This window comes from Cypionkella sp., from assembly GCF_034376685.1.
In the GTDB taxonomy this organism is placed as follows: domain Bacteria; phylum Pseudomonadota; class Alphaproteobacteria; order Rhodobacterales; family Rhodobacteraceae; genus Cypionkella.
The window spans coordinates 56,318-152,723 of record NZ_JAXMJJ010000094.1 but is presented as its reverse complement, the minus strand read 5'-3'; the positions used below and the strand labels follow the sequence as shown (position 1 = coordinate 152,723).

The 96,406-nt window shown below is 60.6% G+C and carries 96 protein-coding genes and 1 tRNA gene (1 of these 97 only partly in view); 48 read left to right on the top strand and 49 right to left on the bottom strand.

Features of this window, described 5'->3' with window-relative positions; all coding sequences use genetic code 11:
• Nucleotides 1-200 precede the first annotated feature (200 nt).
• From U1A24_RS18465 to cysE, 13 genes are all read left to right on the top strand, one after another.
• Nucleotides 201-800, top strand: coding sequence for a head-tail connector protein (locus tag U1A24_RS18465; protein WP_322323448.1), 600 nt, complete (start codon nt 201-203; stop codon nt 798-800).
• Nucleotides 797-1,135: a head-tail adaptor protein gene (locus U1A24_RS18460; protein WP_322323447.1), complete on the top strand. Its 339-nt coding sequence runs from the start codon at nt 797-799 to the stop codon at nt 1,133-1,135. The genes U1A24_RS18465 and U1A24_RS18460 overlap by 4 nt, the downstream gene beginning before the upstream one ends.
• The gene (locus U1A24_RS18455; protein ID WP_322323446.1) at nt 1,132-1,530 is read left to right on the top strand and encodes a DUF3168 domain-containing protein; all 399 of its coding nucleotides are present in this window, start codon (nt 1,132-1,134) and stop codon (nt 1,528-1,530) included. The genes U1A24_RS18460 and U1A24_RS18455 overlap by 4 nt, the downstream gene beginning before the upstream one ends.
• Nucleotides 1,531-1,566: 36 nt before the next feature.
• Nucleotides 1,567-1,980: a phage major tail protein, TP901-1 family gene (locus tag U1A24_RS18450; protein WP_322323445.1), complete on the top strand. Its 414-nt coding sequence runs from the start codon at nt 1,567-1,569 to the stop codon at nt 1,978-1,980.
• On the top strand, nt 1,980-2,300 hold the full coding sequence (locus U1A24_RS18445) for a gene transfer agent family protein (RefSeq protein ID WP_322323444.1): 321 nt from the start codon (nt 1,980-1,982) through the stop codon (nt 2,298-2,300). The genes U1A24_RS18450 and U1A24_RS18445 overlap by 1 nt, the downstream gene beginning before the upstream one ends.
• Nucleotides 2,297-2,518 carry a rcc01693 family protein gene (locus tag U1A24_RS18440; protein ID WP_322323443.1) on the top strand — a complete coding sequence of 74 codons (222 nt, stop codon included), beginning with the start codon at nt 2,297-2,299 and terminating at the stop codon, nt 2,516-2,518. Before U1A24_RS18445 ends, U1A24_RS18440 begins: the two co-directional genes overlap by 4 nt.
• Nucleotides 2,493-3,146 (top strand): phage tail tape measure protein, encoded by a 654-nt coding sequence (locus U1A24_RS18435; RefSeq protein WP_322323442.1) that lies wholly within the window; start codon nt 2,493-2,495, stop codon nt 3,144-3,146. Before U1A24_RS18440 ends, U1A24_RS18435 begins: the two co-directional genes overlap by 26 nt.
• 8 nt (nt 3,147-3,154) lie before the next feature.
• Nucleotides 3,155-3,787 carry a DUF2460 domain-containing protein gene (locus tag U1A24_RS18430; protein ID WP_322323441.1) on the top strand — a complete coding sequence of 211 codons (633 nt, stop codon included), beginning with the start codon at nt 3,155-3,157 and terminating at the stop codon, nt 3,785-3,787.
• Nucleotides 3,784-4,671, top strand: coding sequence for a DUF2163 domain-containing protein (locus U1A24_RS18425; protein ID WP_322323440.1), 888 nt, complete (start codon nt 3,784-3,786; stop codon nt 4,669-4,671). The genes U1A24_RS18430 and U1A24_RS18425 overlap by 4 nt, the downstream gene beginning before the upstream one ends.
• Nucleotides 4,668-5,105 (top strand): peptidase, encoded by a 438-nt coding sequence (locus tag U1A24_RS18420; protein WP_322323439.1) that lies wholly within the window; start codon nt 4,668-4,670, stop codon nt 5,103-5,105. The genes U1A24_RS18425 and U1A24_RS18420 overlap by 4 nt, the downstream gene beginning before the upstream one ends.
• Nucleotides 5,106-5,107: 2 nt before the next feature.
• Nucleotides 5,108-9,004, top strand: a complete 3,897-nt coding sequence (locus U1A24_RS18415) for a baseplate multidomain protein megatron (RefSeq protein ID WP_322323438.1) — start codon at nt 5,108-5,110, stop codon at nt 9,002-9,004.
• A gap of 2 nt (nt 9,005-9,006) precedes the next feature.
• A complete protein-coding gene (locus U1A24_RS18410) occupies nt 9,007-9,303 on the top strand; it encodes a hypothetical protein (RefSeq protein WP_322323437.1) in 297 nt (98 codons plus the stop codon).
• 69 nt (nt 9,304-9,372) lie between these two features.
• Entirely contained in the window at nt 9,373-10,182 is an 810-nt protein-coding gene (cysE, locus tag U1A24_RS18405; RefSeq protein ID WP_322323436.1) for a serine O-acetyltransferase, read from the top strand.
• A 65-nt stretch (nt 10,183-10,247) separates the two neighbouring features.
• Here the strand turns inward: cysE and U1A24_RS18400 are convergent, their stop codons facing one another.
• The 8 genes from U1A24_RS18400 to U1A24_RS18365 all read right to left on the bottom strand — a co-directional run bounded on the left by U1A24_RS18400 (nt 10,248) and on the right by U1A24_RS18365 (nt 18,473).
• Nucleotides 10,248-11,546, bottom strand: coding sequence for a pyruvate dehydrogenase complex dihydrolipoamide acetyltransferase (locus U1A24_RS18400; protein WP_322323435.1), 1,299 nt, complete (start codon nt 11,544-11,546; stop codon nt 10,248-10,250).
• A 10-nt stretch (nt 11,547-11,556) separates the two neighbouring features.
• Entirely contained in the window at nt 11,557-12,924 is a 1,368-nt protein-coding gene (locus tag U1A24_RS18395) for a pyruvate dehydrogenase complex E1 component subunit beta (protein ID WP_322323434.1), read from the bottom strand.
• A gap of 11 nt (nt 12,925-12,935) precedes the next feature.
• A complete protein-coding gene (gene pdhA, locus U1A24_RS18390) occupies nt 12,936-13,925 on the bottom strand; it encodes a pyruvate dehydrogenase (acetyl-transferring) E1 component subunit alpha (protein ID WP_322323433.1) in 990 nt (329 codons plus the stop codon).
• Nucleotides 13,926-14,174: 249 nt separating this feature from the next.
• Nucleotides 14,175-14,477, bottom strand: coding sequence for an FtsB family cell division protein (locus tag U1A24_RS18385; RefSeq protein WP_322323454.1), 303 nt, complete (start codon nt 14,475-14,477; stop codon nt 14,175-14,177).
• A 142-nt stretch (nt 14,478-14,619) separates the two neighbouring features.
• On the bottom strand, nt 14,620-15,189 hold the full coding sequence (locus tag U1A24_RS18380) for a hypothetical protein (protein ID WP_322323432.1): 570 nt from the start codon (nt 15,187-15,189) through the stop codon (nt 14,620-14,622).
• Complete coding sequence (locus tag U1A24_RS18375; protein WP_322323431.1) at nt 15,189-16,118, bottom strand: class I fructose-bisphosphate aldolase; 930 nt, start codon at nt 16,116-16,118, stop codon at nt 15,189-15,191. The genes U1A24_RS18380 and U1A24_RS18375 overlap by 1 nt, the downstream gene beginning before the upstream one ends.
• A gap of 81 nt (nt 16,119-16,199) precedes the next feature.
• A complete protein-coding gene (locus U1A24_RS18370) occupies nt 16,200-16,982 on the bottom strand; it encodes an SDR family oxidoreductase (protein WP_322323430.1) in 783 nt (260 codons plus the stop codon).
• Nucleotides 16,983-17,285: 303 nt separating this feature from the next.
• Entirely contained in the window at nt 17,286-18,473 is a 1,188-nt protein-coding gene (locus U1A24_RS18365) for a phosphoglycerate kinase (protein ID WP_322323429.1), read from the bottom strand.
• 123 nt (nt 18,474-18,596) lie between these two features.
• Here U1A24_RS18365 and U1A24_RS18360 point away from each other — a divergent pair, with 123 nt between their 5' ends.
• Together U1A24_RS18360 and U1A24_RS18355 are read left to right on the top strand one after the other, a co-directional pair.
• The gene (locus U1A24_RS18360) at nt 18,597-19,106 is read left to right on the top strand and encodes a peptidylprolyl isomerase (protein WP_322323428.1); all 510 of its coding nucleotides are present in this window, start codon (nt 18,597-18,599) and stop codon (nt 19,104-19,106) included.
• A complete protein-coding gene (locus U1A24_RS18355; protein WP_322323427.1) occupies nt 19,096-19,647 on the top strand; it encodes a peptidylprolyl isomerase in 552 nt (183 codons plus the stop codon). The genes U1A24_RS18360 and U1A24_RS18355 overlap by 11 nt, the downstream gene beginning before the upstream one ends.
• Nucleotides 19,648-19,742: 95 nt before the next feature.
• On the opposite strand, the gene tyrS is transcribed toward U1A24_RS18355, so the two are convergent.
• Complete coding sequence (gene tyrS, locus U1A24_RS18350) at nt 19,743-20,993, bottom strand: tyrosine--tRNA ligase (RefSeq protein WP_322323426.1); 1,251 nt, start codon at nt 20,991-20,993, stop codon at nt 19,743-19,745.
• 57 nt (nt 20,994-21,050) lie between these two features.
• Between tyrS and U1A24_RS18345 the strand changes: the two genes are divergently transcribed.
• Complete coding sequence (locus U1A24_RS18345; RefSeq protein ID WP_322323425.1) at nt 21,051-22,145, top strand: anhydro-N-acetylmuramic acid kinase; 1,095 nt, start codon at nt 21,051-21,053, stop codon at nt 22,143-22,145.
• 3 nt (nt 22,146-22,148) lie between these two features.
• Here the strand turns inward: U1A24_RS18345 and rarD are convergent, their stop codons facing one another.
• Nucleotides 22,149-23,054: an EamA family transporter RarD gene (gene rarD, locus U1A24_RS18340; RefSeq protein WP_322323424.1), complete on the bottom strand. Its 906-nt coding sequence runs from the start codon at nt 23,052-23,054 to the stop codon at nt 22,149-22,151.
• A 51-nt stretch (nt 23,055-23,105) separates the two neighbouring features.
• Nucleotides 23,106-23,990 (bottom strand): fatty acid desaturase, encoded by an 885-nt coding sequence (locus U1A24_RS18335; protein WP_322323423.1) that lies wholly within the window; start codon nt 23,988-23,990, stop codon nt 23,106-23,108.
• A gap of 89 nt (nt 23,991-24,079) precedes the next feature.
• Here U1A24_RS18335 and U1A24_RS18330 point away from each other — a divergent pair, with 89 nt between their 5' ends.
• The gene (locus tag U1A24_RS18330) at nt 24,080-25,153 is read left to right on the top strand and encodes an FAD-dependent oxidoreductase (RefSeq protein ID WP_322323422.1); all 1,074 of its coding nucleotides are present in this window, start codon (nt 24,080-24,082) and stop codon (nt 25,151-25,153) included.
• Between the two features lie 63 nt (nt 25,154-25,216).
• Here the strand turns inward: U1A24_RS18330 and eno are convergent, their stop codons facing one another.
• The 3 genes from eno to U1A24_RS18315 are packed head-to-tail and all read right to left on the bottom strand — an operon-like array spanning nt 25,217 to nt 27,847.
• Nucleotides 25,217-26,494 carry a phosphopyruvate hydratase gene (gene eno / locus U1A24_RS18325; RefSeq protein WP_322323421.1) on the bottom strand — a complete coding sequence of 426 codons (1,278 nt, stop codon included), beginning with the start codon at nt 26,492-26,494 and terminating at the stop codon, nt 25,217-25,219.
• Nucleotides 26,495-26,539: 45 nt separating this feature from the next.
• Complete coding sequence (locus U1A24_RS18320) at nt 26,540-27,433, bottom strand: DMT family transporter (protein ID WP_322323420.1); 894 nt, start codon at nt 27,431-27,433, stop codon at nt 26,540-26,542.
• 3 nt (nt 27,434-27,436) lie between these two features.
• Entirely contained in the window at nt 27,437-27,847 is a 411-nt protein-coding gene (locus tag U1A24_RS18315) for a Fur family transcriptional regulator (RefSeq protein WP_322323419.1), read from the bottom strand.
• A gap of 134 nt (nt 27,848-27,981) precedes the next feature.
• Between U1A24_RS18315 and U1A24_RS18310 the strand changes: the two genes are divergently transcribed.
• A complete protein-coding gene (locus tag U1A24_RS18310) occupies nt 27,982-28,860 on the top strand; it encodes a DMT family transporter (RefSeq protein WP_322323418.1) in 879 nt (292 codons plus the stop codon).
• 441 nt (nt 28,861-29,301) lie between these two features.
• On the top strand, nt 29,302-32,997 hold the full coding sequence (locus U1A24_RS18305) for a vitamin B12-dependent ribonucleotide reductase (RefSeq protein WP_322323417.1): 3,696 nt from the start codon (nt 29,302-29,304) through the stop codon (nt 32,995-32,997).
• Nucleotides 32,998-33,148: 151 nt separating this feature from the next.
• Here U1A24_RS18305 and U1A24_RS18300 read toward each other — a convergent pair.
• A tRNA-Gln gene (locus U1A24_RS18300) sits at nt 33,149-33,223 on the bottom strand.
• Nucleotides 33,224-33,325: 102 nt separating this feature from the next.
• On the opposite strand from U1A24_RS18300, the gene U1A24_RS18295 reads away from it, so the two are divergent.
• A complete protein-coding gene (locus tag U1A24_RS18295) occupies nt 33,326-34,504 on the top strand; it encodes an NAD(P)/FAD-dependent oxidoreductase (protein WP_322323416.1) in 1,179 nt (392 codons plus the stop codon).
• Nucleotides 34,505-34,712: 208 nt separating this feature from the next.
• On the opposite strand, the gene kdsA is transcribed toward U1A24_RS18295, so the two are convergent.
• The 4 genes from kdsA to U1A24_RS18275 form a co-directional block, all read right to left on the bottom strand.
• The gene (gene kdsA / locus U1A24_RS18290) at nt 34,713-35,543 is read right to left on the bottom strand and encodes a 3-deoxy-8-phosphooctulonate synthase (RefSeq protein ID WP_322323415.1); all 831 of its coding nucleotides are present in this window, start codon (nt 35,541-35,543) and stop codon (nt 34,713-34,715) included.
• Nucleotides 35,544-35,554: 11 nt separating this feature from the next.
• Nucleotides 35,555-37,270 carry a capsule biosynthesis protein gene (locus U1A24_RS18285; RefSeq protein WP_322323414.1) on the bottom strand — a complete coding sequence of 572 codons (1,716 nt, stop codon included), beginning with the start codon at nt 37,268-37,270 and terminating at the stop codon, nt 35,555-35,557.
• Nucleotides 37,254-37,907, bottom strand: a complete 654-nt coding sequence (locus tag U1A24_RS18280) for an ABC transporter ATP-binding protein (protein WP_322323413.1) — start codon at nt 37,905-37,907, stop codon at nt 37,254-37,256. Before U1A24_RS18280 ends, U1A24_RS18285 begins: the two co-directional genes overlap by 17 nt.
• Before the next feature lie 184 nt (nt 37,908-38,091).
• Nucleotides 38,092-39,330: a Na+/H+ antiporter NhaA gene (locus U1A24_RS18275; RefSeq protein ID WP_322323412.1), complete on the bottom strand. Its 1,239-nt coding sequence runs from the start codon at nt 39,328-39,330 to the stop codon at nt 38,092-38,094.
• 244 nt (nt 39,331-39,574) lie between these two features.
• Here U1A24_RS18275 and U1A24_RS18270 point away from each other — a divergent pair, with 244 nt between their 5' ends.
• The 3 genes from U1A24_RS18270 (at nt 39,575) to rpsI (ending at nt 41,555) form a co-directional block, all read left to right on the top strand.
• Nucleotides 39,575-40,363: an SseB family protein gene (locus U1A24_RS18270; protein ID WP_322323411.1), complete on the top strand. Its 789-nt coding sequence runs from the start codon at nt 39,575-39,577 to the stop codon at nt 40,361-40,363.
• Between the two features lie 239 nt (nt 40,364-40,602).
• Nucleotides 40,603-41,067, top strand: coding sequence for a 50S ribosomal protein L13 (rplM, locus tag U1A24_RS18265; protein WP_054006148.1), 465 nt, complete (start codon nt 40,603-40,605; stop codon nt 41,065-41,067).
• A gap of 2 nt (nt 41,068-41,069) precedes the next feature.
• Nucleotides 41,070-41,555, top strand: coding sequence for a 30S ribosomal protein S9 (rpsI, locus tag U1A24_RS18260; protein WP_322323410.1), 486 nt, complete (start codon nt 41,070-41,072; stop codon nt 41,553-41,555).
• Between the two features lie 128 nt (nt 41,556-41,683).
• On the opposite strand, the gene U1A24_RS18255 is transcribed toward rpsI, so the two are convergent.
• Entirely contained in the window at nt 41,684-41,905 is a 222-nt protein-coding gene (locus U1A24_RS18255) for a DUF1127 domain-containing protein (RefSeq protein WP_322323409.1), read from the bottom strand.
• An 81-nt stretch (nt 41,906-41,986) separates the two neighbouring features.
• Between U1A24_RS18255 and U1A24_RS18250 the strand changes: the two genes are divergently transcribed.
• The 5 genes from U1A24_RS18250 (at nt 41,987) to U1A24_RS18230 (ending at nt 46,772) form a co-directional block, all read left to right on the top strand.
• Entirely contained in the window at nt 41,987-43,387 is a 1,401-nt protein-coding gene (locus tag U1A24_RS18250) for a PLP-dependent aminotransferase family protein (RefSeq protein WP_322323408.1), read from the top strand.
• 122 nt (nt 43,388-43,509) lie between these two features.
• Complete coding sequence (locus tag U1A24_RS18245; protein WP_322323407.1) at nt 43,510-43,761, top strand: hypothetical protein; 252 nt, start codon at nt 43,510-43,512, stop codon at nt 43,759-43,761.
• A 208-nt stretch (nt 43,762-43,969) separates the two neighbouring features.
• A complete protein-coding gene (locus tag U1A24_RS18240; RefSeq protein WP_416173505.1) occupies nt 43,970-44,857 on the top strand; it encodes an ABC transporter permease in 888 nt (295 codons plus the stop codon).
• The gene (locus U1A24_RS18235; protein WP_322323405.1) at nt 44,857-45,663 is read left to right on the top strand and encodes an ABC transporter permease; all 807 of its coding nucleotides are present in this window, start codon (nt 44,857-44,859) and stop codon (nt 45,661-45,663) included. The genes U1A24_RS18240 and U1A24_RS18235 overlap by 1 nt, the downstream gene beginning before the upstream one ends.
• A 32-nt stretch (nt 45,664-45,695) precedes the next feature.
• Nucleotides 45,696-46,772 (top strand): ABC transporter ATP-binding protein, encoded by a 1,077-nt coding sequence (locus U1A24_RS18230; protein ID WP_322323453.1) that lies wholly within the window; start codon nt 45,696-45,698, stop codon nt 46,770-46,772.
• A gap of 24 nt (nt 46,773-46,796) precedes the next feature.
• Here the strand turns inward: U1A24_RS18230 and U1A24_RS18225 are convergent, their stop codons facing one another.
• From U1A24_RS18225 to U1A24_RS18195, 7 genes are all read right to left on the bottom strand, one after another.
• Nucleotides 46,797-47,411: a TetR/AcrR family transcriptional regulator gene (locus tag U1A24_RS18225; protein ID WP_322323404.1), complete on the bottom strand. Its 615-nt coding sequence runs from the start codon at nt 47,409-47,411 to the stop codon at nt 46,797-46,799.
• Complete coding sequence (gene ppk2, locus U1A24_RS18220) at nt 47,408-48,280, bottom strand: polyphosphate kinase 2 (protein WP_322323403.1); 873 nt, start codon at nt 48,278-48,280, stop codon at nt 47,408-47,410. The genes U1A24_RS18225 and ppk2 overlap by 4 nt, the downstream gene beginning before the upstream one ends.
• Nucleotides 48,281-48,306: 26 nt before the next feature.
• A complete protein-coding gene (locus U1A24_RS18215; RefSeq protein ID WP_322323402.1) occupies nt 48,307-49,269 on the bottom strand; it encodes an alpha/beta hydrolase in 963 nt (320 codons plus the stop codon).
• Complete coding sequence (gene metA / locus U1A24_RS18210; protein WP_322323401.1) at nt 49,259-50,176, bottom strand: homoserine O-acetyltransferase MetA; 918 nt, start codon at nt 50,174-50,176, stop codon at nt 49,259-49,261. The genes U1A24_RS18215 and metA overlap by 11 nt, the downstream gene beginning before the upstream one ends.
• A gap of 21 nt (nt 50,177-50,197) precedes the next feature.
• Entirely contained in the window at nt 50,198-51,082 is an 885-nt protein-coding gene (locus U1A24_RS18205; protein ID WP_322323400.1) for an ATPase, read from the bottom strand.
• A gap of 107 nt (nt 51,083-51,189) precedes the next feature.
• Nucleotides 51,190-52,308 carry an OmpP1/FadL family transporter gene (locus U1A24_RS18200; protein WP_322323399.1) on the bottom strand — a complete coding sequence of 373 codons (1,119 nt, stop codon included), beginning with the start codon at nt 52,306-52,308 and terminating at the stop codon, nt 51,190-51,192.
• A gap of 126 nt (nt 52,309-52,434) precedes the next feature.
• Nucleotides 52,435-53,340, bottom strand: a complete 906-nt coding sequence (locus tag U1A24_RS18195; RefSeq protein ID WP_322323398.1) for a DMT family transporter — start codon at nt 53,338-53,340, stop codon at nt 52,435-52,437.
• Between the two features lie 286 nt (nt 53,341-53,626).
• Between U1A24_RS18195 and U1A24_RS18190 the strand changes: the two genes are divergently transcribed.
• Entirely contained in the window at nt 53,627-54,226 is a 600-nt protein-coding gene (locus tag U1A24_RS18190) for a nitroreductase family protein (RefSeq protein ID WP_322323397.1), read from the top strand.
• 52 nt (nt 54,227-54,278) lie between these two features.
• On the opposite strand, the gene U1A24_RS18185 is transcribed toward U1A24_RS18190, so the two are convergent.
• Nucleotides 54,279-54,557 carry a putative quinol monooxygenase gene (locus U1A24_RS18185; protein WP_322323396.1) on the bottom strand — a complete coding sequence of 93 codons (279 nt, stop codon included), beginning with the start codon at nt 54,555-54,557 and terminating at the stop codon, nt 54,279-54,281.
• A complete protein-coding gene (gene guaA / locus U1A24_RS18180; protein WP_322323395.1) occupies nt 54,554-56,110 on the bottom strand; it encodes a glutamine-hydrolyzing GMP synthase in 1,557 nt (518 codons plus the stop codon). The genes U1A24_RS18185 and guaA overlap by 4 nt, the downstream gene beginning before the upstream one ends.
• A gap of 262 nt (nt 56,111-56,372) precedes the next feature.
• Between guaA and U1A24_RS18175 the strand changes: the two genes are divergently transcribed.
• Nucleotides 56,373-57,926 carry a trimethylamine methyltransferase family protein gene (locus tag U1A24_RS18175; RefSeq protein WP_322323394.1) on the top strand — a complete coding sequence of 518 codons (1,554 nt, stop codon included), beginning with the start codon at nt 56,373-56,375 and terminating at the stop codon, nt 57,924-57,926.
• Between the two features lie 78 nt (nt 57,927-58,004).
• Here U1A24_RS18175 and U1A24_RS18170 read toward each other — a convergent pair whose 3' ends face one another.
• On the bottom strand, nt 58,005-58,292 hold the full coding sequence (locus tag U1A24_RS18170) for a DUF6477 family protein (protein ID WP_322323393.1): 288 nt from the start codon (nt 58,290-58,292) through the stop codon (nt 58,005-58,007).
• 221 nt (nt 58,293-58,513) lie between these two features.
• On the opposite strand from U1A24_RS18170, the gene U1A24_RS18165 reads away from it, so the two are divergent.
• Nucleotides 58,514-59,626 (top strand): DUF6456 domain-containing protein, encoded by a 1,113-nt coding sequence (locus U1A24_RS18165; RefSeq protein ID WP_322323392.1) that lies wholly within the window; start codon nt 58,514-58,516, stop codon nt 59,624-59,626.
• A 110-nt stretch (nt 59,627-59,736) separates the two neighbouring features.
• On the opposite strand, the gene U1A24_RS18160 is transcribed toward U1A24_RS18165, so the two are convergent.
• Both U1A24_RS18160 and U1A24_RS18155 read right to left on the bottom strand, forming a co-directional pair.
• Nucleotides 59,737-60,309: a hypothetical protein gene (locus U1A24_RS18160; RefSeq protein WP_322323391.1), complete on the bottom strand. Its 573-nt coding sequence runs from the start codon at nt 60,307-60,309 to the stop codon at nt 59,737-59,739.
• A 105-nt stretch (nt 60,310-60,414) separates the two neighbouring features.
• Nucleotides 60,415-61,095 (bottom strand): aquaporin, encoded by a 681-nt coding sequence (locus U1A24_RS18155; RefSeq protein ID WP_322323390.1) that lies wholly within the window; start codon nt 61,093-61,095, stop codon nt 60,415-60,417.
• Between the two features lie 113 nt (nt 61,096-61,208).
• On the opposite strand from U1A24_RS18155, the gene lipA reads away from it, so the two are divergent.
• Nucleotides 61,209-62,159, top strand: coding sequence for a lipoyl synthase (gene lipA / locus U1A24_RS18150; RefSeq protein ID WP_322323389.1), 951 nt, complete (start codon nt 61,209-61,211; stop codon nt 62,157-62,159).
• Here the strand turns inward: lipA and U1A24_RS18145 are convergent.
• The 4 genes from U1A24_RS18145 to hpt all read right to left on the bottom strand — a co-directional run bounded on the left by U1A24_RS18145 (nt 62,156) and on the right by hpt (nt 64,495).
• On the bottom strand, nt 62,156-62,776 hold the full coding sequence (locus tag U1A24_RS18145) for a glutathione S-transferase family protein (protein ID WP_322323388.1): 621 nt from the start codon (nt 62,774-62,776) through the stop codon (nt 62,156-62,158). The two genes, lipA and U1A24_RS18145, sit on opposite strands and share 4 nt — an antisense overlap.
• Nucleotides 62,777-63,667 carry a cytochrome c gene (locus U1A24_RS18140; RefSeq protein ID WP_322323387.1) on the bottom strand — a complete coding sequence of 297 codons (891 nt, stop codon included), beginning with the start codon at nt 63,665-63,667 and terminating at the stop codon, nt 62,777-62,779.
• 115 nt (nt 63,668-63,782) lie between these two features.
• Nucleotides 63,783-63,956, bottom strand: a complete 174-nt coding sequence (locus U1A24_RS18135; RefSeq protein WP_322323386.1) for a hypothetical protein — start codon at nt 63,954-63,956, stop codon at nt 63,783-63,785.
• The gene (gene hpt, locus U1A24_RS18130) at nt 63,956-64,495 is read right to left on the bottom strand and encodes a hypoxanthine phosphoribosyltransferase (RefSeq protein WP_322323385.1); all 540 of its coding nucleotides are present in this window, start codon (nt 64,493-64,495) and stop codon (nt 63,956-63,958) included. The genes U1A24_RS18135 and hpt overlap by 1 nt, the downstream gene beginning before the upstream one ends.
• Before the next feature lie 67 nt (nt 64,496-64,562).
• On the opposite strand from hpt, the gene U1A24_RS18125 reads away from it, so the two are divergent.
• Nucleotides 64,563-65,021: a type II toxin-antitoxin system RatA family toxin gene (locus U1A24_RS18125; RefSeq protein ID WP_322323384.1), complete on the top strand. Its 459-nt coding sequence runs from the start codon at nt 64,563-64,565 to the stop codon at nt 65,019-65,021.
• Nucleotides 65,022-65,098: 77 nt separating this feature from the next.
• Here the strand turns inward: U1A24_RS18125 and U1A24_RS18120 are convergent, their stop codons facing one another.
• Genes U1A24_RS18120 through U1A24_RS18110 form a run of 3 tightly spaced genes read right to left on the bottom strand, consistent with a single transcriptional unit; the run spans nt 65,099 to nt 67,191 of the window.
• Entirely contained in the window at nt 65,099-65,563 is a 465-nt protein-coding gene (locus tag U1A24_RS18120) for a CinA family protein (RefSeq protein WP_322323383.1), read from the bottom strand.
• Nucleotides 65,564-65,566: 3 nt separating this feature from the next.
• Nucleotides 65,567-66,070, bottom strand: a complete 504-nt coding sequence (locus U1A24_RS18115) for a phosphatidylglycerophosphatase A (RefSeq protein ID WP_322323382.1) — start codon at nt 66,068-66,070, stop codon at nt 65,567-65,569.
• Nucleotides 66,067-67,191, bottom strand: a complete 1,125-nt coding sequence (locus U1A24_RS18110) for a bifunctional 2-C-methyl-D-erythritol 4-phosphate cytidylyltransferase/2-C-methyl-D-erythritol 2,4-cyclodiphosphate synthase (RefSeq protein ID WP_322323381.1) — start codon at nt 67,189-67,191, stop codon at nt 66,067-66,069. Before U1A24_RS18110 ends, U1A24_RS18115 begins: the two co-directional genes overlap by 4 nt.
• Before the next feature lie 192 nt (nt 67,192-67,383).
• Between U1A24_RS18110 and dusB the strand changes: the two genes are divergently transcribed.
• The 7 genes from dusB (at nt 67,384) to hflX (ending at nt 76,294) form a co-directional block, all read left to right on the top strand.
• On the top strand, nt 67,384-68,376 hold the full coding sequence (dusB, locus tag U1A24_RS18105) for a tRNA dihydrouridine synthase DusB (RefSeq protein WP_322323380.1): 993 nt from the start codon (nt 67,384-67,386) through the stop codon (nt 68,374-68,376).
• Nucleotides 68,373-69,458, top strand: coding sequence for a two-component system sensor histidine kinase NtrB (locus U1A24_RS18100; protein ID WP_322323379.1), 1,086 nt, complete (start codon nt 68,373-68,375; stop codon nt 69,456-69,458). The genes dusB and U1A24_RS18100 overlap by 4 nt, the downstream gene beginning before the upstream one ends.
• The gene (locus U1A24_RS18095) at nt 69,459-70,826 is read left to right on the top strand and encodes a response regulator (RefSeq protein WP_322323378.1); all 1,368 of its coding nucleotides are present in this window, start codon (nt 69,459-69,461) and stop codon (nt 70,824-70,826) included.
• A 148-nt stretch (nt 70,827-70,974) separates the two neighbouring features.
• A complete protein-coding gene (locus tag U1A24_RS18090) occupies nt 70,975-73,185 on the top strand; it encodes a PAS domain-containing sensor histidine kinase (RefSeq protein ID WP_322323452.1) in 2,211 nt (736 codons plus the stop codon).
• A complete protein-coding gene (locus U1A24_RS18085) occupies nt 73,182-74,579 on the top strand; it encodes a sigma-54 dependent transcriptional regulator (RefSeq protein WP_322323377.1) in 1,398 nt (465 codons plus the stop codon). Before U1A24_RS18090 ends, U1A24_RS18085 begins: the two co-directional genes overlap by 4 nt.
• A 150-nt stretch (nt 74,580-74,729) precedes the next feature.
• Entirely contained in the window at nt 74,730-74,963 is a 234-nt protein-coding gene (hfq, locus tag U1A24_RS18080) for an RNA chaperone Hfq (protein ID WP_054006118.1), read from the top strand.
• Nucleotides 74,964-75,010: 47 nt separating this feature from the next.
• Entirely contained in the window at nt 75,011-76,294 is a 1,284-nt protein-coding gene (hflX, locus tag U1A24_RS18075) for a GTPase HflX (RefSeq protein ID WP_322323451.1), read from the top strand.
• Between the two features lie 28 nt (nt 76,295-76,322).
• Here hflX and U1A24_RS18070 read toward each other — a convergent pair whose 3' ends face one another.
• Nucleotides 76,323-78,794, bottom strand: a complete 2,472-nt coding sequence (locus U1A24_RS18070; protein ID WP_322323376.1) for a penicillin acylase family protein — start codon at nt 78,792-78,794, stop codon at nt 76,323-76,325.
• 79 nt (nt 78,795-78,873) lie between these two features.
• On the opposite strand from U1A24_RS18070, the gene U1A24_RS18065 reads away from it, so the two are divergent.
• On the top strand, nt 78,874-79,734 hold the full coding sequence (locus U1A24_RS18065) for an NAD(P)-dependent oxidoreductase (RefSeq protein WP_322323375.1): 861 nt from the start codon (nt 78,874-78,876) through the stop codon (nt 79,732-79,734).
• Nucleotides 79,735-79,808: 74 nt separating this feature from the next.
• Here U1A24_RS18065 and U1A24_RS18060 read toward each other — a convergent pair whose 3' ends face one another.
• Both U1A24_RS18060 and hemB read right to left on the bottom strand, forming a co-directional pair.
• Nucleotides 79,809-80,375, bottom strand: a complete 567-nt coding sequence (locus tag U1A24_RS18060; RefSeq protein WP_322323374.1) for a YSC84-related protein — start codon at nt 80,373-80,375, stop codon at nt 79,809-79,811.
• Nucleotides 80,376-80,460: 85 nt separating this feature from the next.
• On the bottom strand, nt 80,461-81,471 hold the full coding sequence (gene hemB, locus U1A24_RS18055; RefSeq protein WP_322323373.1) for a porphobilinogen synthase: 1,011 nt from the start codon (nt 81,469-81,471) through the stop codon (nt 80,461-80,463).
• A 122-nt stretch (nt 81,472-81,593) separates the two neighbouring features.
• Between hemB and U1A24_RS18050 the strand changes: the two genes are divergently transcribed.
• Complete coding sequence (locus tag U1A24_RS18050; RefSeq protein WP_322323372.1) at nt 81,594-82,118, top strand: component of SufBCD complex; 525 nt, start codon at nt 81,594-81,596, stop codon at nt 82,116-82,118.
• Nucleotides 82,119-82,125: 7 nt separating this feature from the next.
• Nucleotides 82,126-85,566, top strand: a complete 3,441-nt coding sequence (gene mfd / locus U1A24_RS18045) for a transcription-repair coupling factor (RefSeq protein ID WP_322323371.1) — start codon at nt 82,126-82,128, stop codon at nt 85,564-85,566.
• A 48-nt stretch (nt 85,567-85,614) separates the two neighbouring features.
• Here the strand turns inward: mfd and U1A24_RS18040 are convergent, their stop codons facing one another.
• Nucleotides 85,615-86,811: a multidrug effflux MFS transporter gene (locus U1A24_RS18040; protein WP_322323370.1), complete on the bottom strand. Its 1,197-nt coding sequence runs from the start codon at nt 86,809-86,811 to the stop codon at nt 85,615-85,617.
• A 1-nt stretch (nt 86,812) separates the two neighbouring features.
• Nucleotides 86,813-87,460 carry a DsbA family oxidoreductase gene (locus U1A24_RS18035; protein WP_322323369.1) on the bottom strand — a complete coding sequence of 216 codons (648 nt, stop codon included), beginning with the start codon at nt 87,458-87,460 and terminating at the stop codon, nt 86,813-86,815.
• Nucleotides 87,461-87,612: 152 nt separating this feature from the next.
• Between U1A24_RS18035 and U1A24_RS18030 the strand changes: the two genes are divergently transcribed.
• The 3 genes from U1A24_RS18030 to U1A24_RS18020 all read left to right on the top strand — a co-directional run bounded on the left by U1A24_RS18030 (nt 87,613) and on the right by U1A24_RS18020 (nt 90,512).
• On the top strand, nt 87,613-88,242 hold the full coding sequence (locus U1A24_RS18030; RefSeq protein WP_322323368.1) for an XRE family transcriptional regulator: 630 nt from the start codon (nt 87,613-87,615) through the stop codon (nt 88,240-88,242).
• 113 nt (nt 88,243-88,355) lie between these two features.
• A complete protein-coding gene (locus U1A24_RS18025) occupies nt 88,356-89,096 on the top strand; it encodes a metallophosphoesterase family protein (protein ID WP_322323367.1) in 741 nt (246 codons plus the stop codon).
• Entirely contained in the window at nt 89,097-90,512 is a 1,416-nt protein-coding gene (locus U1A24_RS18020; protein ID WP_322323366.1) for a bifunctional serine/threonine-protein kinase/universal stress protein, read from the top strand.
• 3 nt (nt 90,513-90,515) lie between these two features.
• Here U1A24_RS18020 and U1A24_RS18015 read toward each other — a convergent pair whose 3' ends face one another.
• Together U1A24_RS18015 and U1A24_RS18010 are read right to left on the bottom strand one after the other, a co-directional pair.
• Nucleotides 90,516-90,632, bottom strand: a complete 117-nt coding sequence (locus U1A24_RS18015; RefSeq protein WP_322323365.1) for an entericidin EcnA/B family protein — start codon at nt 90,630-90,632, stop codon at nt 90,516-90,518.
• A gap of 4 nt (nt 90,633-90,636) precedes the next feature.
• Nucleotides 90,637-92,463, bottom strand: a complete 1,827-nt coding sequence (locus U1A24_RS18010) for an extracellular solute-binding protein (protein WP_322323364.1) — start codon at nt 92,461-92,463, stop codon at nt 90,637-90,639.
• A gap of 252 nt (nt 92,464-92,715) precedes the next feature.
• On the opposite strand from U1A24_RS18010, the gene U1A24_RS18005 reads away from it, so the two are divergent.
• Nucleotides 92,716-93,486: a 3-hydroxybutyrate dehydrogenase gene (locus U1A24_RS18005; RefSeq protein ID WP_322323363.1), complete on the top strand. Its 771-nt coding sequence runs from the start codon at nt 92,716-92,718 to the stop codon at nt 93,484-93,486.
• Nucleotides 93,487-93,567: 81 nt separating this feature from the next.
• Here U1A24_RS18005 and U1A24_RS18000 read toward each other — a convergent pair whose 3' ends face one another.
• The 3 genes from U1A24_RS18000 to U1A24_RS17990 form a co-directional block, all read right to left on the bottom strand.
• Nucleotides 93,568-94,257: a DUF502 domain-containing protein gene (locus tag U1A24_RS18000; RefSeq protein WP_322323362.1), complete on the bottom strand. Its 690-nt coding sequence runs from the start codon at nt 94,255-94,257 to the stop codon at nt 93,568-93,570.
• 67 nt (nt 94,258-94,324) lie between these two features.
• Nucleotides 94,325-95,230 carry a pseudouridine-5'-phosphate glycosidase gene (locus tag U1A24_RS17995; protein ID WP_416173506.1) on the bottom strand — a complete coding sequence of 302 codons (906 nt, stop codon included), beginning with the start codon at nt 95,228-95,230 and terminating at the stop codon, nt 94,325-94,327.
• An 11-nt stretch (nt 95,231-95,241) separates the two neighbouring features.
• Nucleotides 95,242-96,132: a PfkB family carbohydrate kinase gene (locus U1A24_RS17990; protein WP_322323360.1), complete on the bottom strand. Its 891-nt coding sequence runs from the start codon at nt 96,130-96,132 to the stop codon at nt 95,242-95,244.
• A gap of 257 nt (nt 96,133-96,389) precedes the next feature.
• Between U1A24_RS17990 and rpsB the strand changes: the two genes are divergently transcribed.
• Nucleotides 96,390-96,406, top strand: the 5' end (the start) of a protein-coding gene (rpsB, locus tag U1A24_RS17985) for a 30S ribosomal protein S2 (protein WP_322323359.1). Its footprint extends 742 nt past the window's final position; only the first 17 of its 759 coding nucleotides appear in the window; its start codon is at nt 96,390-96,392; the stop codon falls past the right edge of the window.

Here is a 96,406-nt window from a genome sequence, read left to right as displayed (position 1 = left end):
TGTCACCGACTTTGCAGCGATCAAACTGCTGAAAATCGCGGTCTCCTGATCCTGCGATGACTGCCCGGTCCTTTCGAGGGCCGGGTATTGGACGCGCGCCGCAAGGCCGCGCCGTCTAGCTGCTCCCCTCCGTTCGAGCGGTGCGGGGTGCGCGTCCTTAGCCGTTCGGGGCGTGGTTTGGGCAAGGAAGGGATTTGACGATGATGTTGACGGAAATCACCAGCGTGGCCGCAGGCGCTTTGCCGGTGCAGGCGCTGAAGGATCATCTGCGGTTGGGGTCTGGGTTCAGTGACGACGGGATGCAGGACGGGCTGATCGAGGGCTATCTGCGCGCGGCGATGGCGGTGATCGAAGGGCGGATCGGCAAGGTGCTGTTGGCCCGGCGGTTCAAGCTGAGCTTGCAGGATTGGCGGCAGAACGGCGAGCAGGCATTGCCGGTGGCTCCGGTGACGGCGCTGGTGTCGGTGACGCTGGTGGATGTGAATGCGGTCGAGTCCGTGGTCCAGGCGGATCGCTATCGGCTGATGCAGGACACGCATCGCCCGAAGCTGATCGCGGCAGGGATTTTGTTGCCTGTGGTGCCGACGGACGGCCGGGCAGAGGTGGTGTTTGACGCGGGCTTTGGGGTGGCTTGGGCCTCGGTTCCGGCGGATCTGGCGCAAGCGGTGCTGCTGCTGGCGTCGGAGTTTTACGAGAACCGGCATGATCTGGGCCAGCGCGTGGCGGGTCTGCCGCTGGCGGTGCAGGCGTTGATCGAACGCTGGCGCACGGTGCGCGTGCTGGGCGGAGGTGCGGCATGAGCGGTGTGCGGTTGACGCGCAAGCTGGTGCTGGAAGCGCCGCAGAATGTGGCCGATGGCGCGGGCGGGTTTACGGCGGCCTGGGTGGTTTTGGGCACGCTTTGGGGCGAGGTTTTGCCGGGATCTGGCCGAGAACTGGCGGGGATTGAGGTGGTGTTGGCTGCGGTGCCTTACAAAATCATCGTGCGGGGGGCTCCGGTTGGGGCGGCGCGGCGACCGAAACCGGAGCAACGGCTGCGCGATGGCAGCCGCGTGTTCACCCTTCTGGCGGTGACCGAGCATGATCAGGACGCGCGCTATCTGACCTGCTTTGCACGCGAGGAGGTTCCGGCATGAGTTATCAGGCAGCGGCAGCGCTTCAGGCGGCTGTATACGACCGGCTTTCGGGATTTCCGGCACTGGCGGGGGTCAGCATTGTTGATGCGGTGCCACCGGGGGCAGCGCTTGGCACCTTTGTGCTGATCGGGCCAGAGCAGGTGGTTGATCAATCGGACAAGTCTGGCGGCGGGGCGGAGCATCGCTTTGAGGTCGCGGTGATCAGTGATGCGGCCGGGTTTCTGGCGGCCAAGGATGTGGCGGGTGCGGTGTCGGCGGCGCTGGTCGATGCGGCTTTGGTGCTGACCACGGGCCGTTTGGTCTCGATCAGCTTTCTGCGGGCCACAGCGCGGCGGTTGGATGAGGGCGCATCGCGGCGGATTGATATGACCTTTCGGGCGCGGATCGAGCTTTGAAATAATGGCCCTGCGGGGCAGCTTTAGGAGATGGCTATGGCAGTGCAGAACGGCAAAGACTTGCTGATCAAGGTCGATATGGTGGGCGATGGCAGCTTTGTGACGGTGGCGGGGCTGCGGGCGACGCGGATCAGTTTCAACGCCGAAACCGTCGATGTGACGTCGCTGGAAAGCGCGGGAGGTTGGCGTGAATTGCTGGCGGGGGCTGGGGTGAAGACGGCCTCTATTTCCGGCTCGGGGGTGTTTCGCGATGACAGCACCGATGCGCGGGCGCGGCAAATTTTCTTCGATGCCGAGATGCCGCTGTTTCAGGTGGTGATCCCCAGCTTTGGTGTGGTGGAAGGGGCGTTCCAGATCACCGCGATCGAGTATGCCGGCAGCCATAACGGTGAGGCGACGTATGAGATGACCCTTGCCTCGGCAGGCGCTTTGATCTTCACGGCTCTCTGATGGCGAATGCTTATGCCGGGGAAGTGGCGATCTGGCTGGATGGCGTTGCCCATGTTGCCAAGCTGACGCTGGGGGCTTTGGCTGAGCTGGAGGCCGCAACGGAAGCCGGATCACTGGTTGAGATGGTCGAGCGCTTCGAATCCGGCAAGGTCTCGACCCGCGATGTGCTGGCGTTGATCGTGGCAGGGCTGCGCGGTGGCGGCTGGCAAGGCTCGGCGGAACACCTGCGCACGGTCGAGATCGGGGGTGGCCCGATCGAAGCGGCGCGGGCGGCGGCGGAGTTGCTGGCGCGCGCCTTCGCGCTGCCGGGCGAAGGATGACCCGGATCGACTGGCCGGGCCTGATGCGGGCCGGAATGGGAGAGTTGCGTCTGACACCACAGGTGTTCTGGGGGCTCTCGCCCATCGAACTGAGGATCATGCTGGGGGCCGAGGCAATGACGCCCCCTCTGACGCGGGCGCGGCTGGAAGAGCTGGCGGCAGCGTATCCGGATTTGCGAAATGGGGTGAGCGATGGCGACGGTGCAGGACTTGGCTGATCAGATTGCGGCGCTTGAAAGCACGCTTGGCGGCACAACGGGCATGGTTGGTGCCTTTGAAGGCGAGCTTTCGCGGATGCGCGACAGTTTGGTGTTCACCGGGCGTGAGGTGAATGTGCTGTCCAATGGCATTGGCGGCGGCTTGCGCAGGGCCTTTGACGGGTTGGTGTTTGACGGCGCCAAGCTGTCGGATGCGCTGAATATGATCGCGAAGTCGATGATCAACACCGTCTATGGCATTGCCATGAAGCCCGTGCAGAACGCGTTGGGCGGTGCGATTGCCTCGGGGTTGAGCGGTCTGATGGGTGGTTTGATGCCGTTCGAAAAGGGCGGCAGCTTCAGCCAAGGCCGGGTGATGCCGTTTGCAAAAGGCGGCGTGGTTGCGTCAGCGACTTCTTTTGCGATGCGGGACGGGCGCGGCCTGATGGGCGAGGCGGGACCGGAAGCCATCATGCCTTTGGCGCGCGGGGCCGATGGTCGGCTGGGGGTGCAGGCTTCGGGTGGTGGGCGCGGCGTGACGGTGGTGATGAATATCACGACGCCGGACGTGCAAGGCTTTCAACGCAGTCAAAGCCAGATTGCAGCCCAGGCGCAGCGGATGTTGTCACGCGGCCAGAGAAATCGGTGAGGGAAAACATGGCGTTTCATGAAATCAGGTTTCCGGCAAGTGTCAGCTTCGGTTCCCAAGGGGGGCCAGAGCGTTTGACCGAGATCGTCACCCTCGCCAATGGCTTTGAAGAGCGCAACACGCCGTGGGAGCATTCTCGCCGCCGCTATGATGCGGGGTTTGGTCTACGCAGCCTTGAGGATGTCGATGCGCTGCTGGCGTTTTTTGAGGCACGGCGGGCGCGGTTGCATGCGTTTCGCTGGAAAGATTGGTCGGATTACAAATCCTGCGGGGCCAATCAAGGCATTGCTGCGACGGACCAGTTGATCGGCACAGGCGACGGTTTGACGCTGCTGTTTCAGTTGAAAAAAACCTATCTTTCCGGCACTGCAAGCTATGTCCGCCCGATTGCCAAGCCGGTGGCGGGCACGGTGATCGTGGCGATTGCCAATGATCCGAAAGTGGAAGGCGTCGAGTTCAGTGTTGATGCGGCCAATGGCATCGTCAGTTTTGCCAACCCGCCCGATATTGGCGCCTTGATCACGGCGGGGTATGAATTCGATGTCCCGGTGCGCTTTGATGCGGATGTGATCAAGACCTCGGTGGCCTCGTTCCGTGCGGGCGATGTGCCCAACGTGCCGATTGTCGAGGTGCGGGTATGAGCGCGCGGCAGGACTTGCTGGATCATCTGGGGCAGGGCGTGACAACGGTATGTCGCGCTTGGCTGGTTTCGCGCAAGGACGGAGTGCAATTTGGCTTCACCGACCATGACCGCGATCTGAGTTTTGAGGGCCATGTTTTCAAAGCCAGTTCGGGAATGACGGCGCGGACTTTGCAGCAGACCACGGGTATGGCCGTGGACAACTCGGAAACCGTTGGGGCGTTATCGGATGCGGCGGTAGAAGAGGTCGATCTGATCGCGGGCCGCTTTGACGGTGCTGAAGTGCGGGCCTGGTTGGTGAATTGGGCCGACGCAACCCAGCGCATCGAACAGTTCCGTGGCAATCTGGGCGAGATCAGCCGCGCGGGCGGTGCGTTCAAAGCCGAATTGCGCGGTCTGACCGACAAGCTGAACCAAGCGCAGGGCCGGATTTTTCAGCGCAACTGCACGGCTGTGCTGGGGGATGCGCGCTGCACGGTCGATCTCGCTGCGGCGGGAAATTTTGCGGACACCAGCATTTCTGGCTTTGATGATCTGCATCGCTGCATCTTCGACGGCCTGACGGGTTTTTCGGATCGCTGGTTTGAGCGAGGGCGGTTTGTGGTGACCTCGGGGGATGCCGCGGGCCTAGTCGGGGTGATCAAGTTTGATCGTCTGCAGAACGGGCAGCGCGTGGTTGATCTTTGGCATGAGCTGAGCGCGCAGATCGCAATTGGCGATCAGGTGCGGCTTGAGGTGGGCTGCGATCGCACCTCAAGCACTTGCCGTGCGAAATTTGCCAACTTCGCCAATTTTCGTGGGTTCCCGCATATTCCGGGCGACGATTGGCTGGCGTCTTACCCGGTCAGTTCGCGGGCCAACGACGGCGGGAGCCTTGGGCGATGATCCCCGCGCAGATCGTCGGGGTGGCGCAGAGTTGGATCGGCACCCCCTATCTGCATCAGGCCAGCGTCAGGGGTGCGGGGGCGGATTGTCTGGGTTTGATCCGCGGCGTCTGGCGTGAGGCGATCTGCGCAGAACCCGAGAGCATCCCTGCCTATTCGCAGGATTGGTCGGAACCCTCAGGCCACGAAGATCTGTGGGCCGCCGCACGCCGATGGCTGAACGAGAAAGACCCTGCCGACGAAGCGCCGGGTGATGTTTTGCTGTTTCGGATGCGATCAGGGGCTGTGGCTAAGCATCTTGGCATCGCGGCCCGGATCGGTGCAGCGGCAAGCTTTATCCATGCCTATACCGGCCACGGCGTTGTGGAAACAGCGCTGAGCGATCCGTGGCGGCGCAAGATCGCCGCGCGATTTGAATTCCCTGCAGGAGCCTGAACATGGCCACGATCCTCTTATCCGCTGTTGGTGCCTCACTCGGGGCTGGTTTTGGTGGCACGGTTCTGGGCCTGTCGGGCGTGGTGATAGGGCGTGCCATTGGCGCCACACTGGGGCGGGTGATCGACCAGAAACTGTTGGGTGCGGGTTCGGAGGCCGTCGAAGTTGGTCGGGTTGATCGCTTCCGTGTGATGGGGGCCAGTGAAGGCGGGGCAATTCCACGGATTTGGGGCAGGGTGCGGGTTCCGGGCCAGGTGATCTGGGCCAGCCGATTTCAGGAAAACGTCGCGCATTCTGGCGGCGGCAAGGGCACGCCCAAGCCTTCCAGCAAAAGCTACAGCTATTCGGTCAGTCTGGCGATTGCGCTGTGCGAGGGCGAAATCACCCGAGTTGGCCGGATCTGGGCCGATGGCAATGAGATCGAGCCCGAAAGCCTGAACTTGCGGCTCTACAAAGGTGATGAGGCGCAACTGCCTGATCCGAAGATCGAAGCGGTTGAAGGCAGCGGCAATGCCCCCAGCTATCGTGGCATTGCCTATGTCGTGATCGAGAACCTCGATCTGGCGCGGTTTGGCAACCGTGTCCCACAATTCTCGTTCGAGGTTGTACGGTCAGCGCAGGGGGCAGCCGCAAAGGCCTTTCCCGGACTGTCAAAGATCATTCCCGGCGTGTGCCTGATCCCCGGCACCGGCGAATATGCGTTGGCCACCACGCCGGTGCACTATTCTCACGGTCGGGGTAGCAACCGCTCTGCCAACGTCAATTCGGCGACCGGCAAGACCGATTTTTCCTCTTCGCTGGAACAGCTGTCCGAAGAACTTCCCAACGCGAGCGGCGTGTCTTTGGTGGTCTCGTGGTTTGGCAATGATCTGCGCTGTGCCTCCTGCCTTGTTCAGCCCAAAGTCGAACAGAAACAGCATGACGGCCAGCCGATGCCTTGGCACGTCTCTGGTCTGACACGCTCTGCGGCGCAAGAGTTACCGAAACTGGCGGGTGCCACGGTCTATGGCGGCACGCCTGCCGATCAATCGGTGGTCGAGGCGATCAAGGCTCTGAATGCGGCGGGCAGGTCGATTACGTTCTATCCGTTCATCCTGATGGATCAGCTACCGCTCAACAGCCTGCCTGATCCGTGGAGCGATGCCGCCTCGCAGCCCGTCTTGCCTTGGCGCGGGCGGATCACACTGAACAATGCGCCGGGGCAGCTTGGCAGCGCCGACCGCACCGCCGCCGCCAGCGCCGAGGTCGCGGCGTTCTTTGGCACAGTTGCACCGTCGCATTTCACCATCGCTGGCGAGGCGGTGAACTATTCCGGCCCGAGCGAGTGGAGCTATCGCCGCTTCATCCTGCACTACGCGCATCTCTGCAAAGCCGCCGGCGGCGTCGCCGCCTTCTGTGTCGGGACCGAGTTGCGCAGCCTTACCCAAATTCGCGCCGCCGCTGACAGTTTTCCCACCGTCACCGCGTTGCGCCAACTGGCTGCCGAGGTGAAAGCCATCCTCGGCCCCGACGCAAAAATCACCTACGCCGCCGATTGGTCCGAGTATTTCGGCTACCACAGCGCGGATAATGTGTATTTTCACCTCGACCCACTTTGGTCAGACTCCGCCATCGATTTCATCGGCATCGACAACTACATGCCGCTTTCCGATTGGCGCGATGGTGAGGCGCATCAGGACGCGCCTTGGGGCGATATCCACAATCCGGCCTATCTGCGTAGCAATGTCGCGGGCGGTGAGGGCTATGATTGGTATTATGCCTCGCCCATCGATGAGGCCGCCCAAATCCGCACCCCGATCACCGACGGCGCTTATGATGAGCCTTGGGTCTACCGCTACAAGGATCTGCGCGGTTGGTGGTCCAGCTCGCATCACGAACGCATCTCGGGCACGCGGGTAGAAACTCCGACGGCTTGGGTTGCGGGCTCCAAACCGATCCGATTCACCGAATACGGCTGCGCGGCGGTGGACAAGGGCACCAACCAGCCGAATGTCTTTCTTGACCCGAAATCCTCGGAATCTGCGTTGCCGAAACACTCAAACGGCTTGCGGGATGATCTTCTGCAACTGTCTTACTATCAGGCGATGCATGGCTACTGGACCGATCCGCAAACTAACCCCGACGCCTTCCTCTACGCGGGTCGGATGGTCGACTTCGACAATTCTCTGGCCTGGGCCTGGGACGCACGGCCGTTCCCGACGTTCCCCGGCAATGCCGCCCTGTGGTCGGATGCCACAAACTATGACAAGGGGCATTGGTTGAATGGCCGCGCGTCCAACGAGCCTCTGGCCGCTGTGATCGCTGACATTTGTGAGCAGACGGGCATGCAGAGTGTTGATCTGAAAGACGCCCGTGGCATCGTGCGTGGCTACAGCATTTCGGATGTGGCTTCGGCCCGCGCCGCCCTGCAACCGTTGCTGCTGGCGTTTCCCACCGATGTGGTTGAACGGGAAGGCAGTTTGCGCTTTCAGTCCCGCACCGCCCTGAACGCGCATACCATTGCCACCGATGCCTTCGCGGTTTCCAGCGAAATTGACGGCAGCATCGAGCGCAGCCGCAGCGCAGACATCGAAACCCCAGAGCATATTCGCCTGACCTTCAACGAGGCTGAAACCGATTTCGCCATCTCTACGGTTTCCGCGACTTTTCCGGATCGCGCTGGCGATGTGGTGCAACAATCCGAATTGCCGCTGACATTAACCGCCGCAGAAGCCACCGCGATTGCCGAACGCTGGATGGCTGAAACACGGGTTTCACGCGATAGCGCACGCTTTGCTTTGCCGAAATCGCAGCTTGCGCTCGGTGTCGGCGACACAATCAATATCGCAGGCGAGCTTTATCGCATTGATCGCGCCGAACTGTCCGAGTTGCAAACCATTGATGCGGTTCGCGTCGATCCGAATGTCTACCAGCCCGCCGAAACCAGTGTGCCCACGCGCGGTTGGGTGCCTTTTCTCGCCACGGTTCCGGTCTATCCGCTGTTTCTGGACCTGCCGCTGCTGAAAGGCACCGAGATCGAATATGCGCCGCATGTCTGCGTTGCAGCCGCGCCGTGGCCCGGCGATGTGGCGGTGTGGAGCTCGATTTCAGATGACAGCTATAGCCTCAACACCACCTTGACCCAATCTGCGATCATCGGGGTGACGGAAACTGCGCTGAATGCGGCCAAGACAGGGCTGTGGGATCGAGGCCCCAGCTTGCGCGTCCGCATTGAACACGGTGCGCTGTCCTCGGTCAGCAATCTCTCTGTGCTCTCGGGGGCCAATGTGGCAGCCATAGGGGATGGCAGTCCGGAAAACTGGGAGGTTTTCCAGTTTGCCAATGCCGTGCTTGTCGCGCCCAATACCTATGACATCTCGCTGCGCCTGCGCGGACAGGCTGGCAGCGATGGTATGATGCCACCGACTTGGCACGAGGGCAGCACTTTCGTGCTGCTCAACGAAGCGGTGCAGCAGATCAGCCTGCCATTGTCTGCCCGTGGCCTGCCGCGGTTCTATCGCTTTGGTCCTGCTGACAGGGGCTACGAGAACAACGCGAGCGTTTTGCGAACCGAAAGCTTTAACGGCACGGGGTTGCGGCCCTATCCGGTCTCGCATCTGCAAGCGGTTCGGCAAACCAGCGGCACCCTTGATCTGCAATGGTTGCGACGCACCCGCATCGACGGCGATAGCTGGCAGTCGCTGGAGGTGCCCTTGGGGGAAGATACCGAGCTATACACGCTCAGAATAAGCCAAGGCGCGACGCTCTTGCGGGAAGCCACCACCACCGCACCGGGCTTCAGCTACACCTCCACGATGCAAACAGCCGATGGGGCCAGCGGAACTGTCACGATTGCTGTCGCCCAAGTCTCGCAACGCTATGGCAACGGACCGTTCGTCACCACGCAAACCACGCTCTGAGCATGCGGCGCTGCCTTCCCGGTGATCTTATCGAGGCTGCGGCATTGCTTGCAGGCTCGCCACCCGTGAAGCAATTCGCCTTGATTAACCGATTGCTGGATCAGGCCGATGCAGCACACCGCTACGCCAAACGCTTTGGCAGGGCCCATCCGCTCTGGGGCAACGGCAGCCTGATGGCACGCGCCCGCGCCGAAGCCGGGCCTCGCCAACTCGGCCTGCAGTCCGCGCATTTCCTATCCGCGCTTGCCCTCGTCGCCAGCCAGCTTGCCGTCCGCAAGCATCGCGCCCAGACGAAATAGCAAAATCCCCCTTGGCACTTTTGCAAACGAACGCCATATGCTAATCTCTCTGCCAGCAGGAGATACATCATGGCCGAAACCAGCGCTAAGATCAGCCCTCTGGATCCCGTTTGGCGCCGCGTGCGCGAAGAGGCTTTCGATATGGTCCGGGCCGAGCCGCTGCTTGGTGGCCTGATCCACTCCAGCCTGCTCCACCATCCCAGCCTGGAACGCGCGCTTGCCTACCGCTTTTCGCTGAAGCTGGCGTCCGGTGAGATGTCCGAGCAAATCCTGCGCGAAATCGCCGATGAGGCCTATGCCTCCGACCCCGAACTCGGCCAATCCGCCCGCGCCGATGTGACGGCGGTGTTTGATCGTGACCCGGCCTGCCTGCGTTTCATCCAGCCGATCCTGTTCTTCAAGGGCTATCAGGCGATCCAGGCCTATCGCATCGGCCATTGGCTTTGGCAGAATGGCCGCAAGGACATGGCCTATTTCGTGCAGATGCGCGTCTCGGAAGTCTTTGGCGTTGATATTCATCCCGCCGCCCGTGTCGGCAAGGGCATCATGATCGACCACGCCCATTCCATCGTGATCGGCGAAACCGCCGTGGTTGGCGATAACGTCTCAATGCTGCATTCCGTCACCTTGGGCGGCACCGGCAAGGAAGACGGCGACCGTCATCCGAAGATCGGCGACGGCGTGATGATCGGGGCAGGGGCTAAAGTGCTGGGCAATATCCACGTCGGTCACTGCTCGCGCATCGCCGCCGGTTCGGTCGTTCTGCACGACGTGCCGCATAACACCACTGTCGCAGGCGTGCCCGCTCGGGTGATCGGCGAAGCAGGTTGCTCACAGCCCTCGGTCACAATGGATCAGCTGATCAACGACGAAATCTAAGCCGTTCAGTCCAAACAAAAAGGCCCCCGAGATCGCTCTCGGGGGCCTTTTTTGCATTCCAGTCCTTACGCCAGCATTGCCAGCGGATTTTCCAGATTGTCCTTGATCGCGTTCACCAACAACGCGCCCAAAGCGCCGTCGATCACCCGGTGATCCACCGACAATGTCACCGACATCACCGTGCCAACCACCACTGCGCCATCCTTGATGATCGCCTTGGCCACACCCGCGCCCACTGCCAGAATTGCAGCATGCGGCGGGTTGATGATCGCATCGAAGTTATCAATGCCGAACATCCCGAGGTTCGAGATCGCAAAGCTGCCGCCCTGATATTCATGCGGGGCCAGTTTCCGATCCCGCGCGCGCTTCGCCAGATCCTTCATCTCTGCCGACAAGGCCGACAAAGACTTGGCTTCCGCATCTTTCAGCACCGGCGTAAACAGCCCGCCCTCAATCGCCACGGCCACGGCTACATCCGACTTCTTGAACTGCAACACACGATCCCCAGCCCAAACCGCATTCGCCGCTGGCACCTGCTGCAAGGCCAAAGCGCAAGCCTTGATCACGAAGTCATTTACCGACAGCTTCACACCCCGGCCTTCCAGCTTGGCATTCAGCTCGGCCCGGAACGCCATCAGCGCATCTAGCTCGATATCGCGGCGCAGATAGAAATGCGGCACGGTCTGCTTGGCCTCGGTCAGACGCGCCGCAATCGTCTTGCGCATCCCATCCAGCTTCACTTCAGTAAACGGCCGATCCGCGTAGGTTTTCAGCACGGTTTCGGTCGAAGGCCCAGCAGCCATCGCCGGGGCTGAGGCCACCTTCGCCTCGGCCACAGGTGCCGCCGCAGCGACCGGAGCAGCAACAGCCGCCTTCGCCCCTTCAACATCCGCCCGCACAATCCGGCCATGCGGACCCGAGCCTTGAACCGAAGCCAGATCGAGACCCTTCTCCGCCGCAATCCGCCGCGCCAACGGCGATGCAAACACCCGCGCGCCGGCAGCTTTCGGAGCTGCGGCAGCAGGAGCAGCTGGCGCTGCCGCCGCAGCAGCAGGTGCAGGTGCAGCAACCGCTACAGGTGCCGCCGCTTTAGCCGGGGCAGGTGCCGCATCAGCGCTTTCGCCATCCTCCAGCAGCACCGCAATCGCCGTGTTCACCTTGACCCCAGAGGTACCCTCGGCCACCAGAATCCGGCCAATCACGCCTTCATCCACTGCCTCAAACTCCATCGTCGCCTTGTCCGTCTCGATCTCGGCAAGGATCTGGCCTGATTTGACCACATCGCCTTCCTTGACCAGCCACTTGGCAAGGGTGCCTTCCTCCATCGTCGGAGAAAGTGCGGGCATCAGAATTTCAATCGCCATCATCCCCTCCTTAGCGGTAGCAAACGGATTTAACGGCAGCGACCACATCGGCGGTCGTCACCAGCGCCAGCTTTTCAAGGTTGGCCGCATAGGGCATCGGCACGTCTTTGCCGGTGCACGTCACCACTGGCGCGTCCAGATAATCAAACGCCCGCTGCATGATCGTGCTGGCCAGATGGTCGCCAATCGAGCCGACCGGGAAGCCCTCTTCCACCGTCACGCAGCGATTGGTTTTCTGCACCGAGGCCAGCACCGTATCGTAATCAATCGGGCGCAACGTGCGCAGATCAATCACCTCTGCCGAAATACCGTCTTTCGCAAGCAAATCAGCGGCTTCCAGCGCATACTTCATGCCAATGCTGAACGACACGATGGTCACATCGGTGCCTTCACGCCAGATCCGCGCCTTGCCGAACGGAATGGTGAAATCGGGAAGATCCGGCACTTCAAACGATTGCCCATAGAGGATCTCGTTCTCAAGGAAGACAACTGGGTTCGGATCGCGAATGGCCTGTTTCAGCAAGCCCTTCGCATCCGCCGCCGAATAGGGCATCACCACTTTCAGCCCCGGAATCGCCGCATACCATGCCGCGAAATCCTGAGAATGCTGCGCGCCAACCCGCGCCGCAGCACCATTGGCCCCACGGAACACAATCGGGCAGCCAAGCTGGCCGCCGGACATGTAATTGGTCTTCGCTGCCGAATTTAGAATGTGGTCAATGGCTTGCAGCGCGAAGTTAAACGTCATGAACTCGACAATCGGGTTCAGACCGCCCCAGGCAGCCCCCACCGCGATGCCGGTAAAGCCCATCTCGGTGATCGGCGTGTCGACCACGCGCTTCGGGCCAAACTCGTCCAGCAGACCTTGGGAGATCTTGTAAGCGCCCTGATACTCGCCGACTTCCTCGCCCATCAGCATCACGTTCGGATTGCCGCGCATCTCTTCGGCCATCGCTTCGCGCAATGCCTCGCGCACCGTCATCGTCTTCATCGGTGTGCCGTCCGGCCAATCCGCCGAAGCTTTTGACACCACCGCCACCGGGGCAGCAACCGCCGCCGCCGGGGCCACTGCCGCAACCGCTGCGACCGGGGCCGCAGGTGCAGCCACCGGGGCAGGCGCGGCATCCGCCGACTCGCCAGCCTCGACCAATACCATGATCGCCGTGTTCACCTTGACGCCCGAGGTGCCCTCAGCCACCAGAATCCGGCCAACAATGCCTTCATCCACCGCCTCAAACTCCATCGTCGCCTTGTCGGTTTCAATTTCAGCGATGATCTGGCCGGATTTGACCACATCGCCTTCCTTGACCATCCACTTCGCCAAAGTGCCTTCTTCCATCGTCGGAGAAAGCGCCGGCATCAATACTTCAACTGCCATGATTTCCCCCCTCAGGCGTAGATATCAGTCCAAAGCTCGCTCAGTGCGGGCTCCGGGCTTGCCTTGGCGAATTCAGCCGAGGCGTTCACAACTTCCTTGATCTCTTTGTCGATGGCTTTCAGGTCCTCGTCCGAGGACAGCCCAGCATTCAACAGCAGATCGCGCACATGTTCGATGGCATCCTTCTCGGATTTCATCTTCTCAACCTCTTCGCGGGTGCGATATTTCGCCGGGTCCGACATCGAATGGCCGCGATAGCGGTAGGTCATCATCTCAAGGATATACGGCCCTTTGCCCGCCCGGCAATGCGCCACGGCCTTGGCCCCCGCTGCCTGCACCGCCAGCACATCCATGCCGTCAACCTGCTCGCCCGGAATGCCGTAAGCCAGACCGCGCCCGAACAGGGTCTCGGATTTGGTCGAGCGCGCCTGCGACGTGCCCATCGCGTAGTGGTTGTTCTCAATGACAAAAATCACCGGCAGCGCCCAAAGCTCCGCCATGTTATAGGTCTCATAGACTTGGCCCTGGTTCGCCGCACCGTCGCCAAAATAGGTGAAGGTCACATTGTCATTGCCCTTGTACTTATCCGCGAAGGCCAAGCCCGCGCCCAAAGGCACCTGCGCGCCGACAATACCATGCCCGCCGTAGAAATGCTTTTCCCGGCTGAACATATGCATCGAGCCGCCTTTGCCGCGCGAATAGCCACCCTCGCGGCCCGTCAACTCGGCCATCACGCCATTGGCATCCATGCCGCAGGCCAGCATATGGCCGTGGTCGCGATAGCTGGTGATCCGCTTGTCGCCTTCCTTGGTGCAGGCCTCAAGGCCGACAACCACCGCTTCTTGCCCGATATAGAGGTGACAGAACCCCCCGATCAGACCCATGCCATACAGCTGACCGGCCTTTTCCTCGAATCGGCGGATCAGCAGCATCTCGCGGTAGAACTTTAGCAGTTCATCCTTCGAGACGTTTGATTTCTCTGGGGCTTTTTTCGCAGCCAAGTCGGCATCCTCCCGTCACGCTGTTAAGATAGTTTAGTGTTAAACCATCTATACCGCATCGGAGAAATAACGCAAAACAGAAAATGTAGCGGGTTTTGTGGGGCAGGGCAGCCATGCAAAACTCAACCGAGCAAACTCGCTTGAATTTGCTCTTTTGAAAATACTCCCGCCGGAGGCATGCAACGCCCCAACCAACTCAGCTTATCAGAAAATCCGAAATGTAGGGTGGGTGATTTCACGCACCATGCGCTAGCGGATCACGACCTCATCTGACCGCAGATAGCCCAGCACATCGCGCAACTGTTCATCCAGCAGGTCAATGTCGAGATAATCATCCGACAGCCGCCGGGTCAAATTCTGCGTCCGCGCCAGTTCGGCCCGCAACTGATCCCGCTCAATGCGCAGATCCGCCGCCTCGGCATTGATCTGCACCCGGCGGAACACACCGTAATCGCCCTGAATGGCGGCGAAGGCGAAATAACTGCCCAAAGTGAACGTGGCCATGAAAAACAACATGCCACCAAGAGCGGGGCGGGATTGAGTCTGGATCATCTGCATAGCCTCAGCGTCCACCCCTCTGATCGGGGGCAGTTCGTGGATCAAGACTGCCACATTACAGCCTGCAAGGAAATCCCTGATCTGAAAAAACCGCGCGACGATTGCCACGCAGCTTCAAATGCTTGCACACATCAGCTTACTCTTGCACCACCACGGCGCTGCCCATCTGCACATCGGTTTCAAAGCGCAGGTCAATGTCCTGACAGCTCTTGAACAGCCAGTCCTGCGGACAAAGCCGCGCCGTCAGCCGTCCGGTGACATGGCGCAGATAAGAGTTGTCTTGCTTTGGCCCGATGCTCTCAATCACCATCTCGGCCTGCTGACCTTGCGATGACAGCCGTGGCCCTTCAATATCATCGTCCCGCAGCACTTCGACCACAGGCGCCTCAGCCGCACCGCTGCGAAACGCTGGCCCGAAATCACCCTTTGCCCACAGCCGAAACCGCATGTCATTCGGTTGCCCCGGCGCGTAACCCATCAGCTTCAACTGAACCGCCTTGGTCTCATAATCGCTATCAACCCAAGCCGAGGCATCAAACGCCCCGATCGAGAAATCGAAAAACTCCCAAGCCGCGGGCTTGCCGCCCAGTTGCCCCGCAGCACCGCCCAGTTTCGGCGGATAGCCCGCTGGCAGGGCCTCGGTGTCTTGTGCCGCAGCGGCCCCCGCCACCCACAGCAGAACTGCAAGGGCAGGGGCCAAGCGCATCAGGCTTTGCCTTTGTAGATATCGACCAGTTTCGACAGCATCGCCAAAGCATCCTCGCGTTTGCGCTGGAAGCTGTTGCGCCCGATGATCGAGCCGTTGCCGCCACCATCGCGAATGGCACGCGCGTCATCATAGACCGCATCCGCGCCCTTGGCAGCCCCACCCGAGAACACCACAATCCGACGACCCGCAAAGCTTGCATCCATGCAATGCTTCACCCGTGCCGCTTGGGTCGCGATGTCGATCTGCTCTTTCTCATAGACCTTCTTCGCCTCAGCCAGCATCAGATGATCGGTCGACAGCTTGATCTTGATGATATGCGCGCCCAGAAGTGCCGCGATCTGTGCCGCATAGGCCGCCACGTCAATCGCGGTTTCGCCATCTTTGGAGATCGCCTCCCCACGCGGATAAGACCAGATCACCGTCGCCACGCCCTTGGCCGCAGCCTCTTTGCGCATCTCGACAATTTCTTCATACATCTCCAGCTGCATGTCCGAGCCGGGATAGATCGTAAAGCCAATCGCCGCACAGCCCAGACGCAAAGCATCATCGACCGATGCTGTCACCGCCTGATTCTTGCCTGCCGTGTCCGACATCAGGCTGTTGGCCGAGTTCACTTTCAAGATCGTCGGGATCTGGCCTGCAAAGGTATCCGCACCTGCTTCCAGCATCCCCAAAGGCGAAGCAAACGCGTTCAGCCCGGCATCAATCGCCAGTTGGTAGTGGTAATGCGGGTCATAGCCCGCCGGATTGACCGCGAAATTCCGCGCCGGTCCATGCTCAAAGCCCTGATCCACCGGCAGAATGATCATCTTGCCGGTGCCGCCAAGTTTCCCCTCCATCAGCATCCGGCACAGATTGGCCTTCACGCCGGGGGTTTCGCCTTCGTAATTGGCAAGGATCTTCTGAACAGCTTTGGTCGCGCGCATCTTATGCTCCATCCGGGAAAGGTCAGTTTGGTGGTAGAAAGGTTCAAAGCGTGGCGCAATATTGGTTGCGCTAACAACGCTTTACCAGCGTCTTTTAAGAGCAATCCCGCTGAAAAATGCCATCAGACGGCGCGGCGCAAGCCGGGGCAGGAAGGCGAGCAGCTTGTTAAGGCCGCCCACCACCTTCACCCGTCGCCCCTGCGCCGCGGCTTGCCACCCCGCCTGCGCCACGCTCTGCGCCGAAGGCAGCGGCAACCGCGTAGCCAAAGTCGCTTTCTCGGCCTGATCGCTTGCGAAAAACTGTGTCGCGGTCGGCCCCGGACATACCGCCGTCACCGTCACGCCCGAGCCGCGCAATTCCTCTGCTACGGCTTCCGACAGGCTGAGCAGATAGGCCTTGGTCGCATGATAAACCGCCATATGCGGGCCGGGCAGAAAGCCCGCCACCGAGGCGACATTCAAGATCCGACCCGCCCCTTGGGCTTTCATATGCGCCGCCGCCCGCTTCAGCAGAATCGTCGCCGCAATCACATTCACCGCGATGCTGTCGGCTTCGCGCGCCCAGCCCTCAGCATCGGTCAGATCGCCATTGCGTCCAAGCCCCGCATTATTGACCAACACACCAATCTGCCGCCCGGCACTCGCCTGATCCCACACCCGTTCCACCGCCACCGGATCGGTCAGATCAGCCGGGATCACCTCGACAGCCACATTATAAGCCCGCCGCAAGCTGGCCGCATGGGTCTGAAGCTTGTCGACCGAACGCGCGGTCAGGATGACATCAAAGCCGTCCTTGGCCGCCAAAGTGGCAAACTCCCGCCCCAGCCCCTCGGAAGCCCCGGTCACCAAAGCCCAGATCGCCATACGTCACTCCCCTGCTGCCGCCCGATCATGCAAAGCGGTCCCGTCCAACGCCAGCAAAATGCGCGCAGCACCGGCGCTTTCGCGGTATGGCGGCCCAGCGACAACCACCCCCCTCGGGTGCAGCCTCTGCCATGTTAAAAGGGCAGGCGGCCCGAACGCGCAAAGCGCAAACTGCGCTGAATATGCAAACGCGCCGGGGGCGAAGCCGCCATCCCAGCGCGTTATAGGGTTAATAGACCCTTACCGCGACCCTGTAACCCTTTGATTTATTGTAAATCAAGGCCTTGTCCACGCGTGGACACCTCACCCCAAGGCCGCAACCCCCGGCAAAGTCTTCCCCTCCATCCACTCCAGGAAAGCTCCGCCAGCGGTGGAAATAAAGGTGAAATCCTGCGCAGCCCCGGCCTGATTCAAAGCCGCCACCGTATCGCCGCCCCCGGCGACCGAAACCAATTTCCCCGCCTTGGTCAGCCTTGCCGCAGCCCGCGCCGCCGCATTCGTGGCCGCATTGAACGGCTCAATCTCAAACGCCCCCAGCGGCCCGTTCCAGATCAGGGTCTTGCAGCCCTCAAACACCTTCGTCAGCGCCGCCACCGTCTTCGGCCCCGCATCCAGGATCATCGCATCGCTCGGGCAGTCCTTGACCGGGACCGTCTCATTCGCCGCCCCTGCCTTGAACTCGCGCGCCACCACCACATCGACGGGCAAATGAATCACGCAGCCCGAAGCCTTGGCCTTCTCTATGATCTCCAGCGCCGTCGCGGCCATGTCCCGCTCGGCCAGAGACTTGCCAACCTCAACCCCTTGGGCGACCAAAAACGTGTTCGCCATCCCGCCGCCGATCACCAGATGATCGACCTTGCCGACCAGATTGCCCAGCAGTTCCAGCTTGGTCGAGACCTTCGCCCCGCCAACAACAGCCACCACCGGCCGCACCGGATCACCCAACGCCGCCTCCAGCGCCTTCAACTCCGCCTCCATCAACCGCCCCGCCGCCGAGGGCAACAGATGCGCCAGTCCCGCAGTCGAGGCATGCGCCCGGTGCGCCGCCGAGAAGGCATCATTCACGAACACGTCGCCCAAAGCCGCCATCTCGGCAGCGAGCTTCGGATCGTTCTTCTCTTCCCCGCCATGGAACCGGGTGTTTTCCAGCAACACCACATCCCCCTGTGCCGCCTGCGCAATCGCGGCCTTGGCCACATCGCCCACACAATCTGCGCCAAAGACCACCTTGCGACCCAAAGCTGCCTCAAGCGCGCCCCGGATATGCGACAGGCTCATTTCGGGCACGACCTTGCCTTTTGGGCGGTCAAAATGCGCCAGCAGAACCACCTTGGCCCCGCGGGCGATCAGATCCTCAACCGTGGGGACGATCTTTTCGATCCGCGTCGCGTCACTCACCATGCCGTTTTCCATCGGCACGTTGATATCCACCCGCGTCAGCACGGTTTTTCCCGCCAGCGCCATATCGTCGATCGTCTTCCAGGCCATTGATGCCTCCATAACTGTTTGCAACTGTTTCCGCCGATCTGACGCATTCGTCAACCTATAGCCCTTCCCCTTCTGCCCGTGGATGGTTACTTTCCGCCCCAGATCAAAATAAGGATGCGCCCCATGGCCGAGATCAAAGACCCGGAAAACACCATCATCATCACCCTGAAGGACGGCGAGGTTGTGCTGGAGATGCTGGCCGATATCGCACCGAAACATGTCGAGCGGATGAAGACCCTCGCGCGGGCCAAGGCCTATGACAACGTCTGCTTCCACCGCGTGATTGACGGCTTCATGGCGCAGACCGGCGATGTCGCCAATGGCAACATGGAAAGCGATTTCAACCTGCGCCGCGCCGGCACGGGTGGGTCCGAGCACCCGGATCTTCCGGCAGAGTTTTCTGGCATTCCGCATGACCGTGGCACGATTGGCGCGGCGCGTTCGTCCAGCCCGAACTCGGCCAACAGCCAGTTTTTCATCAACTTTTCCGACAACCACTTCCTGAACCGCCAATACACGGTTTACGGCCGGGTGATCAAAGGCATGGAACATGTTGATAAAATCGCCCGTGGCGAGCCGCCGGCAAGCCCGGATCGTATGATCACCGTGCGGGTGGCAGCTGATGTTGCGTAATGTGCTTGCCGCTTTGCTGCTGACCGCCGCCCCGGCCTTTGCCGAAGGCGACGGCCCCGGCCCGAACCTTGTGATCGAAGTGGATGGCGCGGCGAAGGGTGAGATTGTAATTGATCTCGACACCAAAGACGCACCGAAACATGTGGCCCAAATCGTCGCCTTGGCGAAGTCGGGGGCCTATGATGGCGTGGTGTTCCACCGCGTGATTGACGGTTTCATGGCGCAAACCGGTGACGTGCAATATGGCAAGACATCCGGCGAGACCTCGATGGCAGGCATGGGTGGGTCGGATATGCCGGACATCCCGGCTGAATTCTCGGACGTGCCGTTTGCGCGCGGCGTCGTTGGCATGGCGCGATCGAACGACCCCGATTCTGCCAACAGCCAGTTCTTCATCATGTTCGCTCCGGGCGATTTCCTGAACGGCCAATACACTGTGGTCGGCAAGGTGATCAAAGGCATGGACGTGGTCGATGCGATCCAACGCGGCGAGCCGCCTTCTGCGCCGGATGTGATGACGAAAGTCACCGTGCAGGAATAAGAACATTCGTTCACATAGAGCGAACGTTTATTCATAAACAAAAGGGGGCCGCAATGGCCCCCTTTTTCATTTCATCTACGCTGAAAACCGCTGATCTAGTCCAGAACCACCAAGGCATGACGTTTCTTGCCCGCAGTCAGTTTAAGCGGTTCTGCCAGCATGCCAGCCCCGACGCGCAGGCCCGCGTCCGTCACCAGTTCGTCATTCATGCGCGCGCCACCCTCTTGGATCAGGCGTTTGGCATCCTTGCCAGTGGCCGCGAGCCCGGCGCGCACGAACAGTTGCACGATACCCAAGCCCTCGGACACTTCCGCAGGGGACACCTTCAGTGTCGGCAGATCATCGCCCACGCCGCCCTTTTCGAACACTTCGCGTGCTGTGGCTTCCGCCGTAGCCGCTGCTTCGGCGCCATGCAACAGGGTGGTGGCGTGGTTGGCCAGAATGATCTTGCCCAGATTGATCTCTGACCCCGACAAAGCCCCAAGCCGATCACATTCCTCCACCGGAAGTTCGGTGAAGATTTTCAGGAACTTGCCAACATCGGCATCGGTGGTGTTGCGCCAGAATTGCCAGAACTCATAGGATGACAGCATATCGCCATTCAGCCACACCGCTCCGCTTGCCGATTTGCCCATCTTGCGACCGTCCGAAGTGGTCAACAGCGGCGTCGTCAGCCCCCAGATTTCATGGTCCACCACGCGGCGCGTCAGGTCCACGCCGTTGATGATATTGCCCCATTGATCCGATCCGCCCATCTGCAACAGACAGCCATAGCGGCGATGGATTTCAAGAAAATCATAGGCTTGCAGGATCATGTAGTTGAATTCAAGGAACGACAGGCTTTGCTCGCGGTCCAGCCGCGACTTGACGCTTTCAAACGACAGCATCCGGTTGACCGAAAAATGCCGCCCGATATCGCGCAGGAAATCGAGGTAGTTCAGATGATCCAGCCATTCGGCATTGTTCAGCATCACGGCCTCGGTTGCACCGTCGCCGTAGGTCAGGTATTTCGCGAACACCTTCTTCAAGCCTGCGATATTCTCGTCGATCTTTTCCGGCGTCAGCAGCGGGCGTTCTTCGGCACGGAACGACGGATCGCCCACCTTGGTTGTGCCGCCACCCATCAGCGTGATCGGCTTGTGCCCGGTCTTTTGCAACCAGCGCAGCACCATGATGTTCATCAGATGGCCGACATGCAAGCTTGCTGCCGTGGCATCATAGCCGATATAGGCAGGCACCACGCCTTTAACCAATGCCTCGTCAAGCGCCTGATAATCCGTGCAATCGGCAACGAAGCCGCGCTCGAACATCACACGCATGAAATCAGATTTCGGATGGTAGGTCATGGCACACTCATGCTTTAAGGTCCGGGTGGTATAGCGGGCGAGGGGGCCAAGGGGAAGATGGCGAAACAGGGGGCAGTTTGGGTTTTGGGCACAATGTCGGGCACCTCGCTGGACGGTGTCGATGCCGCGTTGCTGCGCACCGATGGCCACGCGATCCTTGAGTTTGGCCCCGATGCCTACCGCCCCTACAGCGCCGCCGAGCAATCGGTGATCCGCGCCGCCTTCGGACAATGGCCGGGCGATCCCGCCGTTGCCGCCGCCGCAGAGGTGGTGGAAACCGCCCATGCCGAATTGCTGGCACGGTTTTCCGGCGCCGAGATGATCGGCTTTCACGGCCAAACCCTTGCGCATGATCCGGTGCAGGGCCGCACCCATCAGGCGGGCAATGGCGGGTTGCTGGCACAAGCGATGAACCTGCCGGTGGTCTGGGATTTCCGCTCCAATGACGTCGCAATGGGCGGACAAGGCGCGCCCTTGGCCCCGTTCTTTCACTTTGCTTGTGCCAAATGGATCAAGGCGACCGAGCCTTTGGCGATCCTGAACCTGGGCGGTGTCGGCAATGTGACATGGATCGACCCAAGCCTGCCCAGCCCGGAAATCCCCGGCGCTTTGCTGGCGTTTGACACCGGCCCCGCCAACGCGCCTGTCAACGATCTGATGCAGATCCGCTTGGGTCTCAGCCACGATGAGGGCGGGGCGCTGGCTGCGACGGGTCGGGTGGATGAGGGCTTGGTCAAAGCCTTCCTTACCCAGGCCTATTTCCACAAAATCCCGCCGAAATCGCTCGACCGCAACGATTTCCAACCGTTTTTCAAGAAAACCCATAGGCTTTCCAACGCCGATGCCGCTGCCACCCTGACCGCTATCGCCGCCGCTTCGGTCGCCAAAGCCGCCGAGCATTTCCCCAAACCCATCACACGCCTGCTTGTCGCCGGGGGGGGGCGCCACAATGCCACGCTGATGGCCGAGCTTTCCCGGCGCATGGCTTGCCGCGTCGAACCCATTGAAACTGCTGGGCTAAACGGCGACATGCTGGAAGCGCAGGCTTTCGCTTATCTCGCGGCGCGTGTGGCGTATGGGCTGCCAACGTCCTGTTCCAGCACCACAGGCGTGTCCGCAGCGGTTGGCGGTGGTCAGATCAGTCGCCCCTAGGCGCTACTTCCCCGCCGCGCGTGCTTGCCGCACCATCGACACCGTATAGATGACCAGCGCCACCCAGATCATCGGAAACGCGATCATCTTGCCACGACCGAACGGCTCGCCAAACACGAACACCGCTGTCAGGAAAATCATCGTCGGCGCGATATACTGCATGATGCCAATCGTTGACAGCCGCAGCAACTTGGCACCATTGGCGTAAACCATCAATGGCACCGCCGTCACCAGCCCACAAGCCAGCAGCAACGCAGTGTCCGAAGTCACGCCGGCCATGAAATGACTGCTTCCCGTCACCTCGGCCCAGATCACATAGCCCATTGCGAAGGGCAAAAGGATCAGCACCTCTAGGAAAAATCCTTGGTTTGGCCCGATGGGCAGCGATTTCTTGAGGTAGGCATAGATCCCCCATGTAACCGTCAGCCCCAAAGCCACCAGTGGCAGCTTGCCCGCCTCAATCGTCAGCACCAGCACCGCCAAAGCCGCCAGTGCAATCGCCCACTTCTGCGCCATGCTCAGCCGCTCACCCAGCAGCACGGCGCCCAGAAATACCGAGAACAATGGGTTGATATAATAGCCCAACGCCGCATCCAGCGCGTGGCCAGCCCCAATCGACCAGACGTAGATCCCCCAGTTGACAGAGATCAGTGCCGCTGTCGCGAAGCCCATCAGCAGCATCCGGGGGGTGCGTAACGCCACCCACAAATCCGCCGTCCGCCCCGTTGCCCACAGCACCGCGCCCGCAATCGGAATCGACCAGATCACCCGATGCGCGATCACTTCCGCAGGCGAGATATGTGCCACCGCCTTCATGAAGATCGGCAAAAATCCCCACAGCAGATAGGCGGTCAGCGCGAAACCAAAGCCACGCAGCGAGTCTTCGTTCTTCGGGGGTAAATTTTCCATGGCTCTAGCTACCCCTGCGCCAAGCCTCACGCCACGGCTAACTTGTAACCATTACATTCGCCGCGCCAGATAGCCCTTGGTAAAGGCCGCATAACCGTCGGCGGTCTCGCGCAGGTCATCCTTCATCAAGCGGTGCAAGCGGGGCAATTGATGAAACGGCACCGCAGGATAAACGTGGTGTTCGACATGATAGGGCATGTTCCACGCCAAAAACCGCATCAGCGCTGTGGTAAAGGTGGTTCGGGTGTTTTCAAACATATTCACCACCTGCGGGCAGTCGCCATGCTCGGCCAACAGATACAACCGCAGCGCGGGCTGGCCAAGAACCAGAGGCAGCAGCCAGACCCAAAACAGCAGCGGGCTGATCAGCAAACTTGCCAAAACCAGCGTGTAGCCCAGGGCCATCCAACGCGCCTCGGTTACAATCCGGGGCAGGGCGCTGGTGGGCAGATATTCCCCCTCAGCCCGCCCGCGCGCCAGATCAAACAGCAGACGAGCCTCGGCAATCCAATAGGGCAGGCCCGAAACATGCCAAAGCCAAGCCATTAATCCGCTTGGCTTTTCCGAAGCCAGCTCTGGGTCTTTGCCCGCAAGATTGGTCCAGCGATGATGCGCAAGATGAAAGTAGCGAAACCACTGAAACGGCAGCAGCAACAGAAATCCACACAAATGTCCAACAGCCTCATTCAGCCGTTCAGAGGCAAACGGCGTCTTATGTGTTGCCTCATGTTCCAGCGTGAACAGGAACACCAGCAACACGCCCTGCACAGGCAGCAGCGCCCACCAGCCCGGCACGCCAAAGCCAATCAACGCGCCCACCAAAATGATTGCGCCAAGATGCCCGGTCAGATGCAACAGCCCCGCGCGATCCGACCGCGCCAACAACTGCGCCCGCACATCCGGCGCAAGATTCGAGACAAAGCTTTTTTGATCCATCGCGGCACTCTGCCGCGGCTCATTTGCCCGCGCAAGGCTCTCTTTCCATCGCCCCGCCCTCATGCCAACTTGGCCGAAAAGGGGGCGACATGGCGCAATCTATTCTGATCATCGGCGCGGGCATCATCGGGGCCAGCCTTGCTTTTCAGCTGTCCCGCCAAGGTGCTGTGGTGACGGTGCTGGAGGCCGCAGCCCCCGCCAGTGCCGCCTCTGGCCGCAGTTTTGGTTGGATCAACGCCAGTTTCTATGAATCCACCAGCCACCACCATCTGCGCGTTGCCGCAATGGCCGCGCATCACCGCCTTGCCGCCCTGCTACCGGACCATGCTCCGAACTGGCAAGGCACCTTGTGGTTTGAGGATGAGGGGACGGGTTTGGACCAGAAAGCCGCCGAACTGGCTGCACTCGGCTATCCCGCCATACCGCTGACAAGCACCGAAATCGCCAAGTTAGAGCCGCATCTCGCCCGCCGCCCCAGCCGCGCGCTGCGTTTCCCAACCGAAGGAGCGGTCGATCCGGCGGCGCTGACCCGCGCTTTGCTCGCGGCTTCTGGGGCAAAAGTGCTGAGTGGCATTGCTGCCAAATCATTGATTGAGGTCGTGGGTCAGATCAAAGGTGCGCGCACCGCTATCGGCCCGTTTACGGCGGACCATACGGTTCTGGCGGCTGGCGTCGCCACACCCGCCTTGCTGGCTCCGCTCGGTCTTGGTCTGCCAATGCGACGGCGCCCCGGCATCATGGTTTACAGCAAACCCGTGAGCTGGCGCGTGAACCATATCCTCGTCACCCCCGATCAGGAAATCCGTCAGGACCCCAGCGGTGCCTTGCTCGCCCCCGGTGTTGCCAACCATCAGGCCGATGTAGCTGAGGCAGTTGCCGATCCTGCCGCAATGGCCGAGGCGACGCTGATCCGGCTGCGTGCGCTGTTCGATGCACCGGTAGAGTTGGACCGTTTTGCGCTTGGCTACCGCCCGGTGCCCGGCGATGGCCTGCCGCTGATCGGTGTGGTGCAGCCGGGGCTGAGCATGGCGGTCATGCATTCTGGCGTCACGCTTGCGGCCCTCGCCGGAGAGGCCTTGGCGGCAGAGATTCTGGGGCAGGGCGACAACTCCCCGCTACTGGCCGATTTCCGCCCCAGCCGCCTGTTGAAACCGCTGTCCTAGCAATGAAAAAACCACGCGAAGCTGGTGCCTCGCGTGGTGCTGTTTACGGTGTAAGGCTAACGCTCAGCCACGCAGGATCGAGCGACCCGCGTATTCCGCCGTCTCACCCAGCATTTCTTCGATGCGGATCAGCTGGTTGTATTTCGCCAACCGATCCGAGCGCGACAACGATCCGGTTTTGATCTGACCGCAGTTGGTCGCAACTGCCAGATCAGCAATCGTGCTGTCTTCGGTTTCGCCGGAGCGATGGCTCATGACATTGGTATACCGCGCGCGATGCGCCATATCGACGGCCTGCAACGTCTCGGTCAGGGTGCCGATCTGGTTGACTTTCACCAGCATCGAATTCGCGCAACCGGCCTTGATGCCTTCGGCCAGACGGCGCGGGTTGGTCACGAACAGATCGTCGCCCACCAGTTGGATTTTGTCGCCCAGCTTGTCGGTCAGCAGCTTCCAGCCCGCCCAATCGTCTTCCGAGCAACCGTCCTCGATCGAGATGATCGGGTAGTCTTTCGCCAGACCCGCAAGGAAATCGACATTCTCCTCGATGGACAGGGATTTGCCCTCGCCCTTCATTTCATACCGACCGCCTTTGAAGTATTCGGTCGCCGCACAATCCAGCGCCAGGAACATATCCTCGCCGGGTTTGTAGCCCGCCTTCTCGATGGATTTCAGAATGAAATCAAGCGCATCACGGGCAGAGTTCAGGTTCGGCGCAAAGCCGCCCTCATCGCCGACGTTGGTGTTGTGGCCCGCCGCCGACAGCTCTTTCTTAAGGGTGTGGAACACTTCCGACCCCATCCGGATGGCTTCACGGATGTTTTCCGCGCCCACCGGCATGATCATGAATTCCTGAATATCAATCGGGTTATCCGCATGTTCGCCGCCGTTGATGATGTTCATCATCGGCACCGGCAACATCCGCGCCGAGGTGCCGCCGACGTAGCGGAACAACGGCTGTCCGGTGAACTCTGCCGCGGCTTTCGCCACTGCCAAAGACACCCCGAGGATCGCATTGGCACCCAGACGCGATTTGTTCGGCGTGCCGTCCAATTCGATCATGGTGCGGTCGATGCCGACCTGTTCGGTCGCGTCAAAACCTACGATTTCTTCAGCAATTTCGCCGTTGACGGCGGCCACTGCCTCCAACACGCCCTTGCCCATGTAACGGGATTTGTCGCCATCGCGGCGCTCATTGGCCTCGTGTGCGCCGGTAGAGGCGCCCGAGGGCACTGCCGCGCGGCCCTGCGCGCCGCTTTCCAGCAGCACGTCAACTTCAACGGTGGGATTGCCGCGGCTGTCGAGAATCTCGCGGGCGTGGATATCAATGATCGTGCTCATGTCACAGGCCTCCAAATGGGCGGATATGGTGCTCTCTTGGGCGTCTTAGCCGAAGGGGGCGTTCAAGGAAAGTGTGCGTTTGCGGGCGCGTTCGCGCGCGAAAGAATACAGACCAGAAGCGACGATAAGCCCCGAGCCGCACAGGGTTATGACATCGGGCCATTCGGCAAAAACAAAGGCACCGATCAGAACGGCAAACACCAGCCGCACATAGCGGAAGGGCGCCACAACCGAGACTTCGCCGGTGCGGGTTGCCCCGATGATCGCCCAATAGCCTGCGGTCCCGAATACCAAAGCACCCAGCAAAGTCGTGGCTTCCCATGGGCTTGGCATCACAACCTCACCCGAGCCCAGCATCATCAAGGCCCCCAGAAGTGTGACCGAGATCAGCCCCCAGGCCGAAACCTGTGCCGTGGAACATTCGGGCGGGATCTTGCGCGCCGCAAGGTCACGCAGGGTTAGCCCGGCCACGGTGATCAGCACCCACAGTGCCTCGGGACGGAAACCATCCAGTCCCGGACGGATCACCAACATCACCCCCGCAAAGCCCACCGCAATCGCCGACCAACGCCGCCACCCGACCTGTTCTTGCATGAACACCGCCGCCGCCATCGTCACAGCCAAGGGCATCGCCTGCAATACAGCGGAAACCGTCGACAACGGCACCGTTGCAAGGGCGGTGATATAGGCGAAGGTGCCAACCATCTCGCCCAGACCGCGCGCCAGAACCCAAGGATGCAGGCCGGCTTTGGTGAACACCTTATGCCCCTGCCGCCAAGCCATAAAGACAAACACCGGCACGCCAAACACACCCGAGACGAAGACGATCTCGCCAACCGGCAGGCTGGCGGCAGCCCATTTCAGAAACATGTCCTCCAGCCCGAACAGGGCCATAGACACCACCATGAACAGGATGCCGCGCAGGTTATCAGAGGCCAAACTTTATCCCTTCTTGACCGGAACGCCCAGCAGCTCAAGCCTGTGTCCGATCAAGCGATAGCCCAGACGCGCGGCAATGCGCTCTTGCAGGGCCTCAATCTCGGGATCGACAAATTCAATGACCTGCCCGGTGTTCACATCAATCAGGTGATCGTGGTGGTCGCGTTCGGCATCTTCATAGCGCGCGCGGCCATCGCCAAATTCGAGACGCTCCAACAGGCCGCATTCCTCGAACAGCTTCACCGTCCGGTACACAGTGGCGAGCGAAATCTTGGGGTCAACCTGAACCGCGCGGGCATAGAGTTCTTCGACATCCGGGTGATCCTCGGCCGCCGTGATCACCCGCGCCACCACACGGCGCTGATCGGTCATCCGCAAGCCCTTTGCGACACCGCGTGCAATCAGATCCGACATGGCAAGCCCCCCCTTCGATGCAGCGCATGTAAGGGAAAGCGCGCGGTGCTGCCAGCGCTTTTGCACGCCTTGACTTCGCAGGCCCGTCTTGACTTCGCAGACCCGTCCCAAGAGGTTGGCGCCAAAGCGAGGGCATGATGCGCAAAGAGCGGCTGGATGGGGTAGGGCTGGCGTCCTTGATGGCGGTGACCTTGCTGTTGGCGGTCAATCAAATCGTGGTGAAAGAGGTCAACCGTGGGCTGCAGCCGGTGTTTTTCGCGGGTGCGCGCTCGGCTCTGGCGATTGTATTCGTTGTCGCCTGGCTGAAATATCGCGGGCTTTTGGGTCGGATCAGGCGGGCTGATCTTGGCCCCGGCCTTGCGATCGGTGCGGTGTTTGCCGCAGAATTTCTGTGCTTGTTCATGGCGCTTGATCTGACAGCCGTGGGTCGTGCCTCGGTGATCTTTTATTCGATGCCGCTGTGGCTGGCGGTGGCGGCGCATTTCTGGCTGCCGAATGAGCGCATCACCCGGCTGCGGGGAATCGGGCTGGGACTGGCCTTCATTGGCACCGCTTGGGCGATTCTGTCGAAAAGCCCCTCGGGACATGCCAGCATTGCCGGGGATCTGTTCGCTTTGGGGGGCGCTTGGGGCTGGGCCGGCACTGCCTTTCTGGCGCGCAAAACCCGGCTGCGCGAAGCGGGGCCAGAGGCACAGTTGTTCTGGATGGTCTTGATTTCAGCCCCTATTTTGTTGCTGGCCGCCCCTTTCTTCGGCCCGTTGATCCGCGATGTCGAACTGATGCACTGGTTCTGGTTGGTGTTTCAGGCAGGCGTGGTGGTGGCGGGAGGATTCATCAGTTGGTTGTGGCTGCTGTCGGTGTATCCAACTTCGACCGTCGCCAGCTTTTCCTTCCTGACACCGCTGTTTGCCATCGCTCTGGGTTATGTAATTTTCGACGAAGCGTTGTCTTTTGGCCTCATCATGGCGGCCGGATTTGTCGCGGCGGGAATCATCTTGATCAACCGTCGCTGACGCGCGGGCTTATCCACAGCTTGTGGAGGAATCAGCGCGCTGCGATGGCGTATGAGCCAAACTCGCCAAATGTGCCGTGATGCTTGGGATTTTGTTCAAGTTGCGATGGCACATTAACGTGGCAGCACCGCGACGGGCGGCACCACGCTCACATCGGCGTGAAGCCACTGCTAGGTATGACTTTCACGTCAAGCACAAAATCTTGTGTGTAAGTGTAAAAAATCCGTTGATGCAGCCCAAGATTTGCGACAGTTTGACGACGCACCACCACTAGCCACAAGATATAGTGTGTCAGCGGAATGCCCAACCCTGAGTTGTGCCCCTCAATGGGGCCACCGCGCCCGTTTTGGTGGTGCGACAAGCAAGGGGCGGTTGGGTGCAAGAATTGTGGGACACCAGACGCGGCTCAGCAGAAACCGCGCGAAAACATGGGACAGGCAGATGAAGATCGAGCGGAAGTTTACCACCGAAGCAACCGGTGCCTATGGCGCAATGGCGTTTTCGACCACCGTGTCAGAGATTCGCAACCCTGACGGCACAGTGGTGTTCCGCAACGAAGCCGTCGAGGTTCCGCAGGGGTGGAGCCAGGTGGCGTCCGATGTTCTGGCGCAGAAATACTTCCGCAAGGCTGGCATTCCGGCACGGCTGAAGCGCGTGCGTGAAAAAGATCTGCCGAAGTTCCTCTGGCGCTCGGTGCCCGATGAGGAGGCGCTGGCAGCCCTGCCGGTGGAAGAGCGTCTGGTCGGTGAAACCTCGGCCAAGCAGGTGTTTGACCGTCTGGCGGGCGCATGGGCCTATTGGGGTTGGAAGGGTGGCTATTTCACCACCGAGGCCGATGCCCGCGCCTATTATGACGAGATGCGCTTCATGCTGGCCCGGCAGATGGCTGCGCCGAATAGCCCGCAATGGTTCAACACCGGCCTGCATTGGGCCTACGGCATTGACGGCCCAAGCCAAGGCCACTACTACGTTGATCATGTGACGGGCGTGTTGACCAAATCCACCAGCGCCTATGAGCATCCGCAGCCGCACGCCTGCTTCATCCAATCGGTGAAGGATGATCTGGTCGGCGACGGCGGCATCATGGATCTCTGGGTGCGTGAGGCGCGGCTGTTCAAATACGGATCGGGCACTGGCACGAACTTCTCGTCCTTGCGTGGCGAGGGTGAAAAGCTGTCAGGTGGCGGCAAATCCTCGGGTCTGATGGGCTTCCTTAAAATTGGCGACCGCGCGGCGGGCGCGATCAAATCTGGTGGCACCACCCGGCGCGCGGCCAAGATGGTGATCTGCGATATGGATCACCCGGATGTCGAAGCCTTCGTGAACTGGAAAGTCATCGAGGAACAAAAGGTTGCAAGTCTTGTTGCCGGTTCCAAAGCCCATGAGCTGAAGCTGAATGAAATTTTCACCGCAATCCGCCAGTGGGATGGCTCGGGCGAAGATTCGGTTGACCCGGCGAAGAACCCGGCCCTGAAAGCCGCGATCCGCTCGGCCAAAAAGGCGATGATCCCCGACACTTATACCAACCGCATCCTGCAATATGCGCGCCAAGGCTTCACCTCTATCGAATTTCCGACCTATGACGTCGATTGGGATTCCGAGGCCTACATCACCGTTTCCGGTCAAAACTCCAACAACTCGGTCCGTGTCACCGATGCCTTCCTGCAAGCCGTCAAGGACGATGCCGATTGGGCATTGATCCGCCGTACCGATGGCAAGACCGCCAAAACTCTGAAAGCCCGCGATCTGTGGGATCAGGTTGGCCATGCCGCCTGGGCCTGCGCCGATCCCGGCATCCAGTTCCATGACACCGTCAACGCTTGGCACACCTGCCCGGAAGATGGCGCGATCCGGGGGTCGAACCCCTGCTCGGAATATATGTTCCTCGACGATACCGCCTGCAACCTCGCCTCGATGAACCTGCTGACCTTCTTCAAAGATGGCAAGTTCGATGCCGACTCCTATATCCACGCCACCCGGCTCTGGACGGTGACGCTGGAAATCTCGGTGATGATGGCGCAATTCCCCAGCAAGGAAATCGCGCAACTGTCCTATGATTTCCGCACCTTGGGTCTGGGCTATGCCAATATTGGCGGCCTTTTGATGAACATGGGTCTAGGCTACGATTCCACCGAAGGCCGTGCCTACTGTGGGGCGTTGACCGCCCTGATGACTGGCGTCAGCTATGCGACATCTGCCGAAATGGCATCGGAGCTCGGTGCGTTCAGCGGCTATGCTCGCAACGCCCATCACATGCTGCGGGTCATCCGCAACCACCGCGCTGCCGCCTACGGCAAGACCAGCGGCTATGAGGCCGTCAACGTCAATCCGGTGGCCTTGGATGCGGCCAACTGCCCGGACCAAACCCTTGTCACCCTTGCGAAATCCGCTTGGGATGAAGCGCTGACCTTGGGGCAAGCCCACGGTTTCCGCAACGCCCAAACCACGGTGATCGCGCCCACCGGCACCATTGGTCTGGTGATGGATTGCGATACCACGGGCATCGAGCCTGACTTCGCGCTGGTGAAATTTAAGAAACTCGCGGGCGGTGGCTATTTCAAGATCATCAACCAATCGGTGCCTGCGGCCTTGGAGAAACTTGGCTATACCACGAGCCAAGCCGCTGAAATCGTGGCCTATGCCGTCGGCCACGGCTCGATCGGCAACTGCCCCGGCATCAACACCACGGCGCTTGTCGGCCACGGCTTTGGCGCGCGCGAATTGGAGAAGATCGAGGCGGCTTTGCCCTCGGCTTTCGACATCCGCTTCGTGTTCAACCAATGGACGATTGGCGAGGATTTCTGCAAGAAAACCCTCGGCATCCCGGCTGAAAAGCTCAGCGACCCCAGCTTTGATCTGCTGCGCCACCTTGGCTTTACCAAAGCCCAGATCGACGCGGCGAATGACCATGTTTGCGGCACGATGACACTGGAAGGCGCGCCGTTCCTGAAACCGCAGCATTATTCGGTGTTCGATTGCGCCAATCCCTGCGGCAAAACCGGCAAGCGTTACCTGTCGGTCGACAGCCATATCTACATGATGGCGGCGGCGCAGTCGTTCATCTCGGGGGCGATTTCCAAGACCATCAACATGCCGAACACTGCGACAATTGCCGAGACTTTGGCGGCTTACGAGTTGTCGTGGTCCTTGGGCATCAAGGCAAACGCGCTGTATCGGGATGGATCAAAACTGTCGCAGCCCTTGGCTTCGGCCTTGGTGGAAGACGACGAGGAGGCCGAAGAAATCTTGGCCTCGGGCTCCAACCAGGAAAAAGCCGCGGTTCTGGCTGAAAAAATCGTCGAGAAGATCATCTACAAAGAGATCATCCGCACCAATCGTGAAAAACTGCCCGAGCGTCGCAAGGGCTACACCCAAAAGGCCATCGTCGGCGGCCACAAGGTTTACCTGCGCACTGGCGAATATGGCGACGGCCGCTTGGGTGAGATTTTCATCGACATGCACAAGGAAGGTGCGGGCTTCCGCGCGATGATGAACAACTTCGCCATCGCGATCTCGGTCGGCCTGCAATACGGCGTGCCGCTGGAGGAATATGTCGAAGCCTTCACCTTCACCCGCTTCGAGCCTGCGGGCATGGTGCAGGGCAACGATTCGGTGAAAAACGCCACCTCGATCCTGGATTACATCTTCCGCGAGTTGGCGATTTCCTATCTGGACCGTACCGATCTCGCGCATGTCAAACCCACAGGTGCGTCGTTCGACGATCTCGGCCGCGGGGTCGAGGAAGGCAAGCGCAACGTCTCGGAACTGTCAGACCAAGCGGCGACTCGCGGGTTGGAAGTGCTGAAGCAAATCAGCTCCACTGGCTATCTGCGCAAGCGCCTGCCGTCGGAATTGGTTGTGCTGCAGGGTGGCATGGGGGCGACGGCGCTGGCCAACGGCACCGATCCGGTTTCAACGTTGAACATGCTGATCCCGGAAACTGCGCGTTCCATGAGCGGCGCGATGGGAGGCGCCACCGCGCTGGCAACAGGTACCGTGACGATGGACCTGCGGGTGAAAGCCAAAATGCAAGGCTACGAGGGCGACCCCTGCGGCGAATGCGGCAACTACACGCTGGTCCGCAACGGCACCTGCATGAAGTGCAATACCTGCGGCGGGACGAGCGGGTGTAGCTGAACCACTTGCATTCGCAAGTAACTGCGGCGGTTCCGAAAGGAGCCGCCGTTTTTGCATTGTATGAAGTGTGGCGCAGAGATCATTGATTCGACAAAGAAAAAGCACAGCCACTGTCATCGCATTGGTGTCGTTTTACATTGTTACTGGAAGTTGGCTGGGGCGGGAGGGATCGAACCTCCGTATGTCGGTACCAAAAACCGATGCCTTACCGCTTGGCGACGCCCCAACTGCGGCGGTTATTAGCGAAGCCATCCGGGGGGTGCAAGGGGGTTATTGCGAAAATCTTCATGTGGTTGTCAGGCGCGGGTCTGGCGGCGTATGACAAGCTATGGAACAGGTTGATGTCATCGTTTTAGGGGCTGGGGCGGCGGGTATGTTTGCCGCCATCGAGGCCGGGCGGCGTGGGCGGCGGGTGTTGGTGATCGACCACGCATCGGCGGCTGGGGAGAAGATCAGGATCTCGGGCGGGGGGCGGTGCAACTTCACCAATCTCGGGATCGCGCCGGATCGGTTTATCTCACAGAATCCGCGCTTTGCTTTATCGGCGTTGAAGCGGTTTACCCAGTGGGATTTTATCGCTCGGATGGATGCGGCCGGGATCGCCTGGCACGAGAAGACACTCGGGCAGTTGTTCTGTGACGGCTCGGCGCGGCAGGTGGTGGATCTGCTGCTGGGCGATATGGCGCGGGCCGGGGTGGCTTTGTGGCTGGGCTGCGGGGTGACGGCGGTGCGGCAGGCCTCGAGCGGGTTTGAGGTGGAGACCGCGCGGGGGGTGGTGCGGGCCGCTTCGGTGATTGTGGCGACCGGGGGCAAGTCGATCCCGAAGATGGGCGCGTCTGGGTTTGGCTATCAGGTGGCCGAGAGTTTTGGGTTGCGGCTGGTCGAGACGCGGCCGGGGTTGGTGCCGCTGACGTTCGCGGCGCAGGAGTTGGACTGGATGGTGCCGCTGGCGGGGGTGGCGGTGCAGGGGCGGGTTTCGGTAGGCAAGACCGGGTTTGATGAAGCGATGCTGTTCACCCATCGGGGCCTCTCGGGGCCTGCGGTGTTGCAGGCTTCGAGTTATTGGCGCGAGGGGGGCGAAGTGAGCTTGGATTTGGCACCGGGGCGGGATGTGGCGGCGGAGTTGGGGCAGGCGAAGCGTGAGCAGGGCAAGCAGGCGCTGCGGACGGTGTTGGCTAGGATCGTGCCGGAGAAACTGGCGCGGCATATTGAGGCCAGTTTGGGCATCACTGCCCCGCTGGCGGAACTGGGGCGGGCTGATCTGGAACGGGTCGTGACGATGCTGCGGGACTGGCGGCTGCGGCCGGTGGGGTCCGAGGGGTATCGGACGGCTGAGGTGACGTTGGGGGGCGTCGATACTGAGGGGCTGGATGGCCGCACCATGATGGCGCGCGGGGTGCCGGGGTTGTTTTTTATCGGCGAGGTGGTGGATGTGACCGGCTGGCTTGGCGGGTATAATTTTCAATGGGCTTGGTCGTCGGGATGGGCTGCGGGGCAGGTGGCCTGAGGCTGGTCCCAACTCGGGACCTTTTTTTGTTATTATATATCAAATGGATGGCTATGCCACGTTAAGACACTTTTAACACTTTTCACTAAAATTTGTCTAAAATTGTCATCCTCTGTGCTCAAATATCCCGGGGGTAGGCCTGTATTTTCTGCAAGAAAAAAACTGGCTAGGGGGCTGGCCCCCGCTCCGATGCCGGCATCAAACACCATCAAACGTGTAGCGGATCGGCCTTGGCCAAGCGGTCAAACGCCATCAGGCTGGCCACCAGTTCCGCCATCTTATCCAGCGGGATCATATTGGGACCATCCGAGGGCGCAGTATCGGGGGCCTCATGCGTCTCAATAAACACCCCGGCGATGCCCAAAGAGACTGCCGCGCGGGCCATCACCGGCGCAAATTCGCGCTGGCCGCCGCTGGAGCCACCAAGGCCGCCGGGTTGCTGCACCGAATGCGTGGCATCCATGATCACCGGATAGCCGGTGCGGGCCATGATCGGCAGGCTGCGCATGTCGGTGACCAAAGCGTTGTAGCCGAAGCTGGCGCCACGTTCGGTCAGCAAAATCCGCTCATTGCCGGTGGAGGCGACCTTTTCGGCGACATTGGCCATATCCCAGGGTGCCAGGAACTGACCCTTTTTGATATTCACCACCGCCCCGGTTTCGCCTGCCGCCAGCAGAAGATCGGTTTGGCGACACAGGAACGCTGGGATCTGGATCACATCGACCATATGCGCCGCCTCGCGCGCTTGCGCGGCGTCGTGAATATCTGTCAGCACCGGTATACCCGTGGCGCGCACGGCTTCCAGCACCTTCAGACCTGCGGCCATGCCCATACCGCGGCGACCGGACGGCGAGGTGCGGTTGGCTTTGTCGTAGCTGGCTTTGAAGACATATTGCGCGCCAGCAGCCGCGCAAGCCTCGGCCATCACACCGGCAATCATCTGGGCATGATCCAGACTTTCCAGCTGACACGGCCCTGCAATCACCAGCAAGGGCTGGTCGTTGCCCACCGTCAAGCCGCCGATGCGCACCTGTTTCATTCCGTTCATCTTCATCCAGAGGTGACCTGTTCATAAAGGATTGCGATGGTCATCGAGATCATCAGGTAAATCCCGATCAGGATCAGCATCACCACCAAAGTGGACTCGAAGGCGCGGGGGTAGGCGGCTTCGTCTGCCGCCACCGGGTTGACCGAGACTGACAGGTAGCGGGTCTGACGACTGGCCTCATTCCGCGCCAGTTCCATCGCCTGCACCGATTGCGACAGCAACAGTTGACGCATCGCCACGTCGGCTTGCGCCACGAGCAGTTCAGACTGCACACGCGCAAGCGATTGGCCATTGACGTCATTCTCGGTCAGCTTGGCGCGCAACTGTGCAATCTGATCTTCCAGCGTCGCAATGCGGCGCTTCACCGGTTCCATCCTTGCCTGATTGGGGTTTTCGTTCGCCTCCATCTGCGCCAGTGACAGCTTTTCGGTGGTCAGCTGGGTTTCAAGCTGACCAATCTGCGCGGTGATCAAGCTGACTTCGACTTCAGATGACAGGATTTTGTTTTTTTCTTGCAAGGCGACGACGCGCTCATTGGCGTCCTTGAGCTTGGCCTCGGCCTCGTCATAGCTTTCACGCGAGCCCTGCATCTGATCGTCGCGCACTTGCGCCGTCAACTGATCGGCGCGCTCTTCGGCGTAACCGATCAAGGCTCTGGAGTATTTTACCGATAGCTGCGGATCAGGGGTGATCACTTCCATCTTGATCAACCCTTCGGTCGGATCGTAGGAAATCTTCACATGTTTCTTGTAGGCCTTGTAGGTTGCCGATTGGGTGGCATTTGCGTCAAGCCGTTGCAGCGGGTCAATGTCGGGGGCCGAGAACTGATTGCGGAAGCCGATGTCGCGATCCAACCGCTCCATCGCGTCCTGACTTTGCAGATAGCCTTGGGCGGCAATCGAATCCTGCGAGGTCGCCATCGTCGAGCCTTTCAGCATCGAGCTGATGCCAGCATCGTTTTGCTGGATGACAAATTCGCTGTGCGACGAATACATCGGCGTCGCGATGGTATAATAATAGATCGCGGCCAGAATGGTGGGCAGGCCGACAAACACGAACAAACGCGCGGCCAGCAGCAAGGATTTCTTGCGACGGCGCGCGACGATATCGCGTTGGATCTTGCCGACTTCGGCGAAATGCGCCCGCTCCATCTGTTCTTCGGTCGAGGGCAGTTGAATCGGTTTCATCGTCTGCGGCAGCTTGATGCCATCGCCACCGGGCGTGATCGTCAGCGCGCGTGAGCCTGAGGGTGGCACCGGTGGGCCATCGCTGGCAGACACCAGTTCCAGCACGGAATTGGCTTGAAACGGGTCGATGCCGGCATTGCGCAGCAGCCGCACCGCGTCGAAATCCGAGGTGGCGGGCAGGCCATGCTTTTGAGCAAGGCGTCGGGCCATGCGGAGTTGCCGCCCGGTCAGTCCTTCCTGGCGGATCGCGTCAATCGTTGTCGGCGCGTCAGCGGCGGTCTGGGCGGTGGGGAAGGTCATGCCCGAAAAACCGTCTTCTTCCTCGGTGGGGAAGAAGGCGCGGTCGCCCACCCTGGGTTGACCGGAGGGCGGCGTTTGGGCTGGTGGCGTTTGGGATGACGCTTGCGGCGGAACCGGGGCGGCTTTGGCGGAGGCACTGACGGCGGCACTGGTGATCGGCAAGGGCGCGGGGGGAGCGACCGGCTCGGGGCGACGGGTGCGGAACCGCTGAACTTTAAGTTTGGTAATCATACAGCCGCTTCGCCTCTTCCAAAGTTTCAAACATATACAACTGGCCATTGCGCAACACCGCAGCCGAGCGGCAGAATTTCTCCAGCGTCGAGGGCTGGTGCGACACCACCACCACGGTGGCGTTTTTCAAGCGCTGGCGCAGCACTTGGCCCGCCTTGCGGTTGAACTCGACATCGGTGGAGGATGGCATGCCTTCGTCGATCAGGTAGATGTCAAATTCCAGCGCCAGCATCAGTGCGAAGGAAAACCGCGAGCGCATGCCGGACGAAAACGTGCCAACCGGCATGTCGAAATATTCGTCGATATTGGCCAGCCAGCGACAGAAGCTTTCGATGTAGTCCGGGTCCAGCCCGTATAGCCGCGCGATGTAGCGGGCGTTTTCGGTGGCGGTGTGCTTGGAGAGAATGCCCCCCATGAAGCCCAGCGGGAAAGAGATCCGCGAGGTGCGCATGATTTTGCCCTCATCGGGCTTTTCCAGCCCCGCCATCATGTTGATGATCGTGGTCTTGCCGGTACCGTTGCGGGCGAGGATGCCCAGCGAATTGCCAAGTTCAACGGTGAACGAGGCGCGGTCAAGGATCACCTTGCGCGACTTACCTGTCCAAAAGGACTTGCTGACATTTTCAAACGCGATCATGGCTGCCCCTTGCGGGTCTGCCTCCTGCCTTGCACATCATTATGGCCAGTCGCCCAGCCCTACCGGACAAATGTTAACGCTTGGTTCTTGCTTGCCCACAAGAGCCTAATCTCCGTCTAGTCCGGCTTTGAGGCGCCATTATGTCGCATTCGTGGATAATGCCGCAAGATGCGGTAGGATTAAATCACGCGCGCGGTGTCATGCGGGCCAGCATCAGGGCTGCGGCGCCGGCCAACAGGGTGATGGCAAGACCAAGGCGGGCGGCTTCGGCCATGCCGCCACCGGGCAACGCGGTGTCAAGCGCCAGCACCGGCACGGTGAAACCGATCCCCAGCAGCATGGCGATCAGCAGTAACTCGCGCAGGGCGATGCCTTGCGGCAGCGTGCGGCGGGTGATGCGGGCGGCAAGCATGCAGCCGATCAGGAAGCCCAGCGGCTTGCCGATCCAGAACGCCGCCAGCGTGGTCAGTGTGGTGGGGGCAAAGGCGGCAAGGTCGATGCCGCCACGGGTCAGACCGAACAGGAACAGCACGACGGCCAGCGGGCGCACCAGCAACTGCGCGAGGCGGTTCAGCGGATCGTGCAGGAAAGTCTCGGCCTCGGCGAAGAAGCCGAAAGAGCGGTCCGCATGGGGAATGGCGGGGATGATCGGCAACAGGCCAAGGGCCGGTGGCAGGCCCGCGGCAGCAATGCCGATATAGCAAAGCGCGCCTGCCAGAATATAGGGCCAGAGCAACAGGCCACGGCGCCGCGCGGTTTCGGAGGCCTCAGGATCGGGACGGCGGCCATAGAGCGCCCAGACGCCAAAGCTTGCGATCAACGGCAGCGCAAGCCAGCCCAGACGGAACAATCCGCCGCTGGGGTAGGACAGCCCCAACACCAGCAGCCCCAGAAAATCGCAGGCGATGCTGACCAGCAACAGCACATGCAGCGCCGGATGCCCCGAGCCGAACACCCGTCGCCCGATCACATAGCACAGCACCACATCCGAGCCGAGCGGGACTTGCCAGCCAATGGCGACGCTGGCTTCATCAGCGGATTCAATCACGGTGCCGACAAGGATCCAGACCACAGCCGCGCCGAAAGCCGCCCCGATCACGCCGCCAAGCGGCACCAGCGATTGCGGACCGGAAAGCGCGCCGCGCTCTAGTACCACGGCCTCCCACAGCTCTTTGCCGATGAAAAACATGAACAGCGCCATCAGGCCATCAGAGGTGAGCGAAGCGGGCGTTAGCGCAGGGCTTTGGCTTCCCCATTGCGTCAGCCAGTCCGGCAAAAACGCAGGCGCACGCAGATCGGCAATCCGCCATTCGATGAAATCATAGTAGCTGGCGGCATCCAGATTAAGCCAAAGCGTGGCTGCAAGGATGCCAAGGCACAGGCTAAGGGCAAAATGACGCACAAAGGGCGATACACGATACATAGGGGCTTCCGGGGCAGAGAGGCGTTACTTCCTCAATATCTGGGGGGCGGGCCTGTCACAACGAGGATTTGGCGGAAGTCGAAGGGTGTTGCATCGCCGTTGTGATAAGGCGCACGGGGGGCTAGAGCGGGGGCGGTTTACACCGGATCGGACACCACAGTCGCGTGCTGCATGCGCAGGGGTTTTCCGCTACGATGGCAGGCAAGACCAGAACCGCTTGAGCGTTGGGAAAACGGAGGATGTGATGCAACAACTCGATCAGGCCTATGCCGCGATGCAGACCGGCGATGCGGCGGCGGGATTGCGGTTTTACCGCCTGCTGGCCGATGCGACGCTGTTTTTGCTGCTGGACCGTGAGGCGGAAGGCGAGCGGGTTGATCCGCGGGTGTTTGATCTGCCGGATGGGCCGGTGTTGCTGGCTTACGATTCAGAAGAGCGTCTGGCGGTGATGGGTGACGGGCCGTCTGGGTCGGGTTTGCCCTATGCAGCCTTGCCGGGGCGGTTGATTGCGCAGCAGATGCTGGGGCAGGGGCTGTCTTTGGGGCTGAACTTCGGCACCGGGGCGGCATCCGAGGTGCTGTTGCCGCCCGAGGCGTTGCGCTGGCTGTGTGAAATGCTGGAGGCGGCTCCGGTGGAGGTCGAGGCCACGCCCGCGCAGTTTTTCGCGCCAAAGGGTCTGCCAGAGGCGTTGAGCGATGCTCTGACGTTTACTCTTGGCGGCGCTGCGGGTTTGGCGCGGGCGGCTTTGTTGGCGGGGGTGCGCTATAGCGACGGGCGGCTTGGGCATATGCTGGCGGTGATTGATGCACGGCCGGGGGCAGAGGACGCCTTGGCGCGGGCTCTGGGCGAGGCGCTGGTGTTTTCCGGGCTGGAGGCGGGGGAGTTGGATGTGACCTTCCTGGCCTCGGCGGATGCGGCGGTCGTCGCGTTGGCGCGGGTGGCGGTGGTGTTTGAAGTGCCGGAAATGGTCGTAGAGGCTGCGGTGGAGCGGGCGGCACCGGGGATGGATGGCAAGCCGCCGATTTTGCGGTGAGGTTGAACTGGGGGTTTCACACCCCCAGACCCCTGTGGAGTATTGAAGCCAGTCTGAAAGCAAATTTTAACTAAGTTGCATGAAGCTGAAATGGGGTAACATAATACCGCTTATTTTAAGATGTTGATTGTAAACGATATTATATCTTTCAAGGCGCTTGACGCTGCGCGCTGGTTCAGCGATAAGCCGCCATCCGAAATGCGAGAGGTGACTCTCGCCCTCTCTCTTATGGGTTCAAGATGAAAACCTTCTCCGCTACGCCCGCGGACATTGACAAGAAATGGATCCTGATCGACGCCGAAGGCATCGTTCTGGGCCGTCTTGCAACGATCGTGGCTTCTATCCTGCGCGGCAAAAACAAGCCGACCTTCACCCCCCACATGGACATGGGTGATAACGTTATCGTCATCAACGCGGACAAAATCCAGATGACCGGTAACAAGCGCAACGACAAGATCTACTATTGGCACACCGGCCACCCGGGCGGCATCAAGCAGCGCACCGCCAAGCAAGTCTTGGAAGGTGCTCACCCCGAGCGCGTCGTGATCAAAGCTGTTGAGCGTATGATCACCCGCAACCGTCTGGGCCGCGTTCAGATGACCAACCTGCGCGTTTACGCGTCGGCTGAGCATCCGCATGAGGCGCAACAGCCCACCGTTCTGGACCTCGCGGCCCTGAACCCGAAAAACACTCGGAGCGCGTAACCATGTCCGAAATCAAATCTCTCGACGATCTGAAATCGGCTGTTGGCGCGGCTGCTCCGGCAGCGCCCGCTGCCATCGTGCGCGTCGCTGTGCGTGACAAGCTGGGCCGTGCTTATGCGACCGGCAAACGTAAAAACGCGGTTGCACGCGTCTGGATCAAACCGGGCTCGGGCAAAGTTGTGGTCAACGGCAAAGAGATGGCGGTTTATTTCGCGCGTCCGGTGCTGCAAATGATCCTGCGTCAGCCGTTCACCGTGGCGGGCGTAGAAGGCCAGTTCGATGTGATGGCAACGGTTGCTGGTGGCGGTCTTTCCGGCCAAGCTGGCGCTGTGAAGCATGGCGTTTCGAAAGCCTTGCAGCTGTATGAACCCGCTTTGCGTGGGGCTTTGAAAGCCGCTGGCTTCCTGACCCGCGACAGCCGTGTGGTTGAGCGTAAGAAATACGGCAAGGCGAAAGCCCGTAAGTCGTTCCAGTTCTCGAAGCGTTAAGGTTCGTCTTTGGCGAATGGCAGGGGCCCGTGGGAAACCACGGGCCTTTTGCTTTGCGGCAGGGCTTTGGCGATAAAAAAAACGGGCCGGAAGAACCGGCCCGAGGTTGGGGAACAGGGAGAATAGGGTCAGGCGCGCCAGAACGGCTTTTCAACCTCGATCTCGGCATGGCTTTCCGACAGGCCAATATCGCGCAGCATATGTTTCGGCATCAGGGCAAGCTGCTTTCGGGTGCGATGGCGCAACTCCCATGCCGCAACAGTCAGCGCCAGCGACACCAGCACGCGCGACAGCGGCGGCAAAGGGTGGGCGTTCAGAGCGAGGGCTTGGTTATACGACATTTGCTTCATCCGATTGTATTGATACAAGATGCAGTTTTCTGCTATGATTGATACAATACTTCCGCAGCGAATCGCCAGAGGAACATTGTTATGCACACAATCTGGGTGCCGGATCTTGCCGGTGACGAGGGGCCGAAGTATTTGTCGCTCGCGCGGGCGTTGCGGGATGCAATCCGCACCGCAACTTTGCCACAAGGCACACAATTGCCGACGGTGCGCGATCTGGCTTACCGCTTGTCGGTGACGCCGGGAACGGTCAGCCGGGCTTATCAGATCGCGACGCAGGAAGGCTTGCTGGAGGCGACGGTGGGGCGCGGCACGTTTGTGGCGGCGCGCAAACCTCGGCTGGGACCGACGCAACCTTTGTTTCTGGATCGCGATCCGGGGGTGGAAGAGGGGCGGGTGGATTTGCGCTCGCCACAGCTGCCGGATGTCGGACAGGTGCAGATTTTTGGTGATATCCTGCGCAAGGTTTCGCTGACTGTAGGCACGGAATGGCTTGATTATACACATCAAAGCGGCGAGACCCCGCTGCGCGAGGCGGTGGTGGACTGGTTGTGTGGTCGGGTGCTGGGGCCGATCAGTGAAGATGATGTGATGCTGACGCATGGCGGGCAAAGCGGCATCGGGCTGATCCTGGATTGCTGTTTGCGCGGGGATCGTCCGGTGGTTTTGATCGAGGATCTGGCCTATCCGGGGTTTCGCTATGCGGCGCGTGCGGCGCGGGCCGAGGTGATCGGCATCGAGTTGGACGACGAGGGTTTGCGCCCGGATGCGCTGGAGGCCGCCTGCAAACGCTATGGCGCGCAGGTATTGTGTCTGACGCCAAGCGCACAAAACCCGACCACGGCGCGAATGAGTGCTGAGCGAATGGCGCAGATTGTATCCATTGCGCGGCGCTACGATCTGCAAATCATCGAGGATGAGTGCTATTTCTATTCCGGCGCGTCCGAGCCTGCGCTGCGGGCCTTGGCGCCGGAACGGGTTTGGTATGCGGGAAGCCTGTCGAAATCGGTCTCGGCGGCGCTGCGGTTTGGCTATGTGATCTGCCCGACGGGGATGGGGCCAACCGGGCGGCTGGCAGCACAGCACGCGTTTTTTGCCTTGTCAAAACCGCTGTCTGCCTTTGCGCTGGAGCTGTTCAACTCGGGGGCTGCCGATGACATTCGCGGCAAGGTCGAGGCGGAGTTTTCGGATCGTTTGCAGATGGTTATCAACCGGCTTGGGGCGTTTGACCTGTCTTGGCAAAAGGGCATTCCCTTTGCCTGGCTGCGGCTGCCGCAGGGCTGGCGGGCCTATACCTTTGCGCGCATGGCCGAAGAACAAGGGGTTTTGCTGCGCGCGGCAGATCAATATGCGATGAGCAACGGCCGCGCGCCGAATGCGGTGCGGCTGGCGATTGCGGGAGGCATTCCGCGCCAGCAGCTCGACTCTGGGCTGGCGGCGATGGGATATCTGCTGCCACGTCCCCCCAATGATATGGCGGTTTGATTGTGTGGCTTTCTGGACTCGCTGCGATACAATCCTGTCGGCGGGAATTGACCGAAAGCGGGCAGGCGCGCAAGATTCGCCCACGAGCAGGTTTGCCAGACACATAAAAGAAAGGCCCGCAAATGGGACTTCAAACCACGTTTCACGCGCCCGGAGGCGGGGCGGATTTTCTGGGGCTGCGCAAGTCGCGTGCAGGGTCCACCGAGATTGTCTATGATGATGGCCTCAAGCAGCGGCTGGTCTGGCGGGTGTCGGACGGCGCGGGCGATCAGGTGATCTCGGATGCGTTGCAGGCGGCGGTGGGCGCGCCAAAGGTGCTGGCCTGTCTGTATCAAGAGCTGAAAAAGCGGGCAATTCACATCGAACGCGTCTGAATCCCCCGCGTTTTCCTTGCGCAAACGGCACTTGGCGGCGATGATCAGCCTAGATTTGCGATCACATAAAGCTTGCGCGGCAACATAGCTTCGGCTTAATTTGATCAAAATACGCCAAAAGTGCCAGTAAAGGCGCAACAGGGGGAACGGGATGCAATCCAAACCAAAGGTGCGCTTCAGAGGATCTGAAGGCGCCAACGGGCTGTTGATGATCAGCCCCACCGCAATCTATGTGATTCTGCTGTTGGCAGCGCCACTGGCGATGATCTTTGCCTACAGCTTCATGACCGATGGATACCTGAAGATTATCCCGCAGTTTCAACTGTGTAACTATGTCGGCGAATGTCATTCCTATAAGGACGTCAACGGGGTGATGACCGAGGCGCAGACCTATCGCGGGGCCTGGTCTGACCCGCTGTCGCGTGCGCTGATGTTGCGGTCTTTGATGGTTTCGCTGATTGTGACGGCGGTGACGGTGCTGCTGGCGTTTCCGGTGGCGTATTTTGTCAGCTTTCACGTAGCACCCTCGAAAAAGTCGCTCTGGCTGTTTCTGATCACCATTCCGTTCTGGACCTCTTATCTGATCCGGGTGTTCCTGTGGAAAGTGATCCTTGGCACCGGCGGCGTGGTCAACACCGGGCTGATGGGGTTGGGCATCATTGATGAGCCGCTGACGTGGTTGTTGTATAACGTCAATTCGGTGGTGATCACGCTGGCTCATGCCTATGCACCGTTCGCGATCCTGCCGATTTTCGTGGCGCTGGAGAAGATTGACCGCTCGTTCCTTGAAGCCGGGCGCGATCTGGGCGAGACGCCGTTCATGACCTTTATCCGGGTGACCCTGCCCTTGGCGATGCCGGGGGTGATTTCTTCGGTGCTGATCGTGTTCATTCCGACGATTGGCGACTATGTGACGCCGCTGCTGGTCGGTGGGCCAGAGGGGCGGATGGTCGCCAACCTGATCGAGCTGACCTACAAGAAACTGGACAATTATCCGCTGGGCTCGGCCTTGGCGATCTCATCTATGGCGATCGTGGTGGCGGTATCCTTGCTGTTCCTGTTCCTGAACCGACGATTCTTGAAGGGGAATAAATGATGAAGGGCGGTTGGTTTCGCGGCTATACGCTGGTTTATCTGGTGTTTCTCTATGCGCCGATCGTGCTGCTGCCGATCTTTGCGTTCAACAATGCCACCACGGTGGCCTTCCCGCTGAACGGCTTTACCAGCAAGTGGTTCGCCAAGCTGTGGGAAGAGCCTGAACTGCACAAGGCGCTGAAAAATTCGCTGATCATTGCAAGTTCTACGGCGGTGCTGGCGACCTGTTTGGGGGTTTTCGCCTCGCGGGCATCGACCCGCTACAGGTTCCCCTACAAGGCGCCGCTGATGGGGATGATCATGCTGCCCTTGGTGCTGCCAGAGATCATTCTGGCGGTGGCGCTGCTGGCGGTTTTGCGCGGTATCGGCATGCCGATGAGCCTGTTCACGGTGATTTTGGGACATGTGCTGGTCTGCACACCGTTCTCGATTGCGATCCTGTCGGCGGCGTTCCAGTCTTTGGATCATTCGCTGGAGGAAGCCGCCTATGATTTGGGCGAAACCCCGGTCTCGGCGTTCCGGCTGGTGATCCTGCCACTGGTGCTGCCGGGGATCATCTCTAGCCTGTTGATCACCTTCACCATCAGCCTTGATGAATTCATCATGGCGTTCTTCTTGGCGGGCAACGAAACCACGCTGCCGGTCTATATCTTTGGCCAGTTCCGCTTTCCGCAGAACGTGCCGGTCATTCTGGCTTTGGGGACGATTCTGGTCTGTCTGTCCATCGCCTTGCTTGCAACCGCAGAATATTTCCGCCGCCGTGGCATCGCCAAAACCGGTGGTAAGGATACTGGAGGCTTCCTGTGACGTCTGAAACCACTGCAAAATCCGGTCAGACCATGATCGAGTTCAAAGACGTCCATAAGTATTATGGCGACTACCACGCCTTGCGCGGTATCACCGCGACGATCAAGGCGGGGGAGTTTTTCTCGCTGCTGGGGCCGTCGGGCTGTGGGAAAACCACCCTGTTGCGCACCATTGCCGGGTTTGAGGGGATTTCCTCGGGCGTGGTGATGATTGACGGCAAGGACATGGCGGATGTGCCGGCCAATGTGCGGCCGACCAATATGGTGTTCCAATCCTACGCGATCTTTCCGCATCTGACTGTGGCGCAGAACGTGGGCTTTGGGCTGCGCAAAGATCCGCGCAGCACCGCCGAGAAAGACGCGGCGGTGGCCGAGGCTTTGGAGATGGTGGGGCTGAAAGGCTATGGTGCGCGCGCGGCGCATGCGCTTTCGGGCGGGCAGCGGCAGCGGGTGGCCTTGGCGCGGGCTTTGATCCTGAAGCCGAAAGTGTTGCTGCTGGACGAGCCTTTGTCCGCGCTGGACAAGAAGATGCGCGAACAGATGCAGATGGAGTTGATCAAGCTGCAACGCCAGGTCGGCATCACCTTCATTCTGGTCACGCATGATCAGGAAGAAGCTTTGGTAATGTCGGACCGGATTGCTGTGATGTTTGAGGGTGAAATCGCGCAGCTGGCCGACCCCGAGACGTTGTACAGACGTCCGAATTCGCGCAAGGTGGCGGATTTCATTGGCACGATGAACTTTTTGCCTGCGGATATCCTGTCGGAAGTCGATGGCAAGGTTGAGGTTGAGGCCAAGGGTTTTGGCCGGCTGACCTTGGATGCAGAGCAGGTGTCGGTGGCACCCGGAAGCTCCAGCGCCTCGATTGGTTTCCGGCCGGAAACCCTGACGATCCTGTTTGACGGTCAGACCGCGACGGACCGTGAAAGCCACGCGGAAGTGGTTGAGGTCGTTTATTATGGCGACATGACCTATTACGACATCAAGCTGGAGGGCACCACCGAGCCGATGCGGCTGTCGATGCGCAACGTGTTCGGGCGGCCGGTGCTGGATATTGGCACCCAGACGCGGGTGGCTTGGTCGCCGGGGGCGCTGGTGCTGTTCCGCTAAGGAAAGGGCCTTTCGGGGGCCCTTTTATTTGTCTGGCGGCAGCAGCCCCAGCCCACGCAGATAGATGCCGATGCCAGCCTCTAGCAGATCTTCTGGCGGGAACGGGCTTTTTGCCCCCGGTGCGCCGCGCATGTAAAGTTCAACCACACCGTGGCTCATCGCCCAGATATGCGCCGAGAACATCGACGACGGCGGGCGTTTGTGCGCGGGCAGATGCTGTGACAGTTTTTCCGCCGCTTGTTCCAGCACGGCGCGGGCTTTTTGCGAGACGATGGCCAGATCCGGATGGGCTTGCAGGCTGAGACCGGATTCGAACATCGCCTTGTAATGACCGGGATATTTGCGCGCAAAGGCAAGGTAGGCACGGCCGGTGGCCTCAAACGCCGCCAGCGCGGTGGGCTGGCCGTTGTTATAGGCAAACTCCATCAAGGCGGCGAAAATATCATAGCCTTGGCGGGCGACCTCGGCGATCAGATCATCGCGGCCAGCGAAATGCCGGTAGACGGCAGCAGGCGTGACATCGGCGGCTTTCGCGGCCTCCGACAGGGTAAACCCGGTCGGGCCTTGATCAGCGATCAGCTCTAGCGCCGCTTCGACCAAGGCCTGCCGCAGATTGCCGTGATGGTAACCGCGTTTCACCCTTTCGGCCTTATCTTTGGCCCGCCGCAGATTTTGCCATCAATCTTGCCGATCACATCCAGATCTTTGCCTTTGTAATCCACCGCCAGCAGGATGTTCTGGATCGCACAAATCCGGGTGCGCAGCTTGTCATCCGACAGGATCACCGTCCAAGGCGCGTATTTGAAATGGCTTTGCGCGAAGGTTTCATCAATCGCCACGCAATATTCCTGCCATTTCGCCAAGCCATCAATGTCGATAGGGCTGAGCTTCCACTGTTTGAGCGGGTCTTGCTCACGATCCAGAAAGCGTTGCAACTGTTCGGCCTGTCCGACCTCAAGCCAGAGCTTGATCAGGATGATGCCCTCATCCACCAGCATCCGTTCAAATTCCGGCAGTTGCCGGAAGAATTTCGCGCGTTGCTCGGGGGTACAAAAGCCGAAGACATGCTCGACAATGCCGCGATTGTACCAGGAGCGATCAAAGAAGGCGATCTCGCCCGCGGCGGGCAGCCAATCGACATAGCGCTGGAAATACCATTGCGCGGCTTCGCGATCACTGGGTTTCGGCAACGCCACGATGCCAGCCACGCGGGGATTGAGGTTCATATGCGCGGCAGAAATTGCGCCGCCTTTGCCCGCAGCATCGCGGCCTTCAAACACCACAACCATGCGTTTTCCGGTGGCCTTCACATCCGCCGCCATCCGCACCAGCTGCACCTGAAGCGCATCCATCTGCACCTCATAGTCTTTTTTCTTCATTTCCTGCCGGTAGGGATAATCTTTCCAGAGGATCTCATCCTTGCTGGCTTTTTCAATGGTCTTGCGCAGCTCTTTGGGAGCAGTTTCATTGAGAAAACGGCTGATGGCGCCGTCAAAGGGCAGGTCCATGATATCCTCCGGTTGGCTTTTGCCCACTATGGCGATTGCAGCGGTGCGCGCAATCCAGAGCGTTCGGCGGCGCGTTCAATGGCGGCGAGCGTCTCGGCGCGGTGGCTGTAATGCGGCATGTGGCCTGCGCCTTCCATCACCGTCAGATGCGCGTTGGGCAGGCGTTCTGACAGGGGTTTGGAGTGGATGTTCAGCGGCACGATGGTGTCGGCGGTGCCGTGGATCAGCTCGATCGGCAGGGTAAGTTGCGGATAGAGCGGTTCTTGCGCGACGATTTCCGGGCGCAATCCGTTCACTTGCGCGAAATTGGCGCGCAGGGTCGCACGCCGCATCGTCAGTTTGGCGGCGATGGCGCGGGCATAGCCGGGGGGCACCGGATCGGGCGCGAAGACGGCGGTGACGGTGGTGTCGACCAAGCTGTCTGGCACAAAGGCCGCAGCCAGCGGCGGCACCAGAGCCGCACCGATGCCGCTGTTGGTCAGCCGGTAAAACATGTCGAGCGGGCCGGGCCACGGCAGCGAGGGGGCCGAGATTAGCACCAGCGCGCGGGGTTTCAGCGGAGCATGCAGCGCCCATGCCAGACTGACCGAGCCGCCATAACTTTGGCCGACAAGCAGCGGATTCTCAACGCCAAGCTGTGCTGCGGCAGCGGCCAGATGCAGGGCTTGGCCGCGCAAGGATTGGTCGGGGATCGGGTCTGACCAGCCCAAACCCGGACGGTCAAAGGCTATGACGCGGTAGGATTTCTCCAGATCTGACGCAAGCGCCACCGTCATGTCACGGGCGTTGCCTGAAGCGCCGTGGATCAGGATCAGATCGGGGCCAGCACCGCTGATGTAGACATGCACCTGCGCGCCGTTCACCGTCAGAAACTGGCCTTCGGGCGGAAATTCGGCGGCAATCGCAGCCTCACGCGATTGCGCGCGATACAGCGTCGCCGCCGACAAGCCACCCAGAAGTGCTGCTGATATCAGGATCTTAGCGGCCAATCTCTGCCATGTCATACGGGGTGCCCTGATAAATCTCGTTGATCCAGTTGCCGTAAAGCAAATGCGCGTGGCTGCGCCAGCGGTTCAGCGGAGGTAGGGCGGGATTATCGTTCGGGTAGTAGTTGTCCGGCACGTTGATCGGGGTGCCATTGGCGATATCGCGATCATACTCCTGCTTCAGCGTGTCGCTGTCATATTCAAAATGGTTGAAGATATAAAGCGCGCGATGGCCGGGGTCTTCGACCAGACAGGGGCCGACCTGATCGCTGCCCAACAGGGTGCGCAGGCCGGGGGCGGCGTCAATCTCGGGCTGTTTCATTTCGGTCCAGCGGCTGACCGGGATGACGAAATCATCCGAAAAGCCACGCAGGAACGGCGAGGTCGGGGCAAGGTTCTGATGGCGGAAGCAGCCGAAGGCCTTATGGTCCAGCATGTGCTTTTTGACGCCGTGGAAATGGTTGATCATCGCCATGCCACCCCAGCAGACGCCGAAGGTCGAGAACACGTTGGTCTGGGTCCAATCCATCACCTCGCAAAGTTCATCCCAATAGGTGACTTCCTCGAACGGGAGATGTTCGATGGGGGCACCGGTGATCACCAGCCCGTCGAATTTCTCGGATTTCACCTCTTGGAACGGGCGATAGAAGGTTTCCATATGGTCAGCGGCAGTGTTTTTCGCCTGATGTTCCGACATGCGGATCAGCTGGAAGTCGATCTGCAACGGCGTCGCACCGATCAGACGGGCGAACTGGTTCTCGGTCTGGATTTTCTTCGGCATCAGGTTCAACAACCCGATGCGCAGGGGGCGGATTTCCTGCGCCTGCGCCCGCTCGGGCGACATCACCATGACGCCTTCGTTCCGCAGAACGTCGAAGGCGGGCAGGGTGGCGGGCAGGGTGATCGGCATGGGTGTATCCTATGTGGTCAGTTAAGCGGTGGTCTTGGTGCGATCAATCGCGGTCGCAATCATGTCATCAAAATTGGCGGGGTTTTTGACCTGCGCGACCTCTTCGGCGGTGACGGTGATGCCCCAACGCGCCATCGCGGCATAGCGCGGTTGGCGGTGATCGAGCAGGCGGGCATAGCCGAAACGCAGGAAGGCGTCGGGGTCCACTTCGGTCGCGGATTGGCCCTCGGCTGCGCAGTACTCGGCCCAGAGGGTTTTCAGGAAATCCGGGCGGTAATACATTGGCTTGGGCGCGCGATCAAAGCGGCGGGCGAGTTCGGCTTTATGGGCGTCCGAGCCTTTGATCCAGACCAGAAGCTGGTTGTCGGCCAGCGCCCGCATCACCGGATCGGCGGGGTCATCGGCATTCACCACCTCGCAGATCGAGCCTGAGGTGTCGCAGATAAAGTTCTGATAGCCATAGATATTTTCAGCACGTTCAACAAAACGCGGCACGTCCAGCATCGCCGAAATCTCGGCTTGCGCATGTTCGGCCTGACGGCGCTGATATTCTTCGAACGCGATGCCGCCGCGTGCCGGATCACCCGGCTTGCCGAGATAGGTCGACAGCGGGGCCAAGTTGTTGAAGGTGATGTTCGAGGCGATATAGACCGAATCCGACATCAAGAGTTCGCGGAGCAGCGGCACTTTCATCGCCTCGCGCTTGAAGTTGTCGGCGATGAATTCGTTCATATAGCGGGTGCCGATGCGGTAATCGACCGAGTAGTGAAACCAGCCGCCAGCGCCCGCTTGGCCCGCATCGCGCAGCATGTTCGCGAGATATGTCTTGCCCAAGCCAGACATGCCAAACAGCAGCACGCGCTTTTGCTCGGCGGCGCGAAAATCTTGTCCTGAGCTGTAAATCATCGCGCCCTCCGCTGGCTTGGCTGCCGCTTTGTTACAGGCTGGCAAAGACCTTCGCAAATGCAAACGGCCCCGCAGAATTGCGGGGCCGTTTATGCAAAATCACGAGATCAGAAGGTGAAGGCGACGTTCACCCCAACACCCACCGCGTCATTGCCGGAAAACTTGGTGCCAGATGCGTCAACTGCATCACCGAGCTTCACATATTCAACGCCGCCGGTGACTTTGACGTTGTCTTTGGTCCACGAACCACCGACGCCAAAGCTGCGACGGCCATCGGTGGGGGAAAGACGCGAAGCTTCCTCGCCATCAGACTCTTCAAATCCAATCCGTGCGAACACCGACAAGTTGTCATTGATCTTGCGACCGACGCCCAATTCGTAGGTGATGACATTGTTGGAAAAGCCAGTGATCTCATCATTGATCACGCCGTTATAGTAGTCGGGCCGGACGTGCCATTTCGACCACTCGCTCCATGTCACCGAGCCGAATACCAGCGTGTCTTTCGCCACACCGGACTGGAAATCCAAAGTGACGCTTTGCGGCATGCTGATTTCGGTTTTGCCGTCAATGGTGGCCCCGCCGTTCAGACCCGCAAACCGCTCTGAGGTGGCAAACTCATGCTTGATTGAGGATTCATAGGTCAGCGCCACACGCAGGGCGATATCTGGAATTTGATAGGCTGCACCAACCACATAGCCGACTTGCGTGTCGGTATCGGTTTTTGCGGTATACGGCCCAATCACAATCGGAGTGGCGGGCGGCGACAGCATTTGCACCGGGATATTTATTTCTGCGGAAGATCTGACCAGACGTAGGCCACCATAGGCCGAAACACGGTCGTTGAAGTTATACTTCAGCAGGGCTGCCAGTTGCGTGCTTTTCCAGTGTGCCTCAAGCCCGGTATAGATGCCTTCCTTGTAATGGGCATCTGCGCCGTAGGGCTGGTTGAGAAAGATCGCATAAGACAATTTATCATTGATGTCAGCTTTATAGCTGAAAGACAGCGTCGTGTAGCTTTCGGACATGTTGCCGGTTGGGATTGCGCCGGCAAGCGGATGAGTGAACACACCGCTCACCGAGGGGGTCACACTGGAAAACCCAATCGTCGCAACCCTGCCTTTGTCGAACAGCGCCGAATAGCTGGTGCCCGACCGGTCAATCCCCCCCGCCTGTACCAGCGTGGTGGTCATTGCCAATGCGCCAAGCGCGGTAACTATGTGCTTCATGGTCTACTCCCCGTAACCGATGCGGCATCTTGGCATGTCCCAACTTTCCCGTGGGTTAATGCGTTCAATGCGGTGATATGTCACGCTAAGCGGAAGCCTGCCCATCGGTCAATCAATGACGCCGCGTCACACAGGTGTGACAGGCTCTGTGTGGCCTTTGGGTCTGATTTCAGCGCGGATGTTAATCCATATCCCGACGAAGATCACCGCAGCGCCGAGAATGACGTAGGGATCAAGCGGTTCGGCATAGATCAGCGCGCCGACGACGGCGATCAGCGGCAGGCGCAGGAAATCCAGCGGCATGACGTAAGAGGCCGGGGCAAGCTTGAGCGCCGTCGTAATGCAGTAATGCGCGGTGACACCTGCAAGGCCGATGAGGCAAAGCCAAGGCAGCGTGGCGGCGGTGGGCAGGCGGAACCTGCCGTCAGCAAGCGCTACGGCAAGGCCGAAGAAGAACTGCATCAACGTCAGCCAGAACAGGATGCACAGGATCGAGATCCCAGTCGTGAGCTTTTTCGTCACCACACTGGTGGTGGCAAAGCACAAGGCCGCGCCAGCGGCGGCCAGCACGCCGGGGTTCAGATCCGCCATATCTGGGCGCGCCACAATCAGCACGCCGACAAAGCCCAAGGTGGCGGCAATCAGCCGGACTTTGGTCAGCCGCTCGCCTAGCATCAGGGCGGCCAACAGCACGACCCACAAGGGCGAGGTGAACTCGATGGCGAACAGCTGTGCGAGGGGGATCATCGTCAGCGCCCAGAACCACAGGTTCTGCCCGGTGAAATGGATGATGTTGCGCAGCGCATGGCCGCCCAGATTGCGGGCGGTGATCTCCTGCAATCGGCCCGTGGCTGTGGCCAGCGCCAGCACCAGTACAAAGCCCACGGCAGAGCGCGCTGTCATGATCTCAAAGCTGTCATGGCGCGGGCCGATCTGTTTGGCCGCAATCGCCATCGCAGAAAAGGCCAAGATCGAGCCGATCATCCAGAACGCCGCGCGGATCGCCGGGGAGTTTGGTGCACGCGTGCTCATCGGCTGACCTTTGTGGTCATCGCAGAGGGCGGCAAGGTTTCGGCGTCAGAGTTAGGGGTGATCTGTACCAAGCTTATCCCGCCCCAGACGGAGACGCATTCACCGGAGCGAAACAGGACATTTTTGAACAGCGCACGCATGGCGCAAGGAGTAGCCGCAACCTGCGGGCTTTGCCAGAGCTGGCGTTCTGTGCATTTTTGCGATGATGTTCTGCATTCAGTGGCCTTGCTGCGCTGATTTGCGACGCTACCTTAGAAGGGCAAATCTCACAGTCACTGGACGTCACATGACCGCTCATACCACCATCCATAACCCCCGCGAAGCCGATCATCCGATCCATGCGCAGTTCACCAGCCGGTTTTCACCGCGTGGCTTTACGCCTAAGGCATTGACCGAGGAGGAGGTTCTGGCTGTGCTGGAAGCCGCGCGTTGGGCCCCTTCTGCCAGCAACAACCAGCCGTGGCGCTTTGCCTATGGCCTGCGCGGCGATGCGGCTTTTGGCAAGATTGCCGACAGCCTTGTGCCATTCAACCGCTCTTGGGCGGAAAAAGCGGCGGCGCTGATCGTGGTGGCCTCGCGCACGACGATTGAAAAAGACGGCGCCGACGTACCCGTGCCGACGCATGCTTTTGATGCCGGTGCCGCATGGGGCTATCTTGCACTGCAAGCCCATCATGCCGGGTTGATCGCCCATGCGATGGCGGGGTTTGACCCGAAAACTTTGGCCGAAAACCTCAAGCTGCCCGAAGGTTATGTGCTGCACGCGGTTGTGGCTGTGGGCGAGCATGGCAATATCGAAAACCTGCCCGAAGTGTTGCAGGCGCGCGAAGTGCCGAGCAATCGATTCCCGTTGGATAAAGTCGCGGCCCACGGAAAATTCGTCTAAGCTTTGCTAAGAAATAATATGACAAGGGGCGCAGTTAGCGCCCCTTTTGCATCTAATCTCTTAAGTCTTCCACGCGGAAATCCCGCAGGATGCCTCGCGTCGCCTCAAACCACCGCGAGGCCCGCGTGCGGGCTTGATGGGCGTTGAAATCGTCCTGGGTGCGGAAGGTTTCCATCACTTCCCAGACCATCGGATCATCAGTCGGCGTCACTTCAAACGACAAACAGCCCGGTTCAGCGCGCGAAAGCTGGGTGTGCAGCGCGACATGCTGTTGCACCGCCGCGGCTTCCTCGGAGGTCACACAAACCAGATGGCCCCGCAGCCGGATCATTCGAGTTCAATCGTGCCGGGCGGCTTTGAGGTGATGTCGTAGAACACCCGGTTGACGCCTTTGACCTCGTTGATGATGCGGGTCATGGTTTCACCTAGGAAATCATGGGTGAACGGGTAGGTGTCGGCGGTCATGCCATCCACACTTGTCACCGCACGCAAAGCCACGGCGAAATCATAGGTGCGGCCGTCGCCCATCACGCCGACGGTTTTCATCGGCAGGATGGCGGCGAAGGCTTGCCAGATCTCATCATAAAGCCCGTGCTTGCGGATCTGGTCGATATAGACCGCATCGGCTTGGCGCAGGATATCCAGCTTTTCGGTGGTGATCTCACCTGGGCAGCGGATCGCAAGACCGGGGCCGGGGAAGGGGTGGCGGCCGATGAAGCTGGCGGGCAGGCCCAACTCACGACCCAAAGCGCGGACCTCATCCTTGAAGAGTTCGCGCAGCGGTTCGACCAGTTTCAGGCCCATTTTGGCGGGCAAGCCGCCGACATTGTGGTGCGATTTGATCGTGACCGAGGGGCCGCCGGAGAAAGATACGCTCTCGATCACATCCGGGTAGAGCGTGCCTTGGGCGAGGAATTCTGCGCCTTCGATGCCGTTGGCGTATTTCTGGAACACGTCGATGAACAAACCGCCAATAATCTTGCGCTTGGTTTCGGGGTCGGAGACGCCTTCGAGTTTGCCCAAGAACAGCTCGGATTCGTCGGCGTGGATCAGGTTCAGATTGTAGTTGTCGCGGAACATCGCCACGACCTGTTCGGCCTCACCCAGACGCAGCAGGCCGTGGTCAACAAACACGCAGGTCAGTTGATCGCCAATCGCCTCATGGATCAGAATCGCGGTGACAGAGCTGTCAACGCCACCCGAAAGCGCGCAGATCACCTTCTTGTCGCCAACCTGCGCCCGGATTGCGGCGATGGCTTGTTCGCGGTAGGCGTCCATCGTCCAATCGCCGCTGAAGCCTGCCAGCCGCACGAAATTCTCGTAGAGTTTCGCGCCTTTCGGGGTGTGATGCACCTCGGGGTGGAACTGCACCGCGTAGAAATGCCGCGAAGGATCGGCGGTGACGGCGAAGGGGGCGTTGGGTGAAGTGCCGTAAACCTGAAAACCGGGGGCGATTTTGGAGACATGGTCGCCGTGGCTCATCCAGACCTGTTCGCGGCCATCGGCAAACCAGCCGTCAAGAATGGACAGGGTGTCCGCCGTGGGGGTCACAAACGCCCGACCAAATTCAGCGGTGCCGTGGCCGTGTTCGACCAGACCGCCCAACTGCTGCATCATGGTCTGCTGGCCGTAGCAGATGCCCAGAACCGGCACGCCGAATGACCACAAAGCCTCTGGCGCGCGGGGGCTGCCTGCGCGCGTCACCGAATCCGGGCCACCCGACAGGATCACCGCTTTCGGCGCGAAGCTTTTGAGGAACGCGTCATCGACCTTATTATAGGGATGGATTTCGCAATAAACGTTCAGCTCGCGCAGGCGGCGCGCAATCAGTTGCGTGACCTGAGAGCCGAAGTCGATGATGAGAAGGCGATCATGCTGTGTCATGGCCTCGCGTAGCCGGATGTGCGAGGAATCGCAAGATCGATGCGCGGGATTTTTGCGCGGCTGCGGTGGAAAGGGGGCCTTTTAGCCCCCCTTGAACCCCCTTGAGGATATTTGCGCACAGAGGATAGGCTTAAGTCGCTATCAGGATGGGAACATGTCGGTTTTAGCGCGTATACGGCGTATTCGGGGGGCGGGGGCTGGCGTGTTCTTGGCATAAGCATAGCAAAACAGTGCCGCATGGCGGCTGAGGATGGAGATTGCGATGAGCGATGTGGCAAGCGAAACGGGCGTTCGGCGGGCACGCGGTGGCGGTGGGGCAACCCGGCGGGCCGAGCGCACGGCAGTGAGTTTCGAGACCGCGAAATTCATCCAGCGCAACATTCCGAACTTTGAGATCCTCAACGAAGAGGCCTTGCAGATCATCGAATACAACGCGGAAACCGTGTTGGAAGAGATCGGCGTCAATTTTGTCGAAAACGAAGCGGCGCTGAAACGCTGGCGCGAAGCGGGCGCGGATGTGCGCGGCGAGCGGGTGCATATTCCGCGTGGTCTGGCGCGGAAGCTGTGCTCGACTGCCCCCAAAACCTTCACCCAATACGCCCGTAACCCCGAGCGCAATGTCGAAATCGGGGGGCGCAATCTGGTGCTGGCCCCGGTTTATGGCCCGCCCTTCGTGCGCGATATGGAAGGCGGGCGGCGCTATGCCACGCTCGACGATTTCCAGAAATTCGTGAAGCTGGGTTATATGTCGAAATGGCTGCACCATTCCGGCGGCACGGTGTGTGAGCCGACCGATATTCCGGTGAACAAGCGCCACCTTGATATGCTGCGCGCGCATATGGTGCTGTCGGACAAGCCCTATATGGGCTCGGTGACCGAGCCGTCGCGGGCGGCGGATTCGGTCGAGATGTCGAAGCTGCTCTATGGCGCGGATTTCGTTGACCAGAACACCGTGATGACCAGCCTGATCAACATCAACTCGCCGATGACCTTTGACGGCATCATGATGGGCGCGTTGGAGGTTTACGCATCGAACAACCAAGCCAGCATCGTCTCGCCGTTCATCGTCGGTGGTGCAATGGCCCCAGTGACGGTGGCAGGCACGCTGACGCAGGTGTTGGCCGAGATTCTGGCAGGGGTGTCCTATAGCCAGCTCGTGCGACCCGGTTCGCCGGTGATCGCGGGGGCGTTTGTGACCTCGATTGACATGAACTCGGGTGCGCCGACCTTCGGCACCCCGGAAGCGGCGCATATCACCTATGGCACCGGGCAATTGGTGCGTCGTCTGGGGCTGCCTTATCGTTCAGGCGGGTCGTTCTGTGGCTCGAAGCTGCCGGATGCGCAGGCGGCTTATGAAACCGCGAACTCGCTGAACATGGCGTTGCTGGCGGGCGTCAACTTCATGCTGCACGCCTGCGGCTGGCTGGAAGGCGGCCTTGTGTCGTCGTTCGAGAAATTCGTGATGGATGCCGATCAGTTGGGCACCCTACATCATCTGGCACAGGGCGTGATGATGGACACCAACGGGCAGGCGATGGACGCGATCCGCGAAGTTGGTCCCGGCGGTCACTATCTGGGCTGCGAACATACCCAAGCCAACTTCAAGACCGCGTTCTGGCGCTCGGATCTGCTGGATTACAAACCGTTCGAGACCTGGGCCGAAGAAGGCGCGCGCGACACGCAGACCTTGGCCGCCGAACGGGTGAAGAAGATGCTTGGCGACTATGTGGCCCCTGCGATTGACGAGGGCGTGCGCGAAAGTATCGACGAGTATGTCGCGAAGAAGAAAGCCTCGATGCCGGATGCGTTCATGTAATCTGGCCTGCGACATCAGGTGAACGAGAGTGGTGACAGGCCCGCAGCGATGCGGGCCTTTTGCTGTTTGGGTGGCGGTTCAGATCGCCTTTGACGCGCGCGGCAGCAGACGCACTTCGGCGATCAGCGCGATCAGCACCTCGATATGGCGCGCGACCGAATAGCTGGCCTCACCGCTCAGCCGGATATCCTCCAGCCGTTCTTCCTCGGCCAACAGCCGCGTCACGGCGCGTTCGGGGGAGGGCGTGCTGTCAACCAAGCGCTTCAGATCGCGGTCGCGGCGGTAATCCAGCACGCCACAACGGGCGGCACGGATCAACATGCGGGGGCGCTTCAGGGTTTCAAGCAGGGCGCGGAAATCGGTCATCTCGGAAGCCTCCATGAGTGGTGGAGGCTGCATAGCACGGCACAACTGAGCGTTGCGCAAAGCCGAGTTGCAGCGCGCGGGAGCTTCCGAGATTGTTTAAGATTTATAAACAATTATCGGAGACAGCTCAGAAATTAACGATTGGGTAATCAATGCCTTCCACGCTTGTTAACGTTTCGGCAAGGTTTGATCAGGAAGGCGCGGCGGCGCAGAAAAGCAAGATGAACAGCACTCTATCCTCGTTGCAAACCCTGCCGGGCTGGTTGCCCGACGCCGTGCGGCTTTATCTGGATCATACTGAAGATGGTCAATCTTATCGCGCACTTGCCCGGCGTGAAGGCCGCCATGCCTCGACGGTGATGCGGGCGGTGCGCCGTTATGAGACCCGGCGTGATGATCCGCTGCTGGATGAGGCTCTGGCCGCCCTGACCCTTGGCCCTGCGCCGCATTTTCCCCCTGTCAACAAGGATGAATCCGCCATGTCAGCCCCCCTGCGCCCACAAACCATAGTTGCTGATGAGGCAACAATTCTGGCAGAGGGCAAACGCATTCTGCGCCGTCTGGTCGAGCCGGGAGCAGTGTTGGCCTTTGCGCCGGATATGGAAAAGGCAGTGGTGATGCGCGAGTTTCCCGATGGCCATACCGCGCGCACGGCGGTGGTCGAGCGGGTGATTGCGCAGGCCTTTGCGCTGAAGGACTGGATTTTGTGCCGCAAGCCGGGGCGGGTGGCAACCTATGAGATCAGCGCGGCAGGGCGGGCTGCGCTGAAGCGGATGGTGGGCGATGAGGCCCGCGCCGGCGGCTTTGCCGAGGCGCAGACCGCGTTTGGCGATCAGCATCGCGATTGGGACAGCCGCAGCCTTGCCGAAGACACCGGCCCGCGCCGCATCCGCTACAACCTTGCCGAAAGCCCGGTTTCGGTGCTGGGGCGCAGGCGGGATAAGGATGGCAAACTGTTCCTTGAGCCCGAACTGGTTGCTGCCGCCGAACGGCTGCGCGAGGATTTTGAACTCGCGCAGATGGGGCCGCGCGTCGCGCAGAATTGGGAGCGGTTTCTGACCGGGGCGGATCGCGGCAATCTCCGCGCCGAGGCCGGGATCGCCGAAGGGCCGCGGGCGGCGCGCGACCGGGTGGCGGCGGCCTTGCGTGATCTGGGGCCGGGTTTGGGCGATGTGGCGCTGCGGGTCTGCTGTTTTCTGGAAGGCATCGAGACCGCCGAGCAGCGTCTGGGCTGGGCCGCGCGCTCGGGCAAGATCGTGCTGCGGATCGCATTGCAGCGGCTGCGGCGGCATTTTGACGAGACGTATGGGCGGTCAGGGCCGCTGATTGGGTAAGATCCGGGCCGCGCAAACGCGCGAAAACGCTCCAGTGGAGCGTTTTCAGGATCGAACGGGCGTGCAAACCTGCGCGCCCCGGCGGCTGAACGCCTCAACCGGCACGCCCTTTAAGCTCCCAGACCCTTTGCCAGCAGCGTCAGCGACACCACGCTCAGCCACACTGAAGCACCGCGCCGGAACCATAACATCGGCCCGCTTTGGTGGCCCGACATCCCGCCCAACCAAGCGCCAAATCCCGCCCAACCTGCCGCCACGATTACCACCAGCGCCGCAAAAAGCCCCAAGTTTGCCACCAGATGATCAGGCGAGGGCAATAGCACCAGACCGAAAATCAACGCCTTCGGGTTCAGCATCGTGGTGGTGAACACCAAACCCGCGCTGACACCAGACGCACCTTTCGGCAGATTTTGCGGCAGCCACAGTTTCAGCGCCAACCAAGCCACCCAAAGCCCCGCGGCAATCGCCACCACGGCACGGGCGCGCGGGGCATCGTGCAACAGCGCGGCCCCCAGCAGCGTCAGCGGCACCACCACCACCAGATAGCCCGCAAGCTCGGCCGGTATCAGCCACAGGGCCGCACGATGGCCACGCTCGGCCCCGCCCAGAAACAACAAGGTGTTGGTCGGTCCGGGCGTGATCAACAGCACGAAGATGGCGAGGGTCAGTTCAATCATGGTCATGCGGCCTTCTAACCAGGCCGACCCTATCGCGACCCTGATCCAGATCAACCGCAAAAGAAAACGGGCGAAGGTGTCCCATCGCCCGTCTAGGATCGCCAGAACCGATCAGGCGCGGGTCAGCCCGAGCTTATAGATCACACCTGCCACAGCACCCCCCGCCAAGGGGGCCACGATGAACAGCCACAGCTGCGACAGCGCCGTGCCGCCGACAAACAGCGCAGGCCCGATCGAGCGCGCCGGGTTCACCGACACTCCGGTGACGTTGATGCCGACCAGATGGATCGCCGCCAGCGTCAAGCCAATAGCAAGGCCCGCAAAGCCCGCCGTCGATCCGGCTCCGGTTGCGCCCAGAATCACGGTGACGAAAATGAAGGTCATCACGAACTCGAACATCAGCGCCGCCGACATCGCATAGCCACCCAGATAGCCCACACCATAGCCGTTCTGGCCCAGACCATTCACCGCGACGCTATACTCTGCCTGACCCGAGGCGATGCAATACAGCACCAAAGCCCCCGCGATCGCCCCTGCCACCTGTGCCGCCGCGTAGCCTGCGCAATCGGCCGCAGACATCCGCCCCGCCGCGACCATGCCCAGAGAAACCGCCGGGTTCAGATGCGCGCCCGAGATCGCGCCAAGCCCGTAAGCCGCCGCGATAATCGCCAGCCCAAAGGCCAGCGCAATGCCGGTAAAGCCCACAGTCGCGCCACCGATCACGGCCGCGCCACAGCCAAACAACACCAGAATGAAAGTTCCCAAAGCTTCGGCTAGCAGTTTTTTTGTCATTTTCTGTCCCTTACCCTTGTTATGGTTGCATGGGCCTGCGGCGGGAACGCCGTTGCCAAGCCCTGTTTAGCAGACTATTTGTAAACCCAAGTTGGTTTCAGGGGGAAAAACCGTTGCGCGATCTCAAGCTGCCGGATCAACGTCACCCTGAAAAGGCGCATAAGCCCGATAATGCGCAGCCGAAAAAGCCGGATTGGATTCGCGTCCGCGCGCCAACCTCAGAAGGCTACAAGAAAACCCGCGACATTCTGCGTGAGAAAAAGCTGGTCACCGTTTGCGAAGAAGCCGGTTGCCCGAACGTCGGCGAGTGCTGGTCGCAGGGCCACGCCACCATGATGATCATGGGCGATATCTGCACCCGTGGCTGCTCGTTCTGCAACATTGCCACCGGCAAGCCGAACAACCTTGATGCGTTCGAGCCGGGGCGGGTGGCCCATGCCGTGGCCGAACTCGGCCTCAATCATGTGGTGATCACCTCTGTGGACCGCGATGATCTGGCGGACGGCGGGGCCGAGCATTTCGCCCAGACCATCCGCGCCATCCGCCACCGTGCGCCCGGCACCACGATTGAGATCCTGACGCCGGATTTCTTGAAATGCCCGCCTTCCGCCTTGGAAAAGGTCGTCGAGGCCCGCCCGGATGTGTTCAACCACAACCTTGAAACCGTCCCCGGCCTTTACCCCACCGTGCGCCCCGGCGCGCGCTATTTCCACTCGTTGCGGCTGCTGCAGAAGGTCAAGGAACTCGACCCGACGCTGTTCACCAAATCCGGTATCATGGTGGGTCTGGGTGAAGACCGCCAAGGCGTGCATCAGGTGATGGACGACATGCGCGCCGCAGATGTCGATTTCCTGACCATCGGCCAGTATCTGCAACCAACGCCGAAACACCACCGGGTTGATCGGTTCGTCACCCCGGATGAGTTCAAAAGCTACGAGCAAACCGCCTTCGGCAAAGGCTTCCTGATGGTGTCGGCCACGCCGCTGACGCGCTCTAGCTACCACGCCGGCGACGATTTCGCGCGGTTGCGGCAGGCAAGGTTGCAGAAACTGGGCCGCGCTTAAGCCGGCGGCAGAAACGGCTGCGAGATCTGAGCGAAGACGGCAGTCTGTTCCAGCCGATCGGCAAAGGCGATCAGGGTTGGAAAATCCAAGTCCGCCATGACGCCGGGATGCGCTTCGCGCAAAAACCGCAGCGCACAACCCAGCGCGATATCGGCATGCCCCAACTTATCGCCAAACCAATAGGGGCCGGGACGGCTGGCCAGATCAGCCTCCAGCGCGTGCAGCACGGCGTGAATTTGCGCCCGACACCGCGCGTCAAAGGCAGGCGAGATCACCTCATGCATCGCGCGTTCATAGAACAGGCTGACCGCCTTATCCGCCAAGCCACAGGCCAAAGCGGCGACTTTCAGCGCCCGGTGGCGCGCAGGCTCGGTGCGCGGAAACAGCGGCTGATCGACCAGCCCGTCGAGATAATCCAGCATCATATGGCTGTCGACCAGCACAAAGCCATCGTCCAGCACCAATGTCGGCACCCGTGTCAGCGGGTTCAGCGCGCGCAAAAGGTCCGCATCGCCAAAGGCCGACCACGGGCGATGCTCAAACGCCATGCCATACAGCGTCAGCGCAATGCCAACGCGGCGCACAAAGGGGCTGTCATATTGACCGATCAGGATCATTCAGTTCACCGCTGGCACAAGTTGCAGATAGGCCGCGACCGCCTGGCGATCCGACGCTGGCAGCTTTGCCATATTCTCTACCACATGCGCCATATGGCCCCCCACCGAGTCAAATTCTGGCGTGAAGCCCGAGGTCAGATATTCGACCACTTCCGCAGCACTCCACGTCAGCTTCCACGGTGTGATATTCGGGATGCGGCCCTTGCCACTGGGATTAGGCGCGCCCGACAGCCATGCACTGCGCTGCAAGCCGCCCAAAGCGTTGCGCGGCGTGTGGCATTCACCGCAATGCGCCAGCGCCTCGGCAATATAGCGCCCGCGCGTTTGCTCGGGGGTCAGATCACCGGCAATCACCCAATCGGTGTTCTCAAACAGCAGCTTCCAGATCCCCAAGCTGCGCCGGATGTTGAACGGAAAGCCAACCTGATGCGGCTTGGAGGCTTCAGCAGAAGGCGGCAGTCCATCCATAAACGCCTTCAGATCGGCGACATCCTGCGGCAGCATCTTGTTATAGGCGTTATAGGGCAGGGCGGGATACAGATGTTCGCCCGCGCGGCCCACCCCCAACGTCACCGCATTGGCAAATTCCACCAAGGTCCAGCCGCCGATACCTTGCGTGGCGTCGGGCGAGATATTGGGCGCCAGAAACGTGCCAAACGCCGAGGGAAATTCTTGCCCACCCGTCAGCACCAGCTCATCCGCCCCCTTGGCATCCGCCGCCGCATGGCACGAGGCGCATCCGGCCGCCCAGAACACCAACTCGCCCTTGGCCGCATCGCCCGTCAGCGCCTCATACTGGCCAACATCCACCGACTGTGGCGCAGAAAGCAGCAGAAAGCCGCCAAACCCCAGAAGCACCACAGCCAGAAAGGCAGAAAGCAGTCGAGACATCGCCGTCCCCTTTGTGAAGTGCTGGCCCTCTGGTCTGGCCAATTATTGCCGCAGGTTACACCAGTATGCCCGTTTGGGAAGCGTCTTTCCGAACCAACCCGGCAGGCGGCCAGTTCTAGCGCAGCTTGGCTTTGCCATTGACCGAAAGCCAATCGGGCCAGCCCCAGATCTGCTCGATCCCGAACAAAACAAGGCACAAGACGATCACGCCCAGCACCAGTTTCACCTTCCACAACGGCGGTGGATGGCGTGCAAGGCGTGACATGCGGATCAGCCAGATCGGATTCATCAATCAGTAAACCGCACTTTGCCGATATAGGGCAGGTTGCGGTTTCTTTGCGCAAAATCAATGCCATATCCGACGACAAACTCATCAGGGATCTCAAACCCGGTCCAGGTTGCCTTGATATCCACCTCGCGCCGGGTGGGTTTGTCCAGCAAGGCGCAGACCTCCAGCCGATGCGGCTGGCGCGACATCAGCAGGTTTTTCACATGATGCAGGGTGAACCCGGTATCGACGATATCCTCCACCACCAACACATCCTGCCCGGCAATCTCGCCGCGCAGATCCTTCAAAATCCGTACCTCGCGGCTGGAATGCATCTCGTCGCCGTAAGACGACGCCTCCAGAAAATCCACCTGCACCGGCAGGTCAATTTCGCGCACCAGATCCGCGATGAACACGAAAGAACCGCGCAGCAGCCCGACCACGATCAGCTTGTCGCAATCCTTGTAATGGGCGGTGATCTCGCGGGCCAAAGCCTCGACCCGCGCCGCAATCGCCTTGGCCGAGATCATTTGGTCGATGACATATGGACGCGTCTGCATGGGGGCCTCTTGATTTCTGAGGGTTTTCTACCCAATACCTCTTTCCAAGTCACGCGATAGGTTACGCATGCCGCATCACCATGAGACCAAACAGCTGCCATATAAAGCCGTACAAATGTACGATCTTGTCGCCGATGTCGCGCGCTATCCCGAATTCCTGCCTTGGACCGCCGCCGCGCGCGTCCGCTCGCGCTCTCCCATTGCGGGGGGCGGCGAGGTGATGGAGGCCGATCTGGTGATCAGCTTCAAGGTCTTCCGTGAGCGTTTCGGCAGCCGCGTCACCCTGCTGCCCGCTGAGAACAAGATCCTGACCGAATATATCGACGGCCCGTTCAAACATCTGAAATCGGTCTGGAGCTTTCACGACACGCCAACCGGCTGCGCTGTCTCATTCGAGGTGGATTTCGAGTTCCGCAACCCGATCCTCGCGGGCCTGATCGGTCTTGTGTTCAACGAGGCGATGACCCGCGTGGTGCGCGCGTTTGAAGTCCGTGCGGCGAAACTCTACGGCACCATAAGTTCATAAAATTTAACTAAAGTTTGCTTTCAGACTGGCTTAAATATTCCGGGGTGTGGGGCTGGCCCCACTCCGGCATGAGCCCCCTACGCCATCGCCCGCAGCAACAACTCCAAAGCATGATCCCGTGCAGCCTTCCGCACCCGGTCGCGCCCGAGCGCCCCGAACTCCACCGTCTCCACCACAACCGCCTTGCCCTTCACCGCCAACCCAAAGCATACCCGCCCCTCGGGCTTGAACTCTGATCCGCCCGGCCCGGCAATCCCGGTGGTCGACACCGCCAGATCAGCCGTTGAATGCGCCAAAGCGCCCTCGGCCATCGCCGCTGCCACCGCTTCCGATACCGCGCCAAACTCTGCCAGCAGGGCCTCAGGCACCCCCAGCATGTCGATCTTTGCCTGATTGGAATAGGTCACGAAACCACGGTCAAACATATCTGACGATCCCGCCACTTCGGTCAGCGCCGCCGCAACCATGCCACCGGTGCAGCTTTCGGCGACAGCCACCCGATAGCCCCAATAGCGCGAAAGCCGCAGCAGTTCTGCCGTCATGGATCACCTCATCAAGATCATCGGAATGTGATAGGCCGCTGCCGCCACAACCGTCGCCAGACCAGCAAACAGCCCCGCCCACAGATCGTCAAGCATCACGCCCGCCGGATCATGCCTGCGATCCGCGCGCCCGACCAGCCAAGGCTTCCAGATGTCAAACAGCCGGAAGAACAAAAACGCCGCAATCGGGGCAGGGTAGGGCAGAAAGCCCTCATGTCCCCGCCACCAAAACGCCGCCGAGGAAAACAGCAGCGCAATCCATTGGCCTGCCACCTCATCAATCACAAACTCGGATGGATCAGCGGAAGGCGTATCGCGCAGCTCCACCGACACCGCCCAGAATCCCAAGGCGGTGACGGCAATCGTCGCCACCAGCAGCACCGGAAACCCCAGATACCGATCAATCAGCAGCGCCATGATCACCGCAACCAGCGATCCCCAAGTTCCCGGCGCGGGCCGCAACAGCCCCGCGCCAAACCAGATCGCCAGAACCCGTGTCAGCCTCATGCCCGCACCAAAGCGCAGGTTGCCATCGCGGCGATGCCTTCCTCACGTCCGGTGAACCCCAGCCGTTCCGAGGTCGTGGCCTTCACCGAAATCCGCTCCACCGCCACCTGCATGATCGCAGCCAGTGCCTCCCGCATCGCCTCGGCATGGGGGCCGATCTTGGGCCGCTCGCAGATCAATGTCACATCGCAATTCGCCAGCGCAAAGCCCTTCGCCCGCGCCAACCGCATCGCATGGGCTAGGAAGATCTTGCTCTCGGCGCCTTTCCATTGCGGATCAGACGGCGGGAAATGCCGGCCAATATCGCCCTCGGCCAAAGCACCATAGATCGCATCCGTCAAAGCGTGCATGCCAACATCGGCATCCGAATGGCCCAGCAGCGCGCGGCCATGCGGCACCTTGACCCCACAGAGCCACACCCCGTCGCCGTCACAAAACGCATGCACATCAAAGCCATTGCCCACCCGCAGATCCATCTGCCGCCCCTTCAAGATCGCCTCTGCCGATGCAAAATCGCCCGGAAAGGTCAGTTTCAGATTGTCCTCGTCACCCGCGACGATCACCACATCCAGACCATAGCTGCGCGCCACAGCCACATCATCGGCGGCCTCGCCCGGATGTGCCCGGTGTGCCGCCAAAATCGCCTCAAAGCGAAACCCCTGCGGTGTTTGCGCCCGAAACAGCCCGTCGCGCGGCACAGTGCCCACCACCAGCCCCGCCGCACCGCGCCACAAGGCATCGCTCACCGCCAGCGCCGGGGCAGCCCCATCCGACTGATCGAGGGCCGCGATCACCCGGCCAATCACCGCACCCGAGATCAACGGCCGCGCGCCGTCATGGATCAAGACGTGATCCACTCCACGCCCCACCAAAGCCTCCAACGCATTGCGCACCGAAGCCGTGCGTGACGCCCCGCCTTCGACAATCAGCACATCCAGCCCCAAAGCTTCGGCCCGCGCGCGATCGTCTGGATGCACCACCAGCACCCGCAGCATGCCCTCAAACGCAGCCAAAGCATGCGCCACCACCGGAAGCCCGGCCAACAACTGCCATTGCTTCGGCATATCCCCGCCGGCGCGCAGCCCGCGTCCTGCGGCGGTGATGATGGCGGCTGTTGTCATGCTATTTCCTTTTGCACTTATCTAAGCGACTGCTTCCGCTCTGACAATCTGCCCCAACCCATGCCAATCTGGTCGCGAAATGCAGCATAGTCGCCTAATTATTGTGCATTGCTTAGAAATAGGGCATAAACGAGAGGGCCAGCCCTTGGCGAACCCGCAGCCGGGGCGCATGTTTCCCCCAAAGGAGCCGCAATGTCCCTGTCATTAGGCGCAATCTCTCTGCATCCCCCGGTGATTCTGGCACCGATGGCGGGCATCACCGATCTGCCATTCCGGCGGATGGTGGTGCGCTTTGGCGCAGGGTTAGTGGTGTCGGAAATGATCGCGTCCGAGGAAGTGATGAAGGCGCAGCCCTTGGCGCGGGCCCGTGCCGAGTTGGGGTTTTCCGAGGCCGCCACTTCCGTGCAACTCGCGGGCCGCGATCCCTATTGGATGGCCGAGGCCGCGCGCTATGTCGAAGCCCAAGGTGCTAAAGTCATCGACATCAACATGGGCTGCCCGGCGAAACGGGTGACGGCTGCGGGCGGTAATGGCGCTTGTGGTTCGGCCTTGATGAAGGAACCCGAACTGGCGCTCGCGCTGATCGAATCGGTGATCAACGCTGTTAGCGTTCCTGTCACCCTAAAAACCCGGCTCGGCTGGGATGATGCTTCGCTGAACGCTCCACAAATCGCGAAATCCGCCGAAGGGGCAGGGGTGCAGATGATCACCATCCACGGCCGCACCCGCTGCCAGTTCTACAAAGGCAGCGCCGATTGGGCCGCCATTGCTGCGGTGAAAGCGGCAGTTTCTGTGCCGGTGATCGCCAATGGCGATATTGTCGATGTGACGACGGCCAAACAGGCGCTGGCACTCTCCAAAGCCGACGGCGTCATGGTCGGGCGCGGCGCGCAGGGTGCGCCGTGGCGTCTGGCCGAAATCGCGCACGCGCTTTACGGCACGCCCGCGCCGCAGATCCCCACAGGGGAAGCCCTCGCCGATCTGGTGATCGAGCACTACGATCACATGCTGGCATTCTACGGCCCCGATCTTGGCATCCGTGTCGCCCGCAAACATCTCGGCTGGTATCTTGAAGCCGCCCAGATCACCCGCAACCGCGAGGCGATCCTGACCGCCACCAGCCCCGCGACCGTCCGCAACCTGATCCGCGACAGCTTTTCCCCGGCAACCGAGGTGGCGGCATGACCGATTTCAACGGCCAGGCGCTTTGGGCCTCATTGCCGCTGCCCGCGCTGCTGATCGGCCCCACCGGGCTGATCCTTGACGTCAATCCCCCGGCCGAAACCTTCCTGAACGCCTCATCGAAAAGCCTCGTCGGCCAACCGCTGCTGGATCGTTTGTCGATCGACGCCCCGATGGAAGACGCGCTTGCCCGCGTCCATGCCCACGAATCGCCCTTGTTCATCGCCGAAGCCGACGTGACCACCGGCGAACGCGCCCCGGTGCAATGCGCGCTGCAAATGGCCCCGCTGCAAGACAGCCCCGGCTGCGTGCTGCTGCTGATTTCCCCGCGCGAGATTGCCGAACGTCTGGGCCGCTCGATGCAGGTGACGTCTGCTGCAAAATCCGCCATCGGCATGGCCGAAATGCTGGCGCATGAGATCAAGAACCCGCTGGCAGGCATCTCTGGTGCTGCACAACTGCTGGCGATGGGCCTCGGCCCCGAAGATCTGGAACTGACCGATCTGATCGTCGAAGAGACCCGTCGCATCGTCAAACTGCTGGAACAGGTCGAGCAATTCGGCAACCTGCGCCCGCCCGCCCGTCGCGCTGTCAACATCCATGATGCACTGGATCGCGCCCGCCGCTCGGCGCTGGTCGGGTTTGGCGCGCATATGAGCATCACCGAAGATTACGACCCCTCGCTGCCTGCCACCTTCGCTGACAACGATCAGCTGATGCAAGTCTTCCTGAACTTGTTGAAGAACGCCTCGGAAGCTGCTGGTTCCAAAGGCGGAACCATCCGTCTGCATACGTTCTATGACCACTCTCTGCGCCGCCGCCGCAAGGACGGTTCCGGCTCTACCTTGCCGCTACAAGTCGAAATCATCGACGACGGCCCCGGCATCCCGCCCAGTATCGCCACCGACATCTTCGAGCCATTTGTGTCGGGCCGCGAGAATGGCACCGGCCTTGGCCTCGCCTTGGTTTCCAAGATCATCTCTGACCATGAGGGCTGGATCTCGGTTGATTCCGCCCCCGGTCGCACTGTTTTCCGCATTTCCCTACCGCTCGCACCCCGCGGGCTACCCGAGGAGTCCCACTAAATGGATGGCACCATTCTTGTCGCCGATGACGACCGCACCATCCGCACCGTTTTGACCCAGGCGCTGACCCGCGCCGGGTGTAAAGTGCATGCAACTTCCAGCCTGATGACCCTGATGCGTTGGGTCGAAGAGGGCAAAGGCGATCTGGTGATTTCAGACGTGATCATGCCCGACGGCAACGGCCTTGAAGCGCTGCCGCGCATTGCCCAGCTGCGCCCCGGCCTGCCGGTGATCGTGATTTCCGCTCAGAATACGATAATGACCGCGATTCAAGCCGCCGAGGCCGAGGCGTTTGACTACCTGCCGAAGCCCTTCGATCTGCCCGACCTGATGAAACGCTCCGCCCGTGCGCTGGATTTGAAGCGCCACGCCCCCAAACCCAGCGCAGCACCCCGCGAAATGGGCGATGATCTGCCCTTGGTGGGCCGCACCCCCGCAATGCAGGCGCTGTATCGCCTTGTCGCCCGCGTGATGAACGCCGATCTGCCCGTGCTGATCTCGGGCGAATCCGGCACCGGAAAATCGCTGATCGCGCGTGCCGTTCACGATTTCTCCGATCGTCGCAGCCAGCCCTTCATCACCGCCCAAGCCACCGATCTGGCGGGCGTTGACGGCATCGCAACCCTGCTGGCCCGCGCCAAGGGCGGCAGCCTTGTGCTGGATGAGGTTTCGGATTTCGACGAAGACGCGCAGGCCCGGCTTGTGCGGATGCTCGACGTGATGGGTGACCACGCGCCGCGCATCATGGCGACTTCACAGGCCGATCTGGGCCAGAAGATGGAGGCCGGGGTTTTCCGCAAAGACCTGTTCTATCGTCTTGGCGGCGTCACCCTGCAAGTGCCGCCGCTGCGCGAACGTGTCGAAGACATCCCGCTGCTCGCCGAGCACTTTCTTGCCCGTGGCGAACGTGACATGGGCCTGCAACGCCGTCTCTCGCCCGAAGCCATGGCCATCGTGCGCGCCTATCCGTGGCCGGGCAATGTGCGTCAGTTGGAAAACCTGCTCAAACGCTTGCTGGTCACCGCGACCGAACCCGAAATCTCGAAGACCGAGATCGAACAGGCCTTGGGGGCGACTCAGCCGGTGCAGATCAGCCGATCCGGTGGCATGGACGGCGAAAAATTGTCAGCCTCAGTCGCGCGACATTTACAGCGCTATTTCGATCTGCACGGCGGGCAACTGCCGCCGCCAGGCGTCTACGACCGGATTTTGCGCGAAATGGAGGTGCCTTTGATTGAAATCGCCCTCGACGCCACCGGCGGCAATCAAGCAAAATGTGCCGATCTGTTGGGCATCAACCGCAATACCTTGCGCAAGAAGATCACCGATCTCGATATCCGCGTGACACGGCGTCGCAAGCTGATGTAAAACCGCCACAGAGCAGTGCCTTGCGCGTAACGTGGCGCGGAAAGCACAAAGCTGTGGCGGGGGCGACACTCCCCGCGTCAAAGGGTGGGGAATCTTGCAAGGCGCTTATCGCAGTCTCACATGGGCCAAACTGGCGCGCTTGCGCCGGATGCGGCGCGTGCAAAATGGGCTGACCTTCGGCCTTGTCTTCCTTGGCCCGATGCTGGCGGTGGGCACTTTTCTGGCGCTTGGGCCGTTCAACCTTGACGCCTCGTCGCAAAATCTGCGGCTGATCCTGCTTGTCGATATGGTCTACATCCTGCTGGTGGCAGGTCTGGTGCTGGCGCGTGTGATGCGGATGATCGCGGATCGCCGCTCGCAATCGGCAGGCTCGGCGCTGCATTTGCGCCTGACCGGGGTATTCGCCTTCGTGGCGCTGGTGCCGACGATTCTGGTCGCGGTGTTCGCGGTGCTGACGGTGAACATCGGGCTGGAGGGCTGGTTTTCAGAACGGGTCCGTAACGTGGTCTCGGCCTCGCTGACGGCCGCACAGGCCTATGAGGATGAGCAGACCAAGGCACTGAAAGACGATGCTTTCGCCTTGGCGGCTTTTCTGAATATCGCAAAACAAAAGACATTTTTCCTGCAAGACGATCAGGTGCGCCCGATCCTGACCCAAGGTCAGGCCGCCATTCAGCGCGGTTTGAAAGAGGTCTATCTGATCGACGGTGCAGCCACGCTGAAAACCCGTGGCGAGCGATCCTATCTGTTCGATTTCGAGCCGCCGAAACCCGAAGAACTTGCCCGCGCCAAACAGGGCGAAATCGTGGTGATACAGGATTGGGCCAACGACGAATTCCGCGCGCTGGTGCATCTGGATGCCTTCGCCGACCGCTATCTCTATGTCGCGCGCAGCGTTGACGGCGGAATTTTGTCGCTGCTGGATGAAACCAAGGAAACCGTGCGGCTGTATCAGCAGCTCGAATCCGAGCGCGGCACCATGCTGTTCAACTTCGGCCTGCTCTACCTCGGCTTCGCACTGATCCTTGTGCTGGCTGCGGTCTGGATGGGGCTGTGGTTCGCGGAACGCCTCAGCCGACCAGTGGGCCGCCTGGCCTATGCGGTGGGTCGGGTCAGCGCGGGCGATCTGGATGTGCAGGTGATCGAGGAAGAGGGCGATGATGAGATTGCCACTTTGTCGCGTGTTTTCAACCAGATGACGCATCAACTTAAAGGTCAGCGCGATGCTTTGGTCGACAGCCACCGCCAGACCGAACAACGCCGCCGCCTGTTCGATTCCGTGCTGTCCAACGTCACTGCGGGCGTGATCGGTCTGGATGCCGAAGGGGATATTGATTTCGCCAACCGCGCCGCTGAACGTCTGCTCGAGCTTGCCGATGGTGCAGCCGAGGTGCCACTTGCCATCGCCGTGCCGGAGTTCGCCGCGCTGTTTGAACGCCTGCGCGACATTGGCGGCTCTGCGGTGCAGGAAGAGGTGCGGCTGACCCGCAAGGGCAAGCTGGAAAGCCTGCTGGTCCGTATGTCGGTGCGGCGCAGCGAGTCCGGGCGGTTGGAAGGCTATGTGGTGGCCTTTGATGACGTGACCGAACTGGTTTCGGCACAGCGCATGGCGGCTTGGGGCGATGTGGCCCGCCGCATCGCGCATGAAATCAAGAACCCGCTGACCCCGATCCAGCTTTCCGCCGAACGGATCAAGCGCAAGTTCAGATCGCAAGTGCAAGACCCGGATGATCTTGATCAGTATACCGAAGTTATTGTGCGCCAAACCAATGACTTGCGCCGCATTGTGGATGAGTTTTCCAAATTCGCCCGCATGCCCGAACCGGATCGGCGCGAAACCGATCTGGTGGCGCTGCTGCGTGCCGCTGTGATGCTGCAAGAAAATGGCCAGCCCAGTGTTACCTTCCGCCGCAGCTTGGCCGAAGGTCCGCTGATGATGGAACTTGACGGCACCATGATCGGCCAAGCCCTGACAAACCTGATTAAGAATGCGGGGGAAGCCATTGAAACTCTGCATGAAAAATCAAAACCGGACGGCCATGTGCCAGAGATCCGCGTCAGCCTGACGGTGGACGAGTCTGAGGCCGTCATCCGCATTATGGACAATGGTATCGGCCTGCCGCCTGACCGCGCGCGGCTGTTTGAACCCTATGTCACAACCCGCGAGAAAGGCACCGGCTTAGGTCTGCCGATCGTGAAGAAAATCATTGAAGAACATGGCGGTACGCTGACACTTGAAGATGCGCCCGTCTTTGAAAACAACGCCCAAGCCGGAGCAATGGCGGTGATCCGTCTGCCTCGGGCACCGCGCAAGCGGGGGCAGCGCAACACGGGCCAAACGGGCCAGGGGGAAAAATGAGCAATATTCTGATCGTTGACGACGAAAAAGACATCCGCGAACTGATTGGCGATATTCTGAAGGACGAGGGCTATACCATTCGTCTTGCTGCAAATTCTGACGATTGCATGTCCGAGATCAACGCCGAAGCGCCCAGCCTGATGATCCTCGACATCTGGCTGAAAGACAGCCGGATGGATGGCATCGACATTCTGAAAACCGTCAAGCGCGACAACCCGGATATTCCGATTGTGATCATCTCGGGGCATGGAAACATCGAAATCGCCGTCGCCGCGATCAAGCAGGGCGCTTACGACTTTATTGAAAAGCCATTCAACATTGATCAGCTGATGGTGGTGGTCAGCCGTGCGATGGAAACCTCACGCCTGCGCCGCGAAAATGCCGATCTGCGCAGGCGCGACGTCACCTCATCCGAGATGATCGGATCAAGTCCGTCGTTCAGAACGTTGAAATCACAGCTTGAAAAGGTCACCAAGTCGAATGGTCGGGTGATGCTGGCGGGGCCTGCGGGCTCTGGCAAAGAGATGGCGGCGCGCTTCATCCACACCAACTCCAACCGCGCCTCGGCACCGTTCATTTCGGTGTCTTCGGCCACGATTGATGCCGACCGGATGGAGGAAGTGCTGTTTGGTCGCGAAACCGCGGACCGGGGTGTTGAAAAAGGCCTTTTGGAACAAGGCCATGGCGGCGTTGTCTATTTTGACGAAGTGGCCGAGATGCCACTGGGCACCCAAGCCAAAATTCTGCGTGTGTTGACCGATCAGCAATTCACCCGTGTCGGCGGCGCTGACAAGGTGCGCGTTGATCTGCGGGTGATTTCCTCGACCAGCCGGGATCTGCGCGCGGAAATTTCCGCAGGGCGCTTCCGGCAAGAGCTGTATGATCGGCTGAACGTGGTGCCAATCGCAGTGCCGTCGCTGGCAGAGCGGCGCGAGGATATTCCCGAATTAACAACGACTTTCGTGGAGATGTTCCACCGCACTCAAGGCCTGCCGCAACGCAAATTGACCGAAGAAGCCGAGGCGATGCTGCAAACCATGCAATGGCCCGGCAACATCCGCCAGCTGCGCAACGTGATCGAGCGGGTGCTGATCCTGGGCGATGGCACCGGCCCGATTGAGGCGCGCGAACTGCCCGGCCAAGAGGCCCCGACCGATACGGGCGGGCGCATGGTGCTGGGCGGGGCGATGGCCACGCTGCCGCTGCGTGAAGCGCGCGAGGTGTTTGAACGCGAGTATCTGCTGGCCCAGATCAACCGTTTTGGCGGCAATATCAGCCGCACCGCAGGGTTTGTTGGCATGGAACGCTCGGCCTTGCACCGCAAACTGAAGTCTTTGGGCGTCGTCACCACCGGGAAATCTGGCGGCCGTGGCGATGACGAGGACGAAGACTAAGCAGACTGTTGCAGAAAGAATCCAAATCGGGAACATCGGTGAAGATTCTGACGTTTTGCGCTGGAATCTGCCAAATTTGCGCGACATAGTTAAATACCAAAGCGCGAAAGGGCGCGCTTTTGGTGCGACTGGCGATAAGGATAAGAAAAAATGGCCGCAGACAAACAAAATTTGCAAGACGCGTTTCTCAATCATGTCCGGAAATCCAAGGTTCCGGTGACGATTTTCCTGATCAACGGGGTAAAGTTGCAGGGGGTGATCACTTGGTTTGACAATTTCTGCGTGCTCTTGCGCCGTGATGGTCAATCGCAGCTGGTCTACAAACATGCGATCTCGACGATCATGCCGGGTGGACCGGTTAACCTTTATGAAGGTGAAGACTGATCCCTGATCTTCCAGAAGATGACGAATGGCCATTTGCGGACGGTGGCATCGACGCCTATGAAACGGCGGCCGCTCCAACGCGCGCCTATGTGTTGCACCCCGATCTGAAATCGGTCAAATCGCGCCGCTTGCCGGAACATGGTCTGGCAGAGGCCGTCAGTCTGGCGGCCGCCTTGCCCGGACTTGAGGTCTTAGGGGCGGAAGTTGTGCGCCTGCCACGGGTGCAGCCGGGGACTCTGTTCGGCTCGGGCAAGGTCGAAGACCTCAAAGCCACGATGAACGGGCTGGAGATTGATCTGGTGCTGGTCGATGGTCCGGTGACGCCGGTGCAGCAGCGCAATCTTGAAAAAGAGTGGGGCGTCAAACTGTTAGACCGCACCGGTCTGATCCTTGAGATTTTCGCCGACCGTGCCCGTACCCGTGAAGGCGTGCTGCAAGTTGAACTCGCGGCGCTGTCATATCAGCGCACCCGTCTGGTGCGCGCCTGGACCCATCTTGAACGCCAACGCGGCGGTTTTGGCTTTGTTGGCGGTCCGGGGGAGACGCAGATCGAATCCGACCGCCGTGCGATTGACGATCAGGTTATCCGCCTGAAACGTCAGCTTGACCGGGTTGCGAAAACCCGCGAGTTGCACCGCGCCTCGCGCCGTAAAGTGCCGTTCCCGCTGGTGGCTTTGGTGGGCTATACCAACGCCGGCAAGTCGACGCTGTTTAACCATATGACCGGGGCTGAGGTTCTGGCCAAGGACATGCTGTTCGCCACGCTGGACCCCACCATGCGCGGCGTGGTGCTGCCATCTGGCCGCAAAGTGATTGCGTCCGATACCGTGGGCTTCATTTCCGAACTGCCCACCCAACTGGTCGCCGCCTTCCGCGCCACCCTGGAAGAGGTGCTTGAGGCCGATCTGATCCTACATGTCCGCGACATCAGCCACCCGGAAACCGCCGAACAGGCCGCCGATGTGGGTGATATTCTGACCTCGCTGGGCGTCAACAAAGCCGTGCCGATGTTTGAGGTCTGGAACAAGCTGGATCTGGTTGATCCCAGCCAGCGTGAGGCGTTGCTGGTGCAAGCCACCAATCGGGCAGGGGTTTTCCCAGTTTCTGCGCTGACGGGCGAGGGTGTGGCGGCGCTGCTAGAGGCGGTCTCAACCGCATTCGAGGAAGAGAAATCGCAGGCGGTGCTGACGCTTGGTTTCTCCGAAGGCAAGCGGCGCTCGTGGTTGCATGCGGCCGGTATCGTGCAGGATGAGACGCAGGATGAAGACGGTTGGCGCATCAGCGTGCTGTGGACCGCACGGCAGCAGGGACGCTACCGGGAGCTCAGCTAAAGCATCAATATCGCGCCGCAATGCATTGTTATTGCGGCGCTTCTGGCGTCAAGATCATATCGCCCACAGCCCCCGCTCGCGCCAGTTCCGGGTCAAGAGACATCGGAATGTATTCGCCACGCCGCCACAATTCGCTTAGATCATCATAAAAGCGCGACAGCGGATGCCCGGATTGCCCGGTGGCCTGCACGAACACCGAACTGTCCGGGTCGGCGAAATCATACACCCCACGATAGCCGCCCGCATGCACGTTCAGATAGGGGTTCGGTCCGGTGCCTTTGGTGCGGCCACGCAACAAAGTCGTGTCACCGCCCGAGGTCGATTGCCGGATGTTGACGAAGTAGCGCAGCACCGGCACATCGCCCAGAACCGGGTGATCATGCGTTGCCTGATGCGCGTCGCCCCAACGCCAGCTTTCGATGTTCGGGCCATAAACCTCTGACAATTCAAGCAAAGCCTGATCCAAAGCGATCCGTGCGATGTCGGTGCAGGTCTCGACCGCGGCCGATTGCACCACATCGCACCACACTGAAGCACCGCCAATGTTGCGATAGACCCGCTCGATGAACACCGGTTCCGGGTGGCTGAACTCATCGGCCAAAGGCCCGATCTCATCGCGGGTCAGCCGGTCTTGCAAAGCGCGCAGCCAAGCCTCGGCGATCAGCGGTTCGGGCAGATGCTCGTTCATCTCGCCATTCCATTTTGCCAGCAAATCCAAGGCCTTCTGCCTTTGCCGCTCGGGCGTGCCTTCGGCTGCGGGCTCTCCGGTGAACCACAGATCCGCGCCGATCAGCGGCAGAATATTGCGCGCGGTGGGGCTGACCGTATCCAGCTGCGCCTCGATGAAACTGTCGCGGGTATGCACGGCGCGGGTTTTCATCAGCGCCAGCCAGCGCTGAATCCGCTGGGTGTCGCCCCATTCAAACGACACATGCAACGGAAAGGCGCGATCCACCGTCTTGTTGTTGGTATTGCCCAGCAAGCCACTGGTGGGGTTCACAAAACTTGGATTGTCGGCGTAGGGCAACATCCCCGTCCAGCGGTTCTTGCCCTGCCATCCGGGCGCAGGCATCCGGCCTTTGGTGGCATGCGCCGGATCACGCGCCGGCATCGCCCCAATGGTCTGCATCGCAATGCCATTGGCATCGACCAGCATCAGGTTTTGCGACGGTGCCACAAACAGCTTTCCCGCATCAATCGCCTCAGCCACCGAGCCCGCCGACATCAGCTTCATCGCCGCCGTCATCGAGGTATCCGCCCCCGACAGCGCCGTCCATTCCAAGGCCGCGACCGAGCCCGCAGGCGTGACCGAGGCCAGATCATAATGCGTCCCCGGAAGGATCGGCCCGGCCTCTGACCAGCGCAGGGTCAGCGTCACCGGATCTTCGCCCTTGATGTTCAGGATGGTCTGCCGCGAGGTGAATTTCTTCGGCCCTTCCGGCGTCAGATATTCTTGCGCATTGGCCGGGTTTACCCGCTCGATCACCACATCCTGATCATCCATATAAGATGAGGTCAGCCCCCAACCCAAGCGCTCCGACCGCCCGACCAGTACCAAAGGCATCCCCGGAATCGTGCCACCGATCACCCCGCCCGTCGGCAGTTGCAGCCGGGCCAGATACCAGATCGACGGTGCTGTCAGCCCCAGATGCGGGTCGTTCGCCAACAGCGACCCGCCCGCCGCCGCTTTGCCGGGTGTCGCCGCCCAAGCGTTTGAAGCCCCGGCAAAATCACGGGAATGGAACGGTGACAGCGGTGTATCAACATAGGCGGTCTTGCGCGTGGCGGCCGGAAACGCCCCCGGCATCAGGCTGGCATAATCGGGCAGGGCGGCGACACCTTGGCCCGGATCATCGGGCAGAATATCGCCCAGACGCTCGGCAGGCAGCACCAGCGACATCTGCGCGCGCAGCACTTCATCCTCCAGATGGGCCGAAAGTTGCAGCGCCATCAGCTTCAGGATCGACAGGCTATCGGCGGGCGACCACGCCGCGATCTCGTTGGAAAAGAAGAAAAACTCTGGCGCACCCCTGCCACGCGCGCCCAGATTAACCTGCGATATCCAAGCGTTAACCCCCGCCGCATAGGACTGAAGCGCCACTGTCGTACGTTCGTCCTGCACTTTCACCGATTGCTGCGCCAGCCCGTAGATGTCCAACCTGCGCACCAACTCGTCGATCTTCACCGTCCGCGCGCCGAAAATCTCCGAAAGCCGCCCCTGTGCCGTGCGCCGCAGCATGGTCATTTGCCACAGCCGATCCTGCGCATGGGCGAACCCCAGCGCGAAATAGACATCCTGCTCGGTTTTGCCGAAAATATGCGGCACATTGTTGTTGTTGCGCACGATTTCGACCGGGGCAGTGATGCCCTTCAGGGTGAAATCCTCGTTGTAATCCGGCAGCGACCGCGTCAGCACATAATACACCAGCACCGCCGCCAGCAGCCCCAAAGCCATCAGCCCGGTGAAGATGCGCAAAAGCCAGCGGAAGGCGGTCAACATGGGGCGGAGTCCTTGACGGCAACGGTTGATTGCCTTCCTAGTCCAAAGCCAGAATAGGGGCAATGCGGGGCGGAAGATCATGGCAAAACTGGCGTTTCTTGGCCTTGGGGTGATGGGCTATCCGATGGCCGGGCATTTGGCCGCCAAGGGCCATCAGGTGGTTGTTTACAATCGCAATCCGGCGAAATCGGCGGCTTGGGTGGCGCAACATGGCGGCACTGCCGCAGCGACCCCACGTGAGGCCGCAAATGATGCCGAATTTGTGATGGCTTGCGTCGGCAATGATGACGATCTGCGCAGCATTTGCCTTGGCGATGATGGTGCTTTCGCGGGCATGAAGGACGCGATATTCGTTGATCACACCACGGTGTCGGCAGCTGTCACCCGCGAATTGTCTACTATTGCCGCAGGCCAGGGCCTTGGCTTCGTCGACGCTCCGGTATCAGGCGGTCAGGCGGGGGCGGAAAACGGCGTGCTGTCGGTGATGTGTGGTGGCACGCAAGCGGACTATGACCGCGCCGAGCCGGTGATCGCCGCCTATGCCCGGATCTGCCGCCGTCTGGGCGAAAGCGGGGCAGGGCAGTTGGCCAAGATGATGAACCAGATCGCCATTGCCGGGCTGGTGCAGGGGCTGGCCGAGGCTTTGGCTTTTGGCGAGAAAGCGGGTCTGGATGGCGAAGCGGTGGTAGAAGTGATCAGCCAGGGTGCCGCCGGATCATGGCAAATGATGAACCGTCACAAAACCATGCTGACAGGCAAATTCGATCACGGTTTCGCGGTAGATTGGATGCGCAAGGATCTGAAAATCTGTCTCGAAGCCGCCGACCAGATCGGCGCATCTCTGCCGGTGACCGCTTTGGTCGATCAGTTCTACAAGGATGTGCAGCGGATGGGCGGCAACCGCAATGATACCTCCAGCCTGATCCGGCGGCTGAAATAGGGTTAACGAAAGCTGATCGGCACTCGCTAACCCTTTGATCTGAAATGCGCGGGCAAACGCCCACGCGTGGCAGCTTACACGATGATCCGGGTATACTTGACGCCCGCCAGCGTTGCCCCCGCCATCAGCCCTTGCTGGCCGAACACGAAAGCGATCACCGGATCCAGCTCGGTGGTCTCTTTGCCAATCGAGCCGCCCTCGTCAGGCGTCGCATAGCGAATATCCGCGCTGGCAGCCCATCCGGGCGAACGGCGGAAATCCTGCAACGCCTGATCGGTGGTGAAAAACAACATATGCGCGTATTGCTGCGCGCCGATCTGGAAGCCGATCGAGGCTTTGGTGGCCGAATAGTAATCCACCTTCGCCCCCCGCACCTCAAGCACGCCGCGGCCATAAGCGCCGCCAAAGCCAAAGCCCGCTTCAGTGACCAAAGGCATCGTCAGAATGCCGCTGGAGCGGTTCGCCAACTGCTGCGTACCTGGGAAGTTGCTGAACAGATAGTTCTGCGTCTCCCGCACCCGCGCATCAATCTGCGCGCCGCCATTCGAGCCCACACCATTGCCGATCACGGTGCTTTGGCAGGCCGAAACCAAGCCAACACCAGTAAGCGCCAGAAAGCCGCGTCTGGAAAATTCTGTCATATCCGCCCTCATGCCTCATAGGGGGTTCTTTGACCCCGTTCACGAAACAATAGCGCGGTTGAAACCTGTTGTCACCCGTTGCGGTTCAGGCAAGCGCGGCTCCGCCCAACAGCCGGGCCACACGCGGGGCGAAATAGGTCAGGATGCCGTCACAGCCCGCCCGTTTGAACGCCATCAGGCTTTCCAGCATGGCTTTGTCGCCATCAATCCAGCCATTCTGCGCCGCAGCCTGGATCATCGCGTATTCGCCCGACACCTGATAGGCAAAGGTCGGCGCGCCAAACATCGCTTTGCTGCGCTGGCAGATGTCCAGATACGGCATCCCCGGCTTGACCATCACCATGTCTGCACCTTCGCGCAGATCACGCTCGATCAACCGCAGCGCCTCATCGCTGTTGGCCGGGTTCATCTGATAGGTTTTCTTGTCGCCCTTCAAAGCACCGCTTGCCCCCACCGCATCGCGGAACGGGCCATAAAACGCCGAGGCATATTTCGCCGCATAGGACATGATCGCCACGTTGGTATGGCCTGCCGCCTCCAGCGCCAGCCGGATCGCGCCAATCCGGCCATCCATCATATCCGACGGCCCCAGAATATCCGCGCCCGCTTCGGCCTGCACCAAAGCCATCTTCACCAAAGCTTGAACGGACTCGTCGTTCAGAATGATGCCATCGCGGACCAAGCCATCGTGACCGTTGCTGTTATACGGATCCAGCGCCACATCGGTCATCACCGCAATCTGCGGCACCGCCGCCTTGATCGCGCGGATCGCCCGGTTGGTCAGGTTCTCTGGGTTCCACGCCTCTTCGCAACCTTCGGTTTTCAGGCTGGGATCGGTGTAGGGAAACAGGCAAATCGCCGGAATGCCCAGCTCTGCTGCGTCCCGCGCCGCCGCCACCACCAGATCCAGCGACAAACGGTTCACCCCCGGCATCGAATGGATCGGCTCGGAAATCCCGACGCCCTCGCGCACAAACACCGGCCAGATCAGATCGCCCACCGTCAGCGTGTTCTCTTGCACCAAGGCGCGCAGGGCCGGGCTGGCGCGCAGGCGGCGAAAACGAGACTGCGGGGTCGGGGCGGAAATCGGGCGCATCGGTCTATCCTGAAGGTGGCAAAAAGGCTTGCGGTTGCTGTCTCTGCCTGACATGGAAAGAGCTGCGTCTCAAGCGGACATTCGGGCGCAGGCCAAGACGGGGCTTAAGGTGAGGGCTTAAGGTGAATTTATATCAAGTCCTGTTCGAGCTGATCGACATGCGGTCGTTTTCGAACCTTTGGTATTGGATCATGCTGGCGGTGATGTGGTCTTCGGCCAGCCATTGGGTGCTCGGCATCCCCTTCGACGTGATTTCCCGCGCCCGTCGTCAAGGCGGCCCGCAGCAGGACGATCTTGAAACTCTGGTGCGGATCAACACCGGCCGCCTGCTGGATATCGTGCAAACCGCCGGGGTCTGGGTTGTGGCCGTGCTGTGCTTTATGCTGAGTGCGCTTCTGGTGCTGGCGGTCTATTACAAGATCGAATTCGCGCAAGCCGTGCTGTTTCTGCTGGTGCCGATGAGCATTCTGTCGCTGCTGTCGCTGCGCACCGCCCGCCTCATCGTCGCCGGAGAGAACGAAGGCCAAGCGCTACACCGTCGTCTCGTCCGCCACCGCATCACCACGCAAGCGCTTGGGATGATGTCGATTTTCGTCACATCCATGTTCGGGATGTATGTCAATCTTTACGTCGGCGTGTTGGGGTAATCGGGCGATGGCCGACCGGATCATACTGGGCGGTGCGCCCGAAGGCTATGATGCCAAACTGCTGGCCCGCGAACTCGCCCGTGGCGCCCCGGTCATCCACATCGCCCGCGATGACAAACGCCTCGAGGCGATGCGTGCCGCTTTGGCGGTGATGGCGCCCGAGACCGTGGTGCTTGATCTGCCCGCCTGGGATTGCTTGCCCTACGACCGCATCTCGCCCAACCCCGAGATTTTGGCCCGCCGGATGTCAACGCTGGCGGCTTTGGCCTCGGGCTTTGACGGCCCGTTCGTGCTGCTCACCACGCTGAATGCCGCCATGCAGCGCCTGCCATCCCGCGCGGTGATGCAAACCGCGTCGTTTGTTGCCCGTGTCGGGGATCGGGTGGATGAACAACAACTGAAGGGGTTCCTTGCCCGGATGGGCTTTTCGCCGGTCTCTACCGTGGCTGAACCGGGTGATTTCGCCATTCGCGGTGGCATTGTCGATATCTATCCGCCGGGCGAAGGCGGCCCAGTGCGGCTTGATTTCTTCGGCGATGTGCTGGATGGCGCACGCCGCTTTGATCCGGTGACGCAGCGCACCACCGAAAAGCTGAAAGCCGTTGAATTCGCGCCGATGTCCGAGGTGATCCTGGATGATGCCGCGATTTCGCGGTTCCGGCAGAACTACCGCGTTGAATTCGGCGCAGGCGGCTCGGATGATCCTTTGTACGAGGCGGTGTCCGCTGGTCGCAAGCATCAGGGCATGGAGCATTGGCTGCCGTTCTTCCACGCAGGCCTTGAGACGATTTTCGATTATTTGCCAAAGGCTTCCGTGCTTTTGGATGATCAAGTCACCGCCGTGCGGCTGTCGCGCTGGGAGGGTATCGCTGATCAATATGACGCGCGGCATGAGGCGATGACGGCCAAGGGACGGATGGATTCTGTCTACAAACCCTCAGCACCGGGGCTATTGTATCTCGACGATACCGCGTGGGAAGCCGCCATCGCTGATCACCGCGTGGTGCAGCTGTCGCCGTTGCCGCAAGCGCCGGGGCCGGGTGTTCTGGACGCACAAGGCCGCATTGGTCGCAGCTTTGCGCCCGAGCGCCAGCAGGAAAATCTAAGCTTGTTCAGCGCCTTGTCTGATCATGTTAAAGTATTGTCTAAAGACGCGCAGGTTGTGATCGCCTCTTGGTCAGATGGCGCGCGTGAACGGCTCAAGGGTTTGCTTGACGATCAAGGCCTGCACCACGCGCAAGAAATCAAAGACTTCCGCGCGTTGCCCGAAGGCAAAGGCGGCGTCTACCTGATGATCTGGGCGCTGGAGGCTGGCTTTACCGCCCCCGGTCTTGCCGTGATCTCGGAACAAGACGTGTTGGGCGACCGTCTGGTCAGCAAACCCCGCAAGAAACGCAAGGCCGACAACTTCCTGCGCGAGGTGGATACGCTGTCGGTCGGCGATCTTGTGGTGCATGTCGAACATGGCGTCGGCCGCTATCTGGGCTTGGAAACCATCACCGCTCTTGGTGCGCCGCATGCCTGCGTCGCCTTGGAATATGCTGAAAACGCTAAGCTTTATCTTCCCGTAGAGAATATCGAACTGCTGTCGCGCTATGGCCATGAAGAGGGCTTGCTTGACCGTCTCGGTGGCGGCGCGTGGCAGGCGAAGAAAGCCAAACTCAAGCAGCGCATCCGCGAGATTGCAGACAAGCTGATGCGGATTGCTGCCGAACGCGCCCTTCGCCACGCGCCAATCTTGGAAGCGCCGCATAGCATATGGGAGGCTTTCGCCGCCCGCTTCCCCTATACCGAAACGGACGATCAGCTTTCCGCTATCGGTGACGTGGTCGCCGATCTGGAAAAGGGCAGCCCGATGGATCGCTTGATCGTCGGCGATGTCGGTTTTGGTAAAACCGAAGTGGCGATGCGCGCGGCGTTTGTGGCGGCACTTTCGGGGATGCAAGTCGCGGTGATCTGCCCCACAACCTTGCTTGCCCGTCAACACTACCGCAGCTTTGTTGAGCGGTTCAGGGGCTTTCCGATCAACATCAAACCACTGTCCCGGTTCGTGTCCACCAAAGACGCCAATATCACCCGCACCGAGATGGCCGAGGGCAGGGTGGATATCATCATCGGCACCCATGCGCTACTCGCCAAAGCCATCCGATTTAAAAACCTTGGCCTGTTGGTGATCGACGAAGAACAACATTTCGGCGTCGGCCATAAAGAACGTCTGAAGGAAATGCGCTCCGAAGTCCACGTTCTGACCCTGACCGCCACGCCCATTCCGCGCACCCTGCAACTGTCGCTGACGGGCGTGCGCGATCTGTCGATAATCGCCACTCCGCCGGTCGATCGCCTCGCCATCCGCACCTATATTTCAGAATTCGACACCATCACGATCCGCGAGGCCCTGCTGCGCGAACGCTTCCGCGGTGGGCAGAGCTTCTATGTCGTTCCGCGCATTTCCGATCTGCATGACATCGAGGATTTCCTGAAAACCCATGTCCCAGAGGTGTCTTACGTCGTGGCCCACGGCCAGCTTGCGGCGGGCGATCTGGATGAGCGGATGAACGAATTTTACGACGGCAAATATGATGTGCTGATCGCAACCTCCATCGTCGAATCCGGTCTGGATATCCCCAGCGCCAACACCATGATCGTGCACCGCGCCGATATGTTTGGACTTGGACAGCTGTACCAGATCAGGGGCCGGGTGGGGCGTTCCAAAACCCGAGCCTATTGTTATCTCACCACAAAACCCCGCGCGCCGCTGACACCGCAGGCCAACAAGCGACTGCGCTTGATGGGATCATTGGATAGCCTTGGCGCGGGCTTTAACCTTGCCAGCCACGACCTTGATCTGCGCGGCGCGGGCAATTTGCTGGGCGAGGAACAGTCCGGCCATATCAAGGAAGTCGGCTACGAGCTTTACCAAGCCATGCTGGAAGAGACGATTGCCAAGATCAAATCCGGTGAATTGCAGGGGCTTTCGGCGGTTGATGACCAATGGTCGCCGCAGATCAATCTTGGCGTGCCGGTGATGATCCCCGAGGCCTACATCCCTGATCTGGATATCCGTTTAGGCCTGTATCGCCGCCTGTCCAGCCTTGCCACCAAGGTCGAACTCGAAGGCTTTGCAGCGGAATTGATCGACCGTTTCGGCCCGATCCCGAAAGAGGTCAACACGCTGATGCTGATCGTGCGGATCAAGTCGATGTGCAAACGCGCCGGGATCAGCCGGATCGACGCGGGCACCAAGGGGGCGACGGTGCAATTCCACAACGACAAATTCGCCAACCCGGCGGGGCTGGTCGAATTCATCAAGGCGCAAGGGCCTGCCGCGAAGATCAGCGGCAACAAGATCGTGCTGATGGGTGAGATGAAATCGGAATCCGACCGTATCAAGGGCGCGTTCAACATCGCCCGCGATCTGGCGGAAAAGGTCGTCAAACCCAAGGCATGAAAAAACGCGCCCGGTGCAGGGCGCGCTTTCTCAGATCGAAGCTGTAGATCAGCGCTTGATCAACCGCATCAGCGCCAGCGCCAAGCCGATGAACACCGCAGACCCCGCCATCAGCGGCAAAGCCGTGCCGTCAAACGCCAGCCCCACCGGCACCGCCAGCACCACCGAAGCCACCGTCGCCACCGATGTCATCACCGAAGCCGCTAGCCCGGCGATATGGCCAACAGGCTCCATCGCCAGCGCATTCAGGTTGCCCATCGTCAAAGACATCATCGAAAACAATGCGATGCTCCACAGGATATGCGCCGGGAAGGCCAATACCTCGGGCATCAGCCCGGTCGCGATCAGCGCCAGCAACACCAAGGTCAGCGCCAGCACGCTTGCATAAGCCAGCGTGATCACCGGCCGCATACCCACCCGCATCACCACCCGCGAGTTGATGATACTGCCCGAGGCCGAGCCCAAGGCAATGAAGGCAAACCACAACGGAAAGCTTTCGGCGCGGTCAAAGCGCAGCTCAAAGATGCCTTGCATCGACGACAGGCTGGCAAACAGCGCTGCCATCGTCAGAGTTTGCGCCAGAATCGAGATTGTCACGATGCGATGGGTGAACAACTCTTTCGTGGCCGCAACTAGCACGCCGAAATCCAGCGGGCGGCGGTTTTCCTTCGCCAAAGTCTCGGGTTGCCGCAGGCCGAACCACAGCATGATCACTGCAACAATCGCGATATAGACGAGGAAAATCGCATGCCAGCCCGCAAGGGCGATGATGCCTTGCCCCATCAGCGGCGCCACTGCGGGCACCATGATGAACACCATCATCACGAAAGACATGATCTTGGCCATCTCACGGCCTTTGAACAGATCGCGCATGATTGCCATCGACACCACACGGGCGGCGGCAACGCTCATGCCCTGCAACACCCGCGCGAACAGCAAGGTCTCCAGCGAATTGGCGAAATAGCAGGCCAAGGCGGTCAGCGCATACAGCACGCTGCCGGCATAAATCACCGGCTTGCGGCCATAGGCATCGGCCAACGGGCCAACAAACAGCGTCCCCAGCCCCATGCCAAACACGAAACTGGTGATCACCAGCTGGGCACGGTTCGGTGCATCGGGCGACAAAGTGGCCGCAATCTCGGGCAGGGCGGGCAGCATGGCGTCAATCGACAGCGCCACCATGGCAAACAGCGCCGCAGTCAGGGCGACGAACTCGCCTTGTGACAAACGTTTGATCGGGGTCATTTCATTTACTTTCTTCTGCGGCCTTGGCCACGAGTTCTTCGATCACCTGGTGCCAAACCTCAGGAGGTTGTGCGCCAGAGACGACATATTGTTGCGCGATCAGGAAGGTCGGCACCGCCGTCACCCCCTTTTTGCGCGCATCGACATCGCGGGCGCGCAGATCGTCCAGATCGGCATCCGTCGCCAACAGCCGCGCCACGGCCGCCGGGTCCATGCCGATTTCCTCGGCAATATCGGTCAGTTCTTCCACATCACCAATATCGCGGCCATCGCGCCAATAGGCCCGGAACAGCGCCGAAACCATCGCCGCCTGCTTGCCCTCAATCCCCGCCCAATGGATCATCCGATGTGCGTTCATAGTGTTGGGCAGCATTTCGGGCTTGTCAGGGTCCATCGCCACGCCCGCCTCTTTCGCCATTGCGCGCAGATGGTTGTGGATTTGATCCACCTTCGCCTCACCGCCAAAACGGGCCACCAGATAGGGCCGCTTTTCGACGCCCTCGGCGGGCATATCCGGGTTCAGCTGAAACGGATGCCAGGCGATCACGAACGGATGATCGGGATGCGCCTCAAGCGCACGGTCCAGATTGGCTTTGCCGATCAGGCACCACGGGCATACCGGATCAGAGAAAATATCAAGGCGGATCATCGTGAGGCTCCGAAGGCAAGCAGGATAGGGGGCCATTCGCACACGAATGGCCCCATGAGATACCGCTATCAGCCCGCGGCTGCAATCCGACATCCACGCACAGCTGCGTTGCATTGGTTGCACGCAAGGCGGCCTTGCCGTAAGGAAAGCCCATGTCCAGCGATCCCAAACGCATGATCCGAATTGCCCGCGAAACGGGCCCCGACTCTGGCCAATCCGTGCCGGAGCCGTTGGATTTGGGCATCCGGGTGCGTGAACTGCGCAAAGCCAAGGGCTGGACGCTGGAACAGGCCTCGGTGCAGGCCGGTCTGGCGCGCTCTACCTTGTCGAAAATCGAAAACGGCCAGATGTCGCCGACCTATGAGGCGCTGAAGAAACTCGCGCTCGGCATGGGGGTTTCGGTGCCGCAGCTGTTCACGCCCGCGCAAGCGCCACAGGTGTCGGGCCGCATCGTGGTGACGAAATCCGGCGAGGGCCAAGCCCATGCCACCACCACTTACGAGCATGAACTGCTGGCAGGCAGTCTCACCAAGAAGCAGATGCTGCCCTACCGCGCAACCATCCGCGCCCGCGCGATGGAGGATTTTGACGGCTGGGTGCGCCATGAGGGCGAAGAATTTCTCTTTGTGCTGACCGGTGTGATCCGGCTGTTCACCGAATTCTACGAGCCCGTCGATCTGCGCCGCGGCGACAGCGCCTATTACGATGCCTCAATGGGGCATAATGTGATCAGCCTGTCAGAAGACGACGCGACCATTCTTTGGGTCACCTCACTGGCGTGACCCCTGCCGCAAAGGCTTGACCTTGCGCTTTGATCCATATCACTGTCTGCCACCGCCCTTGGGTTTAGATCAGCATAAAAGCATGACGGGCCAGCGGGTTGAGGAGGGGTTTCATGCGTCTGGCTTTGCTGACGGATATCCACGCAAATCGCGAGGCGTTTGAGGCTGTCTTGGCGGACCTCTCGCTGCGTCAGATCGACCGTTTGGTGTTTCTGGGCGATATCGTTGGCTATGGCCCCGATCCCGGCTGGTGCATTGATCAGGTGGAATCTCTGGTAGCCAAGGGCGCGATCGCCTTACGCGGCAACCATGACCGCGCCATAGGCGTGGCCGACAACATCCTGAACGCCAACGCCCGCCGGGTGATCGACTGGACGGTGAACCGTCTGAACGCGCGGCAAAAGCTGTTCCTGTCGGAATTGCCTTTGACGGTGCGGGATGGTGATACGTTGTTTGTCCACGCCTCGGCCAATGATCCGGCAGATTGGCTTTATGTCACCTCGGAAGCCACCGCCCGTCCCAGTTTTCTGGTCTGCGATGCGCGGCTGATCTTCTGCGGTCATGTCCACCGCAATGCGCTTTACAGCTGCGATTTGACCGGCCGGATCAGCCATCTGACCGTGGCCGCAGGTCAGCCGATGCCCCTGCTGCAATCGCGGCGCTGGCTGGGCGTGATCGGCTCTGTCGGTCAGCCGCGCGATGGCAGCACTTTGGCGTCTTATGCCATCCTCGACCGCAATCGCAACGAATTGACCTTTCGCCGCGTCGGCTATGATGCCACCACCACCGCCCGCAAATCGCGCGAAGCGGGTCTGCCAGAGGCGCTGGCGCAGCGTCTGATGAAGGGGATTTGAATGTCCGTGCGACCACATCCAGGCTTGGAAATCAACGGCTTCACTCTTGGTGAGCAGTTGCACAAAGGCGGCTTTGCCACCATTTGGGACGTGACCCACGCTTTGTATCGCACGCCGATGGTGATGAAAGTCCCCACCATCCTTGATGGTTACGATGGCCCGACCATCGTGGGGTTTGAGGTCGAGCAGATGATCATGCCGCGCCTGACCGGCATTCATGTGCCGCGCGTGATGGGGCAGGGTGATTTCGCGGTGATGCCCTATATCGTCACCGAGCGTATTCCCGGCAACTCGATGTTCCAGTATTTCAAACGCGCGCCGCGTCCGGTGGCCGAAGTGATTGAACTCGCCGCCCGCATGGCCGAAGCTGTGCATGACATCCACCGCCAGCACGTCATCCACCTTGATCTGAAGCCCGATAATTTCTTGCAGCGCCCCACGGGCGAGATGGTGCTGATCGACTACGGCCTATCGCGTCATGATCAGTTGCCCGATCTTCTGGCCGAAGAATTCACCATCCCGATGGGCACCTTCCCCTATATCGCCCCCGAACAATACCTGCGCCAACGCGGCGATCTGCGCTCGGATCTCTACGCCTTGGGCGCGATGATCTATGAGCTGGCGACGGGAAAGATGCCGTTCGGTCAGCCCGAGAAACTCTCCCAAGTCAAACAACGGCTGTGGCGTGATCCTGTGCCGCCGCGCACCATCCGCCCCGATATTCCCGAATGGTTGCAAGAGATCATCCTGCGCGCGCTCGAGGTCGATCCCGCCGACCGCTACCAATCCGCCGCCCAGATGATGTTTGATCTCGCACATCCGATGCAGATCCGCCTGACCGCGCGCGGGCACAAGATGCAGCGCGACCCCGCTTTGACCGTGTTCAACCGCTGGCGCAAAATGCGCAACCTTAAGGCTTTTGCAGCGCCACCCTCGGTCGCGGCCCAGATCGAACGCGCCCCGATCCTGCTGGTCGCCGTTGATCTTTCGCCCGAGGCCGAACCCTTGGCGCAAGCGATCTATCTGCAAATCAAGCGCATGCTGGTCAATCGCCCCGATGCCCGTGTGGCTTGCGTCAACGTGATCAAAACCGCGCGGCTGGGCATCGACCCCACCACCGACGACGCCGGCAACAACCTGCATGTGGCACGTCTGGTCGGGTTAAAGACTTGGGCCGAGGGCATTGATCTGACCGATGATCGCCTGACCTACACCATTCTGGAAAACACCGACCCCGCCACAGCCATCATCGACCACGCCGAAGTCACCCGCGTGGATCACATCCTGATGGGCGCGCGCGGCCATTCCAGCACCCGGCGGTTTCTGGGCTCGGTTTCGGCGAAAGTCGTCGCCGAAGCCGCCTGTTCGGTCACAGTGATCCGGCTGCGCGACAGCGGGCAGCCGGAGGCCAGTTAAAGCCTAGTTGAACCAACCGCCGACCCGCTGCGCGCCCGCCGAAACATCGCGCCCGACGCCATCCACGGTCGCACAGCCCGCCAGTGCGCCCAGCACCAAAATCATCATCAGCTTGCGCATCGGTCTACTCCTGATACCACCAGACCTCGGGCTGAAACCCCGGCCAATCGCCGTAAATTGGCAATTTCTCGGGGAAATGCAACTGCTTGGCATGGGCGATACGGCCAATATTTTGATACCACAGCGGCACCACATAGCGCCCCGAGGTCAAAACCCGGTCCAAAGCCTGCACCGCCGTGACAAAATCCGCCCGATCGGTAGACGACAGCTGCGTCTGCACCAAAGCGTCCACCACCGGCGCATTGACCCCTGCAAAGTTGCGCGACCCCGGCGCCGCGCCATTGGCACTGCCCCAGTAGCGCAGCTGCTCGGTTCCCGGTGACAGAGACAGCGCGACGATCAGCTGGGTCATGTCGAAATCATACACATTGGTGCGCTCGGTATATTGCGCCTGATCCACCGTGGTCAGTTTGGCATCCACCCCCAACTGCTTCAGCGCCTGAATATAGATATTCGCCGCCGCGATGTAGCCATCCGCGCCGTTCACCAGCAAGATCTCAAACGCCAGTGGCTTGCCCGCGGCATCTTTGCGCACGCCATCCTGCACCGTCCATCCGGCCTCATCCAACAGCGCGCTGGCCTTGCGCAGATTGCCCCGGTTGGCGGCTTTGCCATCCGAAACCGGCAGGGCATAACCCTCAAGCGCTCCGGGCAGCAGTTCGGCCTTGTAAGGCTCCAACAGCGCCAGAACCTTGCCCTGCGCCGGGTTCGCCACATCACCCGCCAGCTCGGAGTTGCTGTAATAGCTGGTGATTCGTGGCACCGCCCCGCCATTGATGGTCTGGTTGATCAGCTCGAAGTTGAACACGAGGATCAGCGCCTCCCGCACGCGCCAATCGGCAAAAATTGGCTTGCGGGTATTGAACGCGAAGCCATCCATCCCCGAGGGCCGCTGATGCGGGATCTCCGATTTCACCACAGCACCCGCAGCGATGGCGGGCAGGTTGTAATGCGTCGCCCATTTCTCGGGGTTGGTTTCGCGATAGCTGTTCAGTTCACCAGACTTGAACGCCTCGAAATGCACATCCGGGTTGCCGAAATATTCCACCCGCACTTCGTCGAGATTGTGCTGGCCGCGATAGAACGGCAGATCCTTGCCCCACCAATCGGGATTTTTCTTGTAGCTGACAAAGCGCCCGGCCTCGACCCTGTCCACCACATAGGGCCCCGATCCGATCGGCGGCACCATCGTGGTGGCGCTGAAATCGCGCCCCTCCCACTGCGCCTTCTGCAGCACCGGGCGCATACCCAGCAGCAGCGGCAGTTCCCGGTTCTCGGCCCCGAAGGTGAACTTCACTTTCCTGTCACCGGTTTTCTCGGCTTTGGCGACCGCCTGATACACCGGCGCATAGCGCGGATTGCCCAATGTGCCCAAGGCTTCAAACGACCACAGCACATCTTCCACCGTCACCGGGCTGCCATCCGAGAATCGAGCCGCCTCACGCAAAGTAAATTCTACGTAGGTCCGGGCGGTGTCAGTCTCGACTGATTCGGCCAGAATCCCGTAAAGCGAGAACGGTTCATCGAAAGAACGCCCCAGCAGCGTCTCGGTGGTGAACAAAGAAATCCCCGTCGGCGCACGGCCTTTCACGATGAACGGATGGAGGGAATCAAAGCTGCCGTTCTCGCCCACCACAAGGCGACCCCCCTTGGGTGCATCGGGGTTGGCATAGGGCAGCGACACAAAATCCGGTGGCAGGGCAGGCTCGCCATACATAGCTATGCCGTGCCTCGGTTCCGCCTGCGCGAATCCCCCCCCGAATCCGGGGGCGGTGATCAGCGCCAGACCAAGCCCAAAGCTGCGCAAAAGTGCGAAAAAATCCCGGTTCATTCTGGCAACAATCCCCCGCAGCCTGTTTTTATTGAACCCCAACCTATGCGGGCAATCCAACCTTTTCAAACTTTTAACTTGGAGTGCGCCGCCAACAGGGCTATAAGATACCTACTGCTCGATAGGTTTCTTGCCTGTATGAAACCTGCCTCAATAACTTAACGCCCGCTTCGCGCGGGCGTTTTTTTTGGCAGTTTTGGTTTCCCTTTGCAGATGCAGCATGTAGCCTTGCCGCAGCAAAAGGGGGGCAACATGCTTCAGGGAAAACGCGCGATCATCACCGGGTCGAACTCTGGTATCGGTCTGGGTGTGGCCGAAGAACTCGCCCGCGCCGGGGCGGATGTGGTGTTGAACAGCTTCACCGACCGGGCGGAAGATCACGCCTTGGCGGCTGATCTGGCGGCACGGCATGGCGTGAAGGCGATCTACATCGCCGCCGATATGTCGAAGGGCGCGGATTGCCGGGCGTTGATCGAGAAAGCCGGCGGCTGCGATATTCTGGTGAACAACGCGGGCATCCAATTCGTCGCCCCGGTGGATGAATTTCCGACCGAGAAATGGGATCAGATCATCGCGATTAACCTGACCTCGGCCTTCCACACCACCGCCGCTGCTTTACCCGCCATGCGCGCGAAAGGTTGGGGCCGCATCGTCAACATCGCCTCGGCGCATGGCCTGACCGCCAGCCCGTTCAAATCCGCCTATATCGCCGCCAAACATGGCGTGGTGGGTCTGTCGAAAACCGTGGCGCTGGAAACCGCAGGGCAGGGCATCACCTGCAACGCGATCTGCCCCGGCTATGTGCTGACGCCCTTGGTCGAGGCACAGATCCCCGATCAGATGAAGGTGCATGGCATGGACCGCGAGACGGTGATCCGCGAGGTGATGCTGCTGCGGCAACCCTCACGTCAGTTCGCCACGGTGGAACAGATCGGCGGCACCACGGTGTATCTGTGCTCCAGTTTTGCCGATCAGGTCACCGGCACCACGATCTCGGTCGATGGCGGTTGGACGGCGCTGTAACAGTTAATATTGGGTTAACAGGCCCAGTCTAACCCATTGAAAACACATCGGCGTAAAGCTTGTCCACACGCGGACAAGCCGCTACCGGGCAGCCACCGCCGCGATCGCCTCTTTCGAGGCGGGATAGACCAGCCCCGCCGAGACGATCATTTTCACCGCCTCATCCGCCTTCATATCCAGAAAAATCACATCTTCTGCCGGCACGAACAGCAGCATCCCCGAGGTCATCGGGGTGAGACCGACAAACACCGCCACCATTGGCCCCGTGCCCGGCAGTTTGGCGGCAATTTCCCCCTTCGGCGTCGTCGCGACCATCCCCACCGCCCAATATCCGGTGCGGGGAAACTCCACCAGACAGGTGCGCTCGAAGCTCTTCTCAGACTTGGCAAAGAAGGTTTCGGTGATCTGTTTCAGACCGGAATACACCGAGCGCACCAGCGGCACCCGTTCCACCACCATCTCGGCCTGCCGCATCACCGTCCGCCCGATCAATCCTCGCGCCAGCCAGCCAACCAAGGCAGTGAACACCAGAAAAACCAGCACCCCCACACCGCGCACCGGGAAATTCACCTCAGGCCCGAACCAACGTTGCAACAGCGCCTCGGGCTGATAGGCGGCGGGAATCAGCGGCAGGATCCAGCCATCAATGTAGCCAATCACCCCCCAGACGACATAGATCGTCAGGCCCACCGGCAGCACCACCACAAGGCCCGTCAGAAACGAAGCCCGAAAGCCAGCAAGCATCGAACGGCGCGGATGTGGGTCAGACATGAAGGCTCCTTGGTTTCATCGCAACCTAAGCAGCCGGGACGCGGTTCACAATGCTTTGCCCCCGCACTCAGCCCCGCTGGATCACAATTTCCCGCGCAATCGCCGCCCCCAACCGCGCGTTGTTCAAAACAAGGGCGATGTTTGACACCAGCGAGCGACCCTCGGTCAGCTCAAAGATGCGCTGCAACAAGAAGGGAGTGACCTCTTTCGCAGCGATCCCCTGCGCCTCGGCCTCAAGCAGTGCGGCTTCAATCGCCGGGTTGATTTCGGCGCGCGCAATTTCATCCGCCAGTGGGATCGGGTTGGCCACCAACTGCCCGCCCGGCAGACCCAACCGCGTCCGCATCAGTTGCGCCGCGGCAATCTCGGACGCCGTGTCCATCCGCAGCGGCGCTTTCAGACCCGAGTCGCGTGACCAGAACGCCGGAAACGCATCCTGCCCAAAGGCGATCACCGGCACGCCTTTGGTCTCCAGGTATTCCAGCGTTTTTGGCAGGTCGAGAATGGCCTTCGCCCCCGCCGCAATCACCGTGACAGCGGTTTCGCCCAGTTCCGGCAGATCGGCGGAAATATCAAACGAGGTTTCCGCGCCGCGATGCACGCCGCCAATACCGCCGGTGGCAAACACATCAATCCCAGCCAGTTTAGCGCAGATCATCGTCGCCGCGACCGTCGTTGCCCCCACAGCCCCCTTGGCGATACAGGCGGCAATATCGGCGCGCGAGATCTTCATCACCTCCTGCGCTTGCCCCAAGGCATCCAGTTGCGCATCGGTCAGACCGATCTGGATGCGCCCGTCCATCACCGCAATCGTCGCGGGGGTCGCGCCATGCGCGCGTACTTCGGCCTCTACCGCGCGGGCGGCTTCGACGTTTTGCGGGAACGGCATGCCGTGGGTGATGATGGTGGATTCCAGCGCCACGATGGCGGTGCCAGCGGCACGGGCGGCAGCGACTTCGGGCGAGAAGGTCAGCAATTCAGTGGTCACGACGGTTGTTCTCCTGAAACATAGATGGCGGCGGCTTGCAGTGCTGCGGCAAGTGCCACCTCACGCGGGCTGCCTTGGCGTTCTGCGACGATATGGGCGGCCATGAAGGTATCGCCCGCGCCGGTAATTCTGGACACCAATACCGGTGGCGGAGCGGCGGTGATCACGCCTGCACCGCGACGGCCTTCCGCGCAGGGATTGCCGCCATTGGTCACCAGCACATGTGCGGCCCCATGCGAAAGCAAACCCTCGGCAGCCTCGGCGGCGCTGTCAAAGCGGGCATGGGCGATCAAACCGGCCTCTTCCAGATTGACGTAGAGCGTGGCGCGGGGGTGATTCAGCAATGGCAGCAAACGCTCGGCCTTGCCGGGGCTGGCGGGGGCCACGCGCAGATCGGCGCGGGCGAACAGCGGCGAATGCGCGATCTCGGACAAAAGTGCGACAGTCAGATTGCCGTCAAGGGCGACCATGCCAGACCAAGGTGCCTCAGCCGATCCCAAACGCCCATCGGCCAAGGGTCGCAGAATCTTGTCGCCCGCGGCCTCCAGCGAATGTGCATCGGCAATCGCGGCGATCAGCCCGTTTGCGCCCTCAATCGCCATATAGCGGTCGGTGGGCAGGTCTTCTGATCGGTAAAGGTGATCTGTCACCATGCCCATACGCTGACAGGCGGCAATCAGCTCGACGCCTTCCTCATCTTGCCCGACGGCAGAGAGCAGGGCAGGGGTCAGGCCAAACCGGCTGAGCGTCATCGCGATGTTCATCGCCACGCCGCCCGGCAGCCGGGTGATCCGCCCAGGCACGTCAGAGCCAAGCCGCATCGCAATGGACGAGCGGCCGATGATGTCCCATAAGACGGAACCGATGCAGAGAATATCTGGTGTCATGCCTTGGTGTGACTCAGCATGGCGGCGGGTGCAAGCCGGGGGCAACCGCCGAAAGCCCTAATTTTCTGAGAAAAACCGCGCCAATTCTGGCCAAAGTCCTGCTCTGGCCCTTGCGGTGCAGGGAAAACCCGTCTAAACGCGGCGCACTTCACAGGTGAGGCTTGGGCTTTGCGGGGAGAAATCCCGTAAACTCCGCCGGTTGGACCAGCAGGTCTGAGACAGCTTCACCGAGGATTGAAACCGGAAAAGGATAAGACATGGCTCTTCCTGAGTT

What these genes read in the sequence shown, in the direction of transcription:
- U1A24_RS18245 (WP_322323407.1), top strand. Translation starts at nt 43,510, where the DNA reads ATGGGACTTCAAACCACGTTTCACGCGCCCGGAGGCGGGGCGGATTTT.
- U1A24_RS18060 (WP_322323374.1), bottom strand. Translation starts at nt 80,375, where the DNA reads ATGACAGAATTTTCCAGACGCGGCTTTCTGGCGCTTACTGGTGTTGGC.
- rplM (WP_054006148.1), top strand. Translation starts at nt 40,603, where the DNA reads ATGAAAACCTTCTCCGCTACGCCCGCGGACATTGACAAGAAATGGATC.
- U1A24_RS18370 (WP_322323430.1), bottom strand. Translation starts at nt 16,982, where the DNA reads ATGGCGATCTGGGCTTTGGTGACCGGGGCTTCCGAGGGGCTGGGGCGG.
- U1A24_RS18160 (WP_322323391.1), bottom strand. Translation starts at nt 60,309, where the DNA reads ATGACCATGATTGAACTGACCCTCGCCATCTTCGTGCTGTTGATCACG.
- U1A24_RS18445 (WP_322323444.1), top strand. Translation starts at nt 1,980, where the DNA reads ATGGCGAATGCTTATGCCGGGGAAGTGGCGATCTGGCTGGATGGCGTT.
- kdsA (WP_322323415.1), bottom strand. Translation starts at nt 35,543, where the DNA reads ATGAAACAGGTGCGCATCGGCGGCTTGACGGTGGGCAACGACCAGCCC.
- U1A24_RS18275 (WP_322323412.1), bottom strand. Translation starts at nt 39,330, where the DNA reads ATGTATCGTGTATCGCCCTTTGTGCGTCATTTTGCCCTTAGCCTGTGC.
- U1A24_RS18135 (WP_322323386.1), bottom strand. Translation starts at nt 63,956, where the DNA reads ATGAATCCGATCTGGCTGATCCGCATGTCACGCCTTGCACGCCATCCA.
- U1A24_RS18085 (WP_322323377.1), top strand. Translation starts at nt 73,182, where the DNA reads ATGAGCAATATTCTGATCGTTGACGACGAAAAAGACATCCGCGAACTG.
- U1A24_RS18310 (WP_322323418.1), top strand. Translation starts at nt 27,982, where the DNA reads ATGATGCGCAAAGAGCGGCTGGATGGGGTAGGGCTGGCGTCCTTGATG.
- U1A24_RS18000 (WP_322323362.1), bottom strand. Translation starts at nt 94,257, where the DNA reads ATGTCTGACCCACATCCGCGCCGTTCGATGCTTGCTGGCTTTCGGGCT.
- U1A24_RS18140 (WP_322323387.1), bottom strand. Translation starts at nt 63,667, where the DNA reads ATGTCTCGACTGCTTTCTGCCTTTCTGGCTGTGGTGCTTCTGGGGTTT.
- U1A24_RS18095 (WP_322323378.1), top strand. Translation starts at nt 69,459, where the DNA reads ATGGATGGCACCATTCTTGTCGCCGATGACGACCGCACCATCCGCACC.
- dusB (WP_322323380.1), top strand. Translation starts at nt 67,384, where the DNA reads ATGTCCCTGTCATTAGGCGCAATCTCTCTGCATCCCCCGGTGATTCTG.
- cysE (WP_322323436.1), top strand. Translation starts at nt 9,373, where the DNA reads ATGGCCGAAACCAGCGCTAAGATCAGCCCTCTGGATCCCGTTTGGCGC.
- mfd (WP_322323371.1), top strand. Translation starts at nt 82,126, where the DNA reads ATGGCCGACCGGATCATACTGGGCGGTGCGCCCGAAGGCTATGATGCC.
- U1A24_RS18005 (WP_322323363.1), top strand. Translation starts at nt 92,716, where the DNA reads ATGCTTCAGGGAAAACGCGCGATCATCACCGGGTCGAACTCTGGTATC.
- hemB (WP_322323373.1), bottom strand. Translation starts at nt 81,471, where the DNA reads ATGCGCCCGATTTCCGCCCCGACCCCGCAGTCTCGTTTTCGCCGCCTG.
- U1A24_RS18425 (WP_322323440.1), top strand. Translation starts at nt 3,784, where the DNA reads ATGAGCGCGCGGCAGGACTTGCTGGATCATCTGGGGCAGGGCGTGACA.
- U1A24_RS18230 (WP_322323453.1), top strand. Translation starts at nt 45,696, where the DNA reads ATGATCGAGTTCAAAGACGTCCATAAGTATTATGGCGACTACCACGCC.
- U1A24_RS18345 (WP_322323425.1), top strand. Translation starts at nt 21,051, where the DNA reads ATGGCGAAACAGGGGGCAGTTTGGGTTTTGGGCACAATGTCGGGCACC.
- U1A24_RS18010 (WP_322323364.1), bottom strand. Translation starts at nt 92,463, where the DNA reads ATGAACCGGGATTTTTTCGCACTTTTGCGCAGCTTTGGGCTTGGTCTG.
- U1A24_RS18015 (WP_322323365.1), bottom strand. Translation starts at nt 90,632, where the DNA reads ATGCGCAAGCTGATGATGATTTTGGTGCTGGGCGCACTGGCGGGCTGT.
- U1A24_RS18040 (WP_322323370.1), bottom strand. Translation starts at nt 86,811, where the DNA reads ATGACCCCGATCAAACGTTTGTCACAAGGCGAGTTCGTCGCCCTGACT.
- U1A24_RS18165 (WP_322323392.1), top strand. Translation starts at nt 58,514, where the DNA reads ATGAACAGCACTCTATCCTCGTTGCAAACCCTGCCGGGCTGGTTGCCC.
- U1A24_RS18395 (WP_322323434.1), bottom strand. Translation starts at nt 12,924, where the DNA reads ATGGCAGTTGAAGTATTGATGCCGGCGCTTTCTCCGACGATGGAAGAA.
- tyrS (WP_322323426.1), bottom strand. Translation starts at nt 20,993, where the DNA reads ATGACCTACCATCCGAAATCTGATTTCATGCGTGTGATGTTCGAGCGC.
- ppk2 (WP_322323403.1), bottom strand. Translation starts at nt 48,280, where the DNA reads ATGGACCTGCCCTTTGACGGCGCCATCAGCCGTTTTCTCAATGAAACT.
- U1A24_RS18435 (WP_322323442.1), top strand. Translation starts at nt 2,493, where the DNA reads ATGGCGACGGTGCAGGACTTGGCTGATCAGATTGCGGCGCTTGAAAGC.
- U1A24_RS18450 (WP_322323445.1), top strand. Translation starts at nt 1,567, where the DNA reads ATGGCAGTGCAGAACGGCAAAGACTTGCTGATCAAGGTCGATATGGTG.
- rarD (WP_322323424.1), bottom strand. Translation starts at nt 23,054, where the DNA reads ATGGAAAATTTACCCCCGAAGAACGAAGACTCGCTGCGTGGCTTTGGT.
- U1A24_RS18175 (WP_322323394.1), top strand. Translation starts at nt 56,373, where the DNA reads ATGAGCGATGTGGCAAGCGAAACGGGCGTTCGGCGGGCACGCGGTGGC.
- U1A24_RS17990 (WP_322323360.1), bottom strand. Translation starts at nt 96,132, where the DNA reads ATGACACCAGATATTCTCTGCATCGGTTCCGTCTTATGGGACATCATC.
- U1A24_RS18145 (WP_322323388.1), bottom strand. Translation starts at nt 62,776, where the DNA reads ATGATCCTGATCGGTCAATATGACAGCCCCTTTGTGCGCCGCGTTGGC.
- U1A24_RS18250 (WP_322323408.1), top strand. Translation starts at nt 41,987, where the DNA reads ATGCACACAATCTGGGTGCCGGATCTTGCCGGTGACGAGGGGCCGAAG.
- U1A24_RS18355 (WP_322323427.1), top strand. Translation starts at nt 19,096, where the DNA reads ATGTTGCGTAATGTGCTTGCCGCTTTGCTGCTGACCGCCGCCCCGGCC.
- U1A24_RS18200 (WP_322323399.1), bottom strand. Translation starts at nt 52,308, where the DNA reads ATGAAGCACATAGTTACCGCGCTTGGCGCATTGGCAATGACCACCACG.
- U1A24_RS18420 (WP_322323439.1), top strand. Translation starts at nt 4,668, where the DNA reads ATGATCCCCGCGCAGATCGTCGGGGTGGCGCAGAGTTGGATCGGCACC.
- metA (WP_322323401.1), bottom strand. Translation starts at nt 50,176, where the DNA reads ATGCCGATCACCCTGCCCGCCACCCTGCCCGCCTTCGACGTTCTGCGG.
- U1A24_RS18030 (WP_322323368.1), top strand. Translation starts at nt 87,613, where the DNA reads ATGTCCAGCGATCCCAAACGCATGATCCGAATTGCCCGCGAAACGGGC.
- eno (WP_322323421.1), bottom strand. Translation starts at nt 26,494, where the DNA reads ATGAGCACGATCATTGATATCCACGCCCGCGAGATTCTCGACAGCCGC.
- U1A24_RS18270 (WP_322323411.1), top strand. Translation starts at nt 39,575, where the DNA reads ATGCAACAACTCGATCAGGCCTATGCCGCGATGCAGACCGGCGATGCG.
- U1A24_RS18280 (WP_322323413.1), bottom strand. Translation starts at nt 37,907, where the DNA reads ATGATCGCGTTTGAAAATGTCAGCAAGTCCTTTTGGACAGGTAAGTCG.
- guaA (WP_322323395.1), bottom strand. Translation starts at nt 56,110, where the DNA reads ATGACACAGCATGATCGCCTTCTCATCATCGACTTCGGCTCTCAGGTC.
- U1A24_RS18090 (WP_322323452.1), top strand. Translation starts at nt 70,975, where the DNA reads ATGCGGCGCGTGCAAAATGGGCTGACCTTCGGCCTTGTCTTCCTTGGC.
- U1A24_RS18255 (WP_322323409.1), bottom strand. Translation starts at nt 41,905, where the DNA reads ATGAAGCAAATGTCGTATAACCAAGCCCTCGCTCTGAACGCCCACCCT.
- U1A24_RS18330 (WP_322323422.1), top strand. Translation starts at nt 24,080, where the DNA reads ATGGCGCAATCTATTCTGATCATCGGCGCGGGCATCATCGGGGCCAGC.
- U1A24_RS18295 (WP_322323416.1), top strand. Translation starts at nt 33,326, where the DNA reads ATGGAACAGGTTGATGTCATCGTTTTAGGGGCTGGGGCGGCGGGTATG.
- U1A24_RS18235 (WP_322323405.1), top strand. Translation starts at nt 44,857, where the DNA reads ATGAAGGGCGGTTGGTTTCGCGGCTATACGCTGGTTTATCTGGTGTTT.
- U1A24_RS18460 (WP_322323447.1), top strand. Translation starts at nt 797, where the DNA reads ATGAGCGGTGTGCGGTTGACGCGCAAGCTGGTGCTGGAAGCGCCGCAG.
- U1A24_RS18240 (WP_416173505.1), top strand. Translation starts at nt 43,970, where the DNA reads ATGATCAGCCCCACCGCAATCTATGTGATTCTGCTGTTGGCAGCGCCA.
- U1A24_RS18020 (WP_322323366.1), top strand. Translation starts at nt 89,097, where the DNA reads ATGTCCGTGCGACCACATCCAGGCTTGGAAATCAACGGCTTCACTCTT.
- U1A24_RS18205 (WP_322323400.1), bottom strand. Translation starts at nt 51,082, where the DNA reads ATGATTTACAGCTCAGGACAAGATTTTCGCGCCGCCGAGCAAAAGCGC.
- U1A24_RS18385 (WP_322323454.1), bottom strand. Translation starts at nt 14,477, where the DNA reads ATGATCCAGACTCAATCCCGCCCCGCTCTTGGTGGCATGTTGTTTTTC.
- U1A24_RS18155 (WP_322323390.1), bottom strand. Translation starts at nt 61,095, where the DNA reads ATGACAAAAAAACTGCTAGCCGAAGCTTTGGGAACTTTCATTCTGGTG.
- U1A24_RS18035 (WP_322323369.1), bottom strand. Translation starts at nt 87,460, where the DNA reads ATGATCCGCCTTGATATTTTCTCTGATCCGGTATGCCCGTGGTGCCTG.
- U1A24_RS18305 (WP_322323417.1), top strand. Translation starts at nt 29,302, where the DNA reads ATGAAGATCGAGCGGAAGTTTACCACCGAAGCAACCGGTGCCTATGGC.
- U1A24_RS18195 (WP_322323398.1), bottom strand. Translation starts at nt 53,340, where the DNA reads ATGAGCACGCGTGCACCAAACTCCCCGGCGATCCGCGCGGCGTTCTGG.
- U1A24_RS18285 (WP_322323414.1), bottom strand. Translation starts at nt 37,270, where the DNA reads ATGATTACCAAACTTAAAGTTCAGCGGTTCCGCACCCGTCGCCCCGAG.
- U1A24_RS18375 (WP_322323431.1), bottom strand. Translation starts at nt 16,118, where the DNA reads ATGCGCGCGACCAAAGCTGTTCAGAAGATCCTTGCCAATTACGAAGGC.
- hpt (WP_322323385.1), bottom strand. Translation starts at nt 64,495, where the DNA reads ATGCAGACGCGTCCATATGTCATCGACCAAATGATCTCGGCCAAGGCG.
- U1A24_RS18360 (WP_322323428.1), top strand. Translation starts at nt 18,597, where the DNA reads ATGGCCGAGATCAAAGACCCGGAAAACACCATCATCATCACCCTGAAG.
- U1A24_RS18115 (WP_322323382.1), bottom strand. Translation starts at nt 66,070, where the DNA reads ATGAGGCTGACACGGGTTCTGGCGATCTGGTTTGGCGCGGGGCTGTTG.
- U1A24_RS18465 (WP_322323448.1), top strand. Translation starts at nt 201, where the DNA reads ATGATGTTGACGGAAATCACCAGCGTGGCCGCAGGCGCTTTGCCGGTG.
- U1A24_RS18065 (WP_322323375.1), top strand. Translation starts at nt 78,874, where the DNA reads ATGGCAAAACTGGCGTTTCTTGGCCTTGGGGTGATGGGCTATCCGATG.
- U1A24_RS18025 (WP_322323367.1), top strand. Translation starts at nt 88,356, where the DNA reads ATGCGTCTGGCTTTGCTGACGGATATCCACGCAAATCGCGAGGCGTTT.
- U1A24_RS18335 (WP_322323423.1), bottom strand. Translation starts at nt 23,990, where the DNA reads ATGGATCAAAAAAGCTTTGTCTCGAATCTTGCGCCGGATGTGCGGGCG.
- U1A24_RS18190 (WP_322323397.1), top strand. Translation starts at nt 53,627, where the DNA reads ATGACCGCTCATACCACCATCCATAACCCCCGCGAAGCCGATCATCCG.
- U1A24_RS18100 (WP_322323379.1), top strand. Translation starts at nt 68,373, where the DNA reads ATGACCGATTTCAACGGCCAGGCGCTTTGGGCCTCATTGCCGCTGCCC.
- rpsI (WP_322323410.1), top strand. Translation starts at nt 41,070, where the DNA reads ATGTCCGAAATCAAATCTCTCGACGATCTGAAATCGGCTGTTGGCGCG.
- U1A24_RS18170 (WP_322323393.1), bottom strand. Translation starts at nt 58,292, where the DNA reads ATGACCGATTTCCGCGCCCTGCTTGAAACCCTGAAGCGCCCCCGCATG.
- U1A24_RS18400 (WP_322323435.1), bottom strand. Translation starts at nt 11,546, where the DNA reads ATGGCGATTGAAATTCTGATGCCCGCACTTTCTCCGACGATGGAGGAA.
- U1A24_RS18110 (WP_322323381.1), bottom strand. Translation starts at nt 67,191, where the DNA reads ATGACAACAGCCGCCATCATCACCGCCGCAGGACGCGGGCTGCGCGCC.
- U1A24_RS18455 (WP_322323446.1), top strand. Translation starts at nt 1,132, where the DNA reads ATGAGTTATCAGGCAGCGGCAGCGCTTCAGGCGGCTGTATACGACCGG.
- U1A24_RS18380 (WP_322323432.1), bottom strand. Translation starts at nt 15,189, where the DNA reads ATGCGCTTGGCCCCTGCCCTTGCAGTTCTGCTGTGGGTGGCGGGGGCC.
- U1A24_RS18315 (WP_322323419.1), bottom strand. Translation starts at nt 27,847, where the DNA reads ATGTCGGATCTGATTGCACGCGGTGTCGCAAAGGGCTTGCGGATGACC.
- U1A24_RS18185 (WP_322323396.1), bottom strand. Translation starts at nt 54,557, where the DNA reads ATGATCCGGCTGCGGGGCCATCTGGTTTGTGTGACCTCCGAGGAAGCC.
- U1A24_RS18070 (WP_322323376.1), bottom strand. Translation starts at nt 78,794, where the DNA reads ATGTTGACCGCCTTCCGCTGGCTTTTGCGCATCTTCACCGGGCTGATG.
- U1A24_RS18440 (WP_322323443.1), top strand. Translation starts at nt 2,297, where the DNA reads ATGACCCGGATCGACTGGCCGGGCCTGATGCGGGCCGGAATGGGAGAG.
- U1A24_RS18430 (WP_322323441.1), top strand. Translation starts at nt 3,155, where the DNA reads ATGGCGTTTCATGAAATCAGGTTTCCGGCAAGTGTCAGCTTCGGTTCC.
- U1A24_RS18410 (WP_322323437.1), top strand. Translation starts at nt 9,007, where the DNA reads ATGCGGCGCTGCCTTCCCGGTGATCTTATCGAGGCTGCGGCATTGCTT.
- U1A24_RS18415 (WP_322323438.1), top strand. Translation starts at nt 5,108, where the DNA reads ATGGCCACGATCCTCTTATCCGCTGTTGGTGCCTCACTCGGGGCTGGT.
- U1A24_RS18125 (WP_322323384.1), top strand. Translation starts at nt 64,563, where the DNA reads ATGCCGCATCACCATGAGACCAAACAGCTGCCATATAAAGCCGTACAA.
- hfq (WP_054006118.1), top strand. Translation starts at nt 74,730, where the DNA reads ATGGCCGCAGACAAACAAAATTTGCAAGACGCGTTTCTCAATCATGTC.
- U1A24_RS18120 (WP_322323383.1), bottom strand. Translation starts at nt 65,563, where the DNA reads ATGACGGCAGAACTGCTGCGGCTTTCGCGCTATTGGGGCTATCGGGTG.
- U1A24_RS18365 (WP_322323429.1), bottom strand. Translation starts at nt 18,473, where the DNA reads ATGGCCTGGAAGACGATCGACGATATGGCGCTGGCGGGAAAAACCGTG.